The organism is Amycolatopsis pigmentata, from assembly GCF_042684065.1.
Classification (GTDB): Bacteria; Actinomycetota; Actinomycetes; order Mycobacteriales; family Pseudonocardiaceae; genus Amycolatopsis_E; species Amycolatopsis_E pigmentata.
Map to the genome: position 1 here is coordinate 1 of NZ_JBHUKR010000007.1, position 114,163 is coordinate 114,163.

General features: G+C 67.3%; 103 protein-coding genes, 2 tRNA genes and 1 pseudogene (1 of these 106 cut by a window edge). 49 read left to right on the forward strand and 57 right to left on the reverse strand.

Annotation, left to right across the window (positions count from 1 at the left end; genetic code table 11):
* Positions 1–21 precede the first annotated feature (21 nt).
* Positions 22–7,350, forward strand: coding sequence for an amino acid adenylation domain-containing protein (locus tag ACFSXZ_RS12945; RefSeq protein ID WP_378266439.1), 7,329 nt, complete (start codon positions 22–24; stop codon positions 7,348–7,350).
* Positions 7,350–8,591 (forward strand): ATP-grasp domain-containing protein, encoded by a 1,242-nt coding sequence (locus tag ACFSXZ_RS12950; protein ID WP_378264811.1) that lies wholly within the window; start codon positions 7,350–7,352, stop codon positions 8,589–8,591. Before ACFSXZ_RS12945 ends, ACFSXZ_RS12950 begins: the two co-directional genes overlap by 1 nt.
* A gap of 642 nt (positions 8,592–9,233) precedes the next feature.
* Here the strand turns inward: ACFSXZ_RS12950 and ACFSXZ_RS12955 are convergent.
* Together ACFSXZ_RS12955 and ACFSXZ_RS12960 are read right to left on the reverse strand one after the other, a co-directional pair.
* The gene (locus ACFSXZ_RS12955) at positions 9,234–10,994 is read right to left on the reverse strand and encodes an Ig-like domain repeat protein (protein WP_378264813.1); all 1,761 of its coding nucleotides are present in this window, start codon (positions 10,992–10,994) and stop codon (positions 9,234–9,236) included.
* An 808-nt stretch (positions 10,995–11,802) separates the two neighbouring features.
* Positions 11,803–12,126 carry a hypothetical protein gene (locus tag ACFSXZ_RS12960; RefSeq protein WP_378264815.1) on the reverse strand — a complete coding sequence of 108 codons (324 nt, stop codon included), beginning with the start codon at positions 12,124–12,126 and terminating at the stop codon, positions 11,803–11,805.
* A 72-nt stretch (positions 12,127–12,198) separates the two neighbouring features.
* Between ACFSXZ_RS12960 and ACFSXZ_RS12965 the strand changes: the two genes are divergently transcribed.
* From ACFSXZ_RS12965 to ACFSXZ_RS12980, 4 genes are all read left to right on the forward strand, one after another.
* On the forward strand, positions 12,199–12,876 hold the full coding sequence (locus ACFSXZ_RS12965; RefSeq protein ID WP_378264817.1) for a class I SAM-dependent methyltransferase: 678 nt from the start codon (positions 12,199–12,201) through the stop codon (positions 12,874–12,876).
* 345 nt (positions 12,877–13,221) lie between these two features.
* Positions 13,222–13,923, forward strand: a complete 702-nt coding sequence (locus ACFSXZ_RS12970; protein ID WP_378264819.1) for a hypothetical protein — start codon at positions 13,222–13,224, stop codon at positions 13,921–13,923.
* 247 nt (positions 13,924–14,170) lie between these two features.
* Entirely contained in the window at positions 14,171–14,542 is a 372-nt protein-coding gene (locus ACFSXZ_RS12975; RefSeq protein WP_378264821.1) for an effector-associated constant component EACC1, read from the forward strand.
* Positions 14,539–16,212: a caspase, EACC1-associated type gene (locus ACFSXZ_RS12980; RefSeq protein ID WP_378264823.1), complete on the forward strand. Its 1,674-nt coding sequence runs from the start codon at positions 14,539–14,541 to the stop codon at positions 16,210–16,212. The genes ACFSXZ_RS12975 and ACFSXZ_RS12980 overlap by 4 nt, the downstream gene beginning before the upstream one ends.
* A gap of 336 nt (positions 16,213–16,548) precedes the next feature.
* On the opposite strand, the gene ACFSXZ_RS12985 is transcribed toward ACFSXZ_RS12980, so the two are convergent.
* The 5 genes from ACFSXZ_RS12985 to ACFSXZ_RS13005 all read right to left on the reverse strand — a co-directional run bounded on the left by ACFSXZ_RS12985 (position 16,549) and on the right by ACFSXZ_RS13005 (position 20,379).
* Positions 16,549–16,621, reverse strand: a tRNA-Ala gene (locus ACFSXZ_RS12985).
* 54 nt (positions 16,622–16,675) lie between these two features.
* Complete coding sequence (sepX, locus tag ACFSXZ_RS12990) at positions 16,676–17,398, reverse strand: divisome protein SepX/GlpR (RefSeq protein ID WP_378264825.1); 723 nt, start codon at positions 17,396–17,398, stop codon at positions 16,676–16,678.
* 143 nt (positions 17,399–17,541) lie between these two features.
* On the reverse strand, positions 17,542–18,201 hold the full coding sequence (locus ACFSXZ_RS12995) for a GNAT family N-acetyltransferase (protein ID WP_378264827.1): 660 nt from the start codon (positions 18,199–18,201) through the stop codon (positions 17,542–17,544).
* A gap of 10 nt (positions 18,202–18,211) precedes the next feature.
* Positions 18,212–19,477, reverse strand: coding sequence for a molybdotransferase-like divisome protein Glp (gene glp / locus ACFSXZ_RS13000; protein ID WP_378264829.1), 1,266 nt, complete (start codon positions 19,475–19,477; stop codon positions 18,212–18,214).
* Positions 19,474–20,379 (reverse strand): UTP--glucose-1-phosphate uridylyltransferase, encoded by a 906-nt coding sequence (locus ACFSXZ_RS13005; protein WP_378264831.1) that lies wholly within the window; start codon positions 20,377–20,379, stop codon positions 19,474–19,476. The genes glp and ACFSXZ_RS13005 overlap by 4 nt, the downstream gene beginning before the upstream one ends.
* 24 nt (positions 20,380–20,403) lie before the next feature.
* Here ACFSXZ_RS13005 and ACFSXZ_RS13010 point away from each other — a divergent pair, with 24 nt between their 5' ends.
* Positions 20,404–21,006, forward strand: coding sequence for a 5-formyltetrahydrofolate cyclo-ligase (locus ACFSXZ_RS13010; RefSeq protein WP_378264833.1), 603 nt, complete (start codon positions 20,404–20,406; stop codon positions 21,004–21,006).
* An 87-nt stretch (positions 21,007–21,093) separates the two neighbouring features.
* Here the strand turns inward: ACFSXZ_RS13010 and ACFSXZ_RS13015 are convergent, their stop codons facing one another.
* Entirely contained in the window at positions 21,094–21,675 is a 582-nt protein-coding gene (locus ACFSXZ_RS13015) for a pyridoxamine 5'-phosphate oxidase family protein (RefSeq protein WP_378264835.1), read from the reverse strand.
* A 339-nt stretch (positions 21,676–22,014) separates the two neighbouring features.
* Between ACFSXZ_RS13015 and ACFSXZ_RS13020 the strand changes: the two genes are divergently transcribed.
* Both ACFSXZ_RS13020 and ACFSXZ_RS13025 read left to right on the forward strand, forming a co-directional pair.
* Positions 22,015–22,356 (forward strand): FmdB family zinc ribbon protein, encoded by a 342-nt coding sequence (locus ACFSXZ_RS13020; protein WP_378264837.1) that lies wholly within the window; start codon positions 22,015–22,017, stop codon positions 22,354–22,356.
* Between the two features lie 160 nt (positions 22,357–22,516).
* Entirely contained in the window at positions 22,517–23,005 is a 489-nt protein-coding gene (locus tag ACFSXZ_RS13025; RefSeq protein WP_378264839.1) for a hypothetical protein, read from the forward strand.
* Between the two features lie 15 nt (positions 23,006–23,020).
* Here the strand turns inward: ACFSXZ_RS13025 and ACFSXZ_RS13030 are convergent, their stop codons facing one another.
* Together ACFSXZ_RS13030 and ACFSXZ_RS13035 are read right to left on the reverse strand one after the other, a co-directional pair.
* The gene (locus ACFSXZ_RS13030; RefSeq protein WP_378264841.1) at positions 23,021–23,191 is read right to left on the reverse strand and encodes a hypothetical protein; all 171 of its coding nucleotides are present in this window, start codon (positions 23,189–23,191) and stop codon (positions 23,021–23,023) included.
* The gene (locus tag ACFSXZ_RS13035; RefSeq protein ID WP_378264843.1) at positions 23,178–23,678 is read right to left on the reverse strand and encodes a MogA/MoaB family molybdenum cofactor biosynthesis protein; all 501 of its coding nucleotides are present in this window, start codon (positions 23,676–23,678) and stop codon (positions 23,178–23,180) included. The genes ACFSXZ_RS13030 and ACFSXZ_RS13035 overlap by 14 nt, the downstream gene beginning before the upstream one ends.
* 131 nt (positions 23,679–23,809) lie before the next feature.
* Here ACFSXZ_RS13035 and ACFSXZ_RS13040 point away from each other — a divergent pair, with 131 nt between their 5' ends.
* Positions 23,810–24,871: an NAD-dependent epimerase/dehydratase family protein gene (locus tag ACFSXZ_RS13040; protein WP_378264845.1), complete on the forward strand. Its 1,062-nt coding sequence runs from the start codon at positions 23,810–23,812 to the stop codon at positions 24,869–24,871.
* A 44-nt stretch (positions 24,872–24,915) separates the two neighbouring features.
* On the opposite strand, the gene ACFSXZ_RS13045 is transcribed toward ACFSXZ_RS13040, so the two are convergent.
* The 3 genes from ACFSXZ_RS13045 to ACFSXZ_RS13055 form a co-directional block, all read right to left on the reverse strand.
* Positions 24,916–25,962, reverse strand: a complete 1,047-nt coding sequence (locus tag ACFSXZ_RS13045; protein WP_378264847.1) for a sensor histidine kinase — start codon at positions 25,960–25,962, stop codon at positions 24,916–24,918.
* Complete coding sequence (locus tag ACFSXZ_RS13050) at positions 25,959–26,639, reverse strand: response regulator transcription factor (RefSeq protein ID WP_378264849.1); 681 nt, start codon at positions 26,637–26,639, stop codon at positions 25,959–25,961. The genes ACFSXZ_RS13045 and ACFSXZ_RS13050 overlap by 4 nt, the downstream gene beginning before the upstream one ends.
* A 199-nt stretch (positions 26,640–26,838) precedes the next feature.
* Complete coding sequence (locus tag ACFSXZ_RS13055) at positions 26,839–28,242, reverse strand: hypothetical protein (protein ID WP_378264850.1); 1,404 nt, start codon at positions 28,240–28,242, stop codon at positions 26,839–26,841.
* A 209-nt stretch (positions 28,243–28,451) separates the two neighbouring features.
* On the opposite strand from ACFSXZ_RS13055, the gene ACFSXZ_RS13060 reads away from it, so the two are divergent.
* The 4 genes from ACFSXZ_RS13060 to ACFSXZ_RS13075 all read left to right on the forward strand — a co-directional run bounded on the left by ACFSXZ_RS13060 (position 28,452) and on the right by ACFSXZ_RS13075 (position 31,537).
* The gene (locus ACFSXZ_RS13060) at positions 28,452–29,099 is read left to right on the forward strand and encodes a glycosyltransferase family 2 protein (protein WP_378266440.1); all 648 of its coding nucleotides are present in this window, start codon (positions 28,452–28,454) and stop codon (positions 29,097–29,099) included.
* Positions 29,096–29,761, forward strand: a complete 666-nt coding sequence (locus ACFSXZ_RS13065; protein ID WP_378264852.1) for a TIGR04282 family arsenosugar biosynthesis glycosyltransferase — start codon at positions 29,096–29,098, stop codon at positions 29,759–29,761. The genes ACFSXZ_RS13060 and ACFSXZ_RS13065 overlap by 4 nt, the downstream gene beginning before the upstream one ends.
* Positions 29,758–30,360, forward strand: coding sequence for a methyltransferase domain-containing protein (locus ACFSXZ_RS13070; protein ID WP_378264854.1), 603 nt, complete (start codon positions 29,758–29,760; stop codon positions 30,358–30,360). The genes ACFSXZ_RS13065 and ACFSXZ_RS13070 overlap by 4 nt, the downstream gene beginning before the upstream one ends.
* Before the next feature lie 283 nt (positions 30,361–30,643).
* Positions 30,644–31,537 carry a hypothetical protein gene (locus ACFSXZ_RS13075; RefSeq protein ID WP_378264856.1) on the forward strand — a complete coding sequence of 298 codons (894 nt, stop codon included), beginning with the start codon at positions 30,644–30,646 and terminating at the stop codon, positions 31,535–31,537.
* A gap of 92 nt (positions 31,538–31,629) precedes the next feature.
* Here the strand turns inward: ACFSXZ_RS13075 and ACFSXZ_RS13080 are convergent, their stop codons facing one another.
* The 6 genes from ACFSXZ_RS13080 to ACFSXZ_RS13105 form a co-directional block, all read right to left on the reverse strand.
* Positions 31,630–33,048 carry a S1C family serine protease gene (locus ACFSXZ_RS13080; RefSeq protein ID WP_378264858.1) on the reverse strand — a complete coding sequence of 473 codons (1,419 nt, stop codon included), beginning with the start codon at positions 33,046–33,048 and terminating at the stop codon, positions 31,630–31,632.
* Positions 33,049–33,124: 76 nt separating this feature from the next.
* Positions 33,125–34,210 (reverse strand): galactose-1-phosphate uridylyltransferase, encoded by a 1,086-nt coding sequence (gene galT / locus ACFSXZ_RS13085; RefSeq protein WP_378264860.1) that lies wholly within the window; start codon positions 34,208–34,210, stop codon positions 33,125–33,127.
* A gap of 89 nt (positions 34,211–34,299) precedes the next feature.
* Positions 34,300–35,106 (reverse strand): DeoR/GlpR family DNA-binding transcription regulator, encoded by an 807-nt coding sequence (locus tag ACFSXZ_RS13090; RefSeq protein ID WP_378264862.1) that lies wholly within the window; start codon positions 35,104–35,106, stop codon positions 34,300–34,302.
* A gap of 149 nt (positions 35,107–35,255) precedes the next feature.
* Positions 35,256–36,683, reverse strand: a complete 1,428-nt coding sequence (locus ACFSXZ_RS13095) for a sensor histidine kinase (RefSeq protein ID WP_378266441.1) — start codon at positions 36,681–36,683, stop codon at positions 35,256–35,258.
* An 8-nt stretch (positions 36,684–36,691) separates the two neighbouring features.
* On the reverse strand, positions 36,692–37,384 hold the full coding sequence (locus ACFSXZ_RS13100) for a response regulator transcription factor (protein ID WP_378264864.1): 693 nt from the start codon (positions 37,382–37,384) through the stop codon (positions 36,692–36,694).
* A 40-nt stretch (positions 37,385–37,424) separates the two neighbouring features.
* Positions 37,425–38,081, reverse strand: coding sequence for a response regulator (locus ACFSXZ_RS13105; protein WP_378264866.1), 657 nt, complete (start codon positions 38,079–38,081; stop codon positions 37,425–37,427).
* 150 nt (positions 38,082–38,231) lie between these two features.
* Between ACFSXZ_RS13105 and ACFSXZ_RS13110 the strand changes: the two genes are divergently transcribed.
* Positions 38,232–38,304, forward strand: a tRNA-Arg gene (locus ACFSXZ_RS13110).
* Positions 38,305–38,498: 194 nt separating this feature from the next.
* Here the strand turns inward: ACFSXZ_RS13110 and ACFSXZ_RS13115 are convergent.
* Positions 38,499–40,085: a S1 family peptidase gene (locus ACFSXZ_RS13115; protein ID WP_378264868.1), complete on the reverse strand. Its 1,587-nt coding sequence runs from the start codon at positions 40,083–40,085 to the stop codon at positions 38,499–38,501.
* Positions 40,086–40,283: 198 nt separating this feature from the next.
* Between ACFSXZ_RS13115 and ACFSXZ_RS13120 the strand changes: the two genes are divergently transcribed.
* Entirely contained in the window at positions 40,284–40,802 is a 519-nt protein-coding gene (locus ACFSXZ_RS13120) for a hypothetical protein (RefSeq protein ID WP_378264870.1), read from the forward strand.
* 103 nt (positions 40,803–40,905) lie between these two features.
* On the opposite strand, the gene ACFSXZ_RS13125 is transcribed toward ACFSXZ_RS13120, so the two are convergent.
* Complete coding sequence (locus ACFSXZ_RS13125; protein WP_378264872.1) at positions 40,906–42,882, reverse strand: protein kinase domain-containing protein; 1,977 nt, start codon at positions 42,880–42,882, stop codon at positions 40,906–40,908.
* Between the two features lie 244 nt (positions 42,883–43,126).
* On the opposite strand from ACFSXZ_RS13125, the gene ACFSXZ_RS13130 reads away from it, so the two are divergent.
* Positions 43,127–43,987 carry an aggregation-promoting factor C-terminal-like domain-containing protein gene (locus ACFSXZ_RS13130; protein ID WP_378264874.1) on the forward strand — a complete coding sequence of 287 codons (861 nt, stop codon included), beginning with the start codon at positions 43,127–43,129 and terminating at the stop codon, positions 43,985–43,987.
* A gap of 211 nt (positions 43,988–44,198) precedes the next feature.
* Positions 44,199–45,332: a hypothetical protein gene (locus ACFSXZ_RS13135; protein WP_378264876.1), complete on the forward strand. Its 1,134-nt coding sequence runs from the start codon at positions 44,199–44,201 to the stop codon at positions 45,330–45,332.
* A gap of 11 nt (positions 45,333–45,343) precedes the next feature.
* Here ACFSXZ_RS13135 and ACFSXZ_RS13140 read toward each other — a convergent pair whose 3' ends face one another.
* Positions 45,344–45,700 (reverse strand): VOC family protein, encoded by a 357-nt coding sequence (locus ACFSXZ_RS13140; protein WP_378264878.1) that lies wholly within the window; start codon positions 45,698–45,700, stop codon positions 45,344–45,346.
* 361 nt (positions 45,701–46,061) lie between these two features.
* Here ACFSXZ_RS13140 and ACFSXZ_RS13145 point away from each other — a divergent pair, with 361 nt between their 5' ends.
* Positions 46,062–46,976 carry a hypothetical protein gene (locus tag ACFSXZ_RS13145; RefSeq protein WP_378264880.1) on the forward strand — a complete coding sequence of 305 codons (915 nt, stop codon included), beginning with the start codon at positions 46,062–46,064 and terminating at the stop codon, positions 46,974–46,976.
* Here ACFSXZ_RS13145 and ACFSXZ_RS13150 read toward each other — a convergent pair.
* The 10 genes from ACFSXZ_RS13150 to ACFSXZ_RS13195 all read right to left on the reverse strand — a co-directional run bounded on the left by ACFSXZ_RS13150 (position 46,927) and on the right by ACFSXZ_RS13195 (position 58,372).
* Positions 46,927–48,234 (reverse strand): cation:proton antiporter domain-containing protein, encoded by a 1,308-nt coding sequence (locus ACFSXZ_RS13150; protein WP_378264882.1) that lies wholly within the window; start codon positions 48,232–48,234, stop codon positions 46,927–46,929. The two genes, ACFSXZ_RS13145 and ACFSXZ_RS13150, sit on opposite strands and share 50 nt — an antisense overlap.
* Positions 48,235–48,292: 58 nt before the next feature.
* Positions 48,293–48,799 carry a flavin reductase family protein gene (locus tag ACFSXZ_RS13155; RefSeq protein ID WP_378264884.1) on the reverse strand — a complete coding sequence of 169 codons (507 nt, stop codon included), beginning with the start codon at positions 48,797–48,799 and terminating at the stop codon, positions 48,293–48,295.
* A gap of 125 nt (positions 48,800–48,924) precedes the next feature.
* A complete protein-coding gene (locus ACFSXZ_RS13160) occupies positions 48,925–50,481 on the reverse strand; it encodes a tryptophan halogenase family protein (RefSeq protein WP_378264886.1) in 1,557 nt (518 codons plus the stop codon).
* A gap of 68 nt (positions 50,482–50,549) precedes the next feature.
* The gene (locus ACFSXZ_RS13165; protein ID WP_378264888.1) at positions 50,550–50,783 is read right to left on the reverse strand and encodes an acyl carrier protein; all 234 of its coding nucleotides are present in this window, start codon (positions 50,781–50,783) and stop codon (positions 50,550–50,552) included.
* Between the two features lie 40 nt (positions 50,784–50,823).
* Positions 50,824–51,834 (reverse strand): beta-ketoacyl-ACP synthase III, encoded by a 1,011-nt coding sequence (locus ACFSXZ_RS13170; RefSeq protein WP_378264890.1) that lies wholly within the window; start codon positions 51,832–51,834, stop codon positions 50,824–50,826.
* Positions 51,831–53,624, reverse strand: a complete 1,794-nt coding sequence (locus ACFSXZ_RS13175) for a type I polyketide synthase (protein ID WP_378264892.1) — start codon at positions 53,622–53,624, stop codon at positions 51,831–51,833. Before ACFSXZ_RS13175 ends, ACFSXZ_RS13170 begins: the two co-directional genes overlap by 4 nt.
* Positions 53,624–54,898, reverse strand: coding sequence for a flavin-dependent oxidoreductase (locus tag ACFSXZ_RS13180; RefSeq protein WP_378264894.1), 1,275 nt, complete (start codon positions 54,896–54,898; stop codon positions 53,624–53,626). The genes ACFSXZ_RS13175 and ACFSXZ_RS13180 overlap by 1 nt, the downstream gene beginning before the upstream one ends.
* 8 nt (positions 54,899–54,906) lie before the next feature.
* Positions 54,907–56,004, reverse strand: a complete 1,098-nt coding sequence (locus tag ACFSXZ_RS13185; RefSeq protein WP_378264896.1) for a monodechloroaminopyrrolnitrin synthase PrnB family protein — start codon at positions 56,002–56,004, stop codon at positions 54,907–54,909.
* 48 nt (positions 56,005–56,052) lie between these two features.
* Positions 56,053–56,403 carry a DoxX family protein gene (locus ACFSXZ_RS13190; RefSeq protein ID WP_378264898.1) on the reverse strand — a complete coding sequence of 117 codons (351 nt, stop codon included), beginning with the start codon at positions 56,401–56,403 and terminating at the stop codon, positions 56,053–56,055.
* Between the two features lie 424 nt (positions 56,404–56,827).
* Positions 56,828–58,372, reverse strand: coding sequence for a trypsin-like serine protease (locus ACFSXZ_RS13195; RefSeq protein WP_378264900.1), 1,545 nt, complete (start codon positions 58,370–58,372; stop codon positions 56,828–56,830).
* Positions 58,373–58,479: 107 nt separating this feature from the next.
* Here ACFSXZ_RS13195 and ACFSXZ_RS13200 point away from each other — a divergent pair, with 107 nt between their 5' ends.
* Entirely contained in the window at positions 58,480–59,169 is a 690-nt protein-coding gene (locus tag ACFSXZ_RS13200) for a response regulator (RefSeq protein ID WP_378264902.1), read from the forward strand.
* A complete protein-coding gene (locus tag ACFSXZ_RS13205; protein ID WP_378264904.1) occupies positions 59,166–60,626 on the forward strand; it encodes a sensor histidine kinase in 1,461 nt (486 codons plus the stop codon). Before ACFSXZ_RS13200 ends, ACFSXZ_RS13205 begins: the two co-directional genes overlap by 4 nt.
* A gap of 153 nt (positions 60,627–60,779) precedes the next feature.
* On the opposite strand, the gene ACFSXZ_RS13210 is transcribed toward ACFSXZ_RS13205, so the two are convergent.
* Entirely contained in the window at positions 60,780–61,577 is a 798-nt protein-coding gene (locus tag ACFSXZ_RS13210; protein WP_378264906.1) for a helix-turn-helix domain-containing protein, read from the reverse strand.
* A gap of 257 nt (positions 61,578–61,834) precedes the next feature.
* On the opposite strand from ACFSXZ_RS13210, the gene ACFSXZ_RS13215 reads away from it, so the two are divergent.
* The 7 genes from ACFSXZ_RS13215 (at position 61,835) to ACFSXZ_RS13245 (ending at position 67,029) form a co-directional block, all read left to right on the forward strand.
* The gene (locus tag ACFSXZ_RS13215; RefSeq protein ID WP_378264908.1) at positions 61,835–62,008 is read left to right on the forward strand and encodes a hypothetical protein; all 174 of its coding nucleotides are present in this window, start codon (positions 61,835–61,837) and stop codon (positions 62,006–62,008) included.
* A gap of 72 nt (positions 62,009–62,080) precedes the next feature.
* Positions 62,081–62,623: a MauE/DoxX family redox-associated membrane protein gene (locus tag ACFSXZ_RS13220; RefSeq protein ID WP_378264910.1), complete on the forward strand. Its 543-nt coding sequence runs from the start codon at positions 62,081–62,083 to the stop codon at positions 62,621–62,623.
* A complete protein-coding gene (locus ACFSXZ_RS13225; protein WP_378264912.1) occupies positions 62,620–63,159 on the forward strand; it encodes a TlpA family protein disulfide reductase in 540 nt (179 codons plus the stop codon). Before ACFSXZ_RS13220 ends, ACFSXZ_RS13225 begins: the two co-directional genes overlap by 4 nt.
* The gene (locus tag ACFSXZ_RS13230; RefSeq protein ID WP_378264914.1) at positions 63,156–64,955 is read left to right on the forward strand and encodes an ABC transporter ATP-binding protein; all 1,800 of its coding nucleotides are present in this window, start codon (positions 63,156–63,158) and stop codon (positions 64,953–64,955) included. The genes ACFSXZ_RS13225 and ACFSXZ_RS13230 overlap by 4 nt, the downstream gene beginning before the upstream one ends.
* Before the next feature lie 12 nt (positions 64,956–64,967).
* Positions 64,968–65,438 (forward strand): S26 family signal peptidase, encoded by a 471-nt coding sequence (locus ACFSXZ_RS13235; protein ID WP_378264916.1) that lies wholly within the window; start codon positions 64,968–64,970, stop codon positions 65,436–65,438.
* A complete protein-coding gene (locus tag ACFSXZ_RS13240) occupies positions 65,435–66,634 on the forward strand; it encodes a glycoside hydrolase family 5 protein (RefSeq protein ID WP_378264918.1) in 1,200 nt (399 codons plus the stop codon). The genes ACFSXZ_RS13235 and ACFSXZ_RS13240 overlap by 4 nt, the downstream gene beginning before the upstream one ends.
* Before the next feature lie 59 nt (positions 66,635–66,693).
* The gene (locus tag ACFSXZ_RS13245) at positions 66,694–67,029 is read left to right on the forward strand and encodes a helix-turn-helix domain-containing protein (protein WP_378264920.1); all 336 of its coding nucleotides are present in this window, start codon (positions 66,694–66,696) and stop codon (positions 67,027–67,029) included.
* Between the two features lie 2 nt (positions 67,030–67,031).
* Here the strand turns inward: ACFSXZ_RS13245 and ACFSXZ_RS13250 are convergent, their stop codons facing one another.
* The 4 genes from ACFSXZ_RS13250 to ACFSXZ_RS13265 form a co-directional block, all read right to left on the reverse strand.
* Entirely contained in the window at positions 67,032–67,622 is a 591-nt protein-coding gene (locus ACFSXZ_RS13250) for a ClpP family protease (protein WP_378264922.1), read from the reverse strand.
* Positions 67,619–68,245, reverse strand: a complete 627-nt coding sequence (locus ACFSXZ_RS13255) for a ClpP family protease (RefSeq protein ID WP_378264924.1) — start codon at positions 68,243–68,245, stop codon at positions 67,619–67,621. Before ACFSXZ_RS13255 ends, ACFSXZ_RS13250 begins: the two co-directional genes overlap by 4 nt.
* 306 nt (positions 68,246–68,551) lie before the next feature.
* Positions 68,552–69,640 (reverse strand): glycosyltransferase, encoded by a 1,089-nt coding sequence (locus tag ACFSXZ_RS13260; protein WP_378264926.1) that lies wholly within the window; start codon positions 69,638–69,640, stop codon positions 68,552–68,554.
* A 16-nt stretch (positions 69,641–69,656) separates the two neighbouring features.
* Positions 69,657–71,663, reverse strand: a complete 2,007-nt coding sequence (locus tag ACFSXZ_RS13265; RefSeq protein ID WP_378264928.1) for a hypothetical protein — start codon at positions 71,661–71,663, stop codon at positions 69,657–69,659.
* Between the two features lie 101 nt (positions 71,664–71,764).
* Between ACFSXZ_RS13265 and ACFSXZ_RS13270 the strand changes: the two genes are divergently transcribed.
* A complete protein-coding gene (locus ACFSXZ_RS13270; RefSeq protein WP_378264930.1) occupies positions 71,765–71,887 on the forward strand; it encodes a hypothetical protein in 123 nt (40 codons plus the stop codon).
* Positions 71,888–72,079: 192 nt separating this feature from the next.
* A complete protein-coding gene (locus tag ACFSXZ_RS13275; protein ID WP_378264932.1) occupies positions 72,080–72,385 on the forward strand; it encodes a hypothetical protein in 306 nt (101 codons plus the stop codon).
* A 126-nt stretch (positions 72,386–72,511) separates the two neighbouring features.
* On the opposite strand, the gene ACFSXZ_RS13280 is transcribed toward ACFSXZ_RS13275, so the two are convergent.
* Both ACFSXZ_RS13280 and ACFSXZ_RS13285 read right to left on the reverse strand, forming a co-directional pair.
* Entirely contained in the window at positions 72,512–74,494 is a 1,983-nt protein-coding gene (locus tag ACFSXZ_RS13280) for a S53 family peptidase (protein ID WP_378264934.1), read from the reverse strand.
* Positions 74,495–74,619: 125 nt separating this feature from the next.
* Entirely contained in the window at positions 74,620–75,828 is a 1,209-nt protein-coding gene (locus ACFSXZ_RS13285) for a cytochrome P450 (RefSeq protein ID WP_378264936.1), read from the reverse strand.
* A 199-nt stretch (positions 75,829–76,027) separates the two neighbouring features.
* Between ACFSXZ_RS13285 and ACFSXZ_RS13290 the strand changes: the two genes are divergently transcribed.
* The 5 genes and pseudogenes from ACFSXZ_RS13290 (at position 76,028) to ACFSXZ_RS13310 (ending at position 80,677) form a co-directional block, all read left to right on the forward strand.
* Positions 76,028–76,903, forward strand: a complete 876-nt coding sequence (locus tag ACFSXZ_RS13290; protein WP_378264938.1) for an SAM-dependent methyltransferase — start codon at positions 76,028–76,030, stop codon at positions 76,901–76,903.
* A 201-nt stretch (positions 76,904–77,104) separates the two neighbouring features.
* A complete protein-coding gene (locus ACFSXZ_RS13295; protein ID WP_378264940.1) occupies positions 77,105–77,956 on the forward strand; it encodes an alkaline phosphatase family protein in 852 nt (283 codons plus the stop codon).
* 98 nt (positions 77,957–78,054) lie between these two features.
* Positions 78,055–78,624: pseudogene (locus ACFSXZ_RS13300) on the forward strand (MFS transporter); the annotation flags it as partial.
* 449 nt (positions 78,625–79,073) lie between these two features.
* Entirely contained in the window at positions 79,074–79,448 is a 375-nt protein-coding gene (locus tag ACFSXZ_RS13305) for a very short patch repair endonuclease (RefSeq protein WP_378266442.1), read from the forward strand.
* A 56-nt stretch (positions 79,449–79,504) separates the two neighbouring features.
* Complete coding sequence (locus ACFSXZ_RS13310; RefSeq protein ID WP_378264941.1) at positions 79,505–80,677, forward strand: DNA cytosine methyltransferase; 1,173 nt, start codon at positions 79,505–79,507, stop codon at positions 80,675–80,677.
* Here ACFSXZ_RS13310 and ACFSXZ_RS13315 read toward each other — a convergent pair.
* A complete protein-coding gene (locus ACFSXZ_RS13315; protein ID WP_378264943.1) occupies positions 80,671–81,630 on the reverse strand; it encodes a NaeI family type II restriction endonuclease in 960 nt (319 codons plus the stop codon). The genes ACFSXZ_RS13310 and ACFSXZ_RS13315 overlap by 7 nt on opposite strands.
* Before the next feature lie 277 nt (positions 81,631–81,907).
* Here ACFSXZ_RS13315 and ACFSXZ_RS13320 point away from each other — a divergent pair, with 277 nt between their 5' ends.
* From ACFSXZ_RS13320 to ACFSXZ_RS13330, 3 genes are read left to right on the forward strand one after another with little or no spacing between them, the layout of a single operon-like run.
* Positions 81,908–83,419 carry an ATP-binding protein gene (locus tag ACFSXZ_RS13320; RefSeq protein ID WP_378264945.1) on the forward strand — a complete coding sequence of 504 codons (1,512 nt, stop codon included), beginning with the start codon at positions 81,908–81,910 and terminating at the stop codon, positions 83,417–83,419.
* Positions 83,412–84,392, forward strand: a complete 981-nt coding sequence (locus ACFSXZ_RS13325; protein ID WP_378264947.1) for a PD-(D/E)XK motif protein — start codon at positions 83,412–83,414, stop codon at positions 84,390–84,392. Before ACFSXZ_RS13320 ends, ACFSXZ_RS13325 begins: the two co-directional genes overlap by 8 nt.
* Before the next feature lies 1 nt (position 84,393).
* Positions 84,394–87,285 carry a Z1 domain-containing protein gene (locus ACFSXZ_RS13330; protein ID WP_378264949.1) on the forward strand — a complete coding sequence of 964 codons (2,892 nt, stop codon included), beginning with the start codon at positions 84,394–84,396 and terminating at the stop codon, positions 87,283–87,285.
* Between the two features lie 77 nt (positions 87,286–87,362).
* Here the strand turns inward: ACFSXZ_RS13330 and ACFSXZ_RS13335 are convergent, their stop codons facing one another.
* Positions 87,363–88,268: an NgoMIV family type II restriction endonuclease gene (locus ACFSXZ_RS13335; protein WP_378264951.1), complete on the reverse strand. Its 906-nt coding sequence runs from the start codon at positions 88,266–88,268 to the stop codon at positions 87,363–87,365.
* A 174-nt stretch (positions 88,269–88,442) separates the two neighbouring features.
* On the opposite strand from ACFSXZ_RS13335, the gene thrS reads away from it, so the two are divergent.
* A complete protein-coding gene (gene thrS, locus ACFSXZ_RS13340; protein ID WP_378264953.1) occupies positions 88,443–89,681 on the forward strand; it encodes a threonine--tRNA ligase in 1,239 nt (412 codons plus the stop codon).
* Here the strand turns inward: thrS and ACFSXZ_RS13345 are convergent.
* The 3 genes from ACFSXZ_RS13345 to ACFSXZ_RS13355 form a co-directional block, all read right to left on the reverse strand.
* The gene (locus ACFSXZ_RS13345) at positions 89,678–90,031 is read right to left on the reverse strand and encodes a hypothetical protein (RefSeq protein ID WP_378264955.1); all 354 of its coding nucleotides are present in this window, start codon (positions 90,029–90,031) and stop codon (positions 89,678–89,680) included. The two genes, thrS and ACFSXZ_RS13345, sit on opposite strands and share 4 nt — an antisense overlap.
* Before the next feature lie 13 nt (positions 90,032–90,044).
* Complete coding sequence (locus tag ACFSXZ_RS13350; protein ID WP_378264957.1) at positions 90,045–90,788, reverse strand: TNT domain-containing protein; 744 nt, start codon at positions 90,786–90,788, stop codon at positions 90,045–90,047.
* Between the two features lie 256 nt (positions 90,789–91,044).
* The gene (locus ACFSXZ_RS13355) at positions 91,045–92,004 is read right to left on the reverse strand and encodes a DNA polymerase domain-containing protein (protein WP_378264959.1); all 960 of its coding nucleotides are present in this window, start codon (positions 92,002–92,004) and stop codon (positions 91,045–91,047) included.
* Positions 92,005–92,097: 93 nt separating this feature from the next.
* Here ACFSXZ_RS13355 and ACFSXZ_RS13360 point away from each other — a divergent pair, with 93 nt between their 5' ends.
* A complete protein-coding gene (locus ACFSXZ_RS13360) occupies positions 92,098–92,979 on the forward strand; it encodes an AraC family transcriptional regulator (protein ID WP_378264961.1) in 882 nt (293 codons plus the stop codon).
* A 145-nt stretch (positions 92,980–93,124) separates the two neighbouring features.
* Complete coding sequence (locus ACFSXZ_RS13365) at positions 93,125–93,541, forward strand: VOC family protein (protein WP_378264963.1); 417 nt, start codon at positions 93,125–93,127, stop codon at positions 93,539–93,541.
* A gap of 295 nt (positions 93,542–93,836) precedes the next feature.
* On the opposite strand, the gene ACFSXZ_RS13370 is transcribed toward ACFSXZ_RS13365, so the two are convergent.
* Positions 93,837–94,748, reverse strand: coding sequence for a ribonuclease Z (locus ACFSXZ_RS13370; protein WP_378264966.1), 912 nt, complete (start codon positions 94,746–94,748; stop codon positions 93,837–93,839).
* Positions 94,749–94,923: 175 nt separating this feature from the next.
* Here ACFSXZ_RS13370 and ACFSXZ_RS13375 point away from each other — a divergent pair, with 175 nt between their 5' ends.
* Entirely contained in the window at positions 94,924–95,322 is a 399-nt protein-coding gene (locus ACFSXZ_RS13375; protein WP_378264968.1) for a YciI family protein, read from the forward strand.
* 38 nt (positions 95,323–95,360) lie between these two features.
* Positions 95,361–96,626, forward strand: coding sequence for an RNA polymerase sigma factor (locus ACFSXZ_RS13380; protein WP_378264970.1), 1,266 nt, complete (start codon positions 95,361–95,363; stop codon positions 96,624–96,626).
* Between the two features lie 2 nt (positions 96,627–96,628).
* On the opposite strand, the gene ACFSXZ_RS13385 is transcribed toward ACFSXZ_RS13380, so the two are convergent.
* Positions 96,629–97,345 carry a rhomboid family intramembrane serine protease gene (locus ACFSXZ_RS13385; RefSeq protein ID WP_378264972.1) on the reverse strand — a complete coding sequence of 239 codons (717 nt, stop codon included), beginning with the start codon at positions 97,343–97,345 and terminating at the stop codon, positions 96,629–96,631.
* Positions 97,346–97,462: 117 nt separating this feature from the next.
* On the opposite strand from ACFSXZ_RS13385, the gene ACFSXZ_RS13390 reads away from it, so the two are divergent.
* Together ACFSXZ_RS13390 and ACFSXZ_RS13395 are read left to right on the forward strand one after the other, a co-directional pair.
* Positions 97,463–98,950, forward strand: coding sequence for an alpha/beta hydrolase (locus ACFSXZ_RS13390; protein ID WP_378266443.1), 1,488 nt, complete (start codon positions 97,463–97,465; stop codon positions 98,948–98,950).
* Between the two features lie 114 nt (positions 98,951–99,064).
* Positions 99,065–100,957, forward strand: coding sequence for an SDR family oxidoreductase (locus tag ACFSXZ_RS13395; protein ID WP_378264974.1), 1,893 nt, complete (start codon positions 99,065–99,067; stop codon positions 100,955–100,957).
* Here the strand turns inward: ACFSXZ_RS13395 and ACFSXZ_RS13400 are convergent.
* The gene (locus ACFSXZ_RS13400; RefSeq protein ID WP_378264976.1) at positions 100,910–101,401 is read right to left on the reverse strand and encodes a MarR family winged helix-turn-helix transcriptional regulator; all 492 of its coding nucleotides are present in this window, start codon (positions 101,399–101,401) and stop codon (positions 100,910–100,912) included. The two genes, ACFSXZ_RS13395 and ACFSXZ_RS13400, sit on opposite strands and share 48 nt — an antisense overlap.
* 190 nt (positions 101,402–101,591) lie before the next feature.
* Here ACFSXZ_RS13400 and ACFSXZ_RS13405 point away from each other — a divergent pair, with 190 nt between their 5' ends.
* From ACFSXZ_RS13405 to ACFSXZ_RS13420, 4 genes are all read left to right on the forward strand, one after another.
* On the forward strand, positions 101,592–102,434 hold the full coding sequence (locus ACFSXZ_RS13405; protein WP_378264978.1) for a phosphoribosylaminoimidazolesuccinocarboxamide synthase: 843 nt from the start codon (positions 101,592–101,594) through the stop codon (positions 102,432–102,434).
* Between the two features lie 76 nt (positions 102,435–102,510).
* Positions 102,511–102,768, forward strand: coding sequence for a glutaredoxin domain-containing protein (locus ACFSXZ_RS13410; RefSeq protein WP_378264980.1), 258 nt, complete (start codon positions 102,511–102,513; stop codon positions 102,766–102,768).
* A gap of 173 nt (positions 102,769–102,941) precedes the next feature.
* Positions 102,942–103,493: a hypothetical protein gene (locus ACFSXZ_RS13415; RefSeq protein WP_378264982.1), complete on the forward strand. Its 552-nt coding sequence runs from the start codon at positions 102,942–102,944 to the stop codon at positions 103,491–103,493.
* Positions 103,494–103,790: 297 nt separating this feature from the next.
* Positions 103,791–106,598, forward strand: a complete 2,808-nt coding sequence (locus ACFSXZ_RS13420; RefSeq protein WP_378264984.1) for a PQQ-dependent sugar dehydrogenase — start codon at positions 103,791–103,793, stop codon at positions 106,596–106,598.
* 1 nt (position 106,599) lies between these two features.
* Here the strand turns inward: ACFSXZ_RS13420 and ACFSXZ_RS13425 are convergent, their stop codons facing one another.
* From ACFSXZ_RS13425 to ACFSXZ_RS13470, 10 genes are all read right to left on the reverse strand, one after another.
* Positions 106,600–107,433, reverse strand: a complete 834-nt coding sequence (locus tag ACFSXZ_RS13425; RefSeq protein WP_378264986.1) for a MurR/RpiR family transcriptional regulator — start codon at positions 107,431–107,433, stop codon at positions 106,600–106,602.
* Between the two features lie 86 nt (positions 107,434–107,519).
* Complete coding sequence (locus tag ACFSXZ_RS13430; RefSeq protein ID WP_378264987.1) at positions 107,520–107,807, reverse strand: LLM class flavin-dependent oxidoreductase; 288 nt, start codon at positions 107,805–107,807, stop codon at positions 107,520–107,522.
* 79 nt (positions 107,808–107,886) lie between these two features.
* Positions 107,887–108,573, reverse strand: a complete 687-nt coding sequence (locus ACFSXZ_RS13435) for a metal-dependent transcriptional regulator (protein ID WP_378264989.1) — start codon at positions 108,571–108,573, stop codon at positions 107,887–107,889.
* 1 nt (position 108,574) lies between these two features.
* A complete protein-coding gene (locus tag ACFSXZ_RS13440) occupies positions 108,575–109,039 on the reverse strand; it encodes a GNAT family N-acetyltransferase (RefSeq protein WP_378264990.1) in 465 nt (154 codons plus the stop codon).
* Entirely contained in the window at positions 108,988–109,989 is a 1,002-nt protein-coding gene (locus ACFSXZ_RS13445; RefSeq protein ID WP_378264991.1) for an NAD-dependent epimerase/dehydratase family protein, read from the reverse strand. Before ACFSXZ_RS13445 ends, ACFSXZ_RS13440 begins: the two co-directional genes overlap by 52 nt.
* On the reverse strand, positions 109,990–110,646 hold the full coding sequence (locus ACFSXZ_RS13450; protein ID WP_378264993.1) for a sugar transferase: 657 nt from the start codon (positions 110,644–110,646) through the stop codon (positions 109,990–109,992). It abuts the gene before it with no gap.
* On the reverse strand, positions 110,639–111,190 hold the full coding sequence (locus ACFSXZ_RS13455) for a DapH/DapD/GlmU-related protein (protein WP_378264995.1): 552 nt from the start codon (positions 111,188–111,190) through the stop codon (positions 110,639–110,641). Before ACFSXZ_RS13455 ends, ACFSXZ_RS13450 begins: the two co-directional genes overlap by 8 nt.
* The gene (locus ACFSXZ_RS13460; protein WP_378264997.1) at positions 111,187–112,461 is read right to left on the reverse strand and encodes a lipopolysaccharide biosynthesis protein; all 1,275 of its coding nucleotides are present in this window, start codon (positions 112,459–112,461) and stop codon (positions 111,187–111,189) included. Before ACFSXZ_RS13460 ends, ACFSXZ_RS13455 begins: the two co-directional genes overlap by 4 nt.
* Positions 112,458–113,807, reverse strand: a complete 1,350-nt coding sequence (gene wzy / locus ACFSXZ_RS13465) for an O-antigen polysaccharide polymerase Wzy (RefSeq protein WP_378264999.1) — start codon at positions 113,805–113,807, stop codon at positions 112,458–112,460. Before wzy ends, ACFSXZ_RS13460 begins: the two co-directional genes overlap by 4 nt.
* A 5-nt stretch (positions 113,808–113,812) precedes the next feature.
* A protein-coding gene (locus ACFSXZ_RS13470) for a glycosyltransferase (protein ID WP_378265001.1) crosses the window boundary here: on the reverse strand, positions 113,813–114,163 show its 3' portion. Its footprint extends 735 nt past the window's final position; the window shows 351 of its 1,086 coding nt (coding positions 736–1,086); its start codon lies beyond the right edge, outside the window; the stop codon is at positions 113,813–113,815.

Genomic DNA, 114,163 nt, shown 5'->3' on the forward strand with positions numbered 1-114,163 from the left:
GACATCCCTCGGGGAACCCGGCTGTTCGACTCGATTCTGGTGTTCGAGAATTATCCCACTGCCGGCTCTGCCGCCGAACTCCCGCACGGCATCACCCGAAAACGGCTGCGTTACGTCGCATGGCAGGACTATCCGCTGTCGTTCATCGCCTACGCTGGACGAAGCACCGGCGGGGTTCTGTTCTACGACCAGGCATTGCTCGACCGGCCCACAGTCGAACGGATGGCCGGCCATTTCCTGGCGCTGCTGGCGAGCGTGGTCGCCAACCCGTCAGCGCGGTTGCGCGAACTGGAGATGTTGACCCCTGCCGAGCGTCGGCGACTACTGGTCGAGTGGAACGACACCGCGGCCGAATTTCCCGGGGACACGTGCGTGCACGAACTGGTGCAGCGGCAGGTCGCGGCCCGTCCGGATGCGGTCGCGGTCGTGTGCGGACCGGACTCCTTGACCTACGGTGGGTTGAACGCCCGGGCCAACCAGCTCGCCCGATTTCTCGTGGAGCGTGGCGCCGGGCCGGACGTCCTGGTGGGGGTGTGCCTCCCGCGGTCGCTGGACCTGGTGGTGGCGTTGTTGGGGGTGTTGAAAGCCGGCGCTGCCTATGTGCCACTGGACCCGGAGTATCCGGCGGAGCGGCTGGCCTTCCTGCTCTCCGACACCGCCGCACCGGTCGTGCTGACGCACGCCGCCACGCCGTTGCCCGATGCGCCGAGCGAGGTCGTGGCGTTGGACGAGCACTGGCCGGCCATCAGCGCGATGCCCGACACCGATCTCACGAGCGACGTGCGGCCGGACAATCTCGCGTACGTGATCTACACGTCGGGTTCGACCGGCGCGCCCAAAGGCGTCCAGATCGAACATAGGAGCATCGTCAACTTTCTGATCTGGGCGGCGTCCGCCTTCCCCGCCGGTGACGGTCACGGTTCGCTGCTGCACTCCTCCGTCGCCTTCGACTTCGAGATTCCGTCGATCTTCCTGCCGCTGCTCCAGGGCCGGGACATCGTCGTGCGGCCGGTGGACGGCGGGCACGCGGCACAGGGAGTCACCGAGTTCATCCGGCGCGAACTGCCGGTCAGCACTCTCAAGGTGACGCCGTCGCACCTGAACATGGTGCTGGACGCGGCCGAAGGCGACATCGATGCCGTCTCGCTGGTCGTGGCCGGCGAGCCGTTCGACGTTCGACTGGCCCGTGCCGTGGCCGAGCGGCTCGGGCCGCGTACCACCGTGATCAACGAGTACGGACCGACCGAAACCACCGTCGGGTGCCTCACCAAGCGCGTCGACGTGGATGCGTTGCCCCATGCCGGGACAGTGCCGATCGGGCGGCCCACAGCGAACGCCGCCGTGTATGTGGTCGACCGCTTCGACCGGTTGGTACCAGTCGGTGTGCCCGGTGAGCTGCTGGTCGGCGGCGTTGGTGTCGCGCGCGGCTATCTGAACCGGCCCGAGTTGACCGCGCAGCGGTTCACCGTTGACCCCTTCTCTTCGGATCCGTGCGCGCGGGTCTACCGGACCGGCGACATCGTCCGCAGACTCTCGGACGGGGATCTCGAGTTCGTGGGCAGGCGGGACGACCAGGTCAAGATCCGGGGCTTCCGCGTCGAGTTGGGCGAGGTGGAGTCCGTGCTCGCCGACCACGAAGGCGTCGCGTCGTGTGCCGTGACGGTGCGGGACGACGCGGCCGGCGGGAAGCGGCTGGTGGCCTACTGCGTGCCGACGGACACGGTGAGCGTGTCCGCCTTGCGGGAGTGGTGTGCTCGGCGCCTGCCAGCGCACCTGGTGCCGAGCGCGTTCGTGCTGTTGGACGCCCTGCCACTGACGGCGAACGGCAAGGTGGACCGCCGCGCGTTGCCGGATCCGGACGGCGACCGGCCGGAGCTGGACAGCGGATTCGTGGCCGCACGCGGCTCGGTGGAACTTGCCGTGGTGCGGATCTGGTCGGAGGTGCTGGGCGTCGCCCGGATCGGTGTGCACGACGACTTCTTCGAACTGGGCGGTCATTCGCTGCTCGCCACCAAGGTCACGGCCCGCCTGCGTCAGGAGTTCGAACTGGAGGTGCCCATTCGCGCGCTTTTCGCGGCACCGACCGTGCGTGAACTGGCTGACGTGCTCGTCAGCATGAGGTCGTCCGTGGTGCCGCCGCTACGGCCGGTGGATCGTGGCGACATGGCCACGTTGCCGTTGTCCTTCGCCCAGCAGCGGTTGTGGTTTCTCGACCAACTGGAGCCCGGCAGCCGCGAGTACCTGATTCCGATGGCAATGCGGTTGCGTGGTCGCCTGGACACGACCGCGCTGCAGGCAGCCCTGGACGGCCTGGTCGCCCGGCACGAGCCGTTGCGCACGGTGTTCGACGACATCGACGGCGTCGCCGTCCAGATCATCAAGGACCCATCGCCGTTCCCTCTCGAACTCGTCGACCTGACCGCTGCCGATGGCGAACCAGATCTGGACGGGATTCTGGCGGCCGAGACGTCCCGGCCGATGGACCTGCGGCATGGTCCGTTGGTACGGGGCGTATTGGTCACGATGGGCTCCGAGGATTTCGTATTGGCCTTGACGTTGCATCATATCGTGGCCGACGGTTGGTCGTTCGGGGTGTTGACGCGGGAATTCCGGGAATTGTATGCGGCCGCGGTGGAGCGCCGGCCTGCCCGGCTGAGTGTACTGCCGGTGCAGTATGTGGATTTCGCGGTGTGGCAGCGGGAATGGTTGCAGGGTGACGTACTGGCCGGACAACTGAGTTTCTGGCGCAAGTCGTTAGCGGGAGTTCAACCGCTGGAATTGCCGGGCGACCGGCCGCGACCCGCAGTGCGTAGTGCCGCCGGAAGCAGTGTGACATTCCGGGTTTCTCCTGATGTGACGGCGGGTTTGCGTCGCTTGGCCGCCGAGCATGATGCGTCGTTGTTCATGGTATTGCTCGCGGTTTTTCAGGTGCTGCTGGCCCGGCACAGTGGCCAGTCGGACATCGCGGTGGGCTCGCCGGTGGCGAACCGGGGCCGAGCCGAGATCGAGTGTCTCATCGGTTTCTTCGTCAACACTGTGGTGTTCCGTGGCGATCTGTCGGGAAACCCGGAGTTCGGAGACTTCGTGGTGGATGTGCGGGAGCGGGCGTTGGATGCGCTCGGGCATCAGGACCTGCCGTTCGAGCGACTGGTGGACGAGGTGGCACCGGAACGTGATCTGGGGCGGGGACCATTGTTCGGCGCGATGTTGGTGTTGCACAACGCCGAGACGGGCACGTGGGAACTGCAGGGCCTCCGGGTGGAGACACTGCCGGTGGAATCTTCGGCGGCGAAGTTCGATCTGACGTTGAGCATGGTCGAAGAAGACGGCGGATTGGGCGCCCGGTTGGTATGCAGCACAGACTTGTTCGACCGGCCGACGATCGAACGGATGGCCGAGCACTTCCTGTCATTGTCGGCCAGTGTGGTGACTGATTCCTCGGTGCGGCTGAGTGAGCTGGAAATGTTGACCGCCGGAGAACGGCGGCAGTTCGCCGAGTGGAACGAGAACGATATCGATTTTCCCCATGACGTCTGCGTGCACGAGTTGGTGGAGCAACGGGTTGTTGCCGACCCGGTCGCGGTCGCGGTCGTGTTCGGGTCGAAGTCGTTGACTTATGGAGAGCTGAACACCAGGGCCAACCAACTGGCCTGGTACCTGAGGCAACGTGGAGCCGGGCCAGGCGTGATGGTCGGAGTATGTGTCGAACGATCCTTGGATCTTGTGGTCGCCTTGTTGGGCGTGTTGAAGACCGGTGCGGCCTACGTGCCGTTGGATCCTGACTACCCGTCCGAACGCTTGACGTTCATCCTGGCTGATGCGGCCGTTACGGTGGTGGTCACGCAGGACGCTCTGCGTGACCGGGTGCAGGCTGGGGATGTCGTGGTACTGGACCAGGACTGGGCGGCCATCAGCGCGATGCCGGACGCGGACCCGGTGACCGGTGCCCGACCGGACGACCTCGCGTACGTGATCTACACGTCAGGTTCGACAGGCCAACCGAAGGGCGCTCAGATAGAGCACCGGTCGGTCGTCAATGTGCTCGCCGCGATGGGTGAGGCCGTGCCGTTGTCCGCCGGCGAGTCGGCACTCGCCTCGACAGCGACGACGTTCGACATTTCGGTGGTGGAGTTCTTCCTGCCGCTGATGTCCGGCGCGCGGGTGGTCATCGCGAGTGACGAGGACGTTCATTCGCCAGTCGCGACAGCCCGGCTCATCCGGGAGCACGATGTCGTCTTCGCTCAAGCGACACCGTCGATCTGGCGTCACATCGTCCAGCGCTTGGACGGTCGCATCGAGCGGATGACCGCCGTCACCGCGGGCGAGCCGGTTTCCGAGGACCTGTGGGCGCGGATGGTCGAGTTATTCGGGAACGTCATCAACGGATACGGGCCGACCGAGGCGACGATCTACGCGACGATGGCGATGTCCCACGACGCAGCAGCCGGGGTGACGATCGGCCGTCCTCTCGCGAACACGAAGGCGTACGTGGTCGATCGTTTCGACCAGTTGGTGCCGATCGGTGTTCCGGGCGAGTTGCTGATTGGCGGCGTCGGCGTCGGTCGCGGCTATCTGAACCGCCCCGAATTGACAGCACAACGATTCACGGCCGACCCATTCTCGTCCGACCCGTCGGCACGGGTGTATCGGACCGGGGACATCGTTCGATGGCTGCCGGACGGACGTCTCGACTTCGTTGGCCGCCTTGACGATCAGGTGAAGGTGCGGGGTTTCCGAATCGAGTTGGGCGAGATCGAGTCGGTTCTGGCCCGGCATCCGAATGTGGCTTCGTGTGTGGTAGTGGTGCGAGAGGACGTGCCCGGTGACAAGCGGTTGGTCGCGTACTGCGTGCCGGTGGGCATGGTGGGTGTTTCGGTGTTACGGGAGTGGTGTGAGCGCAGCCTGCCGGGTTACCTGGTGCCGAGCGGGTTCATGTTCGTGGATGTGCTGCCCTTGATGGCGAGCGGGAAGGTGGATCGCCGGGCGTTGCCGCTTCCGAGCAGCAACCGTCCGGAGTTGGATGGTTTTGTCGCGCCCCGTGATGCCGCGGAGGGTGTGGTTGCCGGGGTGTGGCGTGCGGTGTTGGGCATTGATCGAGTGGGCGTGCACGACAATTTCTTCGCGCTGGGCGGCGATTCGATTCTGAGTATTCAGGTGGTGGCGCGGTTGAAAGGGCACGGGATGCTGGTGACACCTCGGATGATGTTCCAGCATCAGACCGTTGCCGGACTGGTGGCCGCCGCCGGGGTGGCCGCACCGGTGGTGGCCGAGCAGGGCAAGGTGACGGGCGAGGTTGTCTTGTCGCCAGTGCAGCGGTGGTTCTTCCAGTGGTGCGCGGCCGAGCCGAACCATTTCAACCAGTCGGTGCTGCTGGATGTCGATGATCTGGATATTCGCGCGTTGCGAGCGGCTGTCGACGCGGTGGTCGAGCACCACGACATGGTGCGGGCGCGCTTCAGCCGTGGTTCTGATGGCTGGACCCAGTGCATCGCCGACGATGCCGGTGAGGGGGCGGTGAGTGAGTGCGATCTGTCGGGAGCCGCCGATGTCGACGCGGCATTGCGTGAGTTGGCGGACGGAGTGCAGCGAAGCCTGCATCTGGCCGAAGGCCCGGTGTTTCGCATCGTGTTGGTCGAGTTGGGTGCGGCTCGAGGACAGCGGTTGTTGATGGTGATCCATCACCTGGTGGTGGACGGGGTGTCATGGCGAGTCTTGCTGGAAGACTTGGGCCGCGCATACGAGGGTCTGCCGCTGCCACCGAAGACGACGTCGTTTCGAGAGTGGTCGGCCCGGTTGGCCGAGCGCGCCAAATCCGTAGACGTCGGCTACTGGGATCGGGAACTGCCGGCCACGCGGGTGCCTCGTGACGGGTTCGGGGTGAATTCGGTCGCCTCGGTTGGGGTGGCGGAGGGGTCCTGGGGCGTCGAAGAGACGGGAGTGTTGTTACGTGATGTGGCTCGGGTGTTCGGTACGAGCACCAACGACGCGTTGTTGATGGCGGTGGCATGGGCGTTTCGGGAGTGGACCGGCGAGTCGGCGTGCCTGGTGGAGTTGGAGGGCCATGGCCGGGAGGACCTGTTCGCGGACGTGGATCTGTCACGGACGGTCGGGTGGTTCACCAGCATTTTCCCGGTGGTGATCGACCTGGGACCGGCGACCGACCCGGTCGAGTGTGTGAAAACGGTCGCGGCACAGTTGAGTGAAGTGCCCGACAAGGGGCTGGTCTACGGCATCGGCCGTTACCTGGGTGGAAAGATCCCGGTTCAGCAGACTCCCGAGATCAGTTTCAACTATTTGGGACAGTACAAGGGGCGGGTACCCGGACTCGGCCGCTATGCGGACAACACCGAGCCCACCGGTGACCCCATCGATCCGGCCACCATTCGCCACCATGTCCTCGACATCACGGCCGATGTCCGGGACGGAAGGCTGCGCGTCGCGATCCGGTACTCCGAGAATCTTCATCATCGCGCCACCGTGCGAGGGTTCGTCGACCGGATTCTCGGTGCGCTGGAACGGCTTGTGCACGCCAGCCGTAGGTACGGTCCGCGGCGGTCGTCGATGATCGCGCTCAATCGTTCTCGATCGGCGCGCACGATGTATGTCATGCACGAGATCAGCGGCAACGTGACCGGCTACACGAGGCTGGCCGAACTGCTGGAACCGCACCTGCGCGTGGTGGGCATCGAGGCGGCCTGCGTCGACGGCGAGTCGGAGCCGAAGACGAACGTCGGGGCGATGGCCGAGGACTACTGGCGCGCGGTGCGGGACACGCATGACGGCTCGCCGTTGCTGCTGGCCGGGTGGTCGTTCGGTGGGGCCCTGGCCGTGGAGGTGGCGGCGCTGGCGCAAGCCGCCGGTCAGGCGGTGGACCTGGTGGCCGCGTTCGACACCTACCTTGGTGACGACTCGGCACCGCGGGCACGGCGCCCGATCGCGGCGGCGACGAAGTTACTGGAGGGGTTGGCGCGGGTGAGCGGTGATCGTGCGTGGCGGGACGTCGCTCGGCGCGACTTCGCCGACTGGCTACGTGACCTGAACCTGGCGGAGCAGATGGTCAGCTTGGAGCACGGGGACCTGATGCACCACGTCCGTATTCTCCTGGCGCACTGGACCGCGCTCGGTGCCTACGAACCGTCCGAACTCAGTTGCCGGACGTTGGTGTTCGAGGCCGAGGACTCGACGTGGCCGCATCCGCTGCGGTGGGGGTGGGAGAGCGTGACCAGCGGCCCGCTCACGGCGCACATGACGCCCGGCAGCCACTTCACGATGTTGCAGCCTCCACACGTGACGGCGATCGCCGATCGGATGGTGTCTGCGCTTTCGGCCTCCGTCGCGGGTCGGGCCTGATGCTCGTTGTCGTCTACGACACCGGGAGCTTGTCACCTCGTCGGCTGGCCGAGATCGCGGCGGAGAACGATTGTGAGCTGTGTTTCGTCGCGGCGGCCTCGGACCACACCGCGGAGATGGAGCCGGTGCTGCGAATGTTCGGCACCGTGGTCGAGGGCGACGCGATGCCGGAGCGCGAGCTGGTCCGGCTGCTCGGCGGGATGAGACCTCGCGGTGTCGTCACCTTCAGCGAGTCCCAGATCCGTCGTACCGCCCGGCTCGCCGACGCGCTCGGGTTGCCGGGCATCGATCCGGCGGACGTCACGGCGATCACCACGAAGGACGGTCAACGGCATCGGTTCGCCGATGCGGGTCTGGATGCGACACGGTATCGGGCGGTGTCGCGGGTCGACGAGATCGACCAGGCGATCAAGTTCGTGGGGCTGCCCGCGGTCGTCAAACCCGCTGTGGGTACGTCCAGCCGGAACACGCTACCGGTATTCACGCACGAGGCATCCCGGGCGGCGATGCGCGGTCTGCTGCTGGCCGATTCGGGGGCCTCACGTGAGCCGGTGGTGGTGCTGGAGGAACTGATCGTGGGCAGGCCCGTCGCGGAACCGTGGGGCGATTACCTCGCGGTGGACTGTCTGGCGAATGGTTCCGATGTCCGGCCGGTGTTCGTCACCAGCAAGTTCGCCGTCGCCGAGCCGTTTCGGGAGCGTGGTGGGTACGGCCCGGGGTCGGTTGTGCCGGCGGCCGACGTTCGCGAGGCGTGCGATGTGGCGTGCCGGGCAGTGCGGGCGCTGAACATCCGCCACGGAATCGCGGACGTGGAACTCAAACTGACCACGAGCGGCCCACGGTTGATCGAGGTCAACGCGCGGCTGGGCGGCTGGGTCGACGATCTGGCGATGCGGTCCGGCCACGCCGATGTCGCCGGCATCGCGGTCGGGGCCGCGTTGGGGCGCGACGTTGACATTCCAGACGCCGTCGAGCCGAAGGCCGACGGCGTCGCGTTCTACTGCACGTTGATTCCGCCGCTGTGGGCGACCCGGGTGGGCACGGTGAGCGCCGGATCGAAGCTGCGGCGGATCGCCAACGTCGATTCGGTGACGGTCATCGCACGACCCGGTTCGGAGATCGACTGGCGCCGTGGCACCCGCAGCAACGTCGCCTCCGTGCGCGGGTGTGCGAAGTCCTTTGCCGACCTGGCGGTGACGTTAGCCCAGATCGAGGACTGCGACTGGATCGAGTACAGGTGATCGCCGGCCGGCAGCATGCGCTTGGGATGAACGCATGGGCCTGACGGCCTCGAAATCGAGAGCATTCTGTGCGAACCCGCCGGCGAAGGCCCCTTCCCCGTTGTGGCGAACATCCACGGCGGGGCCGCCGTGCGGCGAGTGCCAACCGGGTGGATCGTGATCCCAGGCCCGTCGACCAGCACGTCGCGGTTCGTATGCTGCGAGCCGCGCGGCTTCGTCTCCGACCGCGCCCCGGACTGCAAGCTGATCCTGACTTAGCCCGAGTCGGTGGACCTCTCACGTTCGTCCAGCCCATCGAGGTGGCGATGTTCGCGGCCGTGCTCGGCTATGGCGTGCTGGCCCATTGGCCCGGCCTGGCCGTGCTCGGGGCGGCCCGCTGATCGGCAAGGCCATCCTGGACATCCTGGCGCCCGCGGGCGGAACGGTCCTGCTCGGGCCTGCTGACCGGCTACGCGCTCGGCGGGATCGATGTCGGAGCCGGGTTGCAGAACACAGCCAGCCCCTGACACTCTCGCCCAACGTCGGTGACCGGATCGCGGAGGGAGCTCCCTCCGCCAGTCTCCGGTACGGTTCCGGCCCCCGGTGGAATCGGTGGCCGGAACCGTTCGGGTTGTCATCTTTCAGGACGCGGTGGTTGCCGGGTTATTGAGCTTTGGTTGCGACCACGACGGTTTGGCTGGCGTTCGCTTCGGCCGAGCCACCGTGGGGTGGCTTGGGTTTGCCGGGACCCTTGGCGACGACAGTCACCGAATTCGACGTGGACGGCGGGCAGTTTTCGTCGCCGTTGTAGCGAGCGGTGAAGGTGTGCGCGCCCGCGGGTAGCCGGACGGTCACTTCGGCGGTGTCATCGGTGAGCGGCACGGTGGTCAGCTCCCTGTTGCCCTCGAAGAAGGTGACGGTTCCAGTCGGGGTGGTTTCGTCACAGGTGACGGTCGCGGTCAGGGTCACCTTGTCCCCGGGTTTCACCTTACTGGCCGAGGCCGACAACTTCGTCTTGCTCTTGTTCTCCGGTGTTGTCGAGACATTGACGGTCACGCCGTTCGAGATGGACGGCTCGCATTCGCCGTTGCCGTTGTAATGCGCGGTAATCGTGTGCTGGCCTGGCTCGAGTGTGCTGACGGTCAGCTCCGCCGTACCGTCGATCACCTCGGCCGTGCCCAGTTCGGTCGTTCCGGAAAAGAACGTGACAGTCCCGGTCGGCGTGGCTCCCGGGCAGGTCACGGTGGCGGTGAGACGGACCGGTTCCCCGACCGTCGCGTCCTGCGGTGTCGCCGACAGCTCCGTCGTCGTCTTCTCTGGCGGCAGCGGTACCTCGCTGTTGATCACCACATTGCGGATCAGGTGCACGTCGGTGAACAGGCCGGTCGAGCCCGCGAACCCGAACTTGTACGTTTCCGGCACCGGCTCAGGTGCCGGGGTGTTGATCACCTCGTGTGGACCGGTCCCGTCGTTGAAGTCCACGGTCACGATCAACGTCGGATTCGTTCCCGGGGTAAGTTGCACGTTCACCCGGCGACGCGAGGGCTCCAGCAGGGTCTCGGCCTGTTCCGGAGTGGCGCCCGGAGGCAATGCGGTGAGCGGTCCCTGCAATTGCCCGGGCAGGGTCGAGGGCCACGGTCCGGAAGTGGTGAAGTTGCTCGTGGTCGCGGTCAGGAAGCAGTACCCCTCGACCCCGTTACCCGGGCCGCGCACCGTCACCATGTTCGGCCCCGGCGCGGGCACATGGAACGCTGTCCCGGCCGGCGAGCGCTGCGAGGGCGGGCAGCCGTTGCCACGGTGTTCCCAATCGCCGAAGTAGTTACCCAGCACGTCCAGTCCCACGCCAAGGTAACCGCTGTTGACTCCCGGCAGGAACGGGTTGGCGGGGTTGTCGTCGGGCAGTTTCTGCGCATAACCGAGGCTGCCACCGAAAGCTCCGGGATGGTCGAGTGAGGCAGCACCGTCGACCAGGAAGAACGAGATGCCGTCCGCCGGGGCGATCGGGGTGGTGGTGCCGTATTGCCACTGGTCGAAGGTGACGTTCAGCCCGCCGGCGGCCGGTAGGGCGTGTTCGTAGAGGACAGCGCCCGACTGGTCGGTGGACGCGTCCGTCAACTGCAGGTAGCCGTGCGGAGCACCGTTGACCGGGGGCACCGGTCCGATCCGCGTCTCCGGGCAACCGCCCAGTGGATGGTTCCCCGGCCCTGGCGCCGATGTGGCGGGCGCGCCGGTCAGACAGGCCGACCCGACCGCCACGAAGTTCGGGTCCGCGGTCGCTCCGGTGAAGGTCTCCGACACGAAGGGGGTTCTCCCCTGCAGAGGCCGGGCTGCCGCGCCCGGTTTGCCGCCGACGCCACCCGACAACCCCGCCACCGGGCTCCCGGCCGCCATCGCCGGCGGCGCCGCAACCGTCGCCAGCGCCATGGTCAGCAGCGCCGAGACCCACCACCGCCCGCCACCATGCGGCCAGCGAGTCAGCCGCCGAATCCTATGATCCGGATAACATGAATTCACTATTTCCAATCCTTACTATAAGAACATCCGAGACTGTGGCCAACAGCGGCGATATCGCGCACAGGTCACACTTCCATGCCGCCGACCTCGCGTGCGTGGCCATACCGGCGACGATCTGGTGAATCCATCATTGTGGGCTTCCCCCGGAAGCCTGACCTTGCCCATGCAAGCCCACAACTGGCTGACAGACGTGGGCCGCAGGGCGCGTCTGGTGCGTGTCACCGTTCCCGGTTCCGATTCGCGCGCAAAAGGCTCACAAAATCGCGGAACATGCAAATCTGGATTCGCGGACACGGTGTGGCGGCCGTGTCCGCAATACATTTTGCGGTTCCCGGTGCATCCTGGCAACGGAGCATTTCAATCCCCAGCCGAAGGCCACGTAAGACACCAGCGCCAAAGCCCTAAACCAGTTTGACCGAGCAGGGCGTGGTCATCTAGCCAGCTATGGCTGCCCAGACGGTGAAAGGGTCGGTGGCCCAGTGGGTGGATAGCGTGGCCAGAGCGTGCCTGGACCAGCTGTGTTCGGGCTTGGTCCCGTTGGCCACCGCGCAACACGCGATCGCAACCAATTGGGTGACCGCGTTGACGACGCAGGCTTGCCGGTTACCGGCGGGAAGGTGTGCCTGAAGACGGAGCCCAGCCGGTGCGTCAATGGTCGGCACGGTGACAGCGACTGATCACCGACCAGCCTGATCAGTGCGACCTCCCGCAGAGGCGGTCACGGAATGCAAGATCCACAATGAACAAAGGAATGAGCGCGACGAATCGCGAAACTTATCTCCGCGCAGGCGTCGTCGATCCGTCCGGTGTCGACGGCCACGAACACCTCGCGAAGGTGGATCGCGTACTCGCGGAGTCGATCAACGTCCTTTTCAGACACTTTCGGCGAGTTTTTCGTCTGGCGGGGTCGCAGCGGCTCCCGCAGTTCGTCATCGGGACCTTCGGCGGGGTACTCGCGGCCGAGCGCATGTCCGGGCGTCAGCAGGTTGATCGCGCCGACAGCGGCCGACACGGCGACGCTAGCGTGACTGTCGAAGTTCACTTGACCAGTCACTCCCTTCGCTCTAGCGTGATGACTGTCATTGCTCCAATAGGTAGTTACGGGGTTGAGGTCGTGGTAGACGGGACCGTATCGAGTCAGACCGCAGCGAACTGGTTGGGACGCTGGGACGCTCAGCAGGAGCGCTACGTCGCCGACCGTGAGGAGCGCTTCGCCGTCCTCGGCGATGTCGTGGAAGCCCACATCGCCGGCGTGCCGGAACCGGTGATCGTCGACTTGGGCTGCGGTCCAGGTTCACTCGCCGCGAGGCTGCGCGAGCGGCTGGGAGAAGCGCGGATCATCGGCATCGACGCCGATCCTTTGCTGCTAGGCCTCGCCCGTGGCCACTACGGGGAGCGTGCCGAGTGGGTCGAAGCCGACCTTGGCGGATCCGCCTGGCGGGATGCGGTGCCTTCGGCCATCCACGCCGCCGTGTCCACCACCGCGCTGCACTGGCTCTTGCCTGACCAACTCACCGAGTTGTATCGCGCGCTCGCCCGGTTGATCGTGCCCGGCGGTGTTTTCGTCAACGGAGACCACCTCAGGCACGGCGACGAACCGCTGGCCGCGCTCGCGAAAACCGTCCGCGAGCGGCGGGTGGTCCGGGCGGGGTTCGAAGGCAGCGAGGAGAGGGATTTTGCGCCCCCGGAGAGCACTGGACGGAGTGGTGGGATGCCGCGCTGGCCGACCCGGAGCTGGCGGAACTGGGGTGTGCCAGGAATGGGCGTACGCACCACGGCGACAACGAGGTGACCCTCGAAGAGCACATCGCGCTGCTACGGTCGGCGGGATTCGCCCACGTGGCCCCGGTCTGGCAGATCGGCGACGATCACGTGCTGACCGCCATCCGCTGACGCCGCATCGCGCGGCCATGGCGAAGGGCGATCCTGCACCGGACAAGATCAGCCGTTCCGTGCGAAGGATCGCGACCTGAGCCGTTCAGGTCACGTAAGGGTGGCAATGTAACGAATGCGTTGACCGTGACATGAGAGGCGGGAGTGAGCATCCTCATCGGCTACGCCCGTTAGTTCGGACCTCCGCCGCACGGTCGAGGAACTGATCGACCGCTACGGCGTCCGCCATCAGGGTGTCCGGCAAGTGCTGCTGGATTATCTGCGGCGGCGGGAGCCCGAGCTGGACTACTCCACTTTGGACCGGCTGTCCCGCTCGCTGGCGGGCCTGTTCTGGGCCAAGATCGAGGCCATCGCCCCCGGCCAGCCCTGCCCGGTCCCGGACGGCGCGCTGCGCGGGGTCATCGCGCGCCCGGCGGACGGACAGGCCAACACTCGGGTCCGCGATCTCGAGAACGGCGAGGATATCAATGTCACCACGGCTGAGGATCTCGCCTTATGGGAGTTCGCAGCGGTGGAAGTCCTCCGTCACGCGGGAATTCGGATCGAGGAGTTGCTGGAGCTCACTCATTTGAGCATCAGGCAGTACCAGCGTCCCAACGGCGAGCTCATCGCTTTGTTGGTGATCGCCCCGTCCAAGACCGACCGTGAGCGCGTCATCCCGATGTCTGCGGAATTGTTCGCCGCGATCACCCGGCGGCATGCCCAGCATGGCCGCCCCATTCCTCTCATCCAACCCTACGACAACCACGAGCGGCGCATGAGAGACCCGATGCCGTTCCTGTTCCAACGCCACACCGGCGCGGTCCCGCGTGCGATCTCGCCCGCGACGGTGCTCGTCATGCTCCGCCGCCGCTGCGCTGAACTGGCCGAACAGCGCCCCCGGCCTCCGGGCAACCAGTTTCACGCCGCACGGCTTCCGACAGGCTGCTGGCCACGAACCTGGTGAACAACGGCCTGCCCATCCATATCGGCGCGGCGCCACTCGGGCACTTTAATCTGCAGGCCACTCGGGGATATGTCACCGCGTTCAATGAGGACGTCGTGCGTCACTACCAGGAATTCCTTGACCGTCGACGAAAGGTGCGGTCAGCGGATGAGCTGACCAGGCTGATGAGGGCTTGCGTACGTGGTCTAGCCGATCGGTCTAGCCCGAATAGGCCCTGCGGTCCGTTAAATCAGGGCAAGATGGCCATGTGACTGACTCGGCTACGGAACAGTTGTGGATCAGGGCCGCGCAGGGGGCTGACGAGCTGAGGTCGCTCCATGATTGGCTGCGGCGTGACGATGCACTGCGTGGACAGGTGGAGCCCGTGCACGCCGACGTTGAGCCGGGGCAGATGGGGGGCGTGCTCGACGCGCTCGTTGTCGCAGTCGGCTCCGGCGGAATGGGCGCGGTGCTGGCTGGGTCGCTGTCGACCTGGATCTCGCAACGGCGCTCCGATGTGAAGCTGACCGTGACCATCGAAGACGGTCGAAAAATCGAGCTGGACGCGAAACGCGTTGACCCCCAGACCGTGATACGTGACATCGCGAGGCTGCTCGATGAGCAGGAGCCGCCGCGGTGAGCCGGTTCCCGGATCCTGCCAGGTCCAGGGCGGTCCTGATCGGCGCCAGCCGTTACCACGACAACGATGCCCTGCCCGGGATCCCCGCGGTGCGGGCGAACCTGACCGATCTCGCAGCTGCCCTGGGGAGCGCGCCCGCCGGGACACTGTCCCCCGAGCACTGCACGGTCGTGCCCGAGCCCGTCTCCGCCGCCGATATCGGCACTGCCATCGTTACCGCGGCTGCTGAGGCGACCGACCTGCTGTTGATCTACTACGCCGGCCACGGATTGGTCGATGAGCGGGGCCGACTGCACCTGGCCCTGTCTTCGACCGACCCGGCTCGCCTTCGGTGGACCGCCTTGCCGTTTGACGTGCTGCGTGAGGAGATCGTCGCCAGCCCCGCAACCACCCGTGTGCTGGTACTGGACTGCTGTTTCTCCGGCCGCGCGATCGAGGCCATGACCTCCCCGCAGGGCATGATCACCGGGCAGATCGACATCGCCGGCACCTACACGATCACCTCGACGACGGCCAACGCGCTCTCTCACGCACCAGAGGGCGCCAGGAACACAGCCTTCACCGCTGCCATGCTCGCGGTGTTGAACACCTCCGACCCGCTGACCCTCGATGACCTCTTCCGCCAGGTCGACCGCCACCTTGCGGCCCAAGGGCTACCCCGACCGCAACGCCGTGTAGTCAACACAGCAGGAGACCTAGCACTGTTCAAAAGCTCGTCCATGAAAACCCAACTCGCCGCTGCTCAGCAGGCTGCGGTGCCCGCCAACGCAGAACCAGCGACGCACGTCACTGCTCGCCTGGAACGACCCTCGGTGGCGGCACCTGGCAACCTGCGCGGCAGGGTCGAACGCCCAGGCGATGAAGCGCCTGAGTACCACTGCGTGAACGTCCTCAAAGGACACCGCGGCGGCGGGTTCACCGATGCCGCGGTGCGGGCGGTGGCATTCAGCCCGGACGGGCATCTTCTCGCCAGCGGTGGTGGTGACAAGACCGTCCGGTTGTGGAGCCCGGCAACCGGTCAACCGATCGGGCTGCCCCTCACCGGCCACACCAAGGCAGTGTCAGCGGTGGCATTCAGCCCGGACGGGCGCCTTCTCGCCAGCGGTGGTGGTGACAAGACCGTCCGGTTGTGGAGCCCGGCAACCGGTCAACCGATCGGCCCACCCCTCAAGAGCCACGCCGAAGAAGTGACGGCGGTGACGTTCAGGCCAGACGGAAACCCCCTGGTCAGCGGTAGCTCAGACAACACTATGCGGCTCTGGTGGCGTCAGGAAAACGGTCAATCGATCGGCCATCCCCTCTCCGGCCACAACGGTGCCGTAAACGCAGTGGCGTTCAGCCCCGACGGGCGTCTCCTGGCCAGCGGCAGCAGTGACGGTACCGTCCGGTTCTGGTGGAATCCGGCAAATGGCCAACCGATCGGCCAGACCATCACACACACCTCTGGGATAACGGCGGTGGCGTTCAGCCCAAACGGGCGTCTCCTGGCCAGCGGTGGCGGTGACAAGACACTGCGGTTGTGGGACCCGGCAACCGGTCAACCGATCGGCCACCCCCTCGTCGGCCACAACGGTCCCGTGACAGCGGTAACATTCGGTCCAGACGGACACCTCATCGCCACCGGCAGCGACGACAACACCATCCGCCTGTGGAGCCACCAAATCCCATGATGGCGTGCGGCGGCCTCCCACTCCTGGGTCGTTGTACCGGGTGGACAGCGCCGTGCGGCGAGAGGCTGGGGTCGCAGCCGCAGATAGGTGCGCCGGTGATCACCTTCCGAGCGGGACCACTGGACCACTTCGGCCTGTTCCGCCAACGACGACGCCTCACCACCACGACCGAGAACCTCGCCGATAGCGCCCGGCTCATCGAAGCCGCGCTCAAGTTGCTCCGAAATGCCAAAAGGGCCGCCTCTCGAAAGAGAGGCGGACCCGTGGCTACCAACGGTGTCCAAGTCCTACTACGCGGCGTTGTTTCGGCGCCGTGTTCTAGTAAGGCCCCTAGGGTGGAGCTGAGGGGAATCGAACCCCTGACCTTCTCGATGCGAACGAGACGCGCTACCAACTGCGCTACAGCCCCTTGGTGAAGCCCCGAAAGCATAGCAACCGCGCGCCGGACGATCAGCGGAGGGGTCTACTCGCCTGCCGCGCGACGGAACGGCAGGCGGCCGGGGTCATCCAACTCGTGGAACTCGGGGTCTTCGTCGTCCACGTCGACGACGACGGCGTTCCCCTGGACCGGTGGAGCGAGCGGCGGCCTGCGCACCGGTTCGCGGCGAGGCTTCGGGGGCTCGACGCGGTCGTCGGCGGTGTCGTAGTCCTCGGCGAGGGGTGGCGCGGGGCGGCGAGTCCGGGTGTTTCTGAGCCGGGCCAGCCGTCGCTGCCGAATCTCGTTCTCGATGCGCACCTGCCGCCGCAGGTAGCCCAGATAGCCGACGAGGAAGGCGTCGACGGCGCCGTGTGCCCACCACAGCTTGGGGCCCAGGACTCCGGCCGTGATCGCACTCGCCACCGAGGCGATGATCAGAACGAGCACGACCCGTTGCCGGAGGGAGTATTTCGCCCGCGCCGCGATCTCCGCCGCTTCGGGGTCGAAGCCGCCCCGGCCCGGCCGGTAACGGGGTGTGGCGGGCTCGCGCCGCGCCGGGACGGGCTCGTCGTCGAAGGCTTCCGGGGGATGACTGACCTCTGCGGCGGGTTCGGGCAAGGAGAAATCGTCCTCCGCGCTGCGGACCACGCGCGCGGCCAGTTCCGCGTCCGCCGTTCGGGCCACGGTCTGCCGCTTGCGCACCACCATGGGTACGAGCACGACGAGCCACGCCCCCGCGAGCGCGACGATGATCAGTGAACTGGGCATCTCCTTGTGTCACCTCCCCCGATCCCGGCTACATACCGTCACGTTAGTCACAGGAGTAACAGATCGGGCGGAGGCACGCCGCTGGACAAACGAAAAAAGGGTCACCACTTTTGGTGAAACGAGCCGGATGTGCTAGAGACCCCTCAGGGCCGCTCCGCCCCGCCCGCGGCGATCAACCGGTTGACCAGACCCTCCCCGGTCTCCTCGGCCGTGATCGCGAAACACAGGTGGTCCCGCCAGTCGCCCGCCACGTCGAGATACCGCCGGAACAGGCCTTCTTGCCGGAATCCCGCCTTGGTCAGCACCCGCACGCTCGCCGCGTTTTCCGGCCGGACCGTGGCCTCGACACGATGCAGTCCCCCCGGGCCCAGGACGTGATCGACCACCAGCGCCACCGCGGCGGTCGCCACGCCCCCGCCGACCATCGTGGAAGACACCCAGTATCCGACCCAAGCGGAGCGTAACGAGGCGCGGATCACATTACCGATCGTGATCTGCCCGGCGAGTTCGCCGTCCACGGTGATCGTGAAGGGCAGGCACTGCCCCTTCCGTGCCAGCGACCGCAACGCCATCCACTGCGGGGGCCAGGCCCAGAAGCCGTTGCGGTCGGACCACGGGCCCGGCGAGGTCGGTTCCCACTTCTCCAGATGCACCCGGTCCCGCAACCGGATACGGCTCCAGTCACCCGCGTCCAGCAACCGGATCGGCCGGAGCTCCACGGTCCCCCGGGCGACCCGGAGCGGTCCCAGCCTGGTGGGCCAGCCGGGATGGCGAGCTTCCAGGTCGTATGTCACAGCCTGCACCGGGAACTGTTTACACCCGTTGCGCGAGGAAGGTCACCCGGACCTGTTCACCGGCCGGCACATCGGTGAGGTCTTCGTCCACGTTCACCAGGCAGTTCGCCTCGGCCAGTGACGCCAGCAGGTGCGAACCCGAGGTGCCGAGAGGCTGCACGAGATATTCGCCGGTGTCCTCGTCACGCAACAGCTGGCCACGCAGGAAACCCTTGCGCCCCTTGGTGGAGGACATCGGCGAAAGCAAGCGTGCGCTGACTACCCGCCGGTGCGGGTTGCGGGTGCCGCGGGCCGCCCTGATCAACGGGCGGATCAGCACCTCGAAGACGACCAGCGCGCTCATCGGGTTGCCGGGGATCAGGAACGTGGGCACCGAGTCGGGACCCAGCCTGCCGAACCCCTGCACGGAGCCGGGATGCATGGCGACCCTGGTCATGTCGATCCGCCCCAGCGGGGAGAGGGCGGCGTTCACTTCGTCCCCCGCCATGCCGCCGGCCCCGCCCGCCACGACGACCACTTCGGACATCAGCAGTCTGCCTTCGACCACTTCGCGCAAACGCTTGCGATCACAGGGCACGATGCCGACGCGGCTCACCTCCGCGCCGGCGTCCCTGGCCGCGGCGGACAGGGCGTAGGAATTGACGTCGTAAACCTGGCCCGTCGTGGGCGTGCGGTCGATGTCGACCAGTTCGTCGCCCACGGAGATGATCGACACCCGGGGCCGAGGGAAAACCAGCACCTTCGACCGTCCGACCGCGGCGAGCAATCCGACCTGAGCGGCGCCGATGGTGTCCCCCTGCCGGACCGCCACGTCCCCGATCTGCACGTCCTCCCCGGTGCGCCGGACATACCCGGCGGAGGGCACCGACCGGTGCACGCTGACCTTCGCCGGGTGGCCGTCGGTGAACGCCGTGGGCACGACCGCGTCGGCGAGCGTCGGCAACGGCGCCCCCGTGGCGACCCGCACCGCCTGCCCCGGTTGCAGCCGGCGAGGCTGCCTTGACCCCGCCGGGATCTCGCCCACCACGGGCAGTTGAACCGGATCATCGGCCGCCAGGCGGACGTCCACGCTGCGCACCGCGTACCCGTCCACCGCGGCCTGGTCGAACCCCGGCAGCGCCTGCTCCGCGACGACCTCCTCCGCGCAGAGCAGACCCTGCGCCTCCGAGATCGCGACCCGCACGGGACGCGGGCGTACCGCTGCCTGCAGCACCAGGCCGAGCTGCGCGTCGACCGAGCGGAACTCCTGCCCGGCCTCGGCCGGCTCCGGGGCGTCTCCGGTCATTGGCCTTCGTTCTCGATTCGCTCGACGAGCCAGGCACGCAACGGCGGACCGTAGTCGGGGTGCGCCAGCGCGAAGTCGACGGCGGCCCGGAGGAAGCCACCGGGATTGCCCAGATCGTGGCGGCCGCCCCGGTGGACCACGATGTGCACCGGATGCCGTTCCTCGATCAGCAGTGCCACCGCGTCGGTGAGCTGCAACTCGCCGCCGCTGCCCGGCTTGATCCGGCGCAGCGCGTCGAAGATCGCCCGGTCCAGCAGGTATCGCCCGGCCGCGGCGTAGGTGGACGGCGCGTCCTCCGGCTTGGGCTTCTCGACCATCCCGTGGACGCGCTTGACGTCTTCTTCGTCGGTGTCCGTGACGTCGAACACACCGTAGGGCGAGATCTGTTCCTTGGGGATGTCGAAGGCACACAGCACGCTGCCGCCGTGGCGCGCGCGGACTTCCGACATCTTGTTCAGCACGCCCACGGGCAGCACCAGGTCATCGGGCAACAGCACGGCGACCGCGTCGTCCTCGTCGGTGAGGTTGGGCTCGGCCTGCTGCACGGCGTGCCCGAGACCGAGCGCCTCCTTCTGGATGGCGACATCGACATCGAGCAGGCCCGGCCCGCGACGCACCTTCTCCAGGAGTTCCGTCTTTCCCTTGCGTTGCAGGTTGTCCTCGAGCTCCGGAGCCGGCCGGAAGTAGTTGACCACCGATTCCTTGCCGGGCGAGGTGACGATCACCAGTCGTTTGGCGCCTGCCTCCGCCGCCTCGCTGGCGACGATCTCGATGCCGGGCGTGTCCACGACCGGCAGCAGCTCTTTGGGCACCGCCTTCGTCGCTGGCAGGAAGCGGGTCCCGAGCCCGGCAGCCGGGACGATGGCGGTTCGGAAGGAGGCTTTGGCAGAGGCGGCCGTCATGGCGGTAAAGCCTAACCTGCGTGTATGGCGGACAGGTGCAATGAGCAGTGGGACAAGACGGAGTGGCGGGCTTACCTCGCCCGTTCGCGTGCCGCGGTTTCCGTGCAGCAGCGCGTGGTGGAGGCACGGGCGCTGGTCCAGGCCGTCGCCGCGCTGCCGATTCCGGACACCGTCTGCTGTTTTGTGCCGTTCGGCTCGGAACCGGGCTCCATCGCGTTGCTCGACGTGTTGCGCGACGCCGGCGCGCGAGTCCTGCTACCGGCGATCCCGGCCGCGCCCGGCGCACTGGACTGGGCGGAGTTCACCGGTACGGCAACGCTGGTACCGGGCCCGATGCGCGGAATTCTGGAACCCTCAGGTCCTCGGCTCGGCCCTACGGCACTGCGTTCGGCGGGCCTCGTGCTGGTGCCCGCGCTGGCCGTGGACCACTCGGGCGTGCGGTTGGGCAGGGGCGCCGGGCACTACGACCGTTCCCTGGTGCACGCCGACCCGGAAGCGGCGCTCGTGGCCGTGGTCCGGGACGGCGAACTGGTGGAGAAACTGCCCGCGGACGCCCACGATGTCCGGATCACCGGAGCGCTGATGCCCGCTCGCGGGCTCGTTCACCTGCCGCTGCGAGCGGACTGAGAGTGGCGAAGAACACACGAACCCGCTCGCACGGCCGGACGTAACTTACCAACCACCGAGTCCTTTGTGGACTGCCAAATCGCCGGGTCACGCCTGGCGGGGAGGCAGCGGCAACGGCAGCGCGGGCAGGCCGTCGATGCTGACACCGTTGTAGGGTTTGTCCTCGCAGTAGGTACGGAACTCGTCGTCGCTCTTTCGGCCGAAGTGCTCCGCGTGCAGGGTCCGCTCGGACTGGTAGTCCATGAACGGCACGGCGAACCCGCAGGTATCGGCGACGAGGTCGGCCTCGACCACCACGATGGCGCGCAAGCCCGGCCCGTCGACTCCATCGAACCTTGCGACCAGCTCCGGCCATCGCGCGTCGTCGCGGAACACCGGATATCCGCGGCCGTGCACCCGCAGGATCTTGGGCGGACCGGTGAAGGCGCACCACATGAGCGCGATCCGGCCGTTTTCCCGAAGGTGGGCGAGCGTCTCCGCGTGGCTGCCCCCGAAGTCCAGGTACGCGAGCGTCTTCTCGTCCAGCACCTGCAAGGTGCCCGACCGGCCCTTCGGCGAAAGATTGACGTGCCCATCACCCGACATCGGTGCGCTGGCGACGAAGAACACCGGCTGCTTCTCGATGAACTCGCGCAGCCGCTGGTCGATCCCGTCATAGGTCTTTCCCATGAACCAAGTATCGAGGACTCGCCGCTCATCACGAACCGGATTACGCCCGTCTCGCGCTTGAGACGAAAACCGAGAGTGTGTCCTTTGTCACAAATATGACTCGTCCGCGACGGCCTGCGCGAACCCCGCGTGGCCCGTCCGGCCTGTCGCGGTCCAGGGTGCTGGCAACGCGCCAAAACCTCCAGGTCAGCGCGACAGCGATCGGCCACGGCGCGACGGACTCGGCGCGAGATCATGGCCGATGTCGAAAAACCGCGTTTGACCTGCGAAGGAACATCCCAGTATTCTCCTGCGTTAGCACTCTTGCCGAGCGAGTGCCAATCGCACGAAGGAGCACCAGTGCCCACGTACCAGTACGCCTGTAAAGAATGCGACCATCGCTTCGAGGCCGTGCAATCGTTCTCGGATGCCAGCCTCACCGAATGCCCTGAGTGCACCGGTCCGCTGCGCAAGCTTTACGGGGCCGTCGGCGTGATCTTCAAGGGCAGTGGCTTCTACCGCACGGACTCCCGTTCGGAGTCGAAGTCCTCGTCCAGCTCCACCAAGTCGAACTCGGACTCCGGCTCGGCGTCGAAGGACAGCAAGAGCGAGACCAAGACCGAGAGCAAGAGCGCCTCGTCCGACTCGAAGTCTTCGTCCTCCAGCACGACCACGACGAAAGCGGCCGCCGCGGCTTCGTGACCGTTCGGCGCGCGTTGCCGCGCAGAGCCGAGTTGTCCACAGCCCCTGGGTTGTCCACAGCCGCATGATCAGCCACTACCAGCCACCGCGCGAGCACCCTTAGCTTCGGTCGTGACGACGGATCTCCCGTTGTCACGACTTCGAACGCGAGGGTGCCGCGATGAAAATCCCGTCAGGTCTTCACTGGAACCGCCTCCGGCCGCGACTGCGCGGCCGGGCCTTCACATTCGCTCGGCGCCTGCTCGCCGCGGCGCTTCTGGTGACGGCGGCCGTGCTTTTGACGCGTCCGTCCCCCACCGGCCCGGCCCTTCCCCGCCCGGCCCGGACGGAAGGGCCGCCGAGCGCCGCGCTCCCGGCCGCGCCGGGGTTTTCCACCGTCCCGGTCCGGCTCGCCGACGCGGGCGTGGCCGAGTTGCTCACTCGCGGAACCCGGGTCGATCTGGTCACCCTCGAAGCCGGTGAACAGAACCGCAGAGTCCTGGTGAGCATGGCTACCGTGGTCGATGTCCGGTCGCCGCCCCCAGCCGGGAGCCGCCTGCTCGCCGCCGAGAACAAGGGGCCCCTGGTCCTGATCGCCGTGCCGGCCGAACTCGCCCCTCAGGTGGCGGCTCTGGCCCTCCGGAACCCGGTCGCGGTCACCCTCCGCTAGAGGTCCCGCAGGTGGCTAGCGCTCGTGGTGCGGTGGCCGGTTCTCCTCGAACCAGGCGTCGCGGTCGCGGTCGGGTTCGCGGTTCTCGCGCTCGTCCGACGTGGTTTCGGGCAGGACCTCTCCGAAGACCGCGTCGAGCCGTCGCCGGTCACGGTCTTCGGAGGACGTGTGATCAGGATTCGTCAAGGCCCGACAACTGATCGATGACGTGAGGGACCAATGCGGACAAAGTCGCCATGCCGTCGCGCACCGCCGCGCGCGAACCGGCCAGGTTGACCACCAGTGTGCTGCCGGAGATACCGACGAGCCCACGGGAGATGCCGGCATCCACCGCGCCTGCCGCCAGGCCCGAGGAGCGCAGCGCCTCACCGATGCCGGGGATCGGCCGGTCGAGCACGCCGGCGGTGGCGTCTGGCGTGACGTCGCGCGGCGATACCCCGGTGCCGCCCACGGTGATCACGAGGTCCACACCTCCGATGACCGCCGTGTTGAGCGCGTTGCGGATGGCGACGGTGTCGGCACGCACCACCACCACGCCGTCCACGATGAACCCGGTCTCCTCCAGGAGCTCCGTGACCAGGGGGCCCGAGGTGTCGTCGTGCTCACCGTGCGCCGCGCGGTCATCCACGATCACCACCAGAGCGCGGCCGAGCCGCTGTGCACTGCGTTCCATGAGGCATACCGTAGAACGTCTCTGGAAAGCCCATGGCGGCACCCGAGGTGATCAGGCGCGGTGCTTACCAAAGTCTGACGGCACGGCCCCGACCGCTGCCTGTGACGTCGCCGCTCCCCTAGCGTGGTGGCGTGCGAGTGCTCGTCACCGGCGGTGCCGGTTTCATCGGTTCACATGTGGCAGACCTGCTGGCCGGCTCGGGGTGTGAAGTGATCGTGCTGGACAGCCTGCTTCCGCAGGCCCACGGCTCCACCGCGGTGCCGGAGTACGCGAGCGTTCACAGGTTCGTCCGGGGCGAAGTGGGTGACGCGTCCCTGGTGCGCGAACTGCTGTCCGAAGTGGACGCGGTGTGTCATCAGGCGGCGGTGGTCGGCCATGGCCTGGATCCTTCGGACGCGCCCGTCTACACGCTCAACAACGACCACGGCACCGCGGTGCTGCTCGCGGAAATGCACGCGGCCGGTGTACGGCACCTCGTGCTCGCCTCGTCCATGGTCGTCTACGGCGAAGGCCGCTACTCCTGTGGCACCCATGGAATCGTTCCGCCGGCTCCTCGCCGTCCCGCGGACCTGGACGCCGGCCAGTTCGATCCCCCTTGTCCGGAGTGCGGACACCGGCTCGATCCGATGCTCGTGCCCGAGGACGCCCCGCTCCGGCCGACGAGCGTCTATGCGGCGACCAAGCTCGCCCAGGAGCATCTCGCCGGTGCCTGGGCACGGCAGGCCGGAGGCACCGTCTGGGCCTTGCGCTACCACAACGTCTACGGCCCTCGCATGCCTCGCAACACGCCCTACGCCGGTGTGGCGTCGCTGTTCCGGTCGGCGCTGCTGCGCGGCGAGGCACCCACCGTGCTCGAAGACGGTCTGCAGCGACGGGACTTCGTGCACGTCCACGACGTCGCACGGGCCAACCTGCTAGCGCTCCGGACGCCAGGCGCGACCGGTGAACTCGTCCCCGTCAACGTCTGCTCCGGAACTCCGCACACGGTGGGCGAACTCGCGGCCGAACTGGCGCGCGCCTGCGGCGGGCCCGAGCCCCGCATCGTCGGCGGAGCCCGGCCGGCGGACGTCCGTCATGTCGTCGCCGACCCCGCCCGGGCGCGACGTCTCCTGGGCTTTCACGCCGAGATCGGGTTCGAGTCGGGCATCGCGTCGTTCGCGAAAGCCCCTCTGCGCCTCTCGGCGGCCTCATAGGCTGCGGTTCGGAAGTGCGCGCGATGGACAAGCCGCTGGACGCCTCACCCGACGGCCAACGGAAGGCGCACCTCGAACCGGCAGCCGGGGCCGTGGTTGCGTACCCCGATATGCCCCCGGTGCGCTTCCACCAGGCCCTTGGCGATCGCCAGGCCGAGTCCGCCTCCCGTTCCTCCCGAACGGTCGGGGGTGCGGGCGTGTGTGCCACGGAAGGCCACCTCGAACACCCGCCCGATCTCTTCCTCGGGAATGCCGCCGCATCCGTCGTCGACGGCGAGCAGCGCGTCACCCCCGTCGACCCCGACGTAGATCGCGACGGTCCCGTCCGGTGGCGTGTGGCGGATCGCGTTGGACACCAGGTTGCGCACGATGCGGGCCAGCTCCGGATCGCTCCCGGCGACCACCGGCCAGCTCTCGGCATCGGCCAGCAGCTTCACCTTCTTCTGTTCGGCCACCGGCCGTTGGCCGGACAGCGTCTCGCTGATGACCTCACGCAACGGCACGGCGGACATCGTCAGCCGCAGCGCTCCGGCGGTGATGCGTGAGAGTTCGAACAAGTCGCCCACCATTCCGGACAGCCGGGTCGTCTCGCCGCTGATGCGCTGGGCGTAGTCGGAGACCTCGTCCGGCTCCGACACGATCCCGTCGGCGAGCGCCTCGGCCATCGCGCGAATCCCGGCGAGAGGGCTGCGCAGGTCGTGACTGATCCACGCCACCAGGTCCCGCCGGGCGGACTCGGCGGCGCGCTCCCGTTCGCGCGCTTCCCGTTCCCAGACGCTGCGCCGCGCGATCGCCCGCCCCAGCACGATCGCCGCCGGCACGGTGACCAACCCGACCAGCAGACAGACCAGCAGCATGGTCGTGAGCGCCGGGGTGAACATGAAACCGCTGATGCCGAGCACCCCGGCGAACGTGGCCAGAACAGGAATCAGGACCAGCACGGTAAGGGTCGTGGCCAGCGACCCTCGGCGCAGCCAGTACAGCACAAGGCCGCCGACGAGCGCGACCGGCAACGCGAAGGCCAGCGCGAAGGGCAGGATGTGCAGGACATGCGTGAGCATGTCGCCGAAGGATTCACTCGGCTCGATCATGACCGCACCGGGTCGTAGCGGTACCCGACGCCCCACACGGTCGCCACCCGGACCGGTTTCGCCGGATCGGCCTCGATCTTCTCCCGTAACCTGCGCACGTGCACGGTGACGGTGGACTGGTCGCCGAACTCCCAGCCCCAGACCTTTTCCAGGAGTTCGACGCGCGAAAACGCCACGCCCGGATGCGTGACGAAGAACGCGAGCAGGTCGAATTCCCTTGTGGTGAGGGAAAGCGCGGCACCGTCCAAAGTGGCCTGACGGGCATCCGGGTGCAACACCAGATCGCCGTCGGTCATTTCACCGACCGTGGCGGACACGCTGGGCATGCGCGCCCGGCGAAGTACGGACGCCACCCGCAACGCGAGTTCCCGGGGACTGAACGGCTTGGTGACATAGTCGTCGGCGCCCAGCCGCAGACCCGCGATGCGGTCTTCCTCCTCGCCCAGAGCCGTGAGCAACACCACCGGAACCTGACTGGTCTGACGCAGCCGGCGGCAGACCTCGAGCCCGTTCAAGCCCGGCATCATCACGTCGAGCACGACGAGATCGGGCTTGCGCTCGGCGAACAGCCGGAGCCCCTCGGTGCCGTCCCCGGCGACTTCCACGCCGAACCCACCGGCCTCGAGATACCGCCGCACGACGTCTCGCACCGTCTCGTCGTCGTCGACGACGAGCACCCGCCCGGCCTCAGCCTCGGCGCCTTTCGATGAACGCGCCCAGTCGATCTCGTGACCAGGGCTCTCCGCAGTGCCAGACTCTGGCTTTGGCGGATCGGAGCCCTGCCCCTGGGATCGACTACCTTCGGACGGCGCGTTCGGTCGGTTGTTTCGTCCAGCCGACTCGCGATTCGAAGACAGTCTCTCAGTCACCAAACACCTACCAGTAGGTCAGCACCAGATGATTCACCAACAACGCGGTCGCCGCCTGCGCGACGAGCCAGCCCCTCCGCGATCCGGCGGGTAAGGCCGACACAGCAGGCAGCAACCACACCGTGAACGGTAGCCAGATTCGCTCGGTTTCGGCTTTGGAGAGCCCCGAAAGATCGGCGGCCAGAATCACCGCGAGCGCGGTCAGAGCCAGCAAAATCGCGGGTTCGCACCGGTTTTCGCGCCGCCAGGTCTTCGCGAGGAAGATTTCGGTGCCGGCCCGGCGCGCTCCGGCGGCCAAGGCGGGACCGACGGCCAGCGCGGAGGCGGCGAGATTCGCCCATACCCAGTAACCATATGGACGGGCGCTGGCGATGCCCTGGTAGTACCGCTCGACGACGAGCTGGTAGCCCTCCGGCCACCAGAAACCTCCCGAGGCGAAGGCGGCGGCCACCGCGAGCGCACCGAGCACGGCGACAGGCAGCGCTCGCGTCAGGGTCCCGCTGACCAAGGTGACCGCGAAGGCGATCCCGGCCACCACGACCAGGCCGTAGGACAGGAACGCGCCGAATCCGATGATGCCCCCGGCGACCAGGGCACAAGGCACGGCGTACCAACGCCTGACCCGGAAGCCGTGGGTGGCGATCGCGAGCAGGGCGATACCGCTCGCGGTGACGCCGGCGAACAGTCCGTCCGCGGAAGCCCCGACCCAGACAGCGCCGGGGAACAGCACCGCGAACGGCACCGTCGCGCGAGCGGCATCACAGCGGTGCAGCGCCGACAGCGTGATCGGCACCGCGACGGTCACCAGGCATCCGACGAGGACGCAGACCGTGGCCGCCCAGGCGCCGCCGCGCAGCCCCAGCCGATCGAGCCAGACGAAGACCAAAGTGGCGCCGGGCGGGTGACCGGCGACGTGCGTGGTCCACGAATCCGGCCGGAAATCCAGGATCCTGGCCGAGAAGCCACGCAGCATCGCGGGGATGTCGGTGATGCCGGGCACCTCGTGCAGGTACTCGTTGGGGTCGGTGAGCCGGCCGGCGAAGCCACGCGCCCAGCCGTCGATCATGGCCAGCGAAAAGGTCCAGGCAAGCGAGGCGAGGTAGCCGAAAGCGAGCAGACGGCGCCACGGGAGACGCGCCGCGAGCGAAGGCCCCCACGCGGCGACCGCGACGGCGATCAGGACCGCGAACACCGACCCCGGACCGACGTGCGGAAGCCACACCGCGAACAGGGGCGCCGCGGGCGCCCACAGCACGACACCGGAACCCGGGCGGTTCAGGTACACCCCGACTCCGGCCGCCACCGCGACGAGCAAAAAAATCAACACGGCGGTCGCGATATCCGGTGAAATTCCGACCACTTTAGCCCGTGCTTGCCTGTCCTTTTCCGCGCTCGCCAGCCGAACGTGCATGTCCACCCTCATTTTCGCAAACCTCGCCGCCGCCGCACCATAGCGCCGGACACGGCGAGGACAAAGCCGGGGTCCCCATTCGTCATAACCTGGTAAGAACTTCTGAGGCCGTCATGGTTCGGTAATACTTGAACGCTTCCACTTCGTCCACAAGGGCTTTACCGTGCGTTTGCGTGAAGCAGGTGCAATTCTGTCAAATCACTGATCACATCGATGTGATATTCCCTTGCCTCGACGAGGCCGCCGCGTTGCCGGGCGTGCTGGGGTCACTTCCGGATGGTTTCGCCGCCATTGTCGTGGACAACGGTTCCACCGACGATTCCGCCGCGGTGGCCGCCGCTCTCGGCGCCAAAGTCGTCCACGAACCACGCCGCGGTTACGGCGCCGCCGTGCATACCGGGCTGGAATACGCCTCGGCGAAGATCGTCTGTTTTCTCGACGCGGATGGTTCGCTCGATCCGCACGAGCTGGCTCCCCTGGTCTCGGCCGTTGCCACGGGCGAGGCCGATCTGGCTGTGGGCAGGCGGATGCCGGTGGGCCGCGGAGCATGGCCGTGGCACGCGAGAGCGGGCAACCGGCTACTCGCGTCGCTGCTCCGCCGCCAGGGCCTGCCCGTGCGCGACATCGGCCCCGTCCGGGTCGCACGACGAGCAGCCCTGCTCGAGCTCGGTGTCACGGACCGCGCGTTCGGCTACCCGCTCGAACTGCTGATCAAGGCGGGGCGGGCCGGGTGGTCGGTGCGCGAGTTCGAGCTCAGCTACCGGCCGCGCGCCGCGGGAACCCGGTCGAAGGTGTCGGGCTCGCTGCGCGGCACGCTCCGGGCGATCCGCGACATGGTCAAGGTTTTGGCCGCATGACGGGATCTTTTTGCCTTCTGATCGTGGCGAAGGCGCCGGTCGCGGGCTTCGCGAAGACGCGCCTGTGCCCGCCGGCGTCCCCAAGGCAGGCCGCCGAGATCGCGGCCGCGGCGCTCCTGGACACCCTCGACGCGGCGCGCGCGACCCCGGGCGCGGTTCCGGTGGTGGCGGCCACGGGCGAGTTCGAGCACGCCGCGATGGCGGACGAACTGGTGCGAGCGCTGCACGACATGGCGGTCATCCGGCAACGTGGGCAGGAGTTCGGGACCCGCCTGGCGAACGCGCACGCCGATGCCGGCGCCTTACTGGGCCTCCCGATCCTGCAGATCGGTATGGACACCCCCCAGGTCACCGCCTCGCTGCTCGGTCGTGCCGGCGCGACGTTGCTGACCGCGGGAGGCGACGCCGTGCTCGGGCCTGCCGAGGACGGCGGCTGGTGGGCGCTCGGCCTTCGTGACCCATCGGCGGCCAAAGCACTCGTTCGGGTGCCGATGTCCACGGCGGACACCGGCTCCCGAACGCTCCGTGCGCTCACCGCGGCGGGACTGAGGACGGTCCCACTGGCCACGCTGTCCGATGTGGACACCATGGCGGACGCGCGGCGCGTGGCCAGGGTCGCCGGCCCCCGGTTCGCCCGCGCGGTGGCGGTGGTACCGGCATGAGCGGTCATTTCGACACCGGCCTGCTGGGCGGAACGTGCGTGCTGGAGCTGGGAAACGGCCGACGGCTGACGTTGCCGACACACCGTTGGGTCAGTGATCCGGCCGAAGGCGACGAACTGCTGCTCGACCGGTGTACCGGGCCGACACTGGATATCGGCTGCGGGCCAGGGCGCCTGACCTCGGCGCTGGTGAAGAAGGGAATCCCTTCGCTTGGCATCGACGTGTCTCCCACCGCGATCCGGCTGACCCGGGAGCGGGGCGGAACGGCCGTGCTGGGGGATGTCTTCCACCGGGTTCCGGGGGAGGGAAGGTGGCGGTACGCGCTGCTCGCCGACGGCAACATCGGGATCGGCGGGGATCCGGTCGCCCTGCTACGCCGTGTCTTCCGCCTGCTCACCGCCGATGGCCGGGCACTGGTCGAACTCGACCCGCCGGGCCGCAGTGTGCGCACCGAGCGGGTACGCGTCAACGGCGGCGCCTGGTTTCCCTGGGCCTGGCTCGGTGCGGACGCGCTGGAGGAGGTCGCTCGCGCCGCGTCGCTGCGCGTCACGTGGACGGCCGCGTACGGCCATCGTCATTTCACCGAACTGGCCCGCTGACCGCCCGGCGGTATGTCGACCAGAACGCCGCGACGTCATGTCGACATATTGCCGCATACTGTGCCGATCGTTACCAATCCGACCACAGCCACGGCGGAAACGGTCTATACAGCCAGATTGGCCGCGGTCCGTCTCAGCCTACTTTTGGTTGGATTGGTAACAAGCGACGAGTTTTCGCAAGAGGCATCTCGTCCTCTGTGGACAACCGAGTCCCTGTGCACAAATCAGCCCTTTTGATCTTGAAGCTCGGCAGAACGTCGGACCTTGCCGCACAGTGGGAACCATGACCCGACACCACATCCCCGTCCTGTCCGACCTGACCAAGCCCTTCCTGGGAAACGACGCGATCCGCACCGGGCTGCTGACTCCGCGGCAGCTTCGTTCGCCGGCTTTCACCAAGCTGTTCCAGAACATCTATGTCCCCGCTCATCGACCCGTGACGCACGAACTCCGGTGCCGTGCCGCCACCCTCCTCGCGCCCCCGACCGCCACCGTCACGGGCCTTTCCGCGGCCGCGGCTTATGGCTACGGCTTCGCGGAACCCTTCGACCCCGTCGAATTCCTGGTCGCCGACGCGAGGCGGTTCACCGCGAAACAAGGGCTGCACATCCGCAGATCGACGCTGGGGCCGCCCGAAGGCATACCGTGGCAAGGCGCCCGGCTCGCCACCCCGCTTCGCGCCACGTTCGACATTCTGCGAGAAACCGCGTTCCCGAGAACGCTGCCGCGCGTGGTGGCCTGGCTCGACGTACTGCTCCGCGACGGGTTCGTCGGCCTGGAGGACCTTTCACGGCTTCTGCACAGCCGCCGTGACCACGGTGTCGTCCGCGCCCGGAAAGCGCTCGCGCTGGCCAACGCCCGCTCCGAATCGGTACCCGAGTCGGAGATCAGGGTCTGGCTGCGGCTCGGTGGGCTGGCACCGCAGGTGGAATTCGAATTCCTCGGCTTCCGCGTCCCCCTGGGTTTTCCGCACCGGCGGCTGGCCGTCGAGTACGTCCGTCCACGCGAGGGCGACCTGGGCCGCGCGCAAGGCGATGTCTGGCGTCGCCAGCGGCTTCGCGCGGAGGGCTGGAAGTTCGTCATCATCACGCCCGAGAGGCTCCGAGACGATCCGGAGGGCATGGTCGAAACGGTCCGCCAAGCCCTGCACCGCCGCACCGCCCCGGTCGCGGCATGAGGGGCCAAATGCCAACGGCTCCCGGCACCATAGTCGTGTGGTGCCGGGAGCCGGGGTTGGTCTCGGCCGGACGTCCGGCCGAGCGCTGGGGGTCACCTCACCTGAACGGGTTGCCCGCCGAGGGTGATCTGGATGGTGCGGTTGTCGCTGAGGGTCAGCGTCGCCTTGTCGTTCGGAGCCCGTGTCCGGATCGCCGCCACGAGGCCGTCGGCATTGTCGATGAGCAGATTGTCCACTTTGGTGACCACGTCACCGACCTTGAGCCCCGCCTGCTCCGCCGGGCTGCCCGGCTCGACCCGCTGGATCAGCGCGCCTCCCGACTGGGCGTCGGCGACACCCGCGCCGATGTAGGTCTGCGTGGCCTTGCCGGTCCTGATGATCTCCTGAGCGGTTCGCTGCGCCTGGCTGATCGGAATGGCGAAACCGATCCCGGCGTTGGTCGCCTCGCCCTGTCCCATGCCGCTGGAGGACTGCGGGCTGTAGATGGCCGAGTTGATCCCGACCACCTGACCGGCCAGGTTGGTCAGCGGCCCGCCCGAGTTGCCGGGGTTGATCGCGGCGTCGGTCTGGATCGCGCTCATCACCGTGGTCTGGTCACCGGAACTGCCACCGGCGCGGACCGGCCGGTGCACCGCGCTGACGATGCCCGAGGTGACGGTGCCTGCCAGTTCGAAGGGCGACCCGAAGGCCACCACGGTCTGCCCGACCCGGGTATTGTCCGAGTTCCCCAGTTCGACCGGCCTGAGGTTGTTCACCCCGGACACCTTGACCACGGCGACGTCCGTCGTCGGGTCACGCCCGACGATGGAGGCCGGCGCCTTCGTCCCGTCCGGGAAGACGGCCTGAATGCTGCCGCCGTTGGCGGCCACCTGGACCACATGGTTGTTGGTCACGATGTAACCGTCGGTCGAGACCACGAATCCCGACCCTTCGCCCTGTTCCTGGCTGCCGGCGACGACGAGTTCGACGACGCTGGGCGATACCTTCTGCGCCACGGCTTCGACACTTCCCGCCGGCGCGGGTGGGATCGGCTGGTTGGACACGGGCTGATTGAGCGCGTTGTAGCCGCCGCCACCGCCGGCGTTCTGCGTCGCTATGTATCCCGCGCCCCACCCGGCTCCACCGCCGACGAGCAAGGCCAGGACGGCCACGCCCGCGACCAACTTGCCCGCGCCCCGGCTGGGTCGCTGTTGCTGCGGGCTTCCCGGGACCGGGTAGGAACCGGTGCCGTACTGGGCGGCGTAGGGCTGGGCGGCGGGCTGGGTCCACGGATAGCCGGACGGCTGCTGCCCCTGAGCCGACCACGGATTCGGCGGCTGCTGCTGGGCACCGAGAGGAGTACCCCGAGGGGGTGTCGCGTCATCCTCCGCCGGACGCGGTGCGTCGGCGTTCAGAGACGCATCCGGCTGCCGGGCTTCGGAATTTTGAGACGCATCCGGCTGCCGGGCATCGGCGTTCTGAGACGCGTCATCGCTGTGCGGCTTCGCGCCGGGGTCGTCATTCTCGGTCATGCTCACACCTTGCGGGTCGGTCCTGAGAGGTTCCTGAGGCTGCGCTGAGGTTCCAACATGAAGTATGCCCGGGTATTCAGGCCGCCGCGCGAAGACGGTCCGCGATCTGCTCCGGCGTGGCGTCGTTGATCCATACCCCCATCCCGGACTCCGAGCCCGCGAGGTACTTCAGCTTGTCCCGTGCGCGCAGAATCGAAAACAATTCCAAATGCAGCCATCCGAGGTCGCGCTCCGTTCGTACGGGAGCCTGGTTCCAGGAGGCGATGTAGGGCAACGGCCGGTCGTAAAGGCGGTCGAACCGGCCGAGCACGTCGAGATAGAGCCGCGCGAAGTCGTCCCGCTCTCCGGAGGTCAGCGCGGGAATGTCCGGCACCTGCCGGCGCGGCACCACAAGTACGTGCACCGGCCACCGTGCGGCGGGCGGCACGAAGGCGGTCCAGTGCTCGCTCTCCGCGATCACACGCGTCCCCGACTTCCGTTCCGCGGCCAGCACATCACCGAGCACCGGCCGTCCGTGTTTCTCCTGGTACGAGCGGGCTACCTCGAGCATGCGCCGGGTCTTCGGGGTGACGAACGGATAGCCGTAGATCTGCCCGTGCGGGTGATGCAGGGTGACACCGATCTCCTCACCCCTGTTCTCGAAGGGAAATACCTGCTCGACTCCCTCCACAATAGACAGCGCTTCGGTGCGGTCCGCCCAGGCATCCACTACCGTGCGCACTCTTTGCGGGGACAGCGTGGCGAAGGAACCGTCGTGATCACTGGTGAAGCACACCACTTCGCAGCGGCCACGACCAGGCGCCGTGGGCACCAGCCCCATGTCGTCCACAGTGGATGGGCTACCCGAAACGTCTTCCGAGAAGGAGGGGAACCGGTTCTCGAACACGACCACGTCGTAGTCGGCCTCGGGAATCTCACTGGGCTTGCCCGGTCTGCTCGGGCACAGTGGACAGAGGTCGGTGGGCGGCTTGTAGGTGCGGGTCTGCCGATGCGCGGCCAGCGCGACCCACTCGCCGGCCAGCGGGTCCAGGCGGATCTCCGAAGTCGCGGCGACCGGCGGCAGGTCACGGGTGTCCACGGCCTCCCGCGCGGGCGCGTCCGGCCGTTCGTCGAAGTAGATGATCTCCCTGCCGTCGGCGAGCTGCCGAACCGTGCGTTTCACCCTTCCTCCCGTCAAGTGTCGAACACGCGCCTTGCCGGTCCTATGGCCAGGATTCGCCCAGGTACGCCGCGGCTCACCACGCGGCGCCGTCAGTCGGCACCGTCCGAGTCCCCTTCCCCGTCCTCGACCGGCGCGATGAGCAGTTCGCGCACGTGCTCGGACAGCACCTGCCGCGCGGGCTCCGGCAGGCCGTCGTCCGTGACCACCACATCCGCCTCGTGCAGGTCCGCGATGGTCGAGATCCCCACGATGCCCCATTTGGTGTGGTCGGCGAGCACGACGAGCCTGCCCCCGGCCTCGACCAGAGCGCGGTTGGTCTCGCTCTCGGTCAGGTTCGGCGTGGTGAACCCAGGTCCTTCGGCCATGCCGTGCACGCCGAGAAAAACCACGTCGAGGTGCAACCGGCGCAAGCTGTGCACCGCGATCGGGCCGACCAGCGCATCCGAAGGCGTGCGGACGCCGCCGGTGAGAACGACGCTGCTGTCCGTTTGAGCCGAGTCACGCAGCACGTCGGCGACGCGAATAGAGTTGGTCACCACGGTGAGCCCGGCGACCGGGCCCAGTGCGCGCGCCAGGGACCAGGTGGTCGTACCGGCCGAGATTCCGATCGCGGTGCCGGGCCGGACCAGCGTCGCCGCGAGTTCCGCGATGGCTTCCTTCTGGGCCCGCTGCTGAACGGATTTGGCCTCGAAGCCCGGCTCGTCGGTGCTCTTGCCGAGAACGGCGGTGGCGCCCCCATAGACCTTTTCGACCAGCCCGCGGCTCGCGAGAACGTCCAGATCGCGGCGGATGGTCATGTCCGACACGCCCAACTGGGTCACCAGGTCACTGACCCTGACCGCCCCGGTTCGCCGGGCCTGTTCGAGAATCATCGCTTGCCGCTGCCGCGCCAGCACCCTTCGCTCCCGTCAGCACCACCAACCCACAAAACCCTACACGAACAAACATCCCCCAACCCGCTCCCACGCCCGTTCACAACGGAGGCAGGTGGCTTTACTCGGCCGGAGGCGGCAACAGCGGCCAGCCGCGGCGCAAGCCTCCCGTTTCAGCCCGGGTGGCCGGGGAGGCGGATGGTCATGAGGGCACCGCCCTCCGGCGCGCGTCCGGCGTAGACGGTGCCTCCGCTTCGCTCGACGGCCTGCTTGACGATCGAGAGACCGAGGCCGGAACCGGGCAGCGTGCGTGCCTCCGACGAACGATAGAACCGGTCGAACACCCGGGGCAGGTCGGCGTCGGCGATGCCCGGCCCCGCGTCGGCGACTTCGATGACCCCCGTCCCGTCGCCCAGCGGGTACATCCGCACCCGCACGACCGACCCCGAAGGCGAGAACTTCACCGCGTTGTCGAGAAGGTTGAGTACGGCACGTTCGAGCGCGCCGGGGTCGCCGGTCAGCACCCAGGGCTGGAGCGACACGGAGAACTCGATCTCCCCGGCCCGCCGGCGTGCCCGGTCGAGCGCACGTTCGACGACCTCGACCATCTCGACCCGTTCGAACACACCGCCCTGGGACTCCTGCCGCGCGAGTTCTACCAGGTCTCCGATGAGCTGGGTCAGTTCGTCCAGTTGCGCCTTGATGTCGGTCTCGATCTCGGCCCGGTCCTTTTCGGACAGGTTGCGTGCCCCCGAACGGCTGGCCGACAGCAGCAACTCCAGGTTCGTCCGCAAGGACGTCAGCGGCGTCCGCAGTTCGTGCCCGGCGTCGGCGACCAGTTGCCGCTGGCGTTCCTGTGCCTCGGACACGGCACCGAGCATCGTGTTGAAACTGTGGGTCAGCCGGGCGAGTTCGTCGTCGCCACTGACCGGGATCGGACGCAGGTCACCGGTTCTGGCCACGTGTTCGGTCGCGGACGTCAGCCGCTCCACGGGCCGCAGGCCCGTCCGCGCGACCGCCGTTCCCGCCAGCGCGGCGATCAGGATGCCGCCCCCGCCGATGAGTGCGAGCACCACCGCCAGTTGCTGAAGCGTCTGTCTGGTCGCGTCCAGGGGTTGCGCGAGCACCAGCGCCACGCCGGGCGCGTACTGGTACGGCACGGCCAGAACGCGGTAGCCCGCGACGGTACGGAGTGAAAGCTTCGTCGAGCCCGCCGCCACGTCACGCTCGTCCGTGCCGATCGGGGGTCGCTTCGCGGTCAGCGTCGAGGATCTGAGGACGCTCTCGCCGTTGGACGAAATGAGGTCGAACCGCATGTCGAACAGTTGCGTGACATAGATGGGAACCTGCTGTCCGCCACTGTTGAGCACCAGCGGATCGTTGAGCACCCCGCTCGCGCGTTGCAGCAGCGTGTCGTCGACCTGCTTGTTCAGGTTGTTGTCGACGGTGTAGTACGCGCCCAGCGACACGAGTGCCATCACGACAGCGACACACGCGGCCGCGAGGAGCGACACTCGGGTGCGCAGCGAGATGCGTCGCGACGTCCGGTTTCCGGGGTCGTTACCGTCGCCCAAGGGTGGTACGGCCATCGGCTCGGTCAGGGCTTGGCTCACGGTGGGGTTTCTCGCAGGACGTAACCCACCCCGCGCACCGTGTGGATGAGGCGCGGCTCACCCCCGGCCTCGGTCTTGCGCCGGAGATACCCGACGTAGACCTCGAGCGCGTTGCCCGAGGTGGGGAAGTCGTAACCCCACACCTCCTCGAGAATCCGCCCCCTGGTCAGCACGTGCTTGGGATAGGACAGGAACAGTTCGAGCAGCGCGAACTCCGTCCGGGTGAGGCTGATCTCGCGGGTGCCGCGCCGCACCTCACGAGTGCCGGGGTCCAGAGTCAGATCGGCGAAGGTCAGCTTTTCGGCGTCGGCCCCGGCCTGCGCGTCCGGCGCGGCGCGCCGGAGCAGGGCGCGGAGGCGAGCGAGCAGTTCCTCCAGCGCGAACGGCTTGGGCAGGTAGTCGTCGGCGCCGGCATCGAGACCGGACACCCGGTCGGACACCGTGTCCCGGGCGGTGAGCACCAGAATCGGCAGGTCATCCCCTGTGCTGCGCAGGCGCCGGGCGACCTCCAGACCGTCGAGCCTGGGCATCATGACGTCGAGGATCATCGCGTCCGGCCGGTCGGTGACCACCATCTCCAGCGCCCGCGCGCCGTCACCGGCCAACTCGACCTGGTAGCCGTTGAACTCCAGCGACCGCCGGAGCGATTCACGGACCGCCCGATCGTCGTCGACAACGAGAATGCGCATGTAGACAGTGTTGCCGACGGGGCTGAGACTCGCCTAAGAACTACAACTGATCCAGGAGCCCGCCGCGGTAGGCCAGTAACGCCGCCTGCACCCGGTTGGCCGCCCCGATCTTGGACAGCACCGCCGACACGTAGCCCTTGACCGTCGCCTCGGACAGATGCAGCTTGGCCCCGATCTCCGCATTGGACAGGCCCTGGCCGATCAGGCCGACGACCTCCCGCTCCCGTTCCGACAGCGAGGCCAGCAGCTTGCGGGCAGGCTGGGCGGCCCGCTGCCCCTCGCGATGTGCCCGGACCATCCGCGCGGCGACACCGGGATCGAGCACCGCCCCACCGCGCGCGAGATCACGGACCGCACGCAGCAACGCGGCCGGCTCGATGTCCTTGAGCAGGAAGCCGTTGGCCCCAAGCCGCAGCGCGAGACTGACGTACTCGTCTATGTCGAAGGTTGTGAGCATCGCCACGGCCGGTGGGGACGGCAGCGCGAGGATCGCGCGCAGCGCGCGGATACCGTCGTCCGGTGCGCTCATCTTGATGTCGAGCAACACCACGTGCGGATTGACCCGCCTCGCCGTCTCGACCGCCGACCTTCCGTCGACCGCTTCCCCGGCGACCTCGATGTCCGGCGCGCCGGACATCATCCCGCGCAGACTCGCCCGGACCAGTTCCTCATCGTCCGCGAACATGAGCTTGATCAACTCAGCCCTCCCGCCAGTCCGGGGCACGGGGTACCCGCGCCCCGTATGACGGAAGGTTACCGACTGGTAGTGAAACAGTCGATAACCCAGATGCCAACACGCCCGGGCCTGGGCCTTCGGCCTGCGGTACCCTACGATCACGTTCGTCAAGCCCTCGTAGCTCAGGGGATAGAGCACCGCTCTCCTAAAGCGGGTGTCGCAGGTTCGAATCCTGCCGGGGGCACGCAGGTCAGAGGCACTTTCCCCCGTCGATCACCGCTCCGCGTGGTGCGAGTTACGCATCGTCGCACCATGGCGGGCATCAGGTCAGCACGTTCGAAGCGCGGGCAGGTCGAAGCCCTTGCCAGCGGAGTGGGACGCCGGCACGCTATCGCGCCGGCGGAAACGTCCTACACCGCCTCAGACAACACAACCCGGCTATCTCGTGCCCGTTCTGACGGTGGACGGTGAGGGCGTGGTTGGGGCGCCGGTCAACGCACAGCCAGGGCGGGACAGGTCCAACCGTGAGCCATCGGCCAGGCAGGCGGTGATTTGATAGACCTGCTGGCCGTAGCTGCGGCCCTTCAGCACGGTCACGGTTCCGTCCTGGCCGACCTCGCACGGGTTGTTGTCGGTGCACTGTTCGCCGTCGCGGTTGTGGGTGTTGTTGATGCCCATGACCGTGTTCCCGTCGGGGGTGAGCAGCGCCGTGCCGGAGTAACCGGGCTTGCTCACGCAGGTGTCGCTCGGGGCGTAGCGCACCGCGTTGTCTTGCTGGTACCCGGCCTCCCGCAGGTGCGGTACCACCGCGTCCACCGTGCACTGTGGACGGCTGCTCTCGTAGGCCATGAGGAGTTGGTCGCCCGCGCGCATCGGAGTGGTGGTCAACTGGAAGACCTTCGCACCCTGCGCGTCCAATTGAGCGTAGGTCTTGTCCAGCCGGTACAACGCGATGTCGGTGCCGGTCATCGTCGCGTACACCAGCCGGGTCGCGCGGGCGGTGGTCTGGGGGTAGCCGGCGGGGTCGTCGATGGTGACCGGGCGGTCCAGGTCGGCGGGCTGGTCCACCAGCGCTGTTCCGATTGCGGGCCGGCCGCTCGGCACGCAGTGGCCGTTGGTCAGCGCCAACGCCGGGTCTTCGGGGCGCGCGGTGGCAGGGCGCACCACCGATCCTTGGCAATCGCCCACCTTCGCCGTGCCTTCCACGTTCGGGATGGGGTCGAAGGGGGGCACGTCGGTTCCGGTCACGATGCCGTTGATCCAGCCGGCGTTCTTCGCGACATCGGTGTACATGTCGGGAAAGTCGGCGCCCCTGATGCCGGGACCGATGACCGTTCCGGCCAGTTCCCAGTCGCCGCCGACACGGACCAGGGCAGGTCCGCCGGAGTCCGTCGTGCCCGGCCCGACGGGAGGATCGGCGCGACCGACACACAACGGCGAGGTGTGGTTGTCGGCGTCCCAGCACTGCTTGAGCGGTACGACCTCGGTGTCAGCTTCGCGCAGCTTGCTGGGAAAACAGGTGGAGTCCTTGAAGTCGCCGCACGAGGCCGAAGTCGCACCCCAGCCGAGGATGCGGACGGGCGTGCCGTCCGCAGGCGTGGTCCTGGCCATCCGCACAGGCTTCGCTCGCACCGGGTTGCGCAGGTGCAGCACCGCGATGTCCTCACCGGGAGGGTTGTAGGAGTTGTGACGCCGGTAGAACTTGTCGACCTCGGCGACTTCGCCACCGCTGGTGATGTCCAGCGACCCGACACGGACCTTCCAACCGCGGGGAACGCCCGCCGTCACACCGGTCGGGGTGTTGGCGCAGTGGCCCGCGGTCACCACCCACTGCGGCGCTATGAGCACCGCCCCGCACCGGTGCCCATCCGGGCGTGGAGAGTCGTAGGAAAGCGAGACCATGAACGAATACGGCTGTGTCGACTCGGTGCCACCGACGATGGCCGACGCGGGAACCGCGCCCGCCATCGTGGTGGCCAGCGCGAGCCCGCCCAACAGCGCAAGAGATCGGAAACGGATGTGCATACGGCTACCGTGCCCGGTCTTTGTCTGCGCAACGCCATCATCATGTGACAGTTTCGTGATAGCGACCAGGCGAGGACGAAATTGTCCCCGGAATTCAGGGAGCACCGTCTGCATCAAACGCGGCCACACCGAGAGCGCCGTGCTTATCGGATGTGACAGAAGAACGGGGTGCCGAGATCATTTCCTTCTGGAGAGCCGATGAACGACGACGTGTCTCAGAACCTCGTCGTCTTCAAGGCCAAGGGCTTCGACGAGCCACTGGTGGCCGGCGCGCCCATCCAGGCCGATGACGCCGTCGAGCAGGCGTGGGCGGGCATCCGGCGGCAGCACAACAAGGTGCGCGCGTCCGCGGTTTCGGCGGTGTTCAGCGAATGGCAGCCTTCCGCTGCCGACCAGAAGTTCATGGCCAAGCACTTCCGGAAGGCCGAGTGCACCTACAGTTTCGCCCGGCCCGCTGACGGCGACCGGGAGCGCGCCTTCGCCAAAGCACGTGCCGTGAGCCCACAAGGCCCGCCAGGAGGAGCGCCCTCAGGAGTTGCTGCCCGTGCTGTGGAGCGCGTCCTCACCGGGCGCCGGGTTGCTCGACGCACTGCCGCATCAGCGGACTCCATCCGGGAGCAGGTGCTCGGTTCGCCGCACGACACCACGGAATTGGTCCCGTCGGTGCGGCGACTCGGCCCCGGCGGACTGGACCTGCTCGCCCAACGGGGCGTCTAGCCTCGGCTGTGTGTCAACGGAACCGCATAGCTGCGGGTCCTCGGCGTAGACAAGGCTGGGGATGTGGTCCAGTCCGGTTCTCGGACAGATGATCGCGCGAGGGCTACCAGTTGACGGCGTCGAGGGCGAGGACGAGGTTGCCCCTGCCGGTGTTGTCGATCTGGAAGCCGATGCCGTGGATCGCCATGGCGGGGACGGTGAAGGTCACGGTGGTCCAGCCGGTGCCGCGCAGCGTGATGGGGGACTGGAAATGGTTGTGGTAGCCGGTGTCCTGGACGAACGGCCTGACGTCGCCCTGTCCCTGGCCGCTGTAGTAGAGGTGCAGGGTGACCATGCTGCCCGGGGCCAGGCCGGGGATGCGGTCGGTGCCGATGGCGCACGCGTCCGAGCCGCTTCCGGCGGTGAGCAGCAGCGAGTGAGTGCCGTCGTAGGCAACGCTGGTGGTCACGCTGTGGGAGAGTTTGTCACCGCCGTAGAACGCGCTCCAGTCGTCGTCGCCGTCTTCGAAACTGACCCGGGCCGACGGCACGGACGCCGCGCCCACACCGTCGCCGCTGCCGCCTCCGTCGCCCCCGCCGGGGCCCGGGGCGGAGCCGCCGTTTCCTTGCGCGTCGCCGTGCCCGTCGGGTGGTGCTCCGGTTTGGGGTGACGGGAGAGCCCCACCGGGTGGTGCGGTCGGTGCGGGCCCGGGAGCCGTGGCCGATGCGGGAGTGGTGGTGGCCGACGGTGGGGTTCCCCCGGCTGCGTCGGGTGGCGCCGGGTGCCCGCCGGCCTGGTGGGTGCCGCCCGTGGTTTCGGTGAGGACCCCCGCGGTCGCCACCACTGCCGCGACCACCACGGCAGCGGCCATGGCCACGCGGCGACGGGTCAGGCGCGGCGGGTGTGGCGGGAGGTGCCGGGCCAGTTCGGCGGCCACCGCCGGAGGCGGCCACCCCTGCGGCAGGGTGGCGGTCGGGTCGAGTCGCGCCACGAGTTCGGCCGGCGCGGGACGCTGCTCGGGGTCTTTGGCCAGGCAGTCGCCGATGAGAGCGCGCAAACTCTCGTCGTCGATGCCGTCCAGATCAGGTTCGGCGTGGACGACACGGTAGAGGCTCGTCTCGGCGGGCCCCTCGCCGAACGGGGGTTTCCCGGTGGCGGCGTAAGTGAGCAACGCGCCCAGTGAGAACACGTCGGACGCCGGGCCCACCTCGCCCCCGGTGGCCTGCTCGGGGGCCATGAACGCGGCGGTGCCCACCGGGGCGCCGGTGCGAGTGAGGTGGCTGGCGTCGGCGGCGCGGGCGATCCCGAAGTCGATCACCTTCGGCCCGTCGGCGGCCAGCAGGACGTTGCCCGGGTTGAGGTCGCGGTGCACGATCCCGGCGGCGTGGACCGCCCGCAGGCCCTCCGCCACGGCGGCGGCGATCCGCACCACCGCCTCGACCGGCAGCGGGCCGTGCGTGGTCACCGTCTCGCGCAACGAGGGGCCCGCGACATAGGCGGTGGCCAGCCAGGGCCGGGCCGCATCGGGGTCGGCGTCGATCACCGGCGCGGTGAACAGGCCGTGCACCGCGCGCGCCGCGTCGACCTCGCGCCGGAACCGCCGCCGGAACTCGACGTCATCGGCGAACTCGCCGCGCAGCACCTTCACCGCCACCGCCTGCTTGCCCGGGGTGTGCGCGAGATACACCCGCCCCATCGCGCCCGTCCCCAACACACCCTGGAGCCGGAACGGCCCGGCCCGCCGTGGATCCCCGTCCTGCAGCGGCGCGAGGACCGGCTCGGCCACCCGCTCGAGTCTGACAGCGCTTTCCTCACCATGGTCGCCGCTGGCGAGCAGCGACACACGGGTGGCGTGCCAGCGCTCCCGCCACTCGTCTTCGTCCTGGCCGCAGGCCCGGACGATGGCCAGGACCACGTCCACGGTGGGCAGCCGGCGGCCGGACAGCGCGTCGGACAGCGTGGAGCGCCCTACATGCGCCGCCTTTTCCAACGCGCGCAACGACTCGAACTTCGTATCGGCCATCCGGCGCAACTCGCACACCAGGTCCCGCAAAGCGGGCGGTGCCGCCGGATCGACCGGCCGCCGTCGAGCAATCCCCACAGCCCCTCCCACCGTTGTGCGCCGACCAGGAAACACCACCGGCGGCCGGGCCGCCATCGGTTTGGCCCCGGTTCGGACCAATCGCGGACCAAACGGCGACCGCGATGTCCGGACCTCGTCCGGACGCTGTCCGGATCCCTGGTCGGACGGTGGCGGCGATGGCTTCATCGAAGGTGCGGCCACGCGGATTTCTCAGGGTGCGGGTCGCGGCAGGAATCCCGGTTGAGTCTTCTGGGGGAAGTCGATGAACACGATGCTGTCGGCGCCGCTGGCCAGATCCGCCTCGCGCGGGCTGTGGCAGCCACTGCGCCGCCTGGTGCGCGGACGCGCCCGGCTGCTCATTGCCGGGCTGCTGCTGGTGGGCACGGCCGCCGGACTCCTGGTCACCCTCCAAGCCACCACCACCACCGCGGCGCCCACCGTTTCCCCTGCTCCCAGTGTTTCCCCTGCGCCCGCCGCGTCCGCACCCGCCGCTCCGCCACAGACCACCGCGCCTGCCACGCCTGCCCCGGCCCCGCCTGCTCCCGCCCAGTCCGCATCGACAGTCACCCTCCATCGCGGGGACACCCTGTGGGGTCTGGCGCGCCGGTACCGCACGACCGTCGCCGAACTGCAGCAGCTCAACCAGCTCGGCCACTCCACCCTGATCCGCGCCGGCGCCGCACTGCGCATTCCCGCCGATCCGGTGGACCGGCCCGCCCCGCAGCCAAGGACCGCGGTCGCGTCCCCAGCGATCGGGACCTCGGCGGTGACGTCCAGCCACCCACTCACGGCGGCAACCGCCCAAGACAACGGCGCGCGCCAGGCGCAGTCCGCGCCACTGAGCGGCGTGCAAGCCACGGCCCAGGCGGTGTTCGGCTCCCAGTACGGGTGCGCGGCCAACATCATCACCCGCGAATCCGGCTGGAACCCCCACGCCACCAACCCCGACAGCGGCGCCTACGGCCTAGCCCAAGCCCTGCCCGGCTCCAAGATGGCCCGCTCCGGCCCCAACTGGCGCACCGATCCTGCCACCCAGCTGGCCTGGATGCGCGACTACGTCACCGCGCGTTACGGCGGCGCCTGCAACGCCTGGTCCTTCTGGCAAACCCACCACTGGTACTGACCCACGGCTCTCAGCCGACGTTCACCCGTACATCTCGTTTCTCGGAAGGAGCATGATGTTTCCCGCTCATCCGCTGCTGATCATCCTTGCGGCAGCGCTCGCCCTCGCCGGCGGATGGTGTTTACAGCAAGCAACCCGCACCACGGCGCCAGCCGGGTCCCCGCTCCCAAAATCTCGACCACAAGGTCCGGCCCGACGACGACCGCCAGCCGTGGCGCTGGTCGCTGCCGCGCTGATCGCGGCCCTCACGATGACGCTCTCGCCGATCGCGACCCCGGCCGCTTCGGCGAGTACCTGCCTGCCCAACACCGTAAACACCGGCGGAATAAGCCTGCACCTGCCGGTCAACTGCCCTCCCCCCGTCCCCGGCAAGCCGACCACCATCAAACCAACCACCACGCCACCCCTTGACGTCAACAAGCTGAAACTCCACATCACAACGCCGACGCCACTCACCCGGACACTGAGCAGCGCCAAACGAGACCAGACGACCAGGGACAAGGGGCCGGGGCCGTCGCCGGACCCGTGTGTGGTGAACCCGAAAGCCTCCGGCTGCACACCAGCCATCAAAACCGGAACGACGATTCCGAACCCGTGCGTGATCAACCCGAAGGCCTCCGGCTGTGCCACCACGAAGGACAAGACCTTCGTTCCCAACCCGCCGTGCATAGCCAAGTCAAGCTGCGGCACGACCAAGGACACGACCGCCGCCCCGCCCAACCTGTGCGCGGTGGGGGCGAAGGTTTCCGGCTGTGGCAAGGGCAAGGAGAGCAAGTCGCGGGTCACGACCAGCAGCCAGTCCGGCTGCGGACAGCTCGCCGCCGGTCCCGGCCTCGTCGAATCCGCATGCGGATCGAGGACCAACGTCGGCACGACGCCAGATCTGACAGCACAAGGCAAGAAAGGCAAAAAAGAGAAGAAGCGCGAAGGGCAGAACGCGAGCAACGAGCAGACCGATCCGCCGATCGACTCGTGCTCCAGCAACAACCAGCAGGCGCGGAAGCTGCTGGTGGAGACCATTCTGAGACTTCTCCTGCTCAGCCAGTCCGTGGCCTCCATGAACAGCGACCTGTTGTTCCCCAATCAGTACCTGAAACTCCCCCTTACCGATTCAACCGCCCAGTGGATCATCAACTCCCAGAGGGACCGGAAAAAGCTTTCCATGTGGTTGGGAGAAGAGCAGTACCCGTCCTTCGGAGGGGACCAGCCGGACGAACTGGTCAAGCAGATCCGGAAGCAGGCAGAGTGCGTGCCGCAACTCCCACGGAAGGGGATGCGCACACAGGACAGCCACAACGGGAACAGCGACCTCAGGAACTGGCCGAATTCCACCGGACGACGGTGAGGACCGGGTGGTCAGTCGCGAGGGGACAGGACGCAGAACTCGTTGCCCTCCGGGTCGGCGAGGACGACCCAGGGATGGCGTTTCTCGTCCGACAACACGGTCGCTCCGAGCGCGACCAGACGGTCGATCTCCGCGTACTGGTCACCGGATCGCGGTGCGAGGTCGAGATGCAGCCGATTCTTGCCTGCTTTACCTTCGGGCACCGGCTGGAACAGCAGCGGCGGCTCACCGTCCAGTTGTCGGTATTCAAGTCCGTCGGCGTCCGTCCAGCGGCGCGGCGCCGGGTAGCCGAGCGCCGCGCGCCAGAACTCGGCAAGGAGGTCGGGATCGGCACAGTCGACGACGATGGCGAGCACTCGGGCGGTCATGGCTCCGAGGTACCCCGGCCGGGGCCCGGTCACACACTTGCCCACCGGCCTCCGCTGCTGATCAGCGAAGACCTCGACAGCCCGGTCTCCGGGTCCTGGTCCCGGGAAACAATTTTGTCCACCGGGGAAGATGTCCGAGCGATGCTTTTCCGGAAACGGAAGCAAGCCGCACGCCGGAACCAGATGACCGACCGCGTAGGGGTCGAGAGCGGGACAGGGATCGGCCATCCGGCCGATCCCTGTCCCCATTCCGCCGGGTTTCTCCCCCAGCCGATCGGAATCGACCGGCTCATCGGACGATGTCCTGAATCCTTTTCCTGAATAGCTTCGGTTCGCTCACATTTCCGGCGGAGGTGGACCGTTGTCGAAGCAATCCGTACAGGCGAAGGTGTTCGTGGGGATCGCCGCGATCATCGTGGTGGGATGCCTGGTGACCGTGATCGTCCTGAGCGGCGGATCCGGAAGCGCGGGGTGGCGCGCCGCCTGCGGATCGGCTCCGGCCGCGACGGCGGAGAAGCACGCGAGTGCCATCACCGAAGCCAGGAAACCGTTGCTGAGCAACGGGAACAGCCCTCATCTCGGGATCGAGGTCGTCAATCTCGACGCGTGCGCGGTGGAGGTGGACTGGAAGGCTGACGAGGCACAGCCCACCGCGTCCGTGGTGAAACTACTCATCGCGCTCGACCTGATGGACAGTTCCGGGGTGCCCTCGGGCAACGAAGCGACGGCCGTCCGCGACATGCTCTCGGCGAGCGACGATCGCGTCGCCAACCGCCTGTGGGAAGAGCACGGCGGGCCGGCGATCGTCCAGCGGCAGGCGGAGAAGCTGAAGCTCGCGCACACCTCGCCTCCGGGCGACGCCGGCCAATGGGGCTCCACCCAGATGTCGCCCAGTGACGTCATAACGGTCTACCGGCACATCACCGCGGGGCTGCCCGACGACAAACGCGACTTCGTGACCGAGGCGATGGAAAGCGCCCCGCGCAGCGCCGCCGACGGTTTCGACCAGTACTTCGGGATTCCGCGAGCCTTTCCCGGTACGGCATGGGCGGTGAAGCAGGGTTGGGGCAGAACCGACGGCCGACGGGTGCTCAACACCACCGGTCTGGTCCGCACCGCATCCGGGACCTTCGCCGTCGTGGTGATGGGATCGTGGAACGAAAGCATCGACTGGACCACCGCGACCGCGGCACTCACCAGCGCCACCGCCGCGCTCAAGAGCGCACTCACCGCCGACGGCGCATCGAAGGGCTCACTCGCCGCCAGCGGCGGCTGAACCCCGCAAAGGTATTCCGGGCGCCAGCCGCCGCCACGCTTCTTTGTCTCCCCAGCCCCACGTCGGCAGCCACCTCGGTGGACGGAAGAACAAGACGCAACAACAGGCCGGTCATCGCCGTGGTGACCAGCGCCATGACCACCAGCATCGAGTAGAGCGCGCGGTCCAGCAGGCCCAGCTGACTCCCCACGGTGAGAATGACCAGCTCGGTGAGGCCGCGCGTGTTCATCAGTACGGCGAGTACCCTGGCCTCGTTTCGCGGCACACCGCTCGCTCGTGCCGCGAGCAACGTGCTCACGAATTTTCCGGCCGCCGCCACGACAACGATCAGCGCGAGTTCGCCAAGACCGCCGTCGCCGATCGCGGTCAAATCGACCTGCAGGCCCGCGATGACGAAGTACACCGGCAGGAACAGGACATCGGCGACTCCGCGCAGACGTTCCCGGAGGATCGTCCCGGTGATCTCTTTCGGCATGACGACGCCAGCCAGAAAGGCCCCGAAAATGAAGTGTAAGCCAATCCATTCGGTGAACGCGCTCGAAAGGAGCAATGTCCCCAGCGCGACCGTGACAAGCTCACCTTCGCTCCGGTTCCGCCGGGACCGCGCCGCCAGGAGTGGCCGTGCGACGAACCACAGGAAACCGGTATAAGGCACGACGAGTACGACAGACCACGAGGATCGGCCGCTGCCACCGACCAGGGCAACCACGACCGCGAGCATGACCCAGGCAAGGATGTCGGCCAGCGCGGCACACGACAGCGCGAGCTTGCCCAGTGGTGTCCGAATGATTCCGTGATCGGTGAGAATCCTGGCCAGCACGGGGAAGGCGGTGACCGACAGAGCGACCCCCATGAACAGGACGAGGCCTGTCCGGGAGGGCGCCGGGTGCGAATGGACAAGGGTGAGGGCGAGCAGGCAACCCAGGCCGAAGGGCACCAGCATCGAGGCCGACGACACCAGGGCGGCGGCCTTACCCGTGCCGCGCAAGGGGTTGCCGTCGAGTTCGGAGCCGACCAGGAACATGAACAAGGCAAGCCCGATGTCGGCCAGCCCAGCGAGATGTGGACGGATATCCACGGCGACCAGCGCGTCGCCGACGGCACCGTGCAGGAGCAGCGGACCGAGGACGATCCCCGCGAGGATTTCACCGATCACCTTGGGCTGCCGCAGCAGCCGTGCCAGCGCACCGAACAATCGCGTGAGAACGAGGATCGCGGCCAGCGCCAGCATCAACAATACGACGTGCTGTGACGTCATTTCGCTCGCCACCGATCGGCGGAATCCCTATCGGCGTGGAAGACCGATCGACGCGGATTCACGGGCCGGGCCATGGCCGGAAATTCCGTCGGCCGTACAGCAGCGGGCTGTGGCCTTGGTGTTCGGTGACGCGATAGGGCTGTCCGTAGACGACTTCGTGGTCACCGACGCGATCGTGCCGGCCGACCCGGCAATCGGCGATGGAATGGGCGTCTTCGAACAGATGGGGACCGGCCGCGTCGAGCGGTTGTTCCCAGCGGACATGGTCGAAACGGTGACGCGAGGAGGATCCGAACAGTTCCGCCGTGTCCTGCCCGAGCGCGTGGAGCAGATTCAGGGCGAAATGACCGCTTTCCAGCACCGCCGCCAAGGTCGGGCTCCCCACGCGAAGGCTGAGCAGCAGGGTCGGAGGCTCGAGGGTGACGCTACAGACGGACGAGCACGTCATGCCCCACGGCCGGCCGGTCAGGTCCGTCGTGGTCACGACGGCGACGCCGGTCGGGAAGCCCCGCATCATGGCGCGGAATTCCTCGGCCGTGGCGACGCGGGTCTGCGAGTCAGTCATGGGGCACCTTCCTCAGACGTCGGCGACGGTTGCGCGCCGGCCGGAACGGGCAGCGGCTGGAGGTCGTGACCGGCACGACCTCCAGCGCTGTGACCACGTGCGAGTGGCATGACTTCGGTGAACGATCACGCACCGCGCATGGCGGCGAAATACTCGTACTGCGACGGCAGAGTGTCGACAAGGTGCCGTGCCTTGTCGCGGATCGCGGCGAACTCCTTCTGGGCCGCCGTTTCGTCGGTGAGGCTCAGCGCCGGCGAAGGCCGCAGCGGGATGGCGCCGGTGCCGAGCAGGATGCACATGTAGGAGTAGGGCGGCAGGCCGTGGTAGTACGGGAAGACGTTTTCGCTGTCGGGCAGCTGAACCTTCCAGCGCTCGATCCGCTCGGCCAGTGCGTCCGGGACCTCGCGGGTCTTGGTGTCCTTCCAGTACTGCGTGTCGTCGCGTCCGGCGCCGAGGTAGTGCACCACGAGAAACTCGCGGACGCCGTCCATCACGTGCGCGACGGCGGAGTTGTAGGCATCGCGCAGCTCGGGCCGCCAGTCGGCGGCCGGGAAGTGCTTGACCAGCTGCTCGATCGCGTGGTGGATGAAGAAGATCCCGGTGGACTCGAGCGGTTCGACGAATCCGCTGGTCAGCCCGATGCCCACGCAGTTGTTCTTCCACGACTGCGCGCTACGGCCGATCCGCATCCGGATGTGGTTCGCCTCGACCTCGGCCGCCTCCGGGCCCACGAACTCGCGCAGCGTGCGTTCGGCTTCTTCGGGAGTGCAGTAGTCCTTGGCGTAGACGTAACCGGTGCCGATCCGCCCGAACAGCGGGATCGTCCAGATCCAGCCCGCGTCGCGGGTGGTCGCGGTGGTGCACGGACGGATGCCCACCTTCTTCATGTCGAGCGGGACCTGCAGGGCGACCGCGCTGTCGTTCGGAAGAGTGTCCTGATAGGACACGAAGGGAACCTCCAGCGCCTTGTTGAGCAGCATGCCCCGGAACCCGGTGCAGTCGATGAACAGGTCACCGTGCAGCTCACCGTGCTCCTTGGTGAGGACGTGGTCGATCCAGCCACGCTCGTCGAGCCGGACGTCCTCGACCTCGTCGACGATGTGCCGCACGCCTCGGTCGGTCGAGTACCCGGTCAGGTACTTGGCCAGCAGCGCGGCCTCGAAGTGGTAGGCGTAGGGGAACTGCGTCTTGCCCTGGTGCTCGGACATCGTCAACCCGACGGGCTCCTCGGCGCCCTCGACGAAGTCCTGCTCCAGCAACGATCCGTTCAGGTAACGCGGGCTGCGTCCGGCGTCGCACAGCGAGGCCATGACGAAGCAGTCCTTGTCGAAGCGGTCGGTCGGCCCGGACTGCAGCCACCAGTCGGTCAGCGGGAATCCCTTGACCGAACGCATCTGCTCGAAGGGATGGTAAAAGTGGTGGCCGGGCCGGCGCCAGTCCTGGAACCGCACCGCGAGTTTGTAGGTGGCGTTACACGCCGGCATCCAGTCCTCTTCCCTGAGGTCCAGGAATTCGAAGAAATGCCGGATGTCGCTGAAGGTCGCCTCGCCGACACCGATGGTGCCGATCTTGCCGGACTCGACGAGCGTGACCGAAATCCGGTCGGCGAACGCCGCCTTCAGGTACGAGGCGGTCATCCAGCCCGCCGTACCGCCACCGACGATAACCACATTGTCGACCATGAATAGTTCCCATCTCCGTGTCGGGGTTGGTGCTCTTCACGCGCGGTGGGGCGGTTTTCGCCCCACGTTCAAACGCCTGCGGTTTCGATCATGCGCAACAGGTCGGCCACCGTTTTCGCCCGGAAGATCTCGTCCTCGTCGACTTCCACGGCGAAGGTCTTGCGAAGCGCCAGAGCGAGTTCGAGCCGGCTGATCGAGTCGACGTCGAGGTCGTCCAGGGTGTCTTCCCGGCGTATTTCTCCGGGGTCGATATCCGACCACGTGGCCAGCACGGTGGCCAGCTTGGGCAATGCACTGCTCATGGACTGTTTCTCCCTAACATCGAGGAAAGGACAGGGATGTTCAGTTCGGCGGAAGCACCGAAACCTTCGGCCAGCACAGAAGCCCGGCTCCCCAGGTCAGACCGCCGCCGAACGCCGTGATCAGCACGCGATCACCGGCGTTGAGGGAATCGCTCGCTGCGGCGTCGGCCATGGCCAGGGGAATGGAGGCGGCGGAAGTGTTCCCGACCCGGTCGATGTTGACGGCGAGCCGTTCCGCCGGAATGTCGAGTTGACTCGCCAGCGTGTTCAGGATCCGGATGTTCGCCTGATGCCCCACAATCCGGTCGACCTCCGCTGGTTCGACCCCGGCGGAACGAAGCACGCCGGCCGATGCCTCGGCCATGCTCGTCACCGCCCTGGTGAACACTTTCTTGCCCTGCATCGTGAAGTGTGGGTTGACCCAGGCCGGGTCGTCCGGTTCGGACCGCTGCCGGGCACCGCCCCCAGGGACCATGATGAGGTCGGCGCCCTCGCCGTCGCTGCCCAGCACGAACTCGCCCACGGCCCCGTGTTCTGCCTGGCTGCCCGCGCGGAGCACGACGGCACCCGCACCGTCGCCGAACAAGGGAAAGGTTCCGGGGTCGGCCGGGTCCAGAATGGTCGAATACGTGTCAGCGCCGATGAGCAGGATGCTCGCGGCCGCGCCCCCTTTGATCATCGCCGAGGCGACGGCCATCCCGTACGCGAAACCCGTGCACACCGCGTTGAGGTCGAAGGCGGGTACACCGCGCAAGCCAAGGCGGGCCGCGACGGCCGGGGCCGTGGCCGGTAACGGATGATCCGGTGTCGTGGTGGCCAGCAACACGAAGTCGACGGTGCTCGTGCCGGCGGATTCGAGTGCGCGCCTGCCTGCTTCGACGGCGAGATCCGAGGTGGCGGTTCCTGGTCCGGCGACATGCCGTTGGCGGATGCCGGCGCGCCGCTGGATCCATTCGTCGGTGACGCCGAGCCGCGCGGCGAGTTCCTCGTTGGTGACCACCGTGGGCGGAACCCATGCCCCGACGCCGGTGAGTACGGCCGCGGTGGTCATGCCCCGCTCCCGGCCATCACCGCGGGCTCGACCGGGTCGAGCCAGTAGCTACGGTTCTGCCACGGGTAGGTGGGCACGCGGACGAACATGCCACCCTCTTCGGTCACCTCGTCCCACGCGACCGGGAGGCCTCGCACGTAACCATCCGCGGCCGCGGCCAAATCGCCGGAGTGAACGGGCGGAGTGTGGTGGTCTCCGGTCACTTCGCCGACATGGACATCGGTGGCCGTTTCGTCGGCGAGGAAGGATTTGAGCTTCTTCGCCAGGTCGTCGTGTGACGTGACGACAACGGCTAGCCGGTGGCGATGGTGCTGGCGCCGGGCCGCCGCGGTGTGGCAGAGGTCGCGTAGGTCGAGGTCCGCCCCGGTGCCTTCGACGAAATCGGCATACGCCCGCGCGAGGTCGTCGAGAGCCGGCCGGGTGCGCGCGGACAGCACCAGCAAATGCTCTCGGTCCGTCTCGGGTTCCGCGCGCCGTGGTGTCCAAGCCGGGTCAGCGGCCTGCACGACGATGTGGGTGTTGACCGACGAGATCCCCTGGCCGCTGATTCCGGCAATGGGGAGCCGCCCACGGTCGGGAAGGGTGGTCGGCTCCTGTGGCACCACCAACGGAAGCTCGCTCCAGGCGATCGCGGGATTCGGGTTGTTGTGGTGGAGGCTCGGCACGACCTCCCGATGCTTCAGGCACAGCACGGTTTTGATCAGCGCGGCGATTCCCGCGGCGCCTTCGGTGTGACCGATGTTGGTCTTGACCGAGCCCACGAAGCAGGGATGACCGGGTGAGCGTCCGGCACCGAGAACCTCGCCCAGGCCCGCGAACTCGACCGGGTCGATCATCGGGGTGCCCGTACCGTGCGCCTCGATGAAGTCGACGTCGGCGGGATCGACACCCGCGTTCTCGTAGGCCCAGCGCAGCATGCTGACGTGGCCTTCCACCGAAGGGGCGAGTACCGACCCGCTGGTGGCACCGTCGTTGCCAACGGCGCTTCCCCGGATCACCGCGTGGACCGCGTCACCGTCGGCGAGAGCGTCGGCGAGCGGCTTGAGCACGACGACCCCGACACCGTCGGACGGTGCGAACCCGTTCGCCGTGGCGTCGCCGAACTTGCACCGGCCGTCCGGGGCCAGCATGCGAACCTGGGACAGCAGCACGTCCTCGTCCGGGGTGAGTTTGAGGTTGACGCCCGCGGCCAGCGCCAACGTCGTCTCCCCCGCCCGGAGGCTCTGGCAGGCGAGGTGGATCGCGACCAGCGACGACGAACAGGCAGTGTCCAATGTGATGCTCGGGCCACGCAGGTCGAACGCGTAGGAAATCCGGCCGGACAACATGCAGCGGTAGTTGTAGACGGCGGACGGGTTGAGCGCGTCCAGCCCGCGGCGCGCTTGAAGGTCCCAGTAGTCGGTGTGCATGCTGCCGACGTACACACCGGTCCGGCTGCCGGCCAGGCGATCGGGTGGTAGCCCTGCGTCTTCGAACGCCTCCCAGGTGGTGGTCAGCAGCAGACGCTGCTGCGGGTCGAGGTTTTTCGCTTCGCCCAGGGACATCTCGAAGAACTTGGCGTCGAACAGGCCCGGGTCGCTCAGGTAGCCCGAACGTTTGCTGATCACCCGGCCCGGTGCCGGCTCGGCGGAGTAGAGCGATTCGGCGTCATAGCGGTCGGCCGGGGTTTCCGTGCTCGCGTCGGTGCCGGCGCGCAACAGCTCCCACAACTGTTCCACCCCATCGGCCCCGGGAAACCGGCACGCCATCCCGATGACCGCGATGGCCTTTCGTTCCTGTGCGGGATCCATCAGCTTTGCCTCGATTCCGTTTTCGCTCGGGTGTGGACCGGCTGCTGGGCATCGACCGCGGCGACGTCGAAGCGGCCGGTCGCCGCGTATCGGTTGGAGATCTCCGCCAGTTCGGCCGCCGGAATGACGTCCTCGATATTCGTGAAACCATTCGGGGCGCGTTGATGGGCGATATCGATGACGATCTCCGGACCCATCCGGCGATTGCTCGCCTGCAGGCCGGCCGTTACCGGACGCCGTTGATCCTCGTAATGGCGCAGGGCCTCGCCGGGGTCGTCCCCGGTAGCCAATGCCTTGGCCAGTACCTGGGCATCGACGATGGACTGGGTCGCGCCGTTGGAACCCATCGGATACATCGCGTGCGCCGCGTCGCCCAGCAAGGTGATGTGCCCGAACGTCCACTGTGGCAGCGGGTCCCGGTCGACGATCGGGTACTCGTGGACCTGGCCGGCACCCGCGAGGATGGTTCCGACCTCCAGCCAGTCGAAACGCCATTCCCCGAAATGCCGCAATACCTTCGAAACCGGGACCTGGCGATGCCAGTCACCCCTGGCCGACGGATCGTCGTCGTCCCACGGACGGCCGGTCACCCAGTTGACCAGCACCCGGCCGGATTCCGGATCGCGGGAAATCGGGTACAGCACCACGCGCTGACGATCGTCCCCGGTCACGATCATCGAACTGCCGGTCAGGAATGGTTCGGTCCAGGTCGTTCCCCGCCACATCACCATTCCATTACCCGGAGGCGGCCCTTCGTCCGGGTAAAGTCCCGCACGCACGGCGGAACGGATGCCGTCCGCCCCGACGACCACATCCGCCACCATCGAGGTCACCGCGTCGGCGGCGCGGCTGTGCAGGTCCAACGCGACCCTGTTCTCCGCCGCCGGGCGGCACCGCAGCAGGCGGGAGTCCAGCACGATCGACTCGTGACCCAGCCGGGAGCGGACCGCGTCGGCCAGCACGGACTGCAGGTGGCCGCGATGGATCGACCATTGCGGCCACCGGTGTCCGGCCGAAAGCCCGCGCGGCTCACTCCAGATCAGGTCGCCGTGACGGTTGTACAGCGCCAGTTCGGCGGTCCGGATGACATTCGCGGACAGCCGCTCTTCAAGGCCGAGTTCACACAGCACGCGGACGGCGTTGGGCAGGATGTTCAGCCCGACGCCCAACGGCCGGAGCTCTCGCGCGGTTTCGACGACGCGTATTTCGGAGAAACCGGCGGCGTGCAGGCACAGTGCCGTAGTCAGGCCACCGATTCCGGCGCCCACGATCACGATTCGCACTATTTCGCCCCCACATGCCGTTCGGCGCCACCGGCACCATGGCGGGAATCCCGGAGCAGCCGAGAGTTGTCCCTGGTCAGGGTCATGATCCTGTCGAGCAGCGCGATGCTCCCGCCGCCGCTGCCGACGGGGTACAGCCGGAGTTCCTCGGTGTATGCCCTCTTGGCGATCGTGTAGTGCTTGCCCCGGAAGTTCACCAGTGAGCGCAGGGCCCGTGAGACCGCCTCGGCGCTTGCCTCGAGATTCGGCGCGTCCGGCGTCACCCGTAGCGCTTCGGCGACCCGCGTGACGACGGAGGGCTTTCGTGGCCACGCCTCGTACAGCGGATACCATTGCGGCAAAGCGTGTTGTGCCGAATCTTCCCAGAATTCCGCGTAAGCCGGGTCGCTGTGGTCGCTCGCCCACAGGCAGAGGTCGATCAAGGCCAGCGGGACATGCGCGGCGGCAGGCCCGAGATAGGAGCGTCCCGCCACTCGGAAATCCTCGAAGTACGGGCGCATGGTGCGGGCGAAGAATTCCGGGGTGACGGTCGCCAGCACACTCTCGATCGCGTCTTCCATCGAGCGCAACAACGTCACGAGTTCGTTGGCCTTGAAAGTGAACTCGATGTCCGTGGGATCGAGGACGTGCAGGATTTCGCAGAGGTCGATCGCGGCGGTGAGCTTGGGTAGACTGCGACGCACCGATGCCTTCAGCAGAATCTCCATCTGGTCACCGGTGTACAACCGCTCTCGCCGGCCGGGAGGATTCCAGGTGACATAATGATGAACCGTGTCGCGCGGGATCATGCCCGTCCTCGCGCCCAGGGAGAGAAAGGCCGTCTCCAGTCCTGGCACGTTCTCCACCGGTTCGGCACCGTGTCGTTTGATCGAGCCGGCGAAAATACCCAGGTCGCGCATCGCCGCCAAACATTCGGGCAACGAGAAGTCCGCGATCTGGCGCGTGCTGGGTACGGCGGGTCTCAACGCGGCGACAAGGCCACCGAGGTCCCCCTCGGCGTTCAACGCGGGCAGGGTAAGTACCACTCGATCAAGTTCCAGTGGATCCAGTACCCGGATATGATCGGCCTCGACGTGGCGGGTGCCGTCTTGCTCCATGTGACTTCCCCATCCGCCGTAGCGAAGGCACCACGGCTGGTATGTTGATCAGCTGACAATCTGCAGGGCACCGGCCGTCGCCACGAGCAGGCCGACCACGACGGGACCCGCCACCTTGGGTGCGGGGTCCTTGGCCCGCACGTGGAAGGTCACCGCACCGACGAGCAACAGCACCAGGCCCACAGCCGCCATCACCGGCAGCGGCTTCCACAGCGAACCGGTCAGCAACCCGGCACCACCGGCACACTCGAGGACCCCGATCAGACGGAAACCCTGATAGGGCAGCCCGAACCGTTCCGCGTCCGCGCGCATCGCCGGAATACCGGCCAATTTGGCGACGCCACCGAGAACGAAGAGCACCGCGAGCACGAGCGAAAAAATGAAGACGACAGTGGGCATGCCCGTCCAATCTGCGACATGTTCATGGTTGATGAGTGGGATGATGCCGAGGAAAGCCGAGGTCGGTGGAGTCGAAAAATATCGTATTCCCCTTCGTGAAACCGAAAGCATTTCGAGACTCACGACAAGCGGTTCTTTCGCGCTACATGATGCGCACAGGGCTACCCACCGGCAAAAGATTCCTTGAGGAACAATTGAGGTTTGACCGCAGCGGTTTGCCCCCTGTTCCCGGGTCTGCGAACAAACGGGCAGAACCCCAGCTCACCCGCCGCGGGATCCGGATCCCGCGGATTCGCGTAGTCCATCCGGACCATCGGTACCGCCCATTCGGCCCTGGAGTTGTCCCCTACCAGTCCGGTCCACAATGGACAACATGAAGGTGGACCACGACCGTCTGGGCGGTCGTGGTCCGCTGGAGTGCTGATCAGGAACGGGACCCGGAACCGGTGAGGGTGCAGCCCTGACGGGACAGGTCCAGCGTCGACCCCGTGGCCAAGCAGGCCGCGATCTGGTCGACCTGCTGGCCGTAACCACGGCCCTTCACCGCGGTCACGTTCCCGTTCTGGTCCACCTCGCAGGGATTGTTGCCGGTGCACTGCGCGCCGTCGACGTTGTGGGTGTTGTGGATCCCCACGACGGTGATGCCGTCGGGAGCCAGCAACGGCGAACCCGATGTGCCGTGTTGGGGTGAGCAGCTTCCGCTGGTGGTATAGCGAATCGAGTTGTCCTGCTGATAGCCGTCTTCCCGTAGGTGCGGGACCACGGCTTCGGCGGTGCAGCTCAAGCGGGAGCTGTCAGTGAGCATGGTCAGCGAGTCACCCGCGCGCAGGGGGGCGGAGCCGAGCCGGAAGACCTTCGCACCCTCGGCGCTCAACTGCGCGTAGGTCTTGTCCAGACGGTAGAGAGCGATGTCCGTGCCGCTCATCGTCGCGTACACCAGCCGGTTCGCGTGAGCGGTGGCCTGGGGGTAGCCGTGAGGGTCGGCGATCGGCACGTCACGGTCGGCGGGCTGGTCCACCAGCGCGGCTCCGGGAGCGGGGAGTTGTGGCAGCACGCAGTGACCGTTGGTCAGCATCAGCGCCGGGTCATCGGGACGGGACGCGGGGGTGCGCACCACCGAGCCCGCGCAGTTGGACAGAGTCACCGAGCCTTCCATGTCCGGGATCTCGTCATCCGGGGGCACAGTGGTGCCGGAGACGATGCCGTTGATCCAGTCGGTGTGCTTGGTGACGTCGGTGTAGAGCGTCGGTGCCTTGTCGCCGCTGGGGCCGCTGACCACACCGATCAGCGTCCACTGGTCGCCGTCGCGGACCAGCGCGGGTCCTCCGGAGTCCATGTTGGCGGCGGCCACGCTGCCGTCGCGACTACCGATACACAGCTCTCCGGTCGCGGCCGAAGGACACGCCGAGGTCGGCTGCAGCACGGTGTCGGCCTCGTGCAACCGCGTAGGAAAACAGCCGGGATCGTTGCTGTCGTCGCAGGTCATTCCCCAACCCAGGATGCGGACGGGCGTGCCCTCCGGTGGCGTGGTCGAGGCGATCCGCACGGGCTTGGCCTTGACCGGGGTCTTCAGGTGCATCAACGCCATGTCCTTGCCCCAGAAGCCTCCTTCGTCATGGGAGGTCGCCAGCCGGTAATAATGGTCGACCTCCGCGACCTCACCGCCGGAGGTGGTGTCCAGTGACCCGATCCGGACCTTCCAGCCCCGGGGAACACCGGCCCTCGCCCCGGTCGGGTTCTTCCCGGCGCAGTGGCTGGCGGTCAGGACCCATTGTGGCGCAAGGACTTCGACGCCACAGCCGTGTCCGTCAGGGCGCGGTGGTTTCGGGAAGGACGGTTGGAACGAGCCCATGAACGAGTAGGAGCGGGTCGCCTCGGCTCCGCCCAAGATGGCCTGAGCCGAGGCGGCGGCCATAACGGAGACCGCCAGCGCGGCCACGCCGGAGAGCAGGAGAGAACGTTTTCGCATGGGCCTCACTTTGCGCTGTGAATATCCACGTAGTGCGATCCTTGTGTGACAGTTCCTTGACAAGGACCGCCGGGAACGGGGCCCCACCAGAGAAGGAGAAATGTCCGGTGCCGGAGTTGTTGCTGGTCGAGGATGATGCCGTGCTGGCCGAGGTATTGTCCCGGGCGCTGTGCGATCTGGGCCATTCCGTCACCGTGGCCGGCCGCGGTGAACAGGCTTTGGAATCTTTGTACGATCGGGGAAATTCCGTTGACCTCGTCCTGCTGGACGTGATGTTGCCCGGTATCGACGGCTTCGAGGTGTGCCGCCGGATCCGCGCCCGCGGCACCGTCCCGGTGATCCTGCTGACCGCGCGCGGTGATCCGATCGACGTGGTCGCCGGACTGGAAGGAGGTGCCGACGACTACGTGGTCAAACCGATCCAGCCCCGGGTGCTGGACGCCCGCGTGAAGACCGTCCTGCGCCGGTCCACGGCGACGCCCGGCACTTCCCCGCCTCCGCTCACCATCGGCGATCTCGAAGTCGATCGCGAGGCCTGGCTGGTGACCAACCGGGGGACGGAGGTGCACCTCACGCCGACCGAACGGCGACTGCTGTTCGAATTCGTCGACCACCTCGGCCAGGCGCTGAGCCGCCGGACGCTGCTGCAGCGGGTCTGGGACTACGGCTACAGCGGTGACGCCCGGCTGGTCGACGCCACCGTGGCCAGACTGCGGGCGAAGATCGAACCGGACCCGGCCAACCCGGCCTTGCTGCGCACCGTGCGGGGACTCGGCTATCGGATGGTCAAGCCGTGAGACGGCGCCTCGGGCTGGGCGTCAAGATCGCCATCATGATGGTGCTGACCACCGTCGGCGCGTCCGCCGCACTGGCGGTGACGGTCTATACCATCCAGGCCGGCTCGGCCAGGGATCGCTTCGTCACCTCGGCCACCCTCGGGTTCCGATCCGATGTCCGGCAGGCCGCCGAGCACCGCGCGACGTGCCAGGGAAACCGCACGAACTGCCCGGTGGCCTCCGCCTCGGCATACATGCACGGGCGGCTCGGCCTGACCTGGGCGCTGGTCGACCTCACCCCAGGTGCGTCCAACACCCGGGACGGCCGGTACATCCCGGTCGACGGGAACACGGGCTGGCAGGCAAGCCAACTGCCGGTCGAGAAGATCGACGAGGCGAACAGCGCGATGGGCCAACCGGTCACCTACTCCTCCGAAGGGGGCAACGGCTCGTGTCTCGTGGTGGCCGGCACGATCACGCCCGGCATCGTGCTTGCCGAGTTCTACAGCACCGCCGGACTGGACCACGAAGTCGCCAACCTGCGCACCCAACTCGCCGTGCTCACCGTCGTGGTCGCCTTCACCGCGGCCACCATCGCGCTGCTGGCCGCACGACGTATTCAGCGCCCGGTACGCGCCGCGGCCGCCGCCGCGAGGCAACTCGGTTCGGGTGCGCTCGAGACCCGGCTTCCGGTGCACGGACATGACGAACTCGCCGAACTCGCGGGTTCCTTCAACGCCATGGCACAACGGCTGGGCCAGTCCATCGACGAACTCCACCGCAAAGAGGCCCAGCAACGCCGTTTCGTCGCCGACGTCGCCCATGACCTGCGTACGCCGCTGGCCTCACTGGTCGCGCTCGCGGACAGCCTGAACAATCCGGACCACCACGATCGAGCCCGCTCGATCGAACTGCTCGGCAGTCAGATCCGCCGGCTCGGCGTCCTGGTCGAGGACCTGTTGGAGATCTCCCGGATCGACGCGGGCGTAGCCGATTTCCGGCCCGAAACCCTCGATCTCGCCGAACTGGTGGCCGACGCGGCCGGAATGGTTCCGGCGGACTCCGAAGTCGCGATCAGTTCCGTCGGAGACACCACCATCCAGGCTGACCCTCGCCGGGTGCACACCATCGTCCGCAACCTGCTCAGCAATGCCGAGCACCATGGAGCCCCACCGGTGAGCGTGGCCATCGAGGGCGCCGACCCGGAAAAGGTAACGGTGACCGTCGCCGATTCCGGGCCGGGAATCCCCGATGACCTCGCCCCCGTGGTCTTCGACCGATTCGTCCGCGGTGACCGCGCACGGGCCTACACCGAGGGCAGCGGCCTCGGCCTGGCCATCGCTTCCGAAAACGCGACCATGCACCACGGCCGGATCACCGTGCGCACCACACCGGGCGCGGGCGCGGCCTTCACCGTCGTCCTTCCCCGTCACGCCCGGGCAAGCGCTCCTTCGGCCACAGGCGGTTTCACCGGTTGATCAAACAGGGATGACTCCCCCCGGACGGCTGGAAAAACGCGTCCGAATTAAGCGCATGCTCACGAGTCAAAGGACTTAAACCGTTACCCGGCCGTTGTTTCGTCCCGAAGGCGGGACCAGAAGCGGACCGGTGGAATCGCCGAAATCGCGGCGTCAGGACCAGGCGCCGCAGAAAACGTCCTGTTTCGTGGTCGCGGACCGCAGGCAGACCCGGACCACGGCGTGCTGGATTCGCTGGAAGGAATCCGCGACCGTCACACTGGTGCCCTCGCCGCAGGTCTGCCCGATCATGGTGGTCATGCCGTCATAACCCGCATAGGCGACGGCACACGAACCCCCGCCTCCCCGCTGGTACAGCGAGCCCGAGATCTCCCCGTCGTACGGTCCGTTCCCCCGCCACCGGAGGGTGACCGCCAACCAGCCGCTGCCGACCGCCGCGTCCGTGGTCCTGGTGCTGATCTCACGGGACCAGTCGCCCGGCTCGCCATGGGCCACCCCGGGCGGAACCGACGGGGGTGGCCCTTTGCCGGCGTCGCGAGACCAGATCACAACGACCGCTGAGCCGACGACCACGATCACGACCACCAGCACGGCAAGCCAAGCCCATGGGCCGGTGAGCCGCGGTGCCACCGGCGTCTCAGTGGGCTGGGAAGCGGCCGGAAGAGCTTGAGGGGGCTGACATTCCTCCCACAACCGGAGCAGCGGCAGCGGGTCGACCTCGCAGGCTTCGGCGATGGCTCGCACCGCGTCCCGCGTCGGGAACAGCTTGCCGTTGATGTAGCGCTCGAGCGACGAACGGCTGTACGGCGTGCGGCACTCCAGATCGGCGTAGCTCCGGCCGGCCGATTGTTTCGCCTGCCGGAGTCCAGCGGCCAGACGTCGACCGGGCGGCGCTTCGGGTGGCGCCGCGTCGACAACACCACGGTGACCGCGTCTGTCGTCATCCCCCATGGCGGTTTACCCCTCGATTTCGACTCACCTTGCCCTGCTTACGGGACTCCCGCACCCGGTCAGGCACCCCAAAGCAGCATTTCACCGTGGTCAACCTACGGCATCCTTTGGTCCCACCACGGCCGCACATTCCCATGGGAAGCGAGAACCATCTCAGCACATCCCGCGAGATGTGGGAACCCTTCCGGCGCGAAACCCGCCGATGCCACGGTGACCTCGTTCGGACAAACGACCGAACGAGAGTGAGGAGTATTTGAATGGTCAACAAATTGGAAAGGCTCGGGAGCAGGCTGCTCGGGCTGTTCGTCGAAGAGGTGGAAGCGTCGGCCTGTGGTTGGTACTGCTACAACGACTGTTGGCAGTGCGCCCATTCCGCGTGCAAGGTCAACACGTGCAACGGTGACCTCGTCTGCCTTTCCGGCCGCTGCTGACGCGGTATTTCTTCACTGAAGGAATGCGGGGAGCACCGGGCCCCGGTGTTCCCCGCACCGGGAAGGATACGGGTGCAGTACGGAGCAATGGGACTACGCGGCCTGTTCGTGGTGGTCTTTCTGGTCTCGTCGTGGAGCAAGGCGGCAAACCCGCGTGCTTTCACGGATTCGATACGTGCCATGCGATTGCTGCCGCCGGGCGTCGTACCCGCGGTCGCCGGCGTCGTGATGGCCGCCGAGACCGCGGTGTGGCTGCTGCTGATCACACCGTTGGCTGTCGCCGGGTTCGCGCTCGCCGCGGTCATGCTCGCCGCGTTCACCGTGGCGATCGTGCTCGCCCTGGCACGTGGTGCCGCGGCACCCTGCCGGTGTTTCGGCACGTCGTCGGCGCCCCTGGAGGGCCGCCACGTCGTGCGGAACGTCGTGCTGCTGGGCCTGGCCGGCCTTGGTGTCGTGTTCACCCTGATGGCCACGGATTCCCTGGGCCCGGCCGGACTGGTGGTCGCGGCCGGGGGCGGCGCGGTGCCCGGCGTGCTGGTGGCCACGCTCGACGACCTCGTCGAACTGTTTCAACCCGTCAACCTGTCTTCGAATCACAAGGAGATGCACCGATGACCGTGCTCGTCGCGGCGGTAATCCTGATCGGGCTGCTCTGCGGCCTGGATCTGCTCCTCACGCTGGGCGTGGTGAAGCGACTCCGGCAGCACACCGAACTGCTGTCCGGCGGCGCCGGGGTGGTCAGTACCACCGACCTCGCCGTCGGCGATCCGGTCGGCGCCTTCCAAACCTCCACTGTGGACGGTGAGCGGCTGGACGACCGGACGCTGGCAGGCACCAGCGTGGTCGCGTTCTTCTCGCCGGACTGCGGACCGTGCAAGGAGAAGATGCCGAAGTTCGTCGAGTTCGCCGCGACCATGCCCCGCGACCGGGTGCTGGCCGTCGTCGCCGCCACGCCCGAGGAGGCGGCACCCGCCGTCGCGGCCCTGGCTCCGGTGGCGCGCGTGGTCGTCGAAGGACCCGACGGTCCCCTCGGCGCCGCTTTCCAGGTCAACGGATACCCGACCATCCTCGCTGTCTCACACGACGACGGACAGCTCAGGCTGACGTCCAACCGAGTGCGACTGAACCGGCCGGCGGTCGCCGCGGCATGAGCATCGCGAGGATCACGGGCACGGTCGCGCTGGCGATCGCGGCCGCACCCGGTCCGCTGGCGCTGTACGTGCTGCTCACGCTGGCCGCGGGCGGCATGCCGGTGGTCACCGCGTGGCTGATGAAACAGGTACTGGAAGGCATCACCGGGCACAGCTCCGCCGGTGAGCTCGTCTGGATCGCCGGTTTCCTGGCAGGCACCGGAATCGGCATCACCGTGGTTCCGGTGCTCACCCGCTATGTGCGGGCGCAACTCGAACGCGGGATCGGCCTGCTCGCCCAGGAGCGGGTCTTCACCGCGGTGGACCGCCTGACCGGGCTGGGCCCGTTCGAAAACCCGGCGTTTCTGGACCGGCTGCGGCTGGGCCAGCAGGCAGGGCGGACGACCATCGCCCAGTCGCTCGACGGCATGCTGAGCCTGGGCCAGTCATTGATCACCGTCGTCGGTTTCCTCGGCTCGTTGTTCCTCCGGAACCACTTGCTGGCGGTGCTGGTGCTGGCGGCGGGCGTCCCGTCGTTGTGGGCCGAACTCGCGCTCTCCGGCCGGAGGGCCGGCATGACGTGGCGGTTGGGGCCGACCGAACGGCGCGAACTGTTCTACTGCGACCTGCTCACCAGCGTGCAGGCCGCGAAGGAAGTGCGGCTGTTCGGCATCGGCGCGTTCCTCCGGGCCAGAATGCTGGCCGAGCGCCGTACCGCGAACGCGGCCAGGCGAAGCCTGGACCGGTGGGAGGTGCGGGTCCAGGGCGGGCTCGGTCTGCTCGCCGCGATGGTGGCCAGTGGCGGGTTGCTGTGGGCGGTGGAGGCGGCGCGCACCGGGACGCTGTCGATCGGCGACGTCACGTTGTTCATTGCCGCGGTGGTCGGCGTGCAGGGCGCGCTGGCCACTTTCGCCGCCACCATCGGCACCACCCATCAGGCACTCCTGATGTTCGACCACTTCGCGGCCGTGGCCGGGGTCGAGCCGGACCTGCCGGCGGGCGGGCGGCCGGTGCCCCCTTTGCGGCACGGCATCGAACTGCGGGACGTCTGGTTCCGGTACGCGGAGAACCAACCGTGGGTGCTCAGGGGCGTCAACCTGTTCATTCCCCACGGCAAGGCCGTGGCGCTGGTGGGTCTCAACGGCGCGGGCAAGTCCACGCTGATCAAACTGCTGTGCCGGTTTCACGACCCGGTCCGGGGATCGGTGCGCTGGGACGGAATCGACCTGCGGGAACTGGACCCCGCCGGACTGCGCGCCAGGATGGGCGCGGTCTTCCAGGACTACATGCGCTACGACCTCACGGCCACGGAGAACATCGGGCTCGGGGACACCGAGGCGCTGGACGACCGGCCCCGGATCGAGGCCGCGGCGACCCGGGCGGGCATCCACCGGGCGCTTTCGGCGCTGCCACACGGTTACGACACGCTGTTGTCCCGGATCTTCTTCATGGAGGCGGACAAGGACGATCCCGAGACCGGGATGACCCTGTCGGGAGGGCAATGGCAGCGGCTGGCGCTGGCCAGGGCGCTGCTCCGGGACCGGCGTGACCTGGTCATCCTCGACGAACCGTCCGCGGGCCTGGACGCCGAGGCCGAGCATGAGGTGCACACCGCGCTGCGGCGGCACCGAGCGGACCGGACCAGCCTGCTGATCTCTCACCGCCTCGGCGCGGTGCGCGAAGCCGACCTGATCGTCGTGCTGAGCGACGGCCGGATCGTCGAACAGGGCGTCCACGACGCGCTGGTGACCGCCGGCAACGAGTACGCCCGCCTGTTCACCCTGCAGGCGTCGGGTTACCAGGCACTGGCGGGGTGAGGGATGAGCCTCATGGCATGCGCGCTCCTTCTTCCCGCGCTCGCACTCGCCGTCCTGCGGCGGACGCTGCTCGCGGTGAACGTGCAGGGCGGAAGCATGGAGCCGACCTATCGCGACGGAGACCGGGTTCTGGTGCGGCGAAGCCGGACCACCGCGCCGAACCAGGTCGTCGTGCTGGAAGGCCCCGAGCCGGACGGGCACTGGCACCGGCCCCCGCTGCGTTGCGGGACGGGGGCAGGCGACCGTCGGTGGATCATCAAACGAGTGGCCGCGGTGCCCGGCGATCCGGTGCCGGCGTTCCTCGGCGAGCTTGCCGGCCGGCGAGTACCGCCCGGCAAGCTCGTGCTGCTCGGCGACAACCCGGACGCCAGCGTCGACTCCCGTCACTTCGGGTATTTCCCGGCGGAACGTCTGCTGGGCGCGGCACTGCGGCCCCTGCCCGCGCGTCAAACGACTAAGCGAAACCAAGGAGAGCACCCATGAATCGCCGATTGCTGGCCGTGGCACTGAGCGTTGTCTCGGTACTCGGTTTCTGTGCCGGGACCGCGCCCGCGCAAGCGGCACCCGCGACACATCCGTTGCATACCAGCGGGCGCTGGATCCTCGACGCCGGCAACCACCGCGTGAAGCTGGCCGGCGTCAACTGGGACGGCGCGGAATCGCCGGAGTACGTCGTCGCCGGTCTGGACAAGGCCCGGCTCGGCGACATCGCGCACTGGATCAAGGTCAACGGGTTCAACTCCGTGCGGTTGCCGTGGTCCAACGAGATGTACGAACACAACCCGGTCGTCCAGGACGCCTATCTCACGGCGAATCCGGATTTGAAAGGCAAGCGCGCGCTGGACGTCTTCGACGCGGTCGTGGACGCGCTGGGTGCCGAAGGCCTCATGGTCATCCTCGACAACCACGTGAGTCGAGCCGACTGGTGCTGCTCGGGCAGTGACGGGAACGCACTGTGGTACACCGACCAGTATCCGGAGTCGAACTGGATCAACGACTGGAAAGGCATCGTGAGCCGGTACCGGAATCGGCCCCAGGTGGTCGGTGTCGAACTCCGTAACGAGGTCCGGTCCAACGGAACCCTGACGCCGGTCTGGGGCGGCGGCGATCCCGCGACGGACTGGGCGGCGGCGGCCGAGCGGGCCGGGAACGCCGTGCTCTCCGTCGACCAGGATCTCCTGGTCATCGTGGGCGGCGTGAACTACCAGAGCGACCTCACCGGCGTCGGCGGGCGCCCCATCCGGTTGTCGGTCGGCGGCCGGACCGTGTACGCGGCGCACAGCTATCGCTGGTTCGTCGACGTCAAGGACGGATACAGCGCCATGAAGGACCAGCTCGGCAGGCAGTGGGGCTACCTCATCGCACAGGGAAAGCCTTACACCGCACCGGTATGGGTCAGCGAGTTCGGCACGTGCCTGACCTGGGTGAGCCAGTGCACCCAGGACGACGCGAACTTCTCCAACGGCATCCAGCGCTATCTGTCCGAGGGGGACTTCGACTGGGCGTACTGGCAGCTCAACGGAACCCAGTCGGACTCGCTGGACCACGGCAGCGGCAAACCGCGTCAGCACGGCGCGCTCGACTGGTACGGGCTGCTGAACACCGCGTGGAACGGCCCTTCCGACGCCGCCAACGTCGACCGGATCAAGGCACTGGAACCGGTGACCCAGCACCCGTGACGTTCCGCCGTGAGCGGAACCGCTGTCGGCAGGCGGCGGAGGGGTGCCACGATGACGGTATGGCGGACATTCTCCCTTTCCACCAGCGACCGGATCGTGAGCCGGAGCCGTTGTGGCGTGAGGTGCTGGGGCGGAGTCTTCGCGCCACCAGGGAGAAACAGGGCGGCCGCCTCGTCGACATCGCGGAACGGGCCGGTATCTCGCCGCAGTACCTGTCCGAGATCGAACGCGGCCGCAAGGAACCTTCCAGCGAGATGATCGCCGCCGTCACCGGCGCGCTCGGTGTCGACCTGGCCGAACTGCTCACCGGAATCGCGGGCGACGTCCGGCGGAGGCACGGCGCGTATCCCTTGGTCACGCGTCGCCCCCGGGGACCGGTGCTCATGGCCGCGTAGTTTCAGATCCGGTGGTCGAGGATGCGGTCCGCGAGCCCGTAGCGGACGGCGCCCCCGGCGTCGAACACGCGGTCCCGGTCGGTGTCGTGCCGGAGTTCCGCGATGTCGCGACCGCTGTGCGCCGACAGGATCTCCTCCAACTGGGTCCGCACGCGCACGACCTCGTCGGCTTGGAGGATGAGGTCGGGAATGGTGCCGCGGCCCTGCGCCGCGGGCTGATGCAGCACCACCCGGCTGTGGGGCAGCACGGAGCGACGGCCGGCCTCACCCGCGGCCAGCAGCACCGCACCGGCCGCGACCGCCTGACCGACACAGGTGGTGGCCACCGGCGCCTTGATGAAGCGCATCGTGTCGTACAACGCGAGCATCGCGGAGGGGTCGCCGCCTTCGGAATTGATGTAGAGGCTGATCTCCTGCTCCGGGTCGTCCGCCTCCAGATGCAGCAACTGGGCGATCAACGCGTTCGCCACGCCGGAGTCGATCGCCGTGCCGAGGTAGACGATCCGCGACGACAACAGGTGTGAGTAGACATCCATGATCCGCTCGCCGCGCGCGTCACGGGTGATGACGTTGGGGATGGTGTAGGTGCTCATGCGCGTGCTCCCGCCGTCGAGCGAAGTCCCAGTTGGTGTGTGCGCACCGGCACGACCTGGCTCAGATCGTCGACGACGTGGTCGATGAAGCCGTACTCGCGCGCTTGTTCGGTGGTGAACCACCGGTCGTGCAGTGAATCGGCGAAGATCTTCTCGATCGGCTGGCCGGTGTCCTCCGCGATGAGGCCGAGCACGGTGTCCCGGGTGTGCCGCAGGTCGTCCGCCTGCACCTCCACCTCGACCGCCGATCCGCCGATTCCCGCCGACCCTTGGTGCATGAGGATGCGAGCGTGGGGCAGCGCGAAGCGCTTACCCGGCGTACCCGCGGAAAGCAGGAACTGCCCCGCGCTGCACGCCAGTCCCAGCGCGAGCGTGGCGACGTCGCAGGGCACGAGCCGCATCACGTCCCGGATGGCCAGCATCGCCGGGACCGAACCACCCGGCGAGTGGATCCACAACGCGATGTCCCGCTGAGGATCCTCGCTCGCCAGAGAGAGCAACTGGGTGGCAAGCACCGTCCCGTTGTCGTCGTCGAGCGGGCCGTCGAGAACCAGTACCCGCTGGCTGAAGAACCGTTGCCGGAGCTCGCGGTCGAACAGTGGCGGCTTCTCGTCGTTCGTCATGCTCCGACCATGCGGCGTTCCCGGTGCCGTTCGCCGGTTTCTCTGCTGTGAGCGGATCAGCCCTCAGCAGGCCGACTCCCCAACCGTCGTTAGGGTGTGCGGGCGCCGCCCGTTTTACGGCGCAGAAAGGAAACCGTGTGACCCGGCTACTGGACATACCGAGGGATATCGCACCTCATCCCCCGATTGCCGCCGGCGTAAGGAAGAACAGACCCTGGCGAAAGCCGGAACCGTGGGTGGGCCTTCTCGCGCTGTTGCTGGGTGCCGGTTTCGTGGCGATATCGCCGACGTGGAAGTGATATTCACTCAGAACCATTGGTCGAGCGACCAGTGGACGTTGGACCGCAGGCGTGAGCGGTCCGGGTTGCCGAGTTTGGCCGAATGCAGGGCGGCGGCGACGCTTTCCTCGTGGCGGCCGAGGTGCGCCAGGCAGACGCTGAGGTAGTCCCAGGCACGCCAGGTGTAGTCGGGGACCGACACGAAACCGGTGAGGGGTTGGTGCAGTGCCGCCGCGGCGGCGAAGAACGGTATCGCGTCGGCCCACTCCTCCCGGTCGAAGTGGAACTTTCCCAGTGCGACAAAGGCTTCCGCTCTGGACGGGGCCAGACGGATGGCCGCGTGCAGGTGGTCGGCCTGTGCGCCGGTGCGGCCGAGGCGTCGGCAGCAGGCGCTCATGCTGAGCAGCGCGGCGTATTTCTCCCAGTCACTGCCGGGATCTTCGAGGTACTCGGCATACTTTTCGAGGGCGGCCGCGTCCTCTCCGGCATCGCGCAGTTCGCAGGCGTAGTAATAGCGGGTGCGGCTCGAGCGGTCCCCGTTCCGCCACTCCTGCTCGATGACGCGCAGATTGCGCTCGGTCTTGGCGGCCCTGTCCACCGGATCCGGATGGTGCTCGACCACCAGGTCCTCACGGTGAAGGGTCCGGTCTCCGGGGATCGTCAGGACTTCATGGACGGCGCCGGTCCAGCGCAATCCCGGCACCCTGCGGGCCAGGCGTTCACGCGGGAAGGTGTAGGTGCATCGGCCGGTGTCCGGATCGACCGAGTAGTGGTAGGGCGCGGTGATCGAGTCGAGATCCTCGCCGAGGACGGCGTCCTTGGCCGCGGCGAAGGCCGCCTGGGCCGCGGGGGTTATCACGTCATCGGCGTCGAGCCAGATGATCCAGTCACCACGGCACGCCTCGAGACCGTGATTGCGGGCGGCGGCGAAATCGTCTCGCCAGGCGAAGTCCAGGACCTGCGCGCCGGCCAGTTTGGCGATGCGCGGGGTGTCGTCGGTCGAGCCGGTGTCCACGACGACCATCTCGTCGCAGAAACCGGCCGCCTGCGCCAAAACTCGCCCGAGGGTGCGTTCCTCGTCTCGGACGATCATCGTCAGTGACAGCCGAATGGTCATGGTGATGTCGCTCGGGTCAGGTGCTCTGGCCGGATCCACCACCCGGCGGTCCCACGGGACCGGTGGGACCGGTCGGCCCCCGCTGACCTGTCGGCCCTTGTGGCCCCGTCGGTCCCTGAGGTCCCGCCGGCCCGGGCGGACCGGGCGGCCCCGGCGGGCAGGTCCCGGGCGGGCCGGGCGGCCCCGGCGGTCCGGTGGGTCCGGTGGGCCCCACGGATCCTTGCGGACCGACGGACCCCGCCGACCCGGTCGCCCCTGCATCGCCCGGCCGCCCGGAGGCTCCCGGGCTTCCCGGTGTGCCATGGTCTCCGGTCGGCCCGGGTACGGTGACCGTGTCGGCCCTGCTGGCGGGGACGGAGGCGTACTTGGTGATCGCGGTCCCGATGACGCCTCCCGCTGCCAGGAGACCGGCGACGGCGACAGCGGCGGTGGTGATCGGCAGCTTCAGCATCGGCGCGACCGCACTGTGCTGCACGGGCACGGCGGAGTGCCCGGCGTCGGGAGAATCCGGTGTCTTCGGGAGAGCCGCCAGCATCGCCGGATAAGTGAGTTCGGTCGTCGTCTCACCGACCTGGCCGAGAAGGTCGATCACTTTGAGGGTGACGGCGATCGGCTTGGGTGAATCCAGGACGGCGGGAACGGACACCGCTTCGGTCAGAGCGACCTTGCGGACGGTGGCGGTGGCGCCGTGGTTACGCCGCAGACGTGGGGGGTCACCGATCCACCAGGCGTAGTCGTACGGCCCGGCGCCGTAGGAGCGAAGATGAGCGGTGAGCCGGACGGTGACCGGCACACCGGGCACGTCCGAGGGCCCGGTCGGCTCGATCTCGATCGTCGGGGCGGGTTTCGGGTCCGCGATGGTCAGCATGGTGTCATGACGCGCGAGCGGCACCTGGTAGTGCGCGACCAGGTAGCCGTCGTAGAAGAAGAGACCGGTCATCGGCGCGTCGACCGTGATATCGGTGGCGGGGATGACGAACCGGTGGCGCGGCTCACCGTCGGCCGGGACATCGCAGAAAATGCGGCGGATCAGCGCGGTGACGGCCTCGGTGATCAGTTCTTCCCCGGCGTTGTCCGCGCTCGAAAGCTCGGGCCGGACGAGAAGTTTCGACTGTGCCATTCCCATCCGAACAGGACTGTCCACAATGGTGAGTCCACCGGGATGCTCCAGACTGCCGGTGAGGTGGATGCGCTGATCGTCGAGCAACGCGACGGTCACCTCTCGCCACCGCCACGGGAGGGGGCCCTGCGGCGACTCTGCCGTGCCCGTGGCGAGCCCACGCTCACACAGCCAGGCCAGAACGCGATTGACGCCCGCGGGAGTGAGACCGACCGCCACGTTCGCGGTCGCGTCGAGCAGAAAGTTCACCGGATAGAAAATCGACGAGGCGCCGCACGTCGTCGACATCGCGAGGGTGAGCAGTTTCCGCGCCGAATCGCGGACCACCCTGGCGTCGGACAGCACCAGGCCACCAACGGCCCGGTCCTTCGGTTTGAGGCAGACCGGAAGTGATTCGGGAAGACAGTTGAGCGGCATGCCGGCCAACGACCGCATGACCCGGGAGAAAAGCCGGCGGCGGTAGGCCCGGCGGGCGAACATGGTGTCCAGCCGTGACGCCGGTTTGTCCGTCCCTTGGTAACTGACTTCGAGTTCGTCCATGACGAGATCGGACCGCTTGGGCCGGGCCAGGGTCACGAGCGGAAGATTGCGGCGGGTGGAGCGCACTCCTGGCATCCCGTCGAGGTGGACCGTGCCGTCCGCGGTGAGGTTGACGCGTTTCCACGGCGGGCGGACACCGCCCCGGACCGTCGTGGCCAGCCGCAGCTTCTGACCGGCGAACTCCAGCCGCGGCTTGTCCCAGTGGGCGCGCATGCGGGAGAACGGGGAATGTGAATGGACCACCCGGGTGATCGGTGAGGTCAGCACGGTACGTCTGGTGATCGATTGATCGACGACGCGCAGCTGAATGTCACTGATCACCTCGTGACGTAACTGTACGACGAAATCATGTTCATTGAGCATCGTGCCCCGACCTCACTTACCCGACCGCGGAAACCCCACCTCGATTTCGCCGGATGAATGGTCCGGACATCGAGTGCCGCCGAGCATACACCGAATCGGAAATGGAGCACGGAAATGCGGGGCCCGCCTGGATCACCGCGGCGGGCCGCCCGGACGAGGCGGACTTCGGTCGCCACCCCGACGGTTGGACCGTCGACACCACTCCGGATCACCGGATCGAGTGATCAAAGAGGACAGATGTAACGGTGCGTCGAGGCCTTTTCCACCCTATCGGGTGGTGTCGAGTCACTTTAGTCGCACAGCAGGATGATCATGGTCTTCAGACCTTTTTGGACTAGTTGACGTGCCGCTAACATTCCGCCTCGTTCCACCGAGCAAGTACTCCTCGAAAAACCATTCACATTTGGAGGCAACGAATGTCGAAGACGAAGGTTGCGACCGCCGGGATCCTCGGGCTCGCGTTCCTGTTCGCCGGCGCGGCTCCCGCTTTCGCCGCCACACAGGGCCACCAGCGGACCCTCGCCGCGGCGCCGCAGGGCGTGGTCGCGGCCGCTCCGCAGGTCGCCCCCGCGGTGGCCCCGTTCGTCGCGCCCGCGGTCAAGCCCACCGTCGCCCCGCTGGTGATGCCCGAACTCAAGCCGGTGGTCGCACCGATGGTCGCGCCGGGACTGGTGATCGCCCCCGACGTGCACCCGACGGTTGGCTTGCCCGGCCTGCGCTAGGGAATTCCGCCGAGCATCGATTCTCTCGACAGTACGGTGTGCTTCCCCGTCCGGCCGACTGTCGAGCAGGGGCACCGTGGTCTGGCCCGGGAATGCCCGCCCAGACCACGGTGACCTTTCCGTCCACTATGGACGGGAGAACCGGGTGACGAAGGTCGCCGACGGAACGCCCAGTCCCGTGGCGTCGTCATATCCGGGCGTCACCTGCAACACACCGTCCTCGCCCTCGGTGAAGAGTTCGGGGTCGCTCGCGAAGTGCGACTCGATTCCGAATTCGACCGGCGGGTGCGCCGGATCGACGGGCAGGATGTCACGGATCGCACCACTCTCGCGCATGCTGTACAGCAGTGGGTTGAAGAATCCCAACGGATGCTTGACCGCCTGCACGACATCGGCTTCTATCCCCGCCATCAACGGGGACGACAGGCTGGTGCCGCCGCCCTGCGCGTCCTCGTCGTATTTGCCCTCGGTGATCGACCCGGTATAGCCGATCAGCGCGCTGATGCCCGCGTCCAGCGAGATGTCCGGCCCCACGCGAGCGGCCGGACGGGTGCCGTTGAGCGTGCTCAAAGCGGCAGGCACGGCCGATCGCTGATAGCTCGGCTGGGGATAGTGCGGGCTGACCCCGCCACCGGAACCCCCGGCGAAATCTCCCGGCGGCGCCGTCTGGTACCCGGTCCCGTCGGCGTTCAACCGGGTGGAGTGGCGGCCCCAGACGGTCTCACCGACCACGGAACCGTCGGAGCCAAGGGCAAGACTGGTGCCTCCGACATCGGTGGCCCAGGGATCGTCGGCGGGAAAGGCCACGTAGACCGGGTCGCCGGACTCGGTGTCGCCGTGGTCGCCCGAGGAGAAGTTGAAACCGATTCCCTCCAACGCGCCCTGTTCGAGGACCGAGTCCCAGGAAGCGAGTTCGGCCGGTGAGAACTGTTGTTCACCCTGGGACCAGGATCCCGTCGCGATGTCCGCGAGCCGCTCGTCGACGACCTTGATCGCCGCGTCGAGACCGTTGGAGATCATTTCGGAGCCTGGCCCGGAGACCGCCTGGCAGTCCATCTTGACGTAGACGACCTTCGCGTCCGGCGCCGCCATGTGCACCGCCTCGACGTCGATGGCCGATTCGATCCACTGACCGACGAGGCCGCCCGGTCCGTTGGCGTGCGAGGAGCCGGAGTTCGCATCACCGGAACAGTGCGACGACGACACCTCCGTTTCGGTGTACTGACCGGGCGCGAAGCCGGGCATGCCGTGGTCGGCGAAGAAGTGGTTCGCGTCCGCGAGCATCTCGGGATTACGGTCGTCCAGGAGGATGGCCACCGTGGCGCCCTTGCCGGTGTAGGGGCTGGACTCGAGGCCGTAGGCCTGCCGGATCTGTTGCGGGGTGTACCCGCAGATCGGGGTGGGTGCGGTGGTCTGCCCGTAGGCCGGGGGGATCGAGACCGTGTGCTCGCCCCAGTAGTGCGAACAGGAAGCGTCACGCGAAGCCGACCGGTGAGCGGCGGCATGGGCGGGCTTGGGCTTGGACGGTGGGGCGGAAGGCAGTTGCGTGTACCGGAATCCGGTGACACCGAGGATGTCCCGCCCGAGTTCGGCCGGCACCGACAGGTCACCCTCCACCCCGACCTGGCGGTAGACCCCCTGCGGGGACGGCGTGTCGAACTCGCTGACGTGGGTGGCGAAGGCCTTGTCGAATGTGTCGGCGGTCGTGGTGATCGCGAGGTAGTGCGCGGTGGTCTCGGTGACCGTCATGCCTTGGCCGGTAAGCCAATCATGGACCGCGCTCGCCCGGGCCGGGGTCGGCCCGAATTCCCGCTGGAACTGCTCCGGCGAGCGGTAGTGCGCGTAGTCGGGGGAATGCGGGTCGGACACGGCCGTCGCGGCGGCCGTGAGGCCTGGTCGATCAGCCAGCCATACCCGCAGGGTGAGGACCTGTCCCGGGTCGAGTGGTTTGCCGGTGCCCGACACCGTGGACGGGTTCGGGCTGGGTAGCGTGACTCTGGCCGAGTCGGCCGCGGCCGTTGCCGGCGTCATGGCGACGAGCAGCGCCAAGGCCGCCGAACTCCACCGTCGAACACGACGTCGGGCCGCCGAATGCGGAAGCAAGGGCATGCTTCCTCCGTTCGTGAAGTGGTTCGGGATCTGCGTTTCACAGACTCCCGGCCACGGCCGGCCTGTTGCGATCGCACCCGACTGCCCACTTCAGCGACAATTCCCTGGGCGATATTGTCCGGAATTCACCATCGCACGGGCAATTCCTCCAGCCCGCCGACGATGAGCCCGTCGCGGACGCGTAGTTCGCCGGCCGGCACGGTGAGTTCCAGCGAGGGCAACCGGCGAAGGAGCACCTCCAGCGCACACTGCAGTTCGATCCGCGCCAGCGCCTGGCCCAAGCAGGAATGCGGGCCGATACCGAAGGTCACGTGCGAATTCGGAGAGCGTCGCAGCTCCATGCGCTCGGCGTCTTCGAACGCCTCTTCGTCACGGTTGGCCGCGCTGATGTTGCACACCACGGTCGTCCCACGGGGCAGCGTCGTACCGCCGACCTCGACCGGTTCGCTGAGATAGCGCGGTATCCCGAACCCGAAGTTGACGTCCAGGCGCAACGCTTCCTCGACCGTGGAACGAACCAGGGAGGGGTCGGCCAGCAGCGCTTCCCATCGGCGTCGGTCGTCCAGCAGCATCGCCACCATCTTGCCGATCATGTTCGCGCTCGTCTCGTGCCCGGCGACCAGCAGAATCTGGCCCGTGGACACGAGTTCGGCTTCCGAAAGCCGCCCGTCTCCGGCGTCCGCGATCGCGATCAGCTCACTCAGCAGGTCGTCACCGGGCTTCGCGCGTTTGGCGGCGATGTGCCGATAGAAGTACTCGTCGATTTCGTTCTGGGCCGCCACGATCTCTTCGCGGCTGTACCGGGTCAGGTTGAGCATCGTGTTGGACCAGAACGCGAATCGCTCCCGGTCGTCGGCCGGGAGTCCGATGAGTTCGCAAATGACCCAAACCGGCAGGGGATGCCCGAAATCACCGACGAGATTCCCCGGGGCGCCTCGCGAGACCATCCCGTCGAGCAGCTGGTCCGCCATCGCCATGATCGCCGGGCGCATCGCGTCCATCCGCTTCGTCGAGAACGTCCTGCCGAGGACCTGGCGCCATCGTCGGTGTCCCTCCCCGGTCGGCGGAGTCGGTGTCGGCTGGAACGCCGCGCCTTCGGTGTCGCTGACCGTTGCCGCGTCTTCGGCGGTCAACTGACGGCTGAACCGCGGGTCGGACAGGATCTGCCGGACGTCTTCGTAGCGGGTCAGGAGCACCACCTCGTCGCCGCTGGCCATGCGCACGCGGGCCAGCGGCTCTTCCCTGCGCAGCCGCGCCCACTCCGTGGCCGGTTCCAACGGCCCTGGATTGCGAAACGGGTACTGGGGTATCGCTTCCTCGGTTTCGGCATGCACGAAAAGCCCTCCCGGAATGAGGCGACCGGCCGACCTCAATTTACCGGCTTACCGTGTGGCCGGCCGGAACCAAGCGTGCCGCCGTGCCGTTTCGACACGTTTTCCTTGCCCTTACACACTTTCACCCTTGCGACGGAGGAACCTTGGTGCTACGTGAATACTGGTTGATCACGCACCTTCTACGTCGCCGGAGTCGTTCGTGACAGATCACGACCAGGAAGGCATCGGGCAGGGGGTCGGCCTCACGGCGTTGCAGGTCGCGGCCGCACGAGCCGTGCACGCCGACCAGGAACGCCCCCTCGTCGACGACCGGTTCGCCGCGGCCTTCGTCCGCGCCGCTCACCGGGCGAGGCCGATGCCGAGCAGCCTCCACGAAGCCCGGACCCGGTTCGCGGACGAGCCGGTCTGGCTGGACAGCTCGACCTACATCGGCGTGCGCACCCGGTTCTTCGACGACTATTTCGCCCGCGCCACGGCGGCGGGTGTCCGGCAGGCGGTCATCCTGGCCGCCGGTCTGGACGCGCGGGCCATGCGGTTGCGTTGGCCGCCGAACACCACCGTCTACGAAATCGACCATCCTGGCGTCCTGGAGTTCAAGGACACCGTGCTCGACCAGGCCGTTCCTTCCTGCGACCGCCGCGTCGTACCCGTCGATCTGCGCGACGACTGGTCCAAGGCGTTGCTGGAAACCGGCTTCGCGCCGCGGGAGCCGACCGCCTGGCTGGCTGAGGGCCTGCTTCCCTACCTTCCGCCGGACGCTCAGCGGGAGCTGTTCACCACGGTCGGCCGCCTGTCCGGCCCCGGCAGCTGGTGGGCGATCGAGCACACGAGGAACCTCGCGGACCTGCTTGACAGCCCCGAATTCGACGAAGTGGCCCGCGACACGGACATGGACGCCCGGCCCTTGCTTCACGCCGACGACCGCACTTCCGCCGTCGAGTCGCTGCGCGCGTCGGGTTGGACGACGACCGTCCAGCCCGCCACCGGCGTGGCGCGGGACTACGGTCAGGAGATCGGCCCGCTGGTACGGCGGCTGGTGGAACTGAGCGAGTTCGTCGTCGCGCACCGCGTGTGATCGCGATATTCACCTGAATGATTCTTGTGGAACGACGGACGCACACGCTCGTCCCAAAGAGCGGCATTCGACTTTTGTTTGTTTACCTCACGCACATCTGACGTCCTCGACATATTGGGTTCGGCGCCGCCGATGGTTCTCAGGATTGACCGGCCCTGGCAGTGCGGTCAGGGCCAGTTATCCACCCTTGGAGGAGAATTCGTGTTACGGAAGCGCATCGCGGCCGCGATCGTGACGGCAGCGGCTCTCGTCGGTTCGGCGACGGCCGTGGCCGTCACCTCGTCCACCGCGCAGGCGGCGACGAGCGTGCCGGCGTTCGACCACATCGTGCTGGTGATGTTCGAGAACCACGCCTACTCGCAGATCAACGGCAGCTCCAGCGCACCCTACTTCAACAGCCTGGCCGCCCAGGGCGCGAAGTTCACCCAGTCCTACGCGGTCACTCACCCCAGTGAGCCGAACTACCTGGCGATGTTCTCCGGATCGCCCCAAGGACTCACCGATGACAGCTGCCCGCACACCTTCACTGGTAACAACATCGCGGCACAACTGATCGCGGCGGGCAAGACCTTCAACAGCTACTCCGAGAGCATGCCTTCGGATGGCTACACCGGTTGCAGCAGCGGCAAATACGCGCGCAAGCACAACGCGGCGCCGTCGTTCAGCAACGTGCCGGCGGCCAGCAACCTCATGTACACCGACTTCCCCTCCTCAGCGAACTACGCGAGCCTGCCGACTGTGTCCTACATCGACCCCAACCTGTGCAACGACATGCACGACTGTTCGGTCGGCACGGGTGACACCTGGCTGAAGAACAACCTGGACGCCTACGCGCAGTGGGCGAAGACGCACAACAGCCTGCTCATCGTCACCTTCGACGAGGACAACGGCAGTTCGTCGAACCACATCTTCACCGCGTTCGTCGGCGCACACACCCAGGTGGGTTCCTTCTCCAGCCAGATCAACCACTACGGCGTGCTGAGCACCATCGAAAGCGCTTACGGCTTGTCACACCTCAACTCGGCCTCGGCGATCACCAACGTGTGGAACTGACCGGCCGCGGATTTTCGCGTAACCGGAAGTGATCCCCCGCTCGCGGGCAGCGTCGCCCGCGAGCGGGCTTCCGCCGAACTCACGGAGGTAGGGCACTCGTGTACCTGTCCACGATCGACCATCCGCATGCCGGAGACGGCGCCGCGAAGCCACCACGCAAAAGGGCACTGTTTCTGCTCGGTGGCAACGTGTTCGCGCTCGGCGCGGTCAGTCTGATCACCGACATCTCCTCGGACATGGTGACCGCGGTGCTGGCGGTATATCTGATCGTCGGCCTCCATCTGAGCCCCGCGGCGTACGGCGTGATCGATGGCACCTACACCGGTGCGACGGCACTGCTGCGGCTGGCCGGAGGCTACCTCGCCGATCTGGTGCGCCGGCGTAAGTTCGTCGCCGGCCTGGGCGCCGGGTTGTCTGCGGTGGCGAAACTCGGGTTGCTGGCGGCGGGCAACGCCGTCGGTGCGATAGGCGCGGTGATCGCCATCGACCGCACGGGCAAGGGATTGCGCACCGCACCGCGTGACGCGTTGATCACCCTCTCGACACCGCCGCAGCTCTACGGCCGTGCCTTCGGCATTCACCGGATGATGGACACGGTCGGGGCGTTCGCCGGACCTCTGGTCGCGCTGGCCGTTTTGGCCGTCACCGCGCAGGCCTACGACGCCGTACTCGTGGCCGGTAATCGTGAGGGATTGGCTGCGCAGCACCTCAGCCGACGTCGCGGAGGAATGCACGTTACAGGCGGGTACTGTTTGCGCTACCCGGACCAGTGTTACTGACCGCGATCCTGTCCACCCGTTCCGAATCGCCATCTGGACCGGGCTAAACGTTAGCGGTACCAGAAGCTGCTGACCGGTAGCCTCTCCCCGCGCAACCAACCATTTGACTGGCCACAAGGCCACCCCTGCCGCGATCGGATGCCCGGCACGAGCTGCCACCCACCGGTCTACAACTCGGTGCGTTCCGGGCAGCCGGTGGACCACCGAGCACGGCGACGAGTCTCCAAGGTGGCGACACAGCTCTCCTCGTGTACGCAGGGCGGGTTCGCCCGATCGACGGTGACGAGGACAATGGTGGTGTGCAACCGCTCAGTACAACGGACGACACGCGGGTGCGGATGAGCAGGCAGCGTGCTCGGAACACTGCTGCGGAGACCGGACTTCGCCGGCACCTACACCGGCTCGGGCTGCGCTATCGCGTTCATCGGCGCCCCATCGCGTCGATCCGCCGTGAAGCGGACGTGGTCTTTGGTCCCGCCAAGGTCGCAGTGTTCGTGGACGGCTGCTTTTGGCACGGATGTCCAGAGCATGGTACCTGGCCAAAGCGCAACAGCGAGTTCTGGCGAAGCAAGATCGAGAAGAATCGCGCACGGGATGTCGACACCGATCAGCAGCTCGCGGAGGCAGGTTGGCTGGCGGTCCGGGTGTGGGAGCACGAGGATCCCGAGGTAGCAGCGAAGCGGGTCGCGACTCTGGTCACGGCACGCCGGTAGCGGTTCCCCGGTCCCGATACCCGGAATTGTCGGTGGGGTCAGCTAATGTTCTCAGCGTGGGAACACGACCGTTCACGATGATCGACCTGTTCGCAGGCTGCGGAGGCATGACCTCGGGTTTCATGGCCGCCAAGGGCTACAGGTCTGTGATGGCGGTCGAGTTCGACCTGAGTGCGGCCGCGACCTATGCGGCTAATTTCGGCGAGTCCCATACCCGCTACGCCGACATCGCCGAGATCTCGGATGATGAGATACCCAGGGCCGATGTGATCATCGGCGGTCCACCTTGCCAGGGCTTCTCCAACCTCGGCTCCCGCAATGTCAACGATCCGCGCAACAAGCTCTGGAAGGAGTACATCCGCTTTGTCAGGCACGCCCGCCCCAAGGTCTTCGTGATCGAGAACGTCGACCGGTTCTTCTCCTCCAGCGAATTTGCGCTCCTACAGGCCGAAGTGCGGCCGGGCGGTCTGCTTGAGGAGTACAAGCTGGCCGCAGGATTCCTCCTGGCGGCAGACTTCGGGGTACCCCAACGGCGGAAGCGGACCATTGTCATTGGATCGCGGATCGGTCCCATCCCGCTACCCGACCCCACCCACATCCGGCCCGGCGCCATGGGCGACGAACCCTACTGGCATACCACCCGGGATGTGCTCGACGGGCTCCCCCGGGTGCCTGCGACGCGTGAGTTGCCGGACTCGTGGACCAACGTCTTCGGGGAGTCGTTACGAGGCCCCTTTAAGAGCCCTGACCTGCACATCGGCCGTAATCCGACACAACTTTCGCTCGACCGGTATCGGGAGATCCCGCCTGGCGGCGGTCGGTTCAACCTGCCCGATCATCTCCTGTCCCGTTGCTGGAGGGAGAAGAAGACCGGTACGACCGACGTCATGGGCCGGATGCGCTGGGACATGCCGTCGCTAACGATCCGAACCGAGTTCTACAAACCAGAGAAGGGCCAGTACCTACACCCTCAGTGGCACCCTAAGGAACCGGACCTCAGCGTCGACCGGCCGATCACACATCTCGAGGCCGCACGGCTACAAAGCTTCCCCGACGAGTTCCTGTGGTGCGGTTCCAAGATCGAGATCGCGAAGCAGATCGGCAATGCAGTGCCGCCGATGCTGGCCGAGGCGATCGCTCGCCACCTCAAGCCTTACCTAAGAGGCACTGTGAGTGGCCGACGACACAGGAAGACCTCCTGCCGCCTGTGCAAGCCGACGGGTCAGTAGCGGATGTCGGGGACCGGCTCGACGGGCTCGCCGGGGCGCGAGACGGCGTAGTGGTCGCCGGAGATCTCGACAACCGGTCGACCGTCGGTGTCGTCTGCAACTTTGACCAGACGAATCGACAGAAACGTGCCCTTCTCAGGCACCGGCAACCCCAGCGCGGATGCGATCTTGGGACTGTCGTTCTGGTGTCCCAGGACTGCGATGCCCTCCTTCCGCAGATGGCGCCGCGCGTCGCGACAGCGTTTCAGTCCATCCTTCTGTTGGGCCACGGTCACGGCTGTGTTGCGGTCGATCGGACATCCCTGGACGCAGCGCAGCAGTTCGTTGATCCTCTGCTGCCCAGACCCCGCGCTACGAATGCGGTCAACCGTGCTCTGCGGAAGTGACAACAGCAGGTTGCGGGGGAGTGAGGCATTGCGAGCGAGCCATACGATCGAGCCTCTCGCCTGCTTAGTGATGGTGGTCTTGCCGTCCTTGTTGCGCCCTCGGTTGAGGACCTCGGGTCGGATCCGGATAACGCCCACGTCGAAGGCACTCTTGTGGTCGTCGGCGCTCATCAACAGGCATAGATGTCCCATCGCCTCGGTCGGAATCGCCCAGGTCCCCGTGATTGAGAACTTCGCGTCGATCTCGTGACCTGCGACCTCGTAGTCCATCTTGGCCCCGTAGTGCAACTCGAACCCCGCACGTGTGACGATCTCGACCTTGGTCCCTAGGTAGGTCTTCTCCGTCTTGGCAAGACCGGCGATGTCGAAACGTCCCGTGCGCTGGCCATCCAGTACCTCGTCCAGAGACTGCCGGAAGATCGAGCCGAAACGTGCTTCCAGGTCCTCGTGACCGCGGAACCAAGCGACTACCTCGTCCAGTCCCTGGTCGACCGATCCAGTACCGCCCTGCCCGGGCCTAGGAGTCCCCCCGGCGACCAACTCGAACAACGTGCTCGTATCACCCATGAGAGCAAAGTATCCTGAACGGTGACGCTACGTGAAGGCCCTTTCGTACACAGCGCCAAGAGTCGACTCAGTGCGAGGTCGCCGCCACGGTACAACGATTCGAAGACACTGCAAGGCAAGGTGTAATGTCTAGTCTTTTCATACGATAAGGAGCTTGGGTATCGTGCGTTGAACCGCGTCACGAACCCGCGAGATCGAAGGTCGCTCGTTGTGAGCGCATCGATCGCGCTCGGCAGTCAGGCAGCCGAGTGGGCGGTCGGGATAAGGGGAAAGTGACATGTCCACGTGGCGCGAGAGTGTTCCAGTCGCCGGTTCGGTGATCTTGACACCGGATGCACGGGCTCTCGACAGCCTCGGACGCAACCATTCGCTGCCAACAGCGTTGGCCGACCTGGTCGACAACTCGATCGATGCGCAGGCCTCCGAGGTCTTGATTCGCTTCGTGCGGCAGTCAGGCAGGCTACGTGCCTTGTACGTGGTCGACAATGGACGCGGGATAGGGCCGCAGGAGATCGACGCGGCCATGACCGTCGGGGCTCGTCGGGACTATGGGCAGGGCGATCTCGGTCGCTTCGGTGTGGGCATGAAGTCGGCGTCGTTCAGCCAGGCGCGGTCAGTCACCGTGATCTCCAAAACTCGTTCCGTGCCACCTGTGGGACGGCGGTGGGTGATCGACAGCGCCCGTCGCGACTTCTCGTGTGATGTGATCCCTGTTGCCTTCTGCGTTGAAGAATTCGATCGCACATGGCGGATACCGGAGACGGGCAGCGGCACCGTCGTGCGTTTGGATCAGGTGTCCGGCTTTCCGGCAACGGACGATTCTGTCCGTGTCGAGAAGTTCGTGACGCGCAAGATACTCGAGATCCGGCAGCACCTCGGCCTGGTTTTGCACCGGATCCTCGAGGCGAACCGGGTTCGCATCGTGTTGGACGTCGAGGACGTCGACAGCCCCTATCCCGGTCCGTCGTTCGATGTCGAGCCGATCAACCCATTCGGATACATACGCTCGGGCCACAGCGATTATCCCAAGCATCTGGTCGCGACGTCCGAAAATCAAAAGATTGTGCTACGTTGCCACATCTGGCCGGGGCGGTCTCGTACCCTGCAGTTCCGTCTCGGCGACAGCCCTTCCGCCCATCAAGGCCTGTACATCTATCGGAACGACCGTCTGTTACATGCGGGCGGCGACTGGGGAGGCCTACACGCCACGGACGCCGACCTTCAACTTGCCCGCGTAGCCGTCGATATCGACAACGACATCGCCGGCCTGTTCCGAATGAACCCCGAGAAGTCACGGGTCACCACCGGACCGGAGTTCGCCGCTCTCGCCGAGACTGCGATCGCCGAAGATGGCACTCAGTTCGCGGACTATCTGATCGAGGCCGAAGCCGTCTATCGGAGGTCTCGCCAGCGGACTCGCTCCCGTCGTACGATGATCCCCCCAGGCAAAGGTTTTGGACCGGGGCTGCGTGCGTCGATCGAGGACGAGATTCCACTGTTGGATCGCGAAGACGGCATCAGTATAAAGTGGCGACGGTTTCATAGAGACGACTTCTTCCAGGTCGATCGAGAGTCGCGAACCCTCTGGCTAAACGATGCTTACAGACCCGAGCCCAAGGGTGAACGGCACAGCGTAAATGACGCCCCTCTCCTCAAAGCCCTGCTGTACCTGTTGGTGGAGGACGTTTTCCAGGGCGAGTACCTAGGCCCTAAGGACAAGGACAACATCGAGCTCTGGCGGGAGATCCTGACAGCCGCGGCAAAAGAACAGTCGAGCGCTCGTGACTGATCTTCCACCCGATCGCCACCTCGACAGCAGGGGGCTCAAGGCCTGTCTGGCCACCAGCGCGCCGGTGGAGATACCGATCGAGGGGACACCGCCGATCCGATTGTTCATCGACCCCTACCAGCCGGCAGTGGGCATCCGCTGCCACGACGACGGCAGCAGCCCGGAAACCGAACTAGATCACCTACGTGTGCGCACGATCCACCACGACGGGACACCCAAGATCGAAATAGCCATCACCGAGCAGGCCCTGTTCATAGATGGATATCCCGTACTCTGCGCTATCGCCGATCGCGTCCAGTTGGGCGGGTCGCGACTGGCGTCTGCGCTGTCCGAAACGGTCCGGTTCCTCGGACAGCTACTGCATCGCACCGATGGCATGTCGCAAGACGCCGAAATCGGGCTGTTCGGGGAGCTTCTGTTTCTCCTAGGGCTCCTCGGCACAGTCGGCACCGAGACAGGAGTCCAGGCGTGGCTTGGTCCCGAGACCGAGGAACACGACTTCAGCCTGCGCGGACTTGACCTGGAGGTCAAGACGACAAGTGCCGAACGTAGAAGGCACTGGATCTCGTCCGTGTCACAACTGGAGGCCAAGCCGAACCGCGACTTGTGGTTTGTCTCCCAACAGGTGACCCAGACCGGTACCGGTGGTCGTACTCTGGCCGAGCTGGTCGAGGTCGTCCGCACCAGAGTCGGAGCCTCGACAGTCCGGACACTCTTCGAGGAACGGCTCGACGCCTCAGGTTGGCGCGGCACGTTTGCCACCAGACTGCGCCGACAATGGCTTCGTCGCAGCGAAGCGGCAACCTACCGTGTCGATACAGACTTTCCACGCCTTTCCGAACCCGCCCTGCGCCTGCCCACCACGGCGACCGGTCGCATCGTCCAGGTTCGCTACGAAATCGACCTGACCGGCGTCCCATCCGCGCCAAATCCCCCATCGTTCATTAGAACCGCAGTCCGCATGGAGCGCTGACATGACTACCCCGTTCACTGAGGCACACCTCGCGGCTCTGGCTGCCATGGACAAACTTGGACGTCCAGCCGATCTCGTCGGCATGGCGGCCGATCATGCGAAATGGATTGACGGCGATATCACTGTCGACGCCAACGCACTCCTCGACTACCTCACCACTGCCGGAGTCAATGACCCGCTCTGGTCGCAGCTACGTACCCAAACGGTCGTCTGGGACGCCGCTGTCGGACCTGGGTGGGCAGACAGTACGCCTGCCAACACACAGCAACGCCGGGCCGTCATCACGAGGCGCTTGAACCTTGACGAGCCCACGACGCAGTTGCTCAACACGAAGATACCGGTCGCGGGCATCGAGCTTCCCACCGTCATCGCTCGTGAGTGGACGCCGTGGTACACGGACGAGATCCGCCGCCACAGGTCCTACTATTGGAACCACTACATCGACCATCTCCAGCGCAACGGATGGGCGCCTGACGCGCGAGCCTCGCTGGACATCGCAACCGACAGAGTCGTCGAACGGCTCACCGATCCCACGCAGCCCGAGGCTTACAAAGCCAAGGGCCTCGTCGTCGGCTATGTCCAAAGCGGTAAGACGGCCAACTTCACCGGCGTCCTCGCCAAGGCGATCGACGCCGGCTACCGTTTGATCATTGTCCTCACCGGTACTACTGACCTGCTGCGAGCACAGACACAACGCCGACTCGACATGGAATTGGTCGGGCGTGAGAACATCCTCGCAGGCATCGACGAGAATGATCCGCTCGCTACCGATGGTCTGGATTACCAGCTCGACAAGGACTGGATCGGTCGCCGATTCCTCGAACATGGCACTCTGCCGCGGCGTGCAGGGCGCCCCAACATCCACCGGCTGACCACTCAACGCGGGGACTACAAGAGCCTCCAACAGGGCATCATCGCGCTCGACTTCCCCCGGCGCGATGAAGATCGACCGATCTATGATCCCGCCAATCTCTTTACGACAGACGCACGACTTGCCGTGGTGAAGAAGAATGCTTCGGTCCTGACCAAGCTCGTCGCCGACCTGCGAAAGAGTGCCGCCAGAACCGAGGACCTTCCCGTCCTGATTGTCGACGACGAGTCCGATCAGGCATCGGTCAACACAAGTAACCCCAAAAAATGGCAGGAAGACCAGAAACACCGGACTTCGATCAATCGACTTATCGCTCAATTGCTCGGCATGCTTCCTCGAGCCCAGTACATCGGATACACCGCGACACCCTTCGCGAACGTCTTCATCGATCCTAACGACGCCGAGGACATTTTCCCCAACGACTTCCTTATCTCGCTCGCTCGGACCCCAGGTTACATGGGGTCCGCAGACTTCCATGACCTCGATTCGAATGATGACGCTCGAAACTTCGCGAACTCCAACGAGAAAGCGCACATCCGAATCCTGCCCCCCGCGCCATCTGAGGACGATCACGACCTTCGTGAAGCCATGGACGCGTACGTCCTCGCTGGAGCCATCAAACTCTACCGACGTGAAAATGGTCAAGGCGAGTTCAGGCACCACACCATGCTCGTCCACGAGAACATGAAGACGGCCGTGCATCGCGAGCAGGCCGAGCGGATCCGGCGCCTGTGGGACATGTCGGGTTACTACACCTCGACAGCGCACGAACGGCTTCGCATACTATTCGAGCGCGACCATCTGAAGGTGATGCAGGCACGGTCGGACGGCGCACCGGTGCCCGACGATTTTGCAGCATTGGCGCCATACCTCGCTAAGACCATCGCGCAAATCGGCGAGAGTGGCAACCCTGTTCTCGTAGTCAACTCGGACAAGATCGAGGGCGAGGATCTCGACTTCGACCAGAACCCCGTCTGGCGCATCTTGGTCGGTGGTAACAAGCTTGCCCGAGGCTTCACAGTTGAAGGCCTTACCGTCTCGTACTATCGGCGAGTCACGAAACAAGGTGACACATTAATGCAGATGGGCCGCTGGTTCGGTTACCGAAAAGGCTACCGTGACCTCGTCCGATTATATGTCACCAAAGAATTGTACGACGCATTCGAGGCGGTTTGCCGCGACGAAGAGTACTTCCGCAGTGAGCTCCGTCGGTACTCTGAATGGGTCGACGGCCGCCCCCAGGTCACCCCAGCACAAGTGCCGCCCCTCGTTGCGCAGCACCTGCCATGGTTGAAACCCACCGCCACCAATAAGATGTACAACGCGAGACTGACGGAACGCCGTTCGCCCGGACGTGGAATCGAACCTACCGCATACCCGATCCTGCCTAACGATATCGCCGACAACGTCGAGACCATGCTTCCATTGATCGAGACAGCCACACAACGAGCGCGATTCAAACTGTCCAAGGCCCGCGACTACCCGGCATACATCGGACTCCTCCCGCACGCGGCACTGATCAGCGCCCTCGATGCGCTCCGCTGGGCGGACAACGACAACTTCGCACCTGATCTGCGTTGGCTCAAGACCCTCACCCCCCAGCAAATCGAGGACTGGGCCATCATCGTGCCTCAACTGACCGACCAATCACCGACTTCGAAAATTCTCGGTAACGGTCCCTTTAGTCTGCACAAGCGGCAGCGTCGTCGCTCACCATATTTCGGCGCCATAAGCGATCCGAAACATCGACTCGCGGCCGATCGAATTGCTGGCGTCGACAGCTCCATCGTCGACCCTGATGCAGATGCGTGGCGCGGTCCCGGCCGAGGATCGGTCATGCTGTATCCGGTCTTCGAAGGAAACGAGCCGTTGATTCACGGCGACGAGGCCACGCCCGGGTCGCTGGTCATATGCTTCCGTATCACGGCCCCACCGAGCACTCAACCCCGCAACGGCAGATTGATCACCTTCGTGACCCAGGACAGCCGACGCCCAACGAAAGCGATCGTAGACGCGAGTTAGAAGGAGACCTCAGCTCGATCCTTCGACGGCCCCGATGCGCCGCTTGGCATCTGCCGTGCAGCGGAAGGGGGTCTTTGTCAGGGGCTTCGCAAGGATCCACTCACACTTGCCGTGTCCGCTTTCGGGAGTTTTTTGACCAGTGTCACCAGGTCTTCGAAGTCCCGCAAACGCTTCTGATTCATAAGTCGATCGAAAGTCGCTTTAGGCGGCCACTTTTCCGGATTTCGGGTTTCGCGTGCCTCAAGTTCGATCGCCTTCGCCAATGCCGGCAGGTCGAGGTGGTAAACCCAGTCAACAGCACCGGAACCATCAGCCAGGATGCGGAGCATGGACGGCCGAGGCTCGGCGGTGATCACTCCGAAATGGGGCATCCTACCCCGACGTTGTGTAACCAACTTGTGCCCTTGGGACACACAGTCCTGCGCGCGGTCTGTCCGCAGGGACCACTTCACAGATAATGCGGCGGCCAACTCGGGGGCCGCATCGAATTGTGGAATCCCGATAGCAACGTCGATTTTCAGCAGAGACTCCTCCGGCATCTGTCCTATCAGCTCCTGGACCAGCTCGGCGTTGATATCATACCCGTCGGCGATTTTCTTCACGAGTTTCGCCATACGTCGTCGCGTCGGCGTGTCGGGTAGGTTGGCCACCTGCGACTCGAGCTCTTTGACTGAGGTGTCGGACTGTCGGTAGTTTGAGCGGAACTTTGGGAAGACATCGAGGTGCTCGTATTGGCTGAACCGCAGTGCCGAGTACGAGTTGTCGATAACGAGGTCTGGTCGAACCGCGCTCAGACAGTCGATTACCTTGCGCTCCAATACCAGGCCGTTCTGATCGGGCTTCACGTCGCCTGCGACGACGCCTAGGACCTCCAGGAACCTCTCTCCCAGCCGCACAGAGAGATCATCGGACGCGTCCGATGTGTTCGGTTTGCCATTCTTGGGGCGGTAGCCACAGAGGTCCCGGGTGAAAGATGCAGGCACGGGTCACACTCTGCCTCAAGACGTTCTTTCTGCTCAAGTCACCCTGCGGCCTACTGCGCCTCTGCTACTCTCCTCCCCATGAAGCGCTCCTACACGACCACGCCGGAGAGTGTCCCGGCGCGCTGACTGCTGTTCTTGCGAAGCCCCGGGGCGAGTGCCCCGGGGCTTCGCCATGTGGTCACTCGTCCCTCGAATCCAGAGGAGACCACGATGAAGGACCACCGCAAACTAGGCCGTGAGCTGGGGATTTTCGGTACCGACCCGCTGATCGGCGCAGGGTTGCCGTACTGGCTGCCTGACGGCGCGATCGTTCGGCACGTCCTGGAGGAGTACATCCGGGACGAGGAGCAGCGGGCCGGGTACCAGCATGTGTATTCGCCCGTGCTCGGCAAGCGGGAGATGTACGAGATTTCCGGGCATTGGGACCACTACAGCGACGACATGTATCCCCCGATGGAGGTCGGTGGCGAGCAGCTTGTGTTGCGGCCGGGGATGTGTCCGCATCATGCGCTGATCTACCGGTCCCGAGGGCGCAGCTACCGTGAGCTGCCCCTGCGGATCGCGGAGCTGGGTGGGATGTACCGCTCCGAGTTGTCGGGGGTGCTCGGCGGGCTGAGTCGCGTCCGGGCGATTCAGCTCAATGACGCGCATATCTTCTGCACCCTCGACCAGGTCGCGGAGGAGGCGCAGGCGGCGCTGGCCATGATCAGGCGGGCGTACGCCGCGCTCGGTCTCCGGCCGGCTCGCTACCGGCTTTCGCTGCCTGGTGAGGGTGGGAAGTACGTGGCGGAGCCGGAAATGTGGCGGCGCGCGGGTGCTTTGCTGACCGAAGTGCTCGACCGGTCCGGGCTGGCCTACGAGTCCGTTCCGGGCGAGGCGGCCTTCTACGGTCCCAAGATCGACGTCCAGGTCGCCGACAGCGCGGGTCGCGAGGCGACACTGTCCACCGTCCAGGTCGATTTTCACCAGCCCGAGGGGTTCGATCTTCAGTACATCGGTGCCGACGGCGCGCGGCATCGGCCGGTGATGGTGCATCGCAGCGTCATCGGGAGCATGGAACGGGCCGTCGCGCACCTGATCGAGCAGCATGGCGGGGCCTTTCCCGCGTGGCTTGCGCCGACCCAGCTGGTGATCCTCCCAGTCTCCGGTGGGGAAATGGCGGCAGCCGAAGACCTCCTCGACCGGTGCTCCGGTCTCCGTGCGCGGTTGGCACCGCCGGAGGAGGGCAGCTTGGGCGCCCGCATCCGCACCGCCCGGCTAGTGCCTTACCAGGCCGTGATCGGCGCCAAGGAGGCCGCCGACGGCCGGATCGCGCTTCGGCTGCGTGACGGTCGCCGACTGGACGCCATGCCGGCCGCAGACATGGTCGACCGCGTCACCGCGGTGGTCGGCAGGCGAAGCCTGGAACTCTAATCCTGGTCGCGGCGGGCCTGGTCGTACTGCTCCCAGGCCCGCCGCTGGATTTCGTCCCGGTGGCCCATCAGATCGGCGAGGATCTCCGCGGAATCCGGCGGCGGTTCCGGTATCGGGCGGGTGAGCTGCCCGTAGAGGAACCGGCATGCCTCGTCTTCGGTGGAGAACCGCGCTATCTCCCTGGTGGTCCCACGCTCCTGGAGCGTGAGCAGGCACCCGTCATCCGGCTCGTGGAGCACGTAGTACGGGTCCTGTAATGGCCCAGCGGGCCGGGGGATGCCCAGGATCAGGTACTGCGACTCGGGCACTTCCGCCTGTCGGAGTGCCTCGTCGAGTTCGATCCGGTCCATTGTCCGCTTCCCGTCAGTTCACGATCTCCAGGTAGCCGTTGTCGACGAGCCATTGTGTGTCCGCATGCTGCGGCGGCACCAATTGCCCGGGGAAGTAAACGTCGTTCAAGCGGTACTGCAGGCCACCACCGGGCTGGCCGAACCAGGGTGCGGCGGGGCCGGAATCGACCTGGAAGTCCTTGAGCACCTTGAAGACGTAATAGCCGTTGGGAAACCTGCGCGTGAAGGTGTCCAGGTTGCTGGGCGGGATGGCACGCCGCGAGTAGATCACGCCGAACGGGGCGAGGAAGCGCCCGGTGGTCGGCCCGAAACGGTCGATGAACTGTCCGGTCGAGAGCGTGACGGTGACGGGTGTACCGGCGAAACCGTCGTTGGGCGGATAGCGCCAGCCGCCCTGGTTGTTGTTCGCCGTCGGATCCCAGTAACAGCCGAGGAACATGTCCGAGGACATTTCGTCCGTGCGCTTGTAGTTCCGCAGCAGGTCCCCGACCAGACCGCGCGTCGGCAGCTTCGCCGGGCCGAGGCGCCAGTCGCCCTTGTAGTACGGCTCCAAGGGAACCGGCGGACGGTCGGTGCGCGACCCGCTGCCGGTGGCCGGGCAGGACGGGGGGTGCGGTGGTCTCGGGGTCGGGTGGCTCACGGGTGAACTGGTCAGGTGCGCCTTGTCTGGCTGGGCTTGGGCGACCGCCTCACCCGCGCCGAAGACGACCGCCAGTGACGCGGCGAGTGCGACCAGGAGGCGCCGGGAATTCCGCATTGTTCTCCTTTCGATGCGATGCACGGACCGCGAAAAGCGGCTCCTCACCGTCATCGACAGGAAGCGGGTATGCGGTTGAGTGCGTACGGGCCAGCCCACTCCTTCGGAGGGTTCCAGGTGGGTGACTACCGAAAGAAAACCGTTGGGCCACAAGGAATACCGGCGACGCCGAAACGAAATCCCCTGTGGTGGCAAGAATGACGACCCCGCAGAATGTCTACCCGAGCGACGTCACCATTACGTCGCCGTTGGGAGATCAGCTTTCGTCCGTGCGCCGCGCGCGGGCGCGTCGCTTTCCTTCGTGCATGGCCTGCACTCGTGGGACGGGGATCTCGTGGCCTTCCGCGATCAGCCCCGAGTCCAGGTCCGCAGGCTGCGGCATCGCGGTCGCCCACGGATTCTTCCCGGCCAGCAACCGGATCGCGGTGTGCACGGTGAAGTCCGCCGGGCTGACGCGGTCAATGTCTTCCCACGCCACCGGAAATGACACCGGTGTGCCCGGCCGGATCCGCGGACTGTAGGGGGCGACCACGGTCGCGCCGCCGGAGCGCGTCGAATCGAGGAAAACCTTGCCGCCACGATCTTCGCGGATGAACGCGGTCGTGGCGAGCGCCGGGTCGAGCCGTTCCGCGCGGGCGGCGATCGCGCGCGTCGCGGCGGCCAGGTCGTCTACCGGAATCCGGCCGTCGACGGGCGCGAACACGTGCACTCCCTTGGCGCCACTGGTTTTCACGACGCTCCCGAGCCCGGACTCGGTCATCACCTGCCGGACCAGCAGGGCGGCGCGCACCGCCAGAGCGAAGCCGTCGTCGCCGGGCGGGTCGAGGTCGAGCACGAGGTAACCGGGATGTGGTCCGCGATCGACGCGGATGAGCGCCGGGTGGTACTCCACCGCGCGCTGATTGGCGAACCACAACAGCGTGCGACGGTCGTCGCACAACGCGTACGACACCTCACGCCGTGAACTCTCCGCCCACAGCCCGACGGTGCGCACCCACGACGGGGTGTACTTCGGAACGTTCTTCTGCATGAACGGTTTCTGCCCGCGAAGCACCCTGATCACCGACAGGGGCCGGCCGCGCAACTCCGGCACGAGGCGGTCGGAGACGGCGTCGAGGTAGTCGACGAGATGTCGTTTCGTCGCCCCTGAGCCCTCGAACAAGGGTTGGTCGAGGTTGGTCAGCTCGACACCCTGCCGGCTCTCCGCAGCGCTCATCGGATCATTTTGGCGTCTGCGACCCGCGCGCGCCGCACGAACCGTGCGATTGGGGGGATGTCGATTGTCGGTGCCCAGGCGCACAATCGGCCCGTGGACCCTGGAGAGTCTGCGGAATCGGTTCCGTGGCGGCCCGCGCCGGCGCTGCGCGGGCTGGTCGCGTCCTACCACGGCTACCGGCGGCGAGGTGGCCCGCCGGTGCCCCATCGCGGGCTGCCGTCCCCATACCTCACCATGATCGTCACCTTCGACGACCCGCTGGTCATCGCCGAGCACCCGGACCCGCGGCAGCGCGGAGGCCGCTACCGCACGCTGGTCGGCGGCCTGCACACACGACCGGCGACGATCACCCGCACCGCGCACGAAGCCGGAATCCAGCTCGCGTTGCACCCGCTCGGTGTCCGGACGCTGCTCGGGCTTCCGGCCGGCGAGCTGGCGCGGGTCGATGTCGGCGCGGACGAGGTGTTCGGAGCAGTCGCGCACGAACTGTACGAGCGGGTCGGCACGGCGACGAGCTGGCCGGAGCGATTCGCCGTCATCGACGACGTACTCATGAGGGTCGCCCGCCAGGGCGAGACGGCGGCCCCCGAACTGCGGCACGTGTGGCACCGGTTGATCGGGACGGCGGGATCCGCGCGCGTGCGTGACCTCGCCCGCGAGGCGGGCTGGAGCGAGCGTCACCTCGCCAACCGGTTCCGCGCCGAGATCGGGCTGTCGCCCAAGGAGGCACTGCGAGTGGTGCGCTTCGACCTGGCACGCCGATCGCTCCAGCGCCAGGCGGCCAACGGCGATCAGCCGCTCTTGGCCGATCTCGCGGCCGCCTGCGGGTACTACGACCAGGCCCATCTCGCCCGCGAATTTCGCGATCTCGCGGGTTGCCCGCCGAGCCGGTGGCTGGCCGAGGAGTTCGGAAACGTCCAAGTCACCGCACCACCGGAGCCTGCAGCATGGCTTACACGACATCCCGGGAAGTGACTCGCGGCTGTCAAGTGACCAAAGAGCGCGCCGTCTGGGTCCGCTATCGGGGCGGCAGGGCGCCTAGCAGGCTCCGGCGACGCGCCCTGACAAGGAGCGCCCTGTCGACACGATCGCGGGGGCGCGCAAACTCGCGGAGGAAATATTGAGTGAGACACCAGCACCTCAGGTTTGGCCGACGCTGCGCGCCCGTGACGCGCGTGCCCTCATCCGCTTCCTCGTCGACGCCTTCGGTTTCGAGGAGACCGTCGTGTACGGGGACGGCGACACGGTCGAGCACGCCCAGCTCTCCTGGCCGTTGGGCGGCGGAATCATGCTCGGCTCGGTGCGCGAGAGCGCCGAGGACTCCTGGCCGATTCAGCCCGGCACGTTCGGCGCGTACGTGGTCGTGGCCGACGCTGCGGCGGTCGACGCGTTGTACGAGCGGGCGAAGGCCGCGGGAGCGAACGTGACCAAACCGCCCTACGACACCGACTACGGCTCGCACGACTTCATGGCCCGCGATCCGGAGGGAAACCGGTGGAGCTTCGGCACCTACCGCGGCGAGCCGCGAAAAAGCTGAGCCCGAGCGGGGTCATGAGCGAGTACTTCCACGTCATGCCGGCCCGCTGAACAACTAAGAAGCTCCTCCGGCCCGATGGCTTCTGACGGGACCGGAGGAGCCTGGTGCGAAAGGAGGAATCCGCGTGAAGCACTATCGCAACGCTTCACCGGGTGCGGCAACCCCCTCCCCACCAGTTTGAACACGTGACAACACTTACGGGTGAATCTTGTGAGCGGCTCCCCGTTGATCGCGAATCCGCTGGTCAGCGCTGATTTCTTGCCCGACGGATCTGTCCACATCGGACTGATCGCGGTCAGCGCGAAGGCACCGGGATCCGGGCGAGGTCCTCGGCGACCACGATCTCCCCGTCGAACTTGTGCGCCGCTTCCTCCCGGAACCGCTCGGGATCGTCGTAGCGCTGGGAGAAATGGGTGAGCACGAGCTTGCGAACCCGGGACTCGGCGGCGACCTGACCCGCCTGCTCCGCGGTCAGATGCCCGAAGCGCGAAGCGATCGTCGACTCGCTGGAGAGGAAGGTCGACTCGATCACCAGCAGGTCGGCCTTCTCGGCGAGTTCGAACACCGCGTCGCAAAGCCGGGTGTCCATCACGAACGCGAACCGCTGGCCTTCGCGGTACACGCTGACCTGCGACGCGGTCACCACCCGCGGCCCGACGTTCACCGAGCCTTCCCGCTGGAGCCTGCCGATCTCGGGTCCGGAGATCCCGAAGCGGGCCAGCAACTCCGGCAGCATCCGCCGCCCACCGGGCTCGACCAGCTGATACCCGAACGACTCGACGGCATGATCCAGCCGCTTGACGTTCAGCGTGCCGAAATCACCTTCGGCGATCGTGCCGGGGCCGGAAATCGGCTCCTCGACGAGGTTGGCGGCTTCGTGGTAGATGCTGGCGTGACGCAGCCGTTGGAAGAAGATCCGGCCGGAGGCCGGGTAGTGCGCGTGCACGGGCTGCTTGACGCCATCGAGGGACAGCCGCTGCACGATGCCGGGCACCCCGAGACAGTGGTCTCCGTGGAAGTGAGTGAGGCAGAGCCGGTCGATCGCGCTGGCGGGAACCCCCACGTGCTGCATCTGCCGCTGGGTGCCCTCACCCGGGTCGAACAGGAAGCCCTGATCGTCCCAGCGCAGGAAATATCCGTTCTGGTTACGGGTGCGGGTCGGCACCTGACTTCCGGTCCCCAGCACGATCAGTTCTCGGACGGACACGCCCTGCACCCTAACTGCTTGTGAGCGAAAAGTACCGCTCCGGAAACACTTTCGGCCAGGATCCCGATCACACCGCCACACTACGTTCGCGAAAGAAAATTCAGCTGAATGTCGAAGTCGTCCTCTCCCGATCGACGTGGGGGTATCGACCGGCATCACCAGGAAGGAGCCGTTGATGCGTTTCATGGTTCAGGTCAGGGCGACCGAGGACACCGAGGCCGGTGTACCGCCGTCCGCCGAGTTGATCAGGGAGATGACCCGGTACAACGAAGAACTCGCCAAGGCGGGAGTCCTGCTCGACGGCGTGGGCCTGCTGCCCAGTTCGCGGGGCGCCCGGGTGCGTTTTTCCGGCCGGAACGTCACCGTCGTCGACGGACCGTTCGCCGAGACGAAGGAACTCATCGCCGGATACTGGGTGATCGAGGTCGCCTCGAAGGAGGAGGCGGTCGAGTGGGCACGCAGAGTGCCCAACCCGGGTGGTGACGACTTCGAGATCGAGGTCCGGCAGATCGCCCAGTTCGATGAATTCGGTGAAGAACCCACGCCGGAACAGGGGGATCGACCACGCGCCTGAGTTGCCGCGGCGTCCGGCAGGTGGTGTGCTCGGTGGCCGTGAGCGTCACCGACACCCACCGCGCGGTCGACGCGGTCTGGCGGATCGAGTCCGCCAGGATCATCGCCTCGCTCGCCCGCGTCGTCGGAGACGTCGGTCTGGCCGAGGAACTCGCTCAGGACGCGCTGGTGGCCGCGCTCGAAAAGTGGCCGGCCACGGGCATCCCGGCGAACCCGGGCGCCTGGCTCACCACGATCGCCAAACGCCGGGCGATCGACCGGTTCCGCCGCGCGCGGCTCTCCGAACGCGCTCGGCGGTCGCTGGCGATCGACCTCGAAGGCACACGTCCGGAACCCGAACCCGATGAGGTGCGCGACGATCTGCTGCGCCTGATGTTCACCGCCTGCCACCCGGTTCTGTCCACCGAGGCGCGGGTCGCGCTCACCCTCCGGCTGCTCGGCGGGCTGACCACCGGGGAAATCGCACGGGCCTTCCTGATCTCGGAATCCGCCATGGCGCAACGCATCGTCCGCGCCAAGCGCGCCCTCACCCGGGAAGAGGCCCGGTTCGAAATGCCCAGCGGTGACGAACTCGCCCCTCGGCTGAATTCGGTACTCGAGGTGGTCTACCTCATCTTCAACGAGGGGTATTCCGCGACGGCGGGTGACGACTGGATGCGCCCGGCCCTGTGTGAGGAAGCGCTCCGGCTCGGCCGGATTCTCGCGGGGCTCGCGCCCCAGGAAGCCGAAGCGCACGGACTGGTCGCGCTGATGGAGATCCAGGCCTCCCGCGCACGGGCTCGCACCGATGCCGACGGCGAGCCGATCCTGCTGCTGGATCAGGATCGGCGGCGCTGGGACCGGTTGCTGATCCGGCGCGGGCTCGCCGCGCTCCGGCGTGCCGAGGAACTCGGCGGGCTGCGCGGGCCCTACACCGTGCAGGCCGCGATCGCCGCGTGCCACGCGCGGGCCGCGACGGCCGGGGAAACCGACTGGGTGCGGATCGCCGCGCTGTACGAGGTGCTGGTGCGACTGACCCGGTCGCCGGTCGTGGAGTTGAACCGCTCGGTCGCGATTTCGATGGCCTTCGGGCCGGATGCCGGTCTGGAAATCGTCGACGAACTGGTGGCGGACGGCTCGCTGGAGAACTACCACCTGCTGCCAAGCGTGCGCGGCGATCTGCTGAGCAGGCTCGGACGCGCGGCCGAGGCCCGGACGGAGTTCGAGAAGGCGGCCGCGCTCACGCGCAACGCCAGGGAACGTGCGGTTCTGCTTCGCCGGGCCGAAACCTGCGCGCGGGAGATGGTTTGCGAATCGGGAGCCTGAGCTCAGACCTCTTTCGCGGGCTTGTCGAGCTGGGTGGTGTGGACCGCTGTTCCGGAGACCTGCGTGGTCGGAACCTTGGTGGTCGGGACCTGTGTGGTGGCGAGCTGGGTCTTCGGGGCGGAGGTCACGGTGCGCCGGTCGCGGAAGACCCACCCGCCGAGCACGCCGGTGATGAACCCGAACAGGTGCGCCTGCCAGCCGATGCCCTCGCCCGCCGGGATGAGCAGGGAGAACTGGTAGGCGAAGCACAACGCCATGACCAGGCCGAGCACGATGTCGATCGGCCGCCGGTCGAACAGGCCCCGGACGATGATGTAGCCGAAGTAGCCGAACACCACTCCGCTGGCCCCGGCTCCGACCGTGTCGGCGCCCGCGGTGAACCACGCGCCGAGCCCGCTGCCGACGACCACCAGCGCGGTCACCCCGAGGAACCGCTTGACCCCGCGATAGGCGGCGAGAAAGCCGAAGATGAACAACGGCCCGGAATTGCCCTCGATATGCGACCAGCTGAAATGCAGGAACGGCGCGCTGAAGATCTCCGGCAGCGAACCGGGCTCACGCGCGTGAATGCCGTAGTCGTAGCTGAGTTCGTACCCGGTGGCCGCGTTGATGATCTGGACCAGCCAGATCACCACCAGGAAACCGACCATCACCCACAACGCCTTGCGCGCCTCGGCGAGGAGCGCCTCGGCCTCGTGGCCCCGGGGCAGTTCAGTCATAGCGGTCAGGGTAACGGAGTTTCCCGACTTCCGACGGTACCGCGGTCGATCCGGATGCCGTTACGGTGGCCCGATTTGCCGCATCGCAGACAAGAGAGGACGCGCGTGAGACGTCTCATGGCCATCGCGGTGGCAGCATTGGCCGCCGCGGCAACAGTCGCGGCGGTGCCGGCCGCGGCCGCCGACGAAGCGACTTCGGCGATTTCCTGGGGACCGTGTTCCGACCCGACGCTGGTCGCGGCGGGTGGCGAGTGTGGTTACCTCTCGGTGCCGCTGGACTACGACCACCCACGCGGCGAGAAGATCCAGATCGCCGTCGGCCGCGTCAAGCACAAGGTGCCGGACTCGCAGTACCAGGGTGTCATGCTCACCAACCCGGGCGGCCCCGGTGGTTCGGGCCTTTATCTCGCCGCGCGGGGATCGAAACTGCCGAACCACGCCGGTGACGCCTACGACTGGATCGGGTTCGACCCGCGCGGGGTCGGTTCCAGCAAGCCCGCGTTGTCGTGCGACCCGAACTACTTCGGCTACAACCGGCCCAACTACCTGCCGGTGACCCCGCAACTGGAGCAGACCTGGCTCCAGAAGTCGAAGTCCTACGCGGATGCCTGCGCGAAGAACAACAGCCGCGCGCTGCTGCAGCACATGAGGACGACCGACACCGCGAAGGACATGGATTCCATCCGTGCCGCGCTGGGGGCCGACCAGGCGAACTACTACGGGTACTCCTACGGCACCTACCTCGCCCAGGTGTACGCCACGCTGTTCCCGCAACGGGTACGGCGGATGGTGCTCGACAGCACGGTCGACCCGCGATACGTCTTCTACCAGTCGAATCTGAACCAGGACCTCGGCTTCGACCGTAACATCGGGGTCTGGTTCGAGTGGGTGGCCAAGTACGACTCGGTCTACCACCTCGGCACCACGGCCGGCGCGGTGAAGCGCGTGTTCGACGAACAACTGGCCAAGCTGTCGTTCCAGCCCGCTGGCGGAGTGATCGGGCCGGACGAGTGGCTGGACGTGTTCCTCCAGGCGGGGTACTACCAACTGCGGTGGCCCACGCTCGGTGACGCGTTCGCCAAGTTCGTCAACCAGGGCGACTGGCAGACCATGAAGAAGCTGTTCGAGAACTTCGACGGCGTGGGCGACGACAACGGTTTCGCGGTGTATCTCGCGGTGCAGTGCACCGACGCGCCGTGGCCGACCGACTGGAACCAGTGGCGGGCCGACAACTGGCGGACCTTCACCCGCGCTCCGTATTTCACCTGGATGAACGCCTGGTACAACGCGCCGTGCGTGTACTGGCCGGCGAAGGCGGGCAAACCGGTGAACGTGGACGGGCGGGGCGTGAAGAACGTCCTCATGATCGACGAGACGCTCGACGCGCCGACCCCGTATGAAGGAAGCCTGGAGGTGCGAAAGCGCTTCCCCGGCGCGGTGCTGATCGCCGAACCGGGCGGCACGAGCCACGCGATCACCCCGCGCGGCAACGCCTGTGTCGACGACAAGATCGCCGCCTATCTCACGACCGGGGAGCTGCCTCCGCGCAAGCCGGGCTCGCAGGCGGACGTCACCTGCGCTCCGCTGCCCCAGCCGACGCCCTGAGAAGTGAAGCAAGGTGGCTTTACTACGGATCATCCGTAGTAAAGCCACCTTGCTCCCGAACCGGCCCACTTGACTGTTACCCGGGGTCACAGTTGACTGCCAGGGGTGCGAACCGTGATTTCCGGAGACGTCCGCCTGGCCGTCGAGGAGCAAGGACCCCCTGACGCGCCGACGGTGCTGCTCGTACACGGCTACCCGGACACCCACCGCGTCTGGGACGAGGTGGCGGACGCGCTCTCCGGCCGGTTCCACGTCGTGCGCTACGACGTCCGGGGCGCGGGTGCTTCCACCGCCCCACGCGGTACCGAGGCCTACCGGTTGACACACCTCAGGGACGACCTGCTCGCGGTCGCCGACGCGGTGAGCCCGGGGGTGCCGGTGCACCTCGTCGGCCACGACTGGGGGTCGATCCAGTCCTGGGAAGCGGTCACCGAACCCGGCGCGGAGAAGCGCTTCGCCTCCTTCACCTCGATCTCCGGCCCCTGCCTCGACCATGCCGCGTTCTGGTCCCAGGCGAACCGGGGACGTCCGCGGATGCTCAAGCAACTGCTGCGTTCCTGGTACATCCTCGCTTTCCATGTGCCGGTGCTCCCCGAACTGGTGTGGCGGGTGGCGGCGAAGTGGTGGCCGGTCTTCCTGCGTGATGCCGAGCACGTGCGGCACCCGGCCCACCCCGCCCCGACGCTGGCCCGGGACGCATCGCGCGGACTTTCCTTGTACCGGGCCAACTTCCGGCCGCTGCTCGGCCGCCCCCGCAAGCGCCGGACCGAGGTCCCGGTGCAGGTCATCACCCCTGTCTACGACCGCTACGTGACACCGGCGGTGGCCGGAGGTGCGCAGGGGTGGGTTTCTCGCCTGTGGATCCGACGCCTGTTCGCCGGGCACTGGTCGGCGCTGCTGGGCGACGGCGGGTCGATCGCGCGGATGGTCACCGAGCTGATCGATCACGTGGCGGGAGCGCCCGAGCCGAGGCCGATGGCCCGCGCCCGGCGGAAAACGGGCCCGCTCGTGGTGGTGACCGGCGGGGCGAGCGGAATCGGCCGGGCGACCGCGCGGGCGTTCGAAGAGATCGGCGCGGAGGTCGTCGTCTGTGACGTCAACCCGCTACCGGGCGCGAATTCCCACCGCGTCGACGTCTCCGACGAGGACGCGATGCGGGCGTTCGCGACCGAAGTCGTGGCCCGGCACGGTGTCCCGGATGTCGTGGTGAACAACGCCGGTATCGGGCACGCCGGCTCGGTGTTTTCTCGCCTCACTCGCCGGCGGGCTCGAACCGCGCTCATTGCCTCTGGCTGCCCCAAGCGCGGCGCCGGTCGCGCGTTTCCCGCCACGACGAGCGAGGAATGGCGGCGGGTGCTCGACGTCAACCTGTGGGGAGTGATTCACGGGAGCCGGATTTTCGGCGGTCTGATGGCGGAACGCGGTGAAGGCGGGCACATCGTGAACGTGGCCTCGACCGCGGCGTACCTGCCCGCCAAGTCCCTCGCCGCGTACGCGACCAGCAAGGCCGCGGTGCTGACCCTTTCCGACAGCCTGCGCGCGGAAGTCCACCGCCGCGGCATCGCGGTTTCGGTGATCTGCCCCGGTCTTCTCGACACCGGAATCACCGGCACCACAACGTTTTCCCACCCGTACACCGCTTCGCAAGTCCATGTCGGCGCCCAAGGCGATGCGGGCGCGCGGGTGGGCCGAAGGCCTCGGATTCGCGGAGGCGGGCCGCCAGCCTACGAAGATGGGGTTGACGCGGGAATCACGGCCCGTCTACGCGAATCCGATCGCGCGCCTCAGGAACACAGCCTCAGCGCGGACGAGCGGGAACGCAGGCGGGCACGAGCATCGGAGCTGTACCGCCGTCGCGGCTTTCCACCGGAGCGTGTGGCGCGTGAAATCGTGCGCGCCGTGACGACGGGAAAGGCGATGGTTCCGGTGACCGCCGAGGCGAAGGCGGCGCTGGCGCTGTCACGACTCTCCCCCGCCTTGCTTCGCGCCGTCGTCCGCATTCTTTAGGTATTCGAATATCTTTCCGGTCAACCGTCCCAGTTCCGCGAACTCCTCGTCGCCGAGCGCGGCGAGAACGGTGTCCCGCACGGCTTTCCGGTAGCCGGGCGTGACGTCGGCCACGAAGGCCGCGCCCTCTTCGGTCAGCACCGCGTACAGCCCCCGGCGATCGGTCGGATGCTGTTCCCGGCGAACCAGTCCGAGACCGGCCAACCTGGTGATGCGGTAGTTCAGGCGGCTCCCGGGCGAGAACAGGACCGCGGCGAGCCGTCCCATCCGCATCCGGTGTCCGGGCGCCTCGCTCAACCGGAAGAGGATCTCGTATTCGGCATGGGAGACTCCGGCCCGTTTGTGGAGGTAGCGCTCGAGGGCGCGTAAGACAAGCGTGTGCGCACCCAGGAACGCGACCCACGCGCCACGCTGCTCGTCGGACAACCACGACTGCTCTGCCATCACCCAAAAGAGTAACGGTCAGAGTATTACGAAAGAATCCCGGTCTTGCCGTACCCGGCGGGACGTTCCCATGTTCAAGAATGTGAACGATGATGAGAGGATTTACAATTCCGGTCCAGACCACTGTCCGCTATGGACACCCCGGCACCCGCCGGGCCCGCCCCACCGGCGGCGAACCTAGGATGGCGGCATGAAGCGCATCCACGGGGGCAAGGTCCGCGACCTCTACCAGGACGGGGACGACATCCTGCTGGTCGCGTCCGATCGCATCTCGGTGTACGACGTGGTCCTCCCCACGCCGGTCCCGGACAAGGGCGCGTTGCTGACCCAGCTGTCCCTGTGGTGGTTCGAGCACTTCGGCGACCGCGTGCCCAACCATGTGATCTCCGGGACCGACGTGCCCGCCGAGTTCGCCGGCCGCGCGATCCGGTGCCGGCCGTTGAAGATGGTGCAGGTCGAGTGCATCGCGCGGGGCTACCTCGCCGGCCTCGGCCTCCGGGAGTACCGCGAGCACGGCACGGTGTCCGGGGTCACGCTGCCGCCCGGCCTCGTCGAGGGCAGCAAGCTGCCCGAACCGATCTTCACCCCGACCACGAAGGCCACCGAAGGGCACGACGAGTTCATCACCTTCGACGACGTGGTGCGGCAGGAGGGCGCCGAGACCGCGGAACGACTGCGCGAGCTGACCTTGGCCGTCTACCGCGAGGGCGCCGAGCACGCCGCACGGCAGGGAATCATCGTGGCGGACACCAAACTCGAGTTCGGCCGGGACGCCGACGGCGTGCTGACGCTCGGCGACGAGGTGCTCACCTCCGACTCCTCCCGCTTCTGGCCCGCCGACGAATGGGAGCCCGGCAGGCCGCAGTACGCCTTCGACAAGCAGGTCGTGCGCGACTGGGCGACCGGAACGGGCTGGGACAGGACGCCACCCGGCCCGGAGATCCCGCCGGACGTGGTCGAGATGACCCGCGGCCGCTACATCGAGGTCTACGAACGCATCACCGGGCGACGCTGGAGCCCGACAACTTCGTGATCATCCTCATCCGGCGAATTCCCGGTGGATGAGACGGACCGCGATTGCGCCGCTTCCCAGTGGTTAACCTGAGGGCATGGTGATCGAGTTCTACTGGCGGCCCGGTTGCGTGTTCTGTTCGGCATTGCGGGCGCAGCTGGACCAGACCGGACTGTCCGTGCACGAGGTCAACATCTGGGAGGACCCCGAAGCGGCGGCCCGGGTCCGTTCCGTCGCCAACGGTAACGAGACCGTGCCCACCGTTTTCGTGGGACCGGTCGCGCTGGTCAACCCCACCGCCGAGCAGGTCGTGGCAGCCGTGGCCGAGCACGCTCCCGATCTGCCGGCCTCCTGACGAACCGGGCGAACGCGGCGCGGCGCATGCCGCAACAATTGCTAAGAGCTAATCGCCGCCACCATCCGTAATTTCGGGCATCCTTTTACCGCCTCGTACCACGACCAGGTACTGTGCTGTCAGCGAAACACCTCGAGCGCACCCCTCTCGTCCCCGTTCGAAAGGTATGCCCGGTGAACGACGACGTGTCGGTGGCCAGACTGTCCGAACCGGAGGGACACCACGACGCCCCGTCCTCGGCGGCATCCCGGTTCCGCCTCGTCGCGGTCATGCTGGCCGTGGTACTCGGCTGTGGTCTGGCGGCGATCCTGGTACACCTGGCCTCCACCCAGCAGCGGGCCGACGATCAGGGCCAGTCGGTCTTCGACGTGCCGCACGGACCGACCGGCGGACTCGCCGGCGGCGGCGTGCCGTCCAGCATGGACGAGACGGAAGTCACCGACACCAGCACGAAAGTCACGGTCACCAACGCGGCTCCGCCGACCGGAAGCAACGGTCTGCCGTGGGCGACCCGTCGCCATCCGACCAGCACGGTCACCGTCACCCAGTCCTCGCAGCCGTCGGCGACCGGCAGCACCAGCCGCCAGCCCGGGAATCCGCGGAGCGGCAACAACGGCGGCGGCAACAACGGCGGAAACTCCACCTCCAAGACCCCGCCGCCCGACAACAACACCACCACCACTTCGCCCCCCAATCTGTGCCTCCTCGGCATTCTTTTCTGCTGATTTCCGCGCGTCCATCCGATGACCGGAAAACACCTCGCCGCTTTTTGACGCCCATTTAAGGCGGTTGTCGTCCGCATTTCCGTCCGGACGACAAAGAGAGCCGCGGAAATTCTCGGCGGCTTCGGCCTGGCACGAGTCCCCCTCGGCGCCCGAGCCGCCCTACCAGGGCAGAGACACGGACTCGCCGCCGCTTCGCCGCACCGCTCGGGCACACACCGTGCATCACGTTTGCGCAACAACAGCAACGAAACCCTCGTTCCGGGCGAAAGAGAAGCGGATACCCGAAAGGGGGACTTCATGTCACCGAGAAGAGGGATGCCCGCGTTCGCGGGCGTTCTCGTGATGCTCTTCGCTCTGGTCGTCGCCACGGCCCCGCCCGCGTCCGCCGCGCTGGCCAACGGCTTCGTCCTGCGCGACCGGCCCAGCGGTCAGGCGGCCTGGGACCTGACCGACTTCGCCTACCTTCCCGGCGACGGCGGCATCCTCACCACCGGCAAGAGCGGAAAACTGGCCTGGGTCGCGCCGGACGAGGGGACCCGCACCCTGGCCACGCTGCCCGTGGTCACCACCGGCGACCTCGGCCTGATCGGGATCGCGGCGGCTCCGGACTACGCCACGTCCCACCACATCTACCTGACCCGGTCGATCAGCACGAGCAGCGGCTTCTCGTTCCGGCTGGCACGCTGGACGGTCACCGGCTCGCCCGCACCCACCGGCATCACCGACGAGCAGGTCCTGTTCGACCTGCCCGGCACCACCGGGGTACACGGGCTCACCACCGTCCTCGCCGCCGACGACGGCACGCTGTGGGTCTCGATGGGTGACGACTCCGACTTCGCGCACACGCCCGACCCGCGTGCCTTCCGCGCCCAGGACCTCGACAGCATGGACGGCAAGATCATGCATCTCACCGCGGACGGTGCGGGTGTGCCGGGCAACCCCTACTACGACCCGGCCAACCCGTCCTCGGCCCGCAGCCGGGTGTTCGCCAGCGGTTTCCGCAGCCCGTTCCGGCTTTCCCTGGACCCGGCGAGCGGACTGCCGATCGTCGGCGATGTCGGCTGGGAAACCTGGGAAGAGCTCGACATCGTCCAACCGGGCCGCAACTACGCCTGGCCGTGCTGGGAAGGCAACCACCCTTCGCCCGGTTACGCCGACTTCGCCCAGTGCGCCGGCGTGCCGAACACACCGCCGCTGTGGGACTACCACCACGGCAGCGACCCGGACCAGGGCAACTCCATCACGGGCGGGATCGTCTACACCGGAACCAGCTACCCGTCGCAGTACCGCGGTAGCTACTTCTTCGGTGACTACGTGAGCAACCAACTGTGGACGGTCCGCTACGACTCGACCGGCGCGCTGACCCAGCCGCCGGAGAATCCGCCGCTGGGCACGGGCATCGGCGGGCCGGTGAAGTTCGCCGCCGCGCCCAACGGCGACATCGTCTACGCGGACCTGCCCACCGCGACCCTGCACCGCCTGACCTACCCCCAGGGCAACAGCGCTCCGGTCGCGAAGCTCACCACCGCCACTGATCCGGCCACCCGGACGGTCACCTTCGACGGCTCCGGATCCACCGACTACGACGCCGATCCGATGACCTACACCTGGGACTTCGGCGACGGCACGACCGGAACCGGAAAGACCGCGACGCACACCTACGCGCCGGGAACGGACCGGTTCACCGCGACGCTGACCGTCACGGACCCGGCAGGCGCGACGGGAACGGCGCAGGCCGTGGTGGCGCCGTCGAACCACTCGCCGACGCTGACCCTCACCACGCCCGGAGATGTCCGGTTCGCCGTCGGAGAGCCGGTCAGCCTGACCGCGACCGCGACCGACGCCGAGGACGGTTCCCTACCGGTGACCTGGACCAGCGTCGCCCTGCACTGCCCGGAGGAAACCACCTGCCATGCGCATCCGGGCAGCGGCGCGACCGGCGGCTCGTTCACGCTGCCGTTCACCGATCATCCCGATTCGCGCATGCTGCTGACCGCGACGGCCACCGACAGCGCGGGGGTGAGCACGAGTCAGACCTACGTGGCCTGGCCACGGCAGCACCGCCTGACGCTGGCCTCGAACCTGCCCGCGTCGCTGACGATTCTCAACCAGACCGGCAATTCCGGTCTGATCACCGAAGGTCAGTCGGTCGACGTGACGGCGGCGACACTCGCCGCCGACGGCGCGTCACGGTTCACCGCCTGGGCAGACGGAACCACTTCGGCCACGCGAGCGGTGACCATGGGTGGTTCGGACATCACCCTGACCGCGAACTACGCCACTCCGATCGAGCAGCGGTACGACGGTGACGCCGGACTCCGGCAGGCGCTGGGCGCGCCGACCGCACCGGAGGTCTTCGATTCCGGCGTGCGCTACCGGGAGTACGAGAACGGCCGCCTGTACTGGTCGTCGGCGACCGGCGTGCACGAAGTCCACGGCTCGATCCTGGCGAAGTACCTGGAACTGGGCGGGCACACCCGGTTCGGGCCGCCGACCACGGACGAGAGCGGCACGCCCGACGGAGTCGGCAGGTTCAACCACTTCATCGGGACCCCGGGCACGATGGCCGCGTCGGTGTACTTCACGCCGTCGACGGGTGCGCGGGCGGTGTGGGGTGCCATCCACGCGAAGTGGGAAGAACTCGGCTGGGAGACCGGCCCGATGGGTTACCCGACGACGGACGAGTTGATCACGCCGGACGGGGTGGGGCACTACAACCACTTCGACAAGGCCGCCTCGATCTACTGGACACCCGCGACCGGTGCCCACGGGATCTGGGGCGCGATCCGGCAACGCTGGTCGGACACCGGCTGGGAAGCCGGACCGACGGGCTACCCGACGACGGACGAGTTGATCACGCCCGACGGAGTGGGGCACTACAACCACTTCGACAAGGCCGCCTCGATCTACTGGACACCCGGAACGGGCGCGCAGGAGGTCTACGGGGCGATCCGCCAGCGGTGGTCCGCGCTGGGCTGGGAGACGTCGTACCTCGGCTACCCGACCTCGGGCGAGTTCTCGTTCGACGGTGGCCGTCGGAACAACTTCCAGTTCGGTTACATCCAGTGGTATCCCAACGGGACGGTCATCGACCGCCGCTGGTGAGTCAGGATCGGTGGTAGAAACCGAAATCCGGTGTGGAATCTTCGGGGCCGGGGTCGCCGCGACGCACGGCGACCCCGGCCGAGAGGGTCTGTGCCAGAGAAAGGCACGCGGTGAACGACGGGTGCTCCCCGATCCCGTCGATCTCCGCGTACAACGCCGCGTCCGCCAGCGCGGCCAGCGGCGAAGCGGTGTGATCCGTCAACGCCACCACGGGCAAACCCCGGTCGCTCGCGTATTCGGCGACCCGCACGGTCTCCGCCGCGTAGCGCCGCACGGACACCGCGACCAGGACGTCCCCGGCGGCGAATTCCCTTACCCCGTCCATGATCGGGACGCCGACCGCGCGCACCCCCGGCCGCACCCGGCTAAGTCTCGACGTGAAGAGCGCTGCCACCGACGCCGACTCCCCTGACCCGAGGACGTGCACACGCGGCGCCTCGGTCAGCAGCCCCGTCGCTCGCGAGAAAGCCTCCGCATCCAGACGGCCGTAGGTGCGTGTGAGGTTGACACGCTCCTGATCCAGCGCCGCGGACAGCGCTCCACCGGGCGGTCGCGAACCGTCATCCGCACGACGGGAAAGCCTGGCCTGCTCGGTCAGCCAGGATCGGCACAACTCCATGATTTCGGGATATCCCCGCAACCCCAAGGAGTTCGCGAACCGCGTGATCGAGGATTCGCGCACGTCCAGCATCCGCGCGGCCTCGTCGATACCGCGATGAGCGCTGCCCTCCGGGTCCGCCAGTACCAGGTGCGCGATCCGCAGCTGCCCCCCGGCGAGTTTCGGCAACCGCTCCCGGACGGCCGCGGCGAACTCCTGGTAGTCCCGGGGCGCCATCACGGCACCCCGGCCACCGTTTCGAAGCCACCGAAAAGGGACAACACGCGCACCACGATACTGGTGGCGGCGTGATCACGAGCCTTTCAGAACTTCGAACACCGGCGCGAACTTCTCCAGAAAGCCACTGTTGATCGTACTGTGCCGTTCGTTGCCAATCCGGCCAGCTTGTCCACCGCGACGAGCGTGCCGACGTGCAGTTCGGTGGTGACCGCGGCGGCAGCGGAGAGTGTGGTGAACGGGTCTAGACCGGACTGCGGGTCGGGCGAGACCAACGTGTCGTAGCCGAGGCTTTCGGCCCGGCGCGCGAGATCGGTCCAGGACGCCAGATCGGGTGCCTGGCCGGCGACTATGCCGAAGCGGAACGGTTTCATGCCGTCATGCTCGCGCCGCCGGCCACCCTTCGGCATTCGTCAGGCTGCGTCAATCGGCCGTACGCTTTCCGCCGGACAACTAGATCACCGCGACGCTGAGCGCCTGCGCGATCTCCTTCCCGAGCGCGTGCGTCGCCGCATCCGGCGGGGAGCCGACCTTCACCACCAGCGGCCCGCCGAACGGCTGGCGTTCCAGAACTTCGATGCGCTCACCGAGGCCGATCGCGCGTTCGGAGAGGTAGCGCAGCATGTTGGGATCGGTGTCCCAGACCCGCACGATCTGCCCCACCACGCCCGGTTCCAGCTCGTCCAGCAGACGAGTGGGCAGTTCCTCGACGCTGCCGTCGGCCGCCGGGATCGGGTCGCCGTGCGGGTCGCGCACGGGATTGCCGAGTTTGGCCGCGATCCGTTCGACCAGGCGGTCGGACACCGCGTGCTCGAGGGCGTCGGCCTCGGCGTGCACCTCGTCCCAGGTGTAGCCGAGTTCCCTGACCAGGTAGGACTCGATCAGCCGGTGCCTGCGCAACACGCTGCGCGCCAGCAACCGCCCGGCCGGGGTCAGCGCTATGCCGCGGTAGGGCACATGCTCGACCAGGCCCTGCTGGGAAAGCTTGGTGACCATGCCCGACGCCGACGACGGGCTGACCTCCAGGCGACCGGCCAGGGTCGTGTTCGTGACCGCCTCACCGCGCTCGACCAGGCCGTAGATCACCCGGATGTAGTCCTCGATCGACGAGGACGAGCGCCGGGCGGGACTGTCATCCATGTCACAACTCTACGTCTCGAGGGTAGGCTTCCGGCGACCAACGGTAGCGGATCCACCCGGTTACGGGTTCGGCGCCGAGATCGCGGTAAAAGGCCTCCGCGCGAGTGTTTCCGGCCTGCATGTCCCACTCGACCCGGCCGGTGGTGCGGGCGCGGAGGGCGCCGAGCAACTCGCGCCCGAGGCCGTGCCGCCGGTGGCGGGGGCGGACGTAGAGATCGTCGAGCCAGATCCCGGGCCTGCCTTCCCACGTGGAGAAGTTCCACGAGCAGAACGCGAAGCCCGCGACCTCGGCCGCCCCGGGCGGTTCGGCGATGAGAACCCACGCCTTCGGTTCGGGACCGAAAAGGTGCTTGGTCATCTCGACGCGGTCGAGGACCAGCGTTTCGTTGCCCTCGTAACGGGCGTGCTCCTCGATCAGGGCACAGATCTCTGCGGCGTCGGCTGGTTCGGCGTCACGGACGGGCATGACGTCATGCTAGGTGGTGCGGCCGGGCGCGGGCCGATCTCGGCGTGCCACTGGTCGGCGACCAGCCGTGCCAGGTTGGAGTACCGGGGCCGCCAGGACAGCTCCTCTCGCGCTTTCGAGGTGTCGGTCCGCAACTCCCGGACTTCGCCCGGATGAGAGGGGTGGAACCTGACCGGAACGTCACGTCCGGTCACGCTTCGCGTCATCGCGACGACGTCGGTGACTCTCGCGGCGGTCGCGCCGATGTTGAACACCCGGTGATGCCCGGGTTCGCACTCCGCGACGGCGGCCACGAACGCACCCGCGGCGTCCAGCACGTGCACGAAGTCACGGACCGCCCCTCCGTCGCCGTAGACATCGAGCTCAGGGATTCTTCCGGCCGCCACGGCGCAGGCCCGGGTGATGAGGCGGCTGTCGTCACGATCGCCGTGCGGACCCACCCCACCCGCCACGTTCGCGACACGCAGGGTGACGGCACCGATCGCGCCCGCGGCCGCGGTCCAGCCGATCGCCTGTTCGGCCGCGACCTTCGAGGCGGCGTAAGGGTTTCTCGGGTCGGCCGGGGTCTCCTCGGTGATCGGCTGGCGGACCGGCACCCCGTAGACGCTCACGGTGGAGGCGGCCACGAGCCGGGACGGCCCGGCACGGCGTTCGCTCAGTACCTCCAGCAGGTTGAGGACGCCCGCGGCGTTCGTCTGGTAGTACCGCACCGGCCGCTCGAACGCCTTGCGCACCCCGGCCAGTGCGGAGAGGTGGATCACGGCGTCGACGTCCTCGGTGGCCGCCCGCAGCGAGGCGATGTCCCGGACGTCACCGTGGCGCCAGATCACTCCCTCGATGTCGGGCTTGGCCCGATGAGCCAGGCCGACGGGTTCGTGCCCGCGGCGCAGGAGTTGCCCCACGACGACGCGCCCGACATAGCCGGACGCCCCGGTCACCAGGACACGCATTCAGGTCCTCGCCTGCTGCCGGCAAGGGGTGACCCGCGGCTCGCAGCGAGCCGCACAGCACGGCGAGTTCGCGCTGGGGAAATCCGGGTTGGTGCCGCCGGGGCCGATCACTCCGCGCGGCCGCAGGAGGTGGCCGAAGGTCGCGACGACGATCTTCAGGTCCACCCGGGGCCCGCGATGCGCGACGTACCAGAGATCGAGTTCGATGCGTTCGGGCAGGCTCACCGAGTTGCGGCCGTTGACCTGCGCCCACCCGGTGATACCGGGCCGCACGACAAGCCGTCCTCGTTGCCGAGGGCAGTACCGTTCCAGGTGTTCCGGGAGCCCGGGGCGGGGCCCGATCAGACTCATGTGTCCACAAAGGACATTGAACAACTGGGGAAGTTCGTCGAGACTGGTCGCGCGCAGGAAGATCCCCAGGCGGGTCAGCCGTTGATAGTCGGGCTGACCCTCGTAGACCGTCGGCAGCAGGGTGCGGAACTTGATGATCCGGAACTGCCTGCCGTCCCGCCCGAGCCGCCACTGACGAAACAGCACCGGCGAGCCCATTCGCAGGCGGATGACGACCGCCACCGTGAGCAGGACCGGGGCCAGCACCATCAGCACGACACCCGCCACCAGCACGTCGACCAGCCGTCGCACCACACCGTCACGCATCCTGCTCACCTCGGTTCGCCGCCACGGCGAAATGGCGTTTGAGTGCCTCGTGTTTCTCGCGCTCGGGCAGTTCCGCTACATCGACCGATTTCCGCAGCACCCGTTCGCGATATTCGTCGATCCCGCAGAGGATCCGGGCCGGAACCCCCGCCACCACCACACCGTCCGGCACGTTGCGGGTCACCACGCTGCCCGCGCCGACGACCACCCGTGAGCCGATCGACACGCCCGGCAGCACGATGGCGTTGGCGCCGAGCACGACGTCGTCGCCCACCGAAATCGGCGCCACCACGTCGAGTTCGGGATGGTGTTCCCGGAACAGCCAGACACCGCCGTCATGGGTGATGAACTGGACTCCGCCGCACACCAGCACCCGCCGTCCCAGCGAGACCAGATAGGGCTCGGAGCCGAACGTCCCGGCGCGGAAGCCGGGAAACCAGCAACCCGGCCCCACCTCGACGCCGATGCGCCGGGCGTAGCCGACCGGGTCCTTCTTGATCAGGTACAACCGGTACAGGGCGGAAAGCGCGCGCTTGACGATCATGCTGACGGTCCATTCTGGACAGTGGCGGGCAACGGCGAGACCTCCGTTTCGCGGAGGTGTTTCCTGATCAGTTCCCATGAGGACACCGACAACGCGGCGTAGACGATCGCCGAACCCACGGCGACACCCGCCGCCCCGGCGACGGCGGCCGAGACGGCGTAGACCGCGAGCGCGCCGACGGTGCCCACGACGCCGAGAGTTCCCGCGGTACGCGTCCAGCCTCCGCCGAGCAGGCCACGGCTGGTCACCGCGTACGGCGCGAAACACACTTCGGCGAGTACCAGCACGACGAGCAGTCCGCGTGCACCGGCGAAACCGGCACCGAAGACGGGCACGATGAAAGCCCAGCCCGCGGCCAGGATCACCAAGCCGCCCGCCACGGAAGCCGCGACCGCGAACCGGCTTGCGCGAGCCAGCCGTGACACGCCTTGTCCCAACGAGACTTCTCGCAAGAACAGTTGTCCGAGCGCGGTCGGCAAGATGCGCGAAGTCTCGCTGATCGTGGAAGCCAGCGAGTACACCCCGACCGCGGACGTCCCGGCCAGCGCGCCGAGGAGGTAGCGGTCCGCCCGCAGCGCCAGTGTCAGGCCGACCGTCAGCCCCAGGGCGGGCAACCCGCGACGGATCAGCGGGCGCATGGCCGTCCTCCCGGCGAGCGAAAAGCTCACCAGTCCGAGCCGCCGCAGGCGAACCACCAGGAACGGCACCACCAGGAGCGTTCCGGTCGCCTGCGCGAGGAACAACGCGGCCACCGACCGGGTCTGGGAAAGGACGAGCAGCAGACCGCCCAGCGCGGCCGCACTCATCGCCGCGGCCGCCAGCGCGCCCTGCCGGAACCGGCCGTCGGCATAGAAGAGGTCGGCGATCTGGGTCAGCAATGTCTGGCCCGCCGTGAAGACCGCGGTGGCGGCCAGGAAGGGAGCGGAAGCCAGCGCCGGGTCGATGAAATCCGCCGACCCGCGGATCACCGCGACCGCGGCCACCGGCGCGAACAGCGTGCCGACCATCGTGCACCACGTGTAGCCCCGCACCAACGCCAGTCGTTCGCCGGGCCCGGCCGCCGTCGGCAGTCGTGCGCGCAGGGCGGAGCCGGTGCCCATTCCACCGACCATCCCGACGATGGCACCGACGGTCAGCCCCAGCACCATCACGCCGCGGTCGGCCGGCCCGAGCGCACGGGTGGCCAGGAGCGCCGCGATCGCGTTCAGCGCCAACTGCGCGGCACCCGCGCCGTAGAGCGCGGCCAGTCTGCCCCGTCCCGCCTGGTTCATCGGGTGACCCCCTCCCGGCGACGCTCCGGTGCTCCGGACCAGACCAGCCAGAGCACGAGAACGCCGAGGCCGATCTGCACCGGAACCGCGGCGAAGCTGTTGCGAACCTGCACCAGCAAGGGCAGCAGAAGGACACCGACGATCGCGTTGCCTCGCGCAGTACGGGGAAGCTTTTCGAGCAGGCCCACCGCCAGCCCGATGGCGCCCATCAGCAGCACGACTCCGGCCATGCCGAAGTTGTGATACCCCTCGGCGATCGGAGAGCCACCGATGTTGCCCACCCGGTGCGCGATCTCCAGGTTGAACAGGCGATCGTCGTAGACCGGCGCGCCCCCGTTCCGCCCGGTCAGGTTCTCCACGAACCGCAGCGGCACGCTGATCAGGGTCACTCCGTGGCGGAACGGTTCGGCGGCCGTGTGCCAGTCCAACGTCGCCGCCACCGGGCGCAGTGAATATCCCATCTCGGCCAGCGCGTCCAGTGGCGAACCGAGGGACGCGGAGCCGAACACGGCGAAGTCGGCCGACCGGGTCTGCCGTACCAGGCCGATCAGGACCATGACCACGACGCTGCCCATGGCTGTCCACAATGGTCTGATCCGGCGCCCCTGGCGCACCTCGGTCACGAGCAGAGCCAGCAACGGAAAGAGCACCGCGCCGCGCGATCCGACCATGAACGCGACGACGGCGTAACACCCGAAAGCCGCCCACGTCACCGCCCTGACCCGGCCGCCGGCGATCACACCGAGGACACCGCCGAAGCCGACCAGCACCGTCCCGTAACCGAGGGCGCCGTCGGACTCGTTGGTGTGGATGAAGGTGAGGTACCCGCCGGAGGCGACGCCGATACCGCCCGCGTTCGCCAGCGCCAGCGCGAAAATCGTGATGCCCACGGCGAGACAGGCGAGGCCGACGATGGTGAGCCTGGTATGCACGGGCTCGCGCGGGGACGGCAGTGCCCAGGCCTTGGAAGACGCCGCCTCGGTCGCGACGGTGAACGTGACCATGCCCAGCAACGCGAGTTCGACCGCGCCTGGCGTGTACCCGGCGAACACCCACGAAATGTCGTAGGCCGTGAAGGCGTCGGGGCCGCGCAGCGCGATGCTCAACAGCAGACCGCCGTGAAAGAAACCGAACAGCGTGAGATAGGCCGCGCCGGGCCGGTAAAAACCGCCTGGAACACCACCTGCCATCAGCGCCAGGCAAGCCGTCCACACGACGAAGAAGACCGCCGCGTCGGCGCTCAGATCCGTCGGCATGGCCCCGGACAACGACCCGAGCACAACCACGACCGCGAGCCCCAGCGCGGGCAGGACTCGGCCGTGAGTGCGCGGTGCCAGAGGAGCCACGGAAGCTAGGAGCGTTTCGCGCACACCGTCCTCCATGCCCGCGCGGCCCCGGTGAGCGTGAAGCGGGACGCGGCCAGGCTTTCCGCTATCCGGTCCCTCGCGGCTTCCGGCAGTCCGGCCAACTGAAGAGCCGTCCGCGCCCACACCGCCGGCCCCTCGTCCAGGGGCAGCAGGGTCAGGCCCTCCACTTCCATCGCCAGGTCACACAGGCCCGGCAGGTCGCTGCAGAGCACCGGCACGCCCGCGGCCAGCGCCTCGAGGACCACTGTGGGCAGGCCCTCACGAAGGGACGGCAGGAGCAGCACATCGGCGTCCGCGAGAATCCGCTCCACCTGGTCGTGTTCGCCAATGAGCCG

Excerpts from the sequence above, each read along its gene's own strand:
- ACFSXZ_RS13320 (WP_378264945.1), top strand. The coding sequence starts at position 81,908 with ATGTCCACGTGGCGCGAGAGTGTTCCAGTCGCCGGTTCGGTGATCTTG.
- ACFSXZ_RS13405 (WP_378264978.1), top strand. The coding sequence starts at position 101,592 with ATGAAGCGCATCCACGGGGGCAAGGTCCGCGACCTCTACCAGGACGGG.
- ACFSXZ_RS13375 (WP_378264968.1), top strand. The coding sequence starts at position 94,924 with ATGCGTTTCATGGTTCAGGTCAGGGCGACCGAGGACACCGAGGCCGGT.
- ACFSXZ_RS13445 (WP_378264991.1), bottom strand. The coding sequence starts at position 109,989 with ATGCGTGTCCTGGTGACCGGGGCGTCCGGCTATGTCGGGCGCGTCGTC.
- ACFSXZ_RS13005 (WP_378264831.1), bottom strand. The coding sequence starts at position 20,379 with ATGACGGCCGCCTCTGCCAAAGCCTCCTTCCGAACCGCCATCGTCCCG.
- ACFSXZ_RS12955 (WP_378264813.1), bottom strand. The coding sequence starts at position 10,994 with ATGGCGCTGGCGACGGTTGCGGCGCCGCCGGCGATGGCGGCCGGGAGC.
- ACFSXZ_RS13120 (WP_378264870.1), top strand. The coding sequence starts at position 40,284 with ATGAACGACGACGTGTCTCAGAACCTCGTCGTCTTCAAGGCCAAGGGC.
- ACFSXZ_RS13045 (WP_378264847.1), bottom strand. The coding sequence starts at position 25,962 with ATGATCGAGCCGAGTGAATCCTTCGGCGACATGCTCACGCATGTCCTG.
- ACFSXZ_RS13215 (WP_378264908.1), top strand. The coding sequence starts at position 61,835 with ATGGTCAACAAATTGGAAAGGCTCGGGAGCAGGCTGCTCGGGCTGTTC.
- ACFSXZ_RS13185 (WP_378264896.1), bottom strand. The coding sequence starts at position 56,004 with ATGGAGCAAGACGGCACCCGCCACGTCGAGGCCGATCATATCCGGGTA.
- ACFSXZ_RS13155 (WP_378264884.1), bottom strand. The coding sequence starts at position 48,799 with ATGACTGACTCGCAGACCCGCGTCGCCACGGCCGAGGAATTCCGCGCC.
- ACFSXZ_RS13455 (WP_378264995.1), bottom strand. The coding sequence starts at position 111,190 with ATGATCGTCAAGCGCGCGCTTTCCGCCCTGTACCGGTTGTACCTGATC.
- ACFSXZ_RS13130 (WP_378264874.1), top strand. The coding sequence starts at position 43,127 with ATGAACACGATGCTGTCGGCGCCGCTGGCCAGATCCGCCTCGCGCGGG.
- sepX (WP_378264825.1), bottom strand. The coding sequence starts at position 17,398 with ATGCCCAGTTCACTGATCATCGTCGCGCTCGCGGGGGCGTGGCTCGTC.
- ACFSXZ_RS13280 (WP_378264934.1), bottom strand. The coding sequence starts at position 74,494 with ATGCCCTTGCTTCCGCATTCGGCGGCCCGACGTCGTGTTCGACGGTGG.
- ACFSXZ_RS13160 (WP_378264886.1), bottom strand. The coding sequence starts at position 50,481 with ATGGTCGACAATGTGGTTATCGTCGGTGGCGGTACGGCGGGCTGGATG.
- ACFSXZ_RS13355 (WP_378264959.1), bottom strand. The coding sequence starts at position 92,004 with ATGAGCGCTGCGGAGAGCCGGCAGGGTGTCGAGCTGACCAACCTCGAC.
- ACFSXZ_RS13065 (WP_378264852.1), top strand. The coding sequence starts at position 29,096 with ATGACGGGATCTTTTTGCCTTCTGATCGTGGCGAAGGCGCCGGTCGCG.
- ACFSXZ_RS13195 (WP_378264900.1), bottom strand. The coding sequence starts at position 58,372 with ATGCGAAAACGTTCTCTCCTGCTCTCCGGCGTGGCCGCGCTGGCGGTC.
- ACFSXZ_RS13010 (WP_378264833.1), top strand. The coding sequence starts at position 20,404 with ATGGCGGACAGGTGCAATGAGCAGTGGGACAAGACGGAGTGGCGGGCT.
- ACFSXZ_RS13330 (WP_378264949.1), top strand. The coding sequence starts at position 84,394 with ATGACTACCCCGTTCACTGAGGCACACCTCGCGGCTCTGGCTGCCATG.
- ACFSXZ_RS13390 (WP_378266443.1), top strand. The coding sequence starts at position 97,463 with ATGGCCATCGCGGTGGCAGCATTGGCCGCCGCGGCAACAGTCGCGGCG.
- ACFSXZ_RS13015 (WP_378264835.1), bottom strand. The coding sequence starts at position 21,675 with ATGGGAAAGACCTATGACGGGATCGACCAGCGGCTGCGCGAGTTCATC.
- ACFSXZ_RS13350 (WP_378264957.1), bottom strand. The coding sequence starts at position 90,788 with ATGCGGAATTCCCGGCGCCTCCTGGTCGCACTCGCCGCGTCACTGGCG.
- ACFSXZ_RS13305 (WP_378266442.1), top strand. The coding sequence starts at position 79,074 with ATGAGCAGGCAGCGTGCTCGGAACACTGCTGCGGAGACCGGACTTCGC.
- ACFSXZ_RS13315 (WP_378264943.1), bottom strand. The coding sequence starts at position 81,630 with ATGGGTGATACGAGCACGTTGTTCGAGTTGGTCGCCGGGGGGACTCCT.
- ACFSXZ_RS13240 (WP_378264918.1), top strand. The coding sequence starts at position 65,435 with ATGAATCGCCGATTGCTGGCCGTGGCACTGAGCGTTGTCTCGGTACTC.
- ACFSXZ_RS13420 (WP_378264984.1), top strand. The coding sequence starts at position 103,791 with ATGTCACCGAGAAGAGGGATGCCCGCGTTCGCGGGCGTTCTCGTGATG.
- ACFSXZ_RS13260 (WP_378264926.1), bottom strand. The coding sequence starts at position 69,640 with ATGACCATTCGGCTGTCACTGACGATGATCGTCCGAGACGAGGAACGC.
- ACFSXZ_RS13440 (WP_378264990.1), bottom strand. The coding sequence starts at position 109,039 with ATGCCCGTCCGTGACGCCGAACCAGCCGACGCCGCAGAGATCTGTGCC.
- ACFSXZ_RS13175 (WP_378264892.1), bottom strand. The coding sequence starts at position 53,624 with ATGGATCCCGCACAGGAACGAAAGGCCATCGCGGTCATCGGGATGGCG.
- ACFSXZ_RS13345 (WP_378264955.1), bottom strand. The coding sequence starts at position 90,031 with ATGGACCGGATCGAACTCGACGAGGCACTCCGACAGGCGGAAGTGCCC.
- ACFSXZ_RS13190 (WP_378264898.1), bottom strand. The coding sequence starts at position 56,403 with ATGCCCACTGTCGTCTTCATTTTTTCGCTCGTGCTCGCGGTGCTCTTC.
- ACFSXZ_RS13225 (WP_378264912.1), top strand. The coding sequence starts at position 62,620 with ATGACCGTGCTCGTCGCGGCGGTAATCCTGATCGGGCTGCTCTGCGGC.
- ACFSXZ_RS13265 (WP_378264928.1), bottom strand. The coding sequence starts at position 71,663 with ATGCTCAATGAACATGATTTCGTCGTACAGTTACGTCACGAGGTGATC.
- ACFSXZ_RS13080 (WP_378264858.1), bottom strand. The coding sequence starts at position 33,048 with ATGACCGAGAATGACGACCCCGGCGCGAAGCCGCACAGCGATGACGCG.
- ACFSXZ_RS13165 (WP_378264888.1), bottom strand. The coding sequence starts at position 50,783 with ATGAGCAGTGCATTGCCCAAGCTGGCCACCGTGCTGGCCACGTGGTCG.
- ACFSXZ_RS13430 (WP_378264987.1), bottom strand. The coding sequence starts at position 107,807 with ATGAAACCGTTCCGCTTCGGCATAGTCGCCGGCCAGGCACCCGATCTG.
- glp (WP_378264829.1), bottom strand. The coding sequence starts at position 19,477 with ATGACCGGAGACGCCCCGGAGCCGGCCGAGGCCGGGCAGGAGTTCCGC.
- ACFSXZ_RS13250 (WP_378264922.1), bottom strand. The coding sequence starts at position 67,622 with ATGAGCACCTACACCATCCCCAACGTCATCACCCGTGACGCGCGCGGC.
- ACFSXZ_RS13210 (WP_378264906.1), bottom strand. The coding sequence starts at position 61,577 with ATGGGGGATGACGACAGACGCGGTCACCGTGGTGTTGTCGACGCGGCG.
- ACFSXZ_RS13385 (WP_378264972.1), bottom strand. The coding sequence starts at position 97,345 with ATGACTGAACTGCCCCGGGGCCACGAGGCCGAGGCGCTCCTCGCCGAG.
- ACFSXZ_RS13230 (WP_378264914.1), top strand. The coding sequence starts at position 63,156 with ATGAGCATCGCGAGGATCACGGGCACGGTCGCGCTGGCGATCGCGGCC.
- ACFSXZ_RS13115 (WP_378264868.1), bottom strand. The coding sequence starts at position 40,085 with ATGCACATCCGTTTCCGATCTCTTGCGCTGTTGGGCGGGCTCGCGCTG.
- ACFSXZ_RS13075 (WP_378264856.1), top strand. The coding sequence starts at position 30,644 with ATGACCCGACACCACATCCCCGTCCTGTCCGACCTGACCAAGCCCTTC.
- ACFSXZ_RS13410 (WP_378264980.1), top strand. The coding sequence starts at position 102,511 with ATGGTGATCGAGTTCTACTGGCGGCCCGGTTGCGTGTTCTGTTCGGCA.
- ACFSXZ_RS13425 (WP_378264986.1), bottom strand. The coding sequence starts at position 107,433 with ATGGCGCCCCGGGACTACCAGGAGTTCGCCGCGGCCGTCCGGGAGCGG.
- ACFSXZ_RS13035 (WP_378264843.1), bottom strand. The coding sequence starts at position 23,678 with ATGGAACGCAGTGCACAGCGGCTCGGCCGCGCTCTGGTGGTGATCGTG.
- ACFSXZ_RS13270 (WP_378264930.1), top strand. The coding sequence starts at position 71,765 with ATGGAGCACGGAAATGCGGGGCCCGCCTGGATCACCGCGGCGGGCCGC.
- ACFSXZ_RS13245 (WP_378264920.1), top strand. The coding sequence starts at position 66,694 with ATGGCGGACATTCTCCCTTTCCACCAGCGACCGGATCGTGAGCCGGAG.
- ACFSXZ_RS12950 (WP_378264811.1), top strand. The coding sequence starts at position 7,350 with ATGCTCGTTGTCGTCTACGACACCGGGAGCTTGTCACCTCGTCGGCTG.
- ACFSXZ_RS13460 (WP_378264997.1), bottom strand. The coding sequence starts at position 112,461 with ATGAACCAGGCGGGACGGGGCAGACTGGCCGCGCTCTACGGCGCGGGT.
- ACFSXZ_RS13255 (WP_378264924.1), bottom strand. The coding sequence starts at position 68,245 with ATGACGAACGACGAGAAGCCGCCACTGTTCGACCGCGAGCTCCGGCAA.
- ACFSXZ_RS13025 (WP_378264839.1), top strand. The coding sequence starts at position 22,517 with ATGAAAATCCCGTCAGGTCTTCACTGGAACCGCCTCCGGCCGCGACTG.
- ACFSXZ_RS13235 (WP_378264916.1), top strand. The coding sequence starts at position 64,968 with ATGGCATGCGCGCTCCTTCTTCCCGCGCTCGCACTCGCCGTCCTGCGG.
- ACFSXZ_RS13170 (WP_378264890.1), bottom strand. The coding sequence starts at position 51,834 with ATGACCACCGCGGCCGTACTCACCGGCGTCGGGGCATGGGTTCCGCCC.
- ACFSXZ_RS13435 (WP_378264989.1), bottom strand. The coding sequence starts at position 108,573 with ATGGATGACAGTCCCGCCCGGCGCTCGTCCTCGTCGATCGAGGACTAC.
- ACFSXZ_RS13070 (WP_378264854.1), top strand. The coding sequence starts at position 29,758 with ATGAGCGGTCATTTCGACACCGGCCTGCTGGGCGGAACGTGCGTGCTG.
- ACFSXZ_RS13400 (WP_378264976.1), bottom strand. The coding sequence starts at position 101,401 with ATGGCAGAGCAGTCGTGGTTGTCCGACGAGCAGCGTGGCGCGTGGGTC.
- ACFSXZ_RS13140 (WP_378264878.1), bottom strand. The coding sequence starts at position 45,700 with ATGACCGCCCGAGTGCTCGCCATCGTCGTCGACTGTGCCGATCCCGAC.
- ACFSXZ_RS13150 (WP_378264882.1), bottom strand. The coding sequence starts at position 48,234 with ATGACGTCACAGCACGTCGTATTGTTGATGCTGGCGCTGGCCGCGATC.
- ACFSXZ_RS13100 (WP_378264864.1), bottom strand. The coding sequence starts at position 37,384 with ATGCGCATTCTCGTTGTCGACGACGATCGGGCGGTCCGTGAATCGCTC.
- ACFSXZ_RS13450 (WP_378264993.1), bottom strand. The coding sequence starts at position 110,646 with ATGCGTGACGGTGTGGTGCGACGGCTGGTCGACGTGCTGGTGGCGGGT.
- ACFSXZ_RS13275 (WP_378264932.1), top strand. The coding sequence starts at position 72,080 with ATGTCGAAGACGAAGGTTGCGACCGCCGGGATCCTCGGGCTCGCGTTC.
- ACFSXZ_RS13055 (WP_378264850.1), bottom strand. The coding sequence starts at position 28,242 with ATGCACGTTCGGCTGGCGAGCGCGGAAAAGGACAGGCAAGCACGGGCT.